Raw genomic sequence first — 112,153 nt, forward strand, 5'->3', positions numbered from 1 at the left:
CTGGGGCGGCGAGTTGTGGCCCAGTTTGTGACTTTGGGCGCGATCGCCCTCCTCCTCTTCACCACGACCAGCTGCGCCAAACCCGTGCAGCCCACTGAGCTAATTTCAGATTTTTCAGGGCCGACCCCCCAGCCCAATCGCCTCACCGGGCAAATCGCCGAAGTCTCCCCCCCCGAAACCCTGGAGTCGCTGAAGCAAATTATTGACGCCTACACGCCTCAGGTGCGTATTCTCAGCCCTCGCCCCGGCGAAGTCCTCGACGATACGAGCGCTACCGTCCGGCTGCAGGTGCGCGGCCTGCCGCTGTTTAAAGATGAAACCTATGAGCTTGGCCCCCATTTGCATCTGTTCTTAGACAACGAACCCTACAAAGCCATCTACGACCTATCTGAACCGATTACCTTTGAGAACCTTGCCCCTGGTACTCACACCCTGCGAGTGTTTGCATCGCGGCCCTGGCACGAGAGTTTCAAAAACCAGGGTGCCTTCGACCAGCGCACCTTCCACGTCGTTGCCCCAACCCCTCAAAACGAACTCAACGCCAGCGCGCCGCTGCTGACCTACAGCCGCCCCCAGGGCACCTACGGGGCCGAGCCCGTCATGCTCGACTTCTATCTCACCAATGCGCCCCTGCACATGAGTGCCCAGGTCGAAGCCAACGACGACCTGCACGACTGGCGCATTCGCTGCACCGTCAACGACCAGAGTTTTGTGTTCGACCAGTGGCAGCCAATTTGGCTGAAGGGCTTTAAGCCCGGACGCAACTGGGTGCAGCTTGAGCTGATTGACGAAAGTGGTAACCCCATCGACAATCGCTTCAACAACACCGTCCGCATCATTGACTACCAGCCCGGCGGCGACGATGCGCTATCTCGCCTGGTGCGCGGCGAACTGAGCCTGAAGGAGGTGGCCGGTATTATCGACCCCACCTACATACCCCCTGCCCCTCCGGTCCCAGAACCCGAGCCGGTGCTAGAGCCTGAACAGCCGACAGAAGAGCTGGAGCCTGAGGGTTCTACCGTTGCCCCTGAGGTGCCGGAGCCGCAAACCCCTGAGCCAGACGCGGTGCCCGAATTGCCCCAGTCAGACGCCGCCCCAACGCTCCCCGAGGCCGAGCCGGCTCAGCCAGAGTCAGACGCCACCGCTGAGGACGTGCCTACTGAGCCTGAAGACGAGGCTCGACCTAACCCATTCCTGCCGCCTGAGCCATCGTCAGAACCTGAGCAAATCGAAGCCGATCAATTTTCGGCAGATGAAAAGGCGGATGACCTGACTGATGCTGAGCCGCCCGCTGTAGAGGCCCCAACTGCGATCGAACCCGAAGTTACCGAACCTGAAGCCGGTCAGACGCCAGAAGAGAAGGCGGCAGCCGATAGATTTGATAGGGTAACGCCCCCGGCAGACCCCTTCGTGCCTCCAGTGCTGCCTCAGCCTGAGGTATTGCCTGAGCCTGTGCCTGTACAGCCAGTTATTCCTCCGGCAGCCCCAGAGCAGGCTACCCCTCAGGCACCCAAGGCCAAGGGGTTGCGCGATCGCTTTAAGCAGTGGCGCAACCCGTCGGGAGCAGGTTCTAAACCGGCTGAACCAGGCCCAGCGGGTAGCGTGAGCCCCAATGGCTCTGCGGCCCCAGAGGAGGCAGAGCCTGAATTGCCCAGTGTGCAAACAGAGGATGCTGAGCCGGACATTACGGCCCCTGCTTTGCCGGAGCCGCAGAACCCAACCGAGGCTAACCCGCCTGAAGCAGACTCGTCAGCACCAAACCCTGACGATACAGACGGCGCGGTACAGCCGCCCCGCACTGAAACGCCCCAAATTGCGCCGCGATCGCCCCTAGCCCCCCAGGTGCGACCTTTTATTTAACTCGTTTTATCTGACGCCTTACTTCACCAGCCGCAGGATGAGGGGATAGCGGTAAGCCACGCCTTCATTGGCTTTGATCGCGGCCAAAATGGTCAGCACCAGCCAGGCTATGCCCAGCACAATGATCAGCGGAATCCCGATTAGCACAAAGATCAAGACCCCCGACACCAGCATATAAATAGTCATGGAGATGTTGAAGTTGAGCGCTTCTTTGCCCTGATCGGCAACAAAAGCCATCTCATTGCGCTTGACCAACCAAACAATCAGGGGGCCAACAATATTCCCGAAGGGAATTACAAAGCCTGATAGAGCGCTGAGGTGGGCGAGCATGGCCCACATACGGGATTCCGGATTTGAGTCGAGCTGGTTCATAGTAGTGGCAGAATAGCTATATCTGCCGCCAAGCTAACTCAAGCAGCAGGATAGACGCCCTACTCTGCTTACAAAATGTAGTACTCCAAACAAATACGCTTTCTGGAGCAAAGCCCCAGAAAGCGCAGTCTTTAGTGAGAGAGAAGGCCGACATGACCAGACCTTCTCCAGGTAAAGTCGTTGACGAAGTCTCTTCAACAATGAAAAAGGAGCACCAGCGGCCCCCTTACTCGTCGTCGTCCTCGTCATCGGTTGGGTAGACAAAGCTGGTAGACCGCCCGGTGAGCACAGACTTGCCCAGGGACATCGCTTTCTTGGCCTGTAGCGCTGCGGTGCGCTTCCAGGTAGCGCGACGCTGGTCACGCTTTTGCTTGGAGGTTTTCTTCTTGGGAACCGCCATGACAGATACTTAAGACTTCACAACCTTTCAACTATAGGGCAAGATGACCTGTCTGCGCAATCTCAATCTCGGAGTGGCAGCAGTTCTAATTGTTAAATAGGCAACCTGATGGGGTTTAGCGGCGGGTCAACGAGAGCCCCAGGAGCCAGGTGCAGTATAACCGAGCAGATTTGAATCATAAGTTCCAGCTATCGAAAGATTCAGCAAATTTGAGGCCACACCGAATAAAAAATGCGGCTTGCTTGGCCAGACATTGCATAAACTTGAAGATATGGCATTTGCCTGAAGCATAGGCTTATGTCTATGAGTTTGGCGCAATCAAATCCAAAGACATCACCACTGTTTTGCAGCCGTCGCCCGATCGCACCAGCGAATTTTTGGCAGGTGTTCGGTGCGCTAAGTGCAGTGGCCTGTGAGCGATACCCACAATCAGCATGGAGTGAAAACCATGAATAAGTTTGAATCGAGGCGATCGCAGCCAGCGTTGAATACGGAGGAGGGGTGGCTCGTGCAGGTGTATGGCAGCAATCGCCGCTTGCTCTGTGTTTTAGACCCTTCCCACGGCTGGATCTTCTTGCTGGGCTGCGGGTTTGGTCTACTGCTCTCAGTAATTTGGATTAATATCGCTCGCTATAGTTCCCCTTCAGAGCCAACCCCAGCAGCAGAGCCACCCGCGTTTCAAGTGGATTGAGCCGAGCCAGCGTCAGTGCGAGATATTTGTACTGACGCATTTGTACTGAGCCTTAACGCAACCTTAGTGCCGCCGATTGCCCAGACAGGCGTGGCAATCGGCGCATTTGTATCGGTTTCGGATGGGCTGATGAAACTGGTGGGCGAGGGGAGGCAGGGCCTCTTTAGCACTTGCGATCGCAATTTACATTGACTAGAGATATACGAGCTTTCTAGCGGCATAAGAAAAGCTTATTGCTTGAATTTGACAATGCGTTCCAAATTCGCATAAAAAACTTGCGCGTTTCAGGATAGACTTGAGCACATAAAGATTCAGGTGTTGATAGACAAGGGTCTATGGAGGTTGTCGCAAGACAGTTATCACCTTCCAGCCCGATTCGGAGAGCCGCCCTCTCTGAACCCCGTGTCGACAGGTTTTTACGTAACACCTGTGCTGCAGGGTTGAAGCGATTCACCCTTAGGTTTCGAAGCTCACTTATCACAGTAATCACCCCTCGTAGAGGGGGCGGAAGGAGGTTTTAGTGGATTTCTTGTCAGAGTTTTTGATGAAATTTGGGGCGCAGCTGCAGTCCCCTACGCTCGGCTTTCTGCTCGGTGGTATTGTCATCGCCGCCCTCGGCAGTCAACTGGCCATTCCGGACGCGATCTATAAGTTCATCGTCTTCATGCTGCTGATCAAGGTCGGCCTGCTGGGCGGCATTGCGATCCGCGAGTCGAATTTGACGGAGATGCTGCTGCCTGCGCTGTTCGCTACGGCAATAGGAATCCTCGTCGTGTTCATCGCGAACTACACGTTGGGCAAACTGCCGGGCATTAGAGCCACAGATGCCCTTGCGACCGGAGGCTTGTTCGGTGCGGTGAGTGGCTCTACCCTGGCCGCTGGCATCACGGTACTCGACGCCCAGGGCATCTTCTACGAGCCGTGGGCTGGCGCACTCTATCCCTTTATGGATATCCCGGCGCTCGTGACGGCGATCGTCTTAGCCAGCATTTACACCAGTAAGCAGAAGCGCGACAAGTATCTCAAAAACGAGAAGTACATTGGCAAGGATGGTTATGCTGGCATGCAGCCCGTTGCCGCAGGTGGGGCTCCCATCGACCAGCCCATTCCCGCAGGCGGGGTTCCCATCGATCAGCGCAGCGGTGCGGCAGGCGGATATTCTGGCGAGTCGGGCGGCAGTGCAGGCGGGTATTCTAGCGGGCCGAGCGGTGCCCCAAGCAGTGGAGTCAAGATCTGGCCCATCGTGAAGGAAAGCCTCCAGGGATCTGCCCTATCGGCACTGCTGCTCGGTCTCGCTCTAGGCATCTTAACCCGGCCAGAAAGTGTCGTTGAAAGCTTCTACGAGCCCCTCTTCCGCGGTCTGCTTTCGATTCTGATGCTGGTTATGGGTATGGAGGCCTGGTCAAGGATTAACGAGCTGCGCAAGGTGGCCCAGTGGTACGCCCTGTATGCCTTCGTGGCACCGATACTGCATGGGTTCATTGGCTTCGGTCTCGGCATGATTGCCCACTACGTCACGGGGTTCAGCGCTGGCGGTGTTGCACTCCTGGCTGTCATTGCTGCCTCCAGTTCAGACATCTCCGGGCCGCCCACCTTACGGGCCGGTATCCCGTCAGCCAATCCCTCCGCCTACATCGGTGCGTCTACAGCCGTCGGTACGCCAGTTGCGATCGCTATATGCATACCACTCTTCGTCGGACTGGCCCAAGCGATCATCGGCAGCTAATGGCAGGCGAGTCGCGGTCTGCCGGGCTTCCCTGGCCCGCGACTAAGTAGTTCAATAAATACATACGTAAGGAGGTAATCTACATGGGCAAGATAGCCAACAAGCTTGTCATCATCACGGAAAAGATTCTGCTGAAAAAGGTCGCTCAGATCATCACCGAAGCAGGCGCTACTGGTTACACAGTGTTGGAAACGGGTGGTAAAGGTAGCCGCAGCGTGCGCTCGTCGGGACAGCCCAGCGTCTCTGACACCACCGCGAATATCAAGTTCGAGGTGCTCACCGAAAACCGGGATATGGCCGAGAAGATTGCCGATCGGGTCGCCGTAGAATTTTTCAACGACTACGCGGGCATTTCTTATATCTGCGAGGCGGAAGTCCTGTACGCACACACCTTCTGTGGGCCAGACGGCTGTTAAATCGAGATGACGCAGCACTAAAAAGCCGGGGCATGACCCCGGCTTTTTTTTTAGTATGAATTGGCTCGTTGTGAGCCGCAATTCCTACGCCGAAAATGGCGGTTAGAGCGGCTCTGCGCTGGGGCTATCTACTAAGCTTCTAGCGGCTTCGAAGTAGTTGGCCCATTGGGTAACATCGGGCCTGAGCTGCCACTCGCTGCGGCTGACCGGCACCGTCAAAATCGGAACGGCGATGCCCTGGTTATCCCCGATGATCGTGACAATGACATCGGTCATCAGCAAGTCGGCGTCAAAGCTGCGCTGAACGGCGGCGCGGGCCACAATTTCAGAGCGGCGCACCAGGGTGTCAAAGCTTTCGCCCTGCTCGCGCACCAAAAATACGTTGACCCGCGAGGTATAGGCCTGAGCCACGGGCGGGGCTACCAGCGTGGGCACCGCCGCACTGCCAAAGCCGAGCAGGGCCGCCAGCGCCATAGACGCTACTCTAGACTGGCGATCGCCGCCCAGAGTCGGTCTTACCCTGCTGAGGCTTCGGCAGCGATCGCGTCCTGCATTCCGTTCAAATGTCCAGTCAAACAAGGTCATAGCCTGCTGCTCCACACATCCTCGCAGGATGCCCCAAAAAGTGCCTTAACTGTAGCGATAGAGCCGCCAATCGTCAATTAAGAATTGTCGCTGAGAGTATTCCATCTAAACCAATTTCCCCTTTGAGGTCGCAACCTCGGCCTGTTGGGCCTGTTGCTGCAAAACTCTGGATCAGTATTTAGCCGGAACCCTCTGCCCCCAATTGCTGGCCCAGGCTTCCGTTTAACCGTGCAGGCGCTACTATGGCAGGTGAATTTTCATCGCTAATCTACGCCCTGCGGAGGCACCCAAAAGGCATGGCAAGCCACTGGCCCGTAATCGTCGGCATCAATCAATATCAGTCGCTTCAACCCCTGATGTATGCTCAGTTCGACGCCCTCGAACTGCGTGATTTTTTGGTCAATGAGGTGGGCCTGCCCGCCGAATACTGCTCGCTGCTCACCGACATTTCGCCGATGGTGTACCAGGGGGCGGCGGCCCCTACCCGCGAGGTGCTGCTGCAGCGGCTGGCCCAGAGCTGCGATCGGGCTGGCCCCGAAGACACCGTGTGGTTTTTCTTTAGCGGCTATGGGGTGCAGTGGCAGGGGCAAGACTATCTGCTGCCCATCGATGCCGACCCCAACCAGATTGAGCAGACCGGCATTTTAGTCGAAACGCTGCTGCAGCGACTGGCCCAGGGCGGGCAGCGCCAGTCTATCGTCATGCTCGACATTAACCGGCCCCAGAGCGCTCTGGCCGTAGCGCCTGGCAGTCAAGGCCTGGGGGCTCCATCGCTGGCCCTGGCCCAGGAGCTGGCCATTCCCCTGGTGCTCTCCTGTCAGCCCGACCAGTTTTCTCAAGAAACCCTGGCGGTGCGCCACGGCCTGTTTACCGAAGCGCTGATCGAGGGCATGCGGTTTCACGGCTGCTTGACCCTGGCGCAGCTGGTTGACTACCTGCGCGATCGCGTGCCCGAGCTGTGCCAGCACCACTGGCGGCCGGTGCAAAACCCTGTCGCGGTGCTACCCCCAGGTCAGCAGTATGCCATGCTTGTTCCCCCCAGCCTGGTAGGGCAGATGCCCGTGGGGGTGCCGCCGGAGCCAGACCTTTCCCCTGTTGAGCCGGCCGAACCAGAGCTGCTGATGCCCCTGCCCGCCCCAGAGCAAGCTGGGGCTATTTCCCCTGGCCCGCCCTCGCCAGAGCTGCTGCCGAGCGAAAACGCCAGGCCGTGGCCCGCTGCTGAGCCGCCCCGGCCAGACCTGCTGGCCCCAGGCGAGCTACCCAGCCGAGTGCCGCCAATCCGGCCCAAACCAGGCTCTGGCCCTGAGCCTGATGATCTAGTCCCCTGGTGGAGACTGGGCCTGTTTGCCGCAGCGGGGCTGCTGCTGCTGGGAGTGCTGTGGCGCAATCAGGATAGCTTTCGGGGGCAGCCAGCGGCGACTCCAGCCGTTACGGCTCCGGTGGAACCGACCCCACCCCCGGCTCCAGAGCCTCCGGCCCCAGAGGCGAACGGTGCGGGTGAAACGCTGTTTCCGGGTGCCGTGAGCGGGGCCGAAGCCCTAGGCCGAGCCCGGACGGCTCTAGATCAGCGCCAGTATGGCGAAGCGCTGGTCTGGCTCAACCAAATTCCTGAAGTCGAGCGCCCGGTCGACTTCGAGGCCCTGGTCAATCAGGCCGAAACCGGCTACGCCAACGCCAGTCTGTCTGGCGAAGCCGCCCTCAACCAGGCCCGGCGGCTGATTGAGCCCCTGTCGGCGTCGCTGTTTAACGATGCCATTGAGCAGGCCCGTCAGGTGCCTGTCGGTGACCCCGCCTATGACCAGGCCCAGGCCGATATTGCCCGCTGGAGCCAGGTCATTGTGGACCTGGCCGAGGGCCGCGCCGCCTCGGGTGATTTAGACGGTGCGATCAGCGCCGCCCGACTGGTGCCCGAAGATCAGGGCGAAGTTTGGGGTCTGGCCCAGGCCCGGATTCGGCAGTGGGAGCAGCGCCAGGTCAACCGCCGTCTGTTGCAGGAGGCCCAGAGCGTGCTGCAGCCTGACCAGGCCACCTCGTTTCAGACCGCGATCGCGATCGCCCAGCAAATTCCCCCTGACTTCCCTGAGTCGGTCATTGCCCAGGACCGCATTGACCAGTGGAGCCGCGATATTCTCGCCATTGCCCGCGCCCGCGCCGCCGATGGTCAGCTGCCGGGTGCAATCTCTGCGGCGGGCTTAGTACCGCCCGATACCAGCGCCTACGACCAGGCCCAGGAGGCGATTCGGCAGTGGCAGGCCCAGTAGGGAGAGAAAACTAATACAGTATTGGCAATGCCAACACTGTATTAGTTTTATAGCTGTATGTTTTCTCCCCCCAACCGCGTCGCCCCCGGCCCCGGTCAAGAATCTGTGTGGGACTACCCTCGCCCGCCTCGGCTCGAAGATTCAACCCGGCGGATTCGAATTGTGTTCAACGGGGTGGTCATCGCCGACACGCAGCGGGCCAAGCGGGTGCTAGAAACCAGCCATCCGCCCACTTACTACATTCCACCCGAGGATGTGCAGATGCAGTACTTTCAGGCCGTACCCCGCTCGACCCTATGCGAGTGGAAGGGAGCAGCGGCGTACTTCACCATTGTGGTCGGCGACCAGCGGGCCGAACAGGCCGCCTGGGCCTATCCTCAGCCGACAGAGGCGTTTCAGAGCATCGCCAACTACATTGCCGTCTACCCCAGCCGCATGGAAGCCTGCTACGTGGATGATGAGCTAGTGCAGTCCCAACCGGGCGACTTCTACGGCGGCTGGATTACCTCAGATATTGTCGGCCCGTTTAAGGGCGATCCGGGTACCTGGGGCTGGTAGAAGGGTGTAAGGTTTGCGGCCTGCGGTACCGTCTGCACCTTACACCTTATAACTTACGCCTCTACCTCCGGCTCCGAACTACACATCGGCGCAATTCCCAAAGCATCGCGGCTGCTGGTCATCACCTCTACCGTGCGCTTGAGCTTGGCTTCTAAAAATTGCTTGTGGTCGAGCAGCTGACGCAGCTTCTGGTGGCGGGCGATCGCCAGACTAATGGTAGATAGCTGCTCTGGTGGGCAGGGAAAGTGCTGCACCCGACCGTCAGAATCGAGATTGCACAGACGGTAGCCAGGCCGACCCAGCGCCTGGCCAGCGGGGGAAGGCGGGGTAGGCGGCTCTAGCGACTGGCACAGGCGATCGACATAGCCGGAGAGATCTTGGGGGTCGCCGTGGCGCAGCAGCGCTGAATCGATCGCCGTCGCCGCCCCCGACTGATCGTCGACAGTTTCGAGCCAGCCATCGACAATTGGCCCTTCCATGTAGAGGGCCTGAATGCGCTGCACGGTCTGTTTCAGGTCTTGATGCCAGGCTTCGACGGCCATTTGAATGTCTTGCAGCACCTTGACCGCCAGGGCAGGGTTGGCATCGTGGCGGTGGCGGCTAAAGGTCGGGCGTTTGCGGCGCGGCAGCAGGGGTAGGTGCGACGGCTGAGCCTGAACAGGAAACGGAGCCAGATGGGCTGGGGAGCCAGATGGTAGAGAACTATCGGTGGGGCTGGGGTCGGGCTGGGGTTTGCCTGCGCTGGTGCTGCCTTCTGCGCCGCCAATGGTAAACGATACGGGGCGACGGTGAGGGCGCGCCTCTGGAGGGTTAGGGGCAGGCGGCGATACGGGCGGCAGGGCTATGAAGTCAGAGGAGTTATCCATGGTGTTGAGGAAGCTGGGCCAGGTAGCTGAATGCAGGGTAGAGGCTAACCTTGAGGATGGCAGACCCCTGGGCTGAGCCAGGTACAGGGCCTGAAGAAGCACCATCTGCCTCAATTTATACCTGAATAGTGGAGTTTTAGCCTAATTTAATGGAACGAATCCTTTGAGTGGTGGTAGCACCCAGCAGACTTTTGCCTCAAAAGTGGACAAAAGTCTACTGCTGTAGTTCCCAATTACACAGCCTTACTTTCAAAAGGCCAAACTACAGGGGCGCATGCAGTTCGTCCTTCTGCATCGAGGGCAAATTGAAAACTAGGCTAAGCCAGCCTACTGAAACCGCTGACAGAGCTGACGAAAGTGCTCTCCCCGCTGCTCAAAATTGGGATACTGGTCAAAGCTGGCGCAGGCGGGGGAGAGCAGCACCACAGGGGCCGCTAGAGAGGCCGCCACCGCTGCGCCTCGCTCCACGGCCCGCTCCATTGTCTCGACAATTTCGTAATGGCTGTATCCTACAGACTCTAAGCGTTGGGCAAACTGAGGTGCAGCATCGCCGATTAGCAGTACGGTGGCGGCCCGGGCCTGAATGCTGGCCAACCAGGCAGTGTCGTCGCCTTCCTTGGCTTCACCTCCGGCGATCAGCACGGCGGGAGCGGAGACCGATCGCAGCCCCACCTCGGCAGCGTCGTAGTTGGTGGCCTTGGAGTCGTTAATGAAGTCGATGCCCTGCCAGGTGCAGATGTGCTCTAGCCGGTGGGGCACGCCGGGGAAGTTGGCCACCCCAATCGCGATTGCCTCGGCATCTAGCTCCGCCAGGCAGGCGGCGGTGACCGCCAGCAGCAGGTTTTGCTGGTTGTGGTCGCCCACCATGCGCAGGGCATCGGCCCGCACAATGGAAATGGCTTCAAACTTGACCCAGCCGTCTTCGATGTAGGCACAGGGCCGGAGCGGCGCGATCGCCCGCTTGCCGCCCACGCTCGTCCAGTAGGCGTTGGGAAAGTCTTGCGGCAGGTGCTGGCGCAGGTAGGGGTCATCGCCGTTAAAGACCGCCAGCTCTGAGCGATGCATCAGCGACGCCTTGATCTGGGCATAGTTTGCGACCGTGCCGTGGCGCTGCAGGTGATCGGGGGTGAGGGTGGTCCAGAGACCAATCTGGGGCGATAGAGTGGTAGACGCCTCGATCTGATAGCTGCTCAGCTCCGCGATCACCCAGTCGGGCACCGTGGGCTCTAGGGCCAGTTCGCAGGCGGCGTAGCCAATGTTGCCGCAGGCGATCGCGTTTAGCCCGGCAGCCTGAAAAATAGCGGCGGTGAGAGCCGTGGTGGTGGTTTTGCCGTTGGTGCCGGTGATGCCCACCCAGGGTCGGTCCTGCAAAAAGCGCCAGGCCAGCTCGGTCTCGCCAATGACTTCCAGGCCGTTTTCGCGGGCGGCCACCAGGGCCGGGCTGTCCCACGGCACGCCGGGGCTGACCACCAGCAGGTTGGTGCGGCTGTCGGGCACAAAGCTGTAGTCGAGCAGCACCGTAATGCCGTCCTGGCGCAGGCTCTCCTGCTGACTAACCAGGGCGGGGCTAGAGCCGCGATCGCTCAGCACCACCTGCCAGCCATCGCTGTGCAGCAGCCGCGCCGCCGCCACCCCCGATTTACCCAGACCAATCACATGGGCATTTTTCATGGCATCGCTATCCCTTGACGATCGCCCCAAAATTGCCCAGCACCAGAGCATGGTTGCGCAACAGGCCCAGCAAATTGAGCCGGTTCTGCCGCACCGCCGCATCGTCGGCCATCACCAGCACGCTGTCAGGGCCGTCGAAGAAATTGCTGACCACCGGAGCCACCTGCTCCAGACCGGCGACGAGCTGATCGTAGTCGCGGCTGGCCTGGGCCGCCTGAGTTTGGGGCACCAGAGTCTGAAGCGCCGCCAAAAAGGCCTGCTCAGACTGAGCCTCCAGGGCGGCAGGGTCAATCACGCCATCGGGATCGAGCACCTGGGTGTCGAGGGTGCCCTGGGCGGCCAGGCGAGTGGCCCGGTTCACGGTTTCGTAGACTTTGTCCATGCGGCCGCTGCGGCGCATTTCCTGCAAAAACAGAGCGCGATCTTTCACGTCTAAAGGATCGACCAGGGCGCGGTCGCTCAGCACCGCATTGACCAGGTCGTAGTCGATGCCCTGCTCGTCTTGTAGTAGGGTCTGCACCCGCTGCAAGAAAAAGTCGTGGAGCTGGGTGCGCAGCGCCTCGGGGGCACTGATCGCCAGGGTTGGATCCTGAGCAAAGTCTTGCACCACGGTATCCACCAGTTTTGCCAGATTCAGAGACAGCCCCGCCGCCCAGATGATATTCAGTACCGCGTTGGCGGCGCGCCGGAGGGCAAAGGGGTCAGACGAGCCGGTGGGCAGCTGGCCGGTGCTAAAAATGCCCACCAGTGTATCGAGGCGATCGGCAATGCCCACCACCTGACCCACCAGGGTTTGGGGCAGGCTGTCCTGGGCACCGCGCGGCAGGTAGTGCTCAAAAATAGCGGTGGCCACGGCCTCTGGTTCACCGCTGTGGAGGGCGTACTTTTGCCCCATCACCCCCTGTAGCTCGGGAAACTCGCCCACCATCTGGGTGACCAGATCGGCCTTGCACAGGTAGGCGGCACGGCGAATGTGCTGGCGCGGCTGGGCTCCCAAATTGAGCTGGTCGCACAGATGGTCGGCCACAGCGCCAATGCGCTTCACCTTGGCGGCCATTGACCCCAGCCGTTCTTCAAAGGTGACGGTTTCGAGCTTGGCGACAAAGGCATCGAGCGGCTGGGCGCGATCGGCGTCGAAGAAAAACTTGCCGTCGGAAAGGCGGGCGCGGATCACCCGAGCGTTGCCCTCGGCAATAATGGCATCTTTGCTGGGGTCACCGTTAGAAATGGTGACGAAGTAGGGCATTAGCGCCAGGCCATCGGCGTCTTGCTTGAGCGGAAAGTAGCGCTGGTGGCTCTCCATCTCGATGATGGCCACCTCGGGCGGCAGCTCCAGAAACTCGGCATCGAACTTGCCCACCACTGCCGTTGGCCACTCCACCAGGTTAGTAACTTCGTCCAGCAAAGCCGGGGAAATCATTGGTACGGCCCCCACCGATTTGGCAGCTGCGGCTACCTGGCGCTCAATCAGCAGACGGCGGGCGGCGGGGTCAATTTCGACGTAGGCCTGGCGCAGGGCTTCGACATAGTCCTGGGCACGACGCAGCGTGACAGGCGCGGGGTGCAGCACCCGATGGCCCTGGGAAATGCGATCGCTCACGCACACCATCGACCCGTTTTCTAAAATAATGGGCAGAACGTCACCGTCCATCAGCGTTACCAGCCAGCGAATCGGGCGCGGAAAGCGCAGGTCGCCATCGCCCCAGCGCATAAACCGCTTGCCCTCTAGCCCCAAAATCCACTGGGGAATCAGCTCGCTCAAAATATCGGCAGCGGCCCGCCCCGGAATCGTCTGGTTAACAAAGACAAAAGCCCCTTTGTCGGTGTCGCGCACCTCTAGCGCCGCCACATCTACCCCTCTAGACTTGGCAAAGCCGAGAGCCGCCTGGGTGGGCTGACCGTCTTTGAACGCGGCCTGGGCCGGAGGGCCTTTGACCTCTTCGGTGCGATCGCTCTGGCGAGGGGGCAGTCCATCGAGCACCACGGCCAGACGGCGGGGGGTGCCGTAGAAACGCACCGCTGCTGGAGTCAGGGCCAGCTCGGCCAGCTCAGCCGGAATGCGGGTTTGCCACTGCTGGAGGGCATCGCTAACAAAACTGGCGGGCAGTTCTTCAGTGCCAACTTCCAGTAAAAATGTCGCCATAGAAGGAGATGTAAGTTGTGTCGTGCGCTAGCCCCAGGGGGCGTTCTTTTGCCGATTGCAGCGGAGAAATGACTGTAGCGGGTCGAGACAATCATCTCGATGCTACTGCTCCGCATTTTTAGCTTCCCCAGTCTATCAAGCTTTTCGCCCTGGGCCGACGTATTGGTACGTGGTCAAATAGCCATGACCTTTAACCATGACCTGGCCCACCTCTTCAAAGGCGTAGCGGTGTTTGAGGCGTTCGTAGGTAGCCTCGGTGATTTGAATTTTGCCCGGCATGCCCTGGGCCTCCATGCGGCTGGCGATATTGACCGCATCGCCCCACAGGTCGTAGCTAAACTTTTTAATGCCAATGACCCCAGCCACCACCGGCCCAGTATTAATGCCAATGCGCAGCTGAAACTCCTGGCCGTCATTGCGCGTGATGTGGGCGGCGGCCTCTTGCATGGCCAGCGCCATTTCCATGATGGTTTCGGCGTGGTCAAGGCGGGGCAGCGGCAGGCCGCCCACCACCATGTAGGCGTCACCGATGGTCTTAATTTTCTCGAGCTGGTACTGCTCCGCCAGACGGTCAAAGGCCGAGAAGATCTGGTTGAGCCAGTTAACCAGCTCCAGCGGGCTAATCTGAGCCGCCAGGGGGGTAAAGTTCACGATGTCGGCAAATAGAATAGTGACATCATCAAAGCGCTCGGCCAGCGACCCCTCCAGCTGCTTGAGCTTGTCGACTACGGCCCGAGGCAAAATGTTGAGCAGCAGTTGTTCAGACTTTTGCTGCTCCAGGCGCAGGGCCTGCTGAGCCTGCTCACGCTCCTGCATCTCTTGCTGAAGCTGCTGGTTCTGCGCCTGAAGCAGCTGAGCCTGTCGGCGCAGGGCCTTTTGCAGGTCGGCCAGCAGGTTGGTGGCGCTGCCCGCCGATACGGCGCGCTGGGCCTGCTGCCTGAGCCGCCGCTGAAGCCGATGGGTGGATACCTGGGCCTTAATACGGGCCGCAGCTTCTTCTACCCAGAGCGATTGGTCAATATAGTCGACAACGCCAAATTCAAACGCCCGCAGCCGCCGGGCCAACGCCTGGTCTTGACCGACGACCGCTACAGCAACCTGGCGGGTTTGGGGCCGCTTTTTGAGTCGGTGGCACAGCCGCATGGCTGCCGTGTCGAACTGATCTACCGCCAGCAAAATCAGGTCGGGGAGGTCCGCCTCGGCGGCGGCAATTGTGTCATCTTCGCCGCTGACCTGCCGCACCTCGTAGCCTGCCGATCGCAGCATATCTAACAGTGGCACCAGCGGCCCCAGGCTGCTGTCGGCCACTGGTGCCACTAAAATTGCGCCGGAGGTTTGGCCTGAATCTGGCGAAGCATTGGTCATGGAACCCTGGAGCAAAGATAACAGCCCCCGTCGCTGTAGGCGCTGGCTCGGAGGCACAGAACAGTCGCCGTTGATAACACCCGATAATCACCCTGTAGCAGAGGCAGGTGGCCTACGGCCCGGCTGTGGGTCTAAGCGTTGCCTCCGTTGCCCCTGGTGAGGCAGCGTGCCTCAGTTATAGCGCTCCCTCGGCCATTCATGATTGAATCGATCAAAACCAGGGCGATTCCCCGTAGGGGGCGCTGCGCGATCGCATAATCAGTAGCATAGATTCTGGCGGTTCTTCTCAGCGGTTTGCAGGGCAGGTTGAGACCTATGGCAGGGTGTGAAAATCCGTTTTTGGCGCTCAAGGCCAGGCAGGTCGTCGGCATGTTTGTCGTGATTTCGGCTGGTCTGGCCCTGGTGTTTAGCACCCTAGGTACGCTAGAACTGCTGCCCCTGCAAGGGGACGACCCCATTTTGGCCCCTATTCTCTACAGCCTGATTTTTGTGGGCCTGTGTGCGGCCATTCTGTTGACCACGCGGCGCTTGCCTCTGCGGCTGACGCTGCTGCTGGGGCCAATGCCCAGGCACCTGGCCTGGGTGCAGCTGCTGTGGCTGGTAGTCGGCGTGTTTTTGTTTTCGCTGGGGGCGTTTCAGGTTTCGTACCTGGGGCTATCGCTGGTGGCACCGGGGCTGGTCGAGACCACCCTGAGTCAGTCGCTGCTGCTGTCGCCTGACCAGGCGACGGCTCCCGGTCTTTACAACGCGCTGATGCTGTTTTCGGTGCTGGTGGTGGCCCCAATTACCGAAGAATTTATCTTTCGCGGCGTGCTGCTGCACCGCTGGGGCGTCAAGTGGGGGGTGCGCCCGGCCATTGTGCTGACTTCAGTGCTGTTTGGGGTGCTGCACTCCAACCTGATTGGGCTGTTTGTGTTTGGGGTGGTGATGTCGCTGCTGTACCTGAGTACGCGATCGCTGCTGGTGCCGATGGTGGCCCACGCGATCAACAATGCGATCGCCTCCGGAATCGATTTTTTGGCCGCGCAGCCCACGGCCAATGCCGTCGATACCCTGGCTGAGTTTCGGGCTAGCTGGTGGCTGGGGGTATTGTGTTTGCTGGTGTCGGCCCCCTGGGTGCTGCGCTACGTGGCCTATCACTGGCCCGACCGCCAGGACCCGCTGCCTTACTTCATGAACCAGGGCATCAGCTGCGGGTTTGGGCAGCAGGCTGGGCGCAAGCTTGGGCCAGACGGCCACTCCTAGCCTGAGTAATCCCACCGAACCCGTTTCGCCCCACCAGCGAGAAATAGGGCCAGGTTCCGTAATTCTCTGGACGCCGTCAGCCCCCAAACCGAAGAGAATAAATTTAATTCTGAAGAACGCAGCAGGTCAGTTCGGCGGCTCACTTGGGGGCATTTGAACCTGAGAGCTGGTCTGCTTGAAACGCGTCCTTACAGGTAAATGTGTCTGATCCCAGGGGGCTTTCAGGGGTCAGACACTTTTATTTTGAGGGTGTTCATCGGTATGAACGCCCTGGTTGTGTGGTCCCAAAGCAAGGTCCTTCTCCCCTGGGAGGAGGACTTTGTCGATCTGGAGCGAACCCGATGCCACGAAATGCCGGGTGCGGCGATCGCGAGCCTGTAGTGAATCCGCCTTAGCTGTCCCCGGTTGGGGTGGGCAAACACCGTAAAGCCTTTGGCTTAGCTGCGCTTATGCCCCTACACAAGCCACCTTTTTTAATAGGGTTACGCGGTTCGGATTTGCTCTAAATACTCTAAACAATAGCCATTCCCTAGCCCCTTTGGGGCGGCTTCACCAACGACTCCGCTCAGGGAACGGCTATGGCCGTTTTGCTTGTTGCGGGTGCCGAGCTAGCGGCATGGACGATTGGTATTTGGTAACGCTGACGGCACAGGGATTGTAGCCAGAATTAAGGACACGTCCTAAAGTGGGCTATGGAAAACCCTGCCCCCTGCCCCCTGCCCTAGAATTTGCCCCGGAGTTGTCATTGCCTAAGCTGAACCGCGCCCAGCCGCCCCTGGGCTTTATCCCCCCCCGCTACAAACCCTGGGTGGTGCAGGGCTGCTACATTGTGCTGCCCCTGATGCTGCGGCTGCGGCTGCGGCCCTGGCTGCCAGCGGGGATTTGGCCGGTGACCTGCCACAACCCCGAGGTGCTGGCCGAGTGTTTTCGCCAGTTTCAGGCGGGCAAAATTCGGCTGCTGCTGGCCTTTCGCCACAGCCAGGTCGACGACCCGATCTGCCTGTCGTACCTGTTTTCGCGGCTGGTGCCTCGGGCCGCGCGCCAAAAAGGGTTTAGCCTCAAGCGCCCGCTGCACAGCTTTTTTATGTACGACCGGGGCATGCCGCTGTGGGCCGGGCGGTGGCTGGGCTGGTTTTTTGCGGCGATCGGGGGCATTCCGGTACACCGGGGCCGCAGGCTCGACCTCAAGGCGCTAAAGGCGGTGCGCGAGCAGATGATGACCGCCCCGCTGCCGGTCACGATCGCTCCAGAAGGGGCCACCAACGGCCACGGCGAAATCATTAGCGAGCTGGAGCCGGGGACAGCTCAGCTGGCCTTTTGGGCGGTCGAAGATCTGCAAAAGGCAGGACGGCCCGAGCAGGTGCTGCTGCTGCCGGTGGGGCTGCGCTACATCTACCCCCGCCCCGACTGGGCTGCTCTCAATCGGCTGCTGGCTCAGCTAGAGGCCGACTGTGGCCTACCGGTGCAGTCGTTTAGCAATCCCGCCGCGATCGCACCCGAGGCCTACTATCCTCGACTGCTGGGGCTGGGGCAGCACCTGCTGACCCGTTTGGAGCAGTTCTACCAGCGGTTCTATGGGCTGACTCCGGCTGCACTGGCGGAGATTCCAGACCCGTCGAATCTCGATCCGTCTAACCTAGATCCGTCAGCTGAGCTGGGCCAGCGGTTGAGCCATCTCTTAAATGGGGCTTTGGCGGTGGGGGAACGGTTCTTTAATTTGCCCCACACCGGCACGCTGGTGACTCGCTGTCGTCGCCTAGAAGAGGCGGGGTGGAGCGATATCTATCGCGAAGACATCGCCGACCTGGATCAGCTCTCCCCCTTCGATCGCGGCCTGGCCGACTGGATTGCGGCGGCGGCGACCCTACAGATGCAGCACATGCGGCTGGCGGAGAGCTTTGTGGCGGTGTCGGGCCACTACGTAAAAGACAGGCCCAGCTTTGAGCGCTTTGCCGAAACTACCCTGATTCTCTTTGACCTGGTGGAGCGGGTAAAGGGGACACGGGTGCCCAAACGTCCCCAGCTGGGTACACGGCAGGCGGTGATTACCCTGGGCGAGTCGATCAACATTAGCGATCGCTGGCCCGACTATGCCCAATCGCGGCGATCGGCCAAGGCGGCGGTGGAAGGGCTAACCCAGGATATTCAAACTGCCCTGGAGGACTTGATTGCGGCAGGCGAAAGGACACCGACTGCATGATCTGGCCCAGCTGTAGCCCCCAGATGCCTGACCTGAACGGCTATGATGCCCGTGGTCGAAGCCGATCCACGTAGTTGATGGAGTCAACCTTTCTTGCCTGCGATGGTTACAGAAACGAGCACAGAAACGCGCCAGAACGCCTTGGTCGTCGGGGCTAGCCGGGGCATTGGCCTTGGCTTTGTGCGGCAGCTGCTGGCCGACGATCGCTTTGAGACGGTGTACGGCACCTACCGCCGCCCCGAGTCGGCCCAGGGGCTGCTGGCGCTGGCGGAGCGTTTTCCTCAGCTGGTCTGCCTGCCTATGGATGTGACCGAGGAGGGGAGCATTGCAGATGCGATCGCCGCTATTCAGACCCGTACGCCCCGGCTGCACCGGGTGATCTACTGCGTTGGAGTGCTCCACGATGGCGACTTTCAGCCCGAGAAAAGCCTGCGGCAGATCACGAGCGAAAATTTGGTGCGATCGTTTCAGACCAATGCGGTGGGGGCGGTGCTGCTGGCCAAGCACCTGATGCTCCTGCTCAAGCATGACCAGCCCAGTATATTTGCAGCGATTTCCGCCAAAGTAGGCAGCATAGGCGACAACCGTTTGGGGGGCTGGTATGGCTACCGGGCCTCGAAGGCGGCGCTGAATATGCTGATGAAAACAACAGCCCTAGAGTACGCTCGCCGCTGCCCCCAAACTACCGTAGTCCTGCTGCACCCCGGCACCACCGACACCCGCCTGTCGGAACCCTTTCAGCGCGGCGTGCCGCCCGAGAAGCTGTTTTCGGTAGAGCGCACGGTGGCGCAGCTGATGGCGGTGATGGACGGCCTGAGCCCCGCCGACAGCGGCGAATTTTTTAGCTGGGATGGCGCTCGGCTGCCCTGGTAGGCCCAACTTTGAATTCTGGACTTGTAGTCAGCTTGTCGAACTATTGGCAACATTAGGGTTGTTGCCAGGTGGCCCTGGGGCTATTCTTAGGCCAAGGATTGACTGGCCATTCACACGTCGTCGGTGAGGGAAGCGGGATGGATGCGAGCATGATGAGTTGGCAACTGCTGGAGAGCATTGGCCTGGGGCTGGGGCTGGGGGTGGCCGCCGGGTTTCGGGTGGTGGTGCCCTTTTGGGTGCTGAGCGCCGCTGCCCTGTTTGGCCACATCGAGCTAGCCGACAGTGTAACCTGGCTGGGCAGCACCTCGGCCTTTATTGGCCTTTCCATTGCCCTGGTGGTGGAAATTGCGGCCTACAGCGTGCCCTGGCTCGACAACGCGATCGATACTGTAGCGCTACCGATCGCGGCGGTGGCCGGTACGCTGCTGATGGCGATCGCGGCCAACCAGCTCGACCCCTTTGCCCAGTGGAGCGTGGCGATCGTGGCGGGGGGCGGTGCCGCCGCTACGGTAAAGGGGCTCAACGGCCTGACTCGCTTTGTCTCCACGGCTACAACCGGGGGGGCGACGAACCTGGTTCTGGCCGGGGTAGAGCTGGTGGGGGCCGTCGCGATCTCTGTTTTCGCTCTGGTTGCCCCAGTCCTTATGTTTGTGCTGGTGCTAGCCTTCTTTATTCTGCTGGTGCGCTTTGCCATCAAAGCTTTCTACCGCGCCAAGAAACCCGCCCCAGACGCCAAGTAGGTCGATACAGCATTTGAGGCCGACTTATTTACAGTGAATCCGACGAACAAGACCCCAATTCAAACCCGACATCCAATCAGGCGCGCCATTGGGCGACAAGTTGCTCTGTCCAGTCCTTGACTGCTTAAAATTGCCGCGTCAGCTTCGCCTCGACGTGAAGGGCTAGGGCCGACATTTCTGGCAGCGTGGCGGTAAACTGCCCGGCCCGGTTGACCAAGATAACTTCAGCGCCGTTGGCGCAGGATTTGCCGTTGGCTGCTAGCCCACCCTGCACCACATTGCAGTAGCGGCCCTGGGGCAGCTGGGTCTGAAACCTGTGGGTCAGCGGCTGGGCCTCGCGGTTGATAGCCACAAAGCCCCGGTTGCCTCGGCCAAAGGCAATCTGATTGGCGTTATCGCTCCACCAGTCGGTCACTTCGGCCACAGGCTCAGTGGCGTTGCGAAAGCCTACCATGCCGGCAATGGCAGGCCAGCGATGCTCACAGACCCACTCCCTAAAGCAATTTGCTTCTCCAGCTTGATACACCGGCCGAGTGGTGCCGTTGTCGTAGGTGGGTGGTCCCTGTTCTGAGTCGTCAAAGGCAAAGCTCGACATCACCTGGGGCTTACCGTAGGGAAAAGCCAGCATAAACACGTTGGCCAGAGCGTAGAGGTCGCCGTTTTTGTAGGTGAGGTAGTCGCCGCCGCCGCCGTGACCCCGCTGCTTATCGTGGTTGTCGATAAAAACAACTGACTGAGCGGAGGGAGCTAGACCCCAGCCTTCGCCCAGGGTTTGCAGATTGGCTAACGTTTGGCCCTCTAGCCCCAAAAAGGCGAGGCCAATAAATCGGCCATATTTAAAGTCGAGCACGTTGCCACTGTCGTAGTAGTCTTGCTTGCGAATCGCCTCGGTGCCGGGGTCGATTACTTCTTGATAGATATAGAGATCGGTTTCGGGGTGGCGATCGCGCAGCTGCGTCAAAATCTCCCCCAGCTCCTGGTTGCGAATGTGCTTGGCCGCATCGATGCGAAAACCCGCCACGCCCATCTCTACCAGTTCGCTCATGTAGTTAACCAGGGTGGCCTGCACCTTAGCTGAGCCGGTATTGAGGTCGGCCAGGCCCACCAATTCGCACTGGGTAACATTTTCGGCGTTGCCATAATCGGTGACGTTTTGGTGGCAATCGTGAAAGTCTTCGGGTTTGTACAGGCCGGGATAGTCGTACTTGGTAAACCGGGTGCCAGCGCTGCCTACGCCGCTCTCAAACCCGGCCATGTGGTTGATCACGGCGTCGGCGTAGATGGCAACCCCGGCCTCCCGGCAGCGGTGAATCATATCCTGAAGCGCGGCGCGGCTGCCGCTGCGGCTTTCAAGTCGGTAGCTAACGGGCTGATACCGCTGCCACCAGGGATAGCCGTAGTCGGGCAGTACGATGTGCTCCTGGGGAGGAGAAATCTGCACGGCCTGGTAGCCATTGGGGCCGAGGTACGTTTCGCACTCGGTGGCGATGTCGGCCCAGGTCCACTCAAACAGGTGCACTATGGTAGTGGAAACTGGGGCAGCGGTCTCCGAGAGATCGGTTGCTGAGGCGTCGGCCCTTGGGATAGCGACCCGTGGAACGGTGGTGGTAGCCTGCACGCTAGATAGACCGACAGACAGGGCCGGGAACAACATCAGCGGATTCAGCAAAACTATCAGGCCCACAACCCCGCTGGCAGAAAGGGCACCCAGGACGATTTTCCACATAGATTTTTCAGCTAAAAACGTATAAAAACGAACATTTTTGGGCCAAAACACTGACCCCAGTCACCGCTATCATGCACCTCTAACCCGTAAAAATAACCACGATCCAGGGGGCTTGCCAATTTACCCAGAACCAGCTGCATCGGCAGATTGAGGTTGGCCGCCATCCAACCCGTGGGTCTATGCGTATCAACAGCAGCCATTATGGGGCCAGCCAGCGGCCGGGAGAGGGGTTAGTGTGCCAGCAGCCATTGAGCGAAACGTCGAGCCGAGTATCTATATTTGCCACCCTTGGGAGGTTGGCCTACCGCTACCGGGGGCTGGTTTTGGCCCTGTGGGTGGTGCTGCTAGGGCTGGGCGGGCTGTTTGCCCCGCGTCTAGAAAGCGTGCTGCACGGCACTGGTACAACTTATGAAAGGGGGGAGGCCGCCCAAACCGATCGCCTGCTAGAAGACCGCCTGGGTCTAGATGCTGACGCACTGACGGTGGTGTTTGAGTACGCAAACGGCGATCGCGCCTCTGGGGCAGCCCTTGACCAACGCCCTGATATTCAGCCCCTGCTGGCCGATCTGGCCGATCTGCCCACGGTAGAGTCGGTGAGCCAGCCTGCGGTACCGCCCAGAGCGGCTGGCGATGTCGATTACCGCTTCATTAGCCTGCAGGTTGCAGACGGCGACACCAATACCGCCATTGCCAACCTGCTGACCCTGTTAGAGGACGAAACCCCTGCCGGAGTCACCAGCTATCTCACCGGCAAAGCCGTGGTGGACTACGAAGCGCAAAACATTAGCAAAAAAGACCTGGTGCGGGCCGAGGCGCTGTCGCTGCCGCTGACCCTGATTGCCCTGGTGTTTATTTTTGGCTCGGTGGTGGCGGCCCTGCTGCCGGTGGTGATGGCGGTGGCTACCGTCACCGTGACCAGTGGGCTAATTTACGCGATCGCCCAGTTTTCAGAGGTTTCTATTTTTGCCGTCACCCTGACCACCATGCTGGGCCTGGGGGTAGGCATCGACTTTACCCTGGTGATGGTGAGCCGTTTTCGAGAAGAGCTGGCCCACCGTTCAGTCCCTGAGGCCGTCACAGAAACTATGGCGACCGCCGGGGAAGCTGTATTTTATTCGGGCCTGACCACCTGTATTGGGCTGCTGAGCCTGCTGTTGTTTCCGGTGGTGCTGCTGCGATCGCTGGGGGTGGCCGGGTCGCTGGTGGTGCTGATGTCGGTGCTGGCGGCGCTCACCCTGGTGCCCGCGCTGCTGGGGGTTTTGGGTCACCAGATCAACCGCTGGCGACTGTTAACCCCCCGCGAAGGGGCGGGCTTTTGGGGTCGGTTTTCGCGCCAGATTATTCGCTATCGGGTGGTGGCGATCGCCGCTGTAGTGGCGATCATTCTGGTGCTGATGTCGCCCTTCTGGCAGGCCCAGTGGGGGTTGGGCGATGTCGATGCTTTACCGGCTACGGCCCAGGCGCGTCAGGGGGTAGAGGTTTTAGAGGAGGCGATCAGCGCCGGTCGCACGGCCCCGATTTTGGTGGCGGTCAGCACAGATAATGGCGATCGCGTGCTGGCCCCCAACACAGTAGAAGCCCTTTACACCTGGGTCAAATCGCTGGCCACCGACGACCGGGTGGCCACTGTGCAAAGCCTGTTTAATCTCGATCCAGCCTTTGATCTAGCGACCTACCAGCAGCTTTACCAAACTCCCGATCGCATTCCTCTAGAGTCGGTGGCTGCAGCAGTAGCGCGTCTGAGCGACGACGACACCACGCTAATTTCAATCAGCAGCCGTGCCGACAGCAACAGCCCCCAGTCGCGAGCACTGGTGCGAGAGCTGCGGCAAAAATCGATGCCTGGCCTCACGCTGAGCGTCGGGGGCGCTACCGCCAAGAGTCTGGATACCATTGACATTATTGGGCAGCGGGCCCCGTGGGCGATCGCGGCTGTCTTCCTGGTGACCTTCGTCTCCCTGACCCGACTATTCAACTCCGTAGTCATGCCGCTGAAGGCCATTTTCCTCAACGTCATGTCGATTGGGGCTTCGTTTGGGGCGCTGGTCTTTATCTTTCAGCAGGGCAACTTTCAAACGCTGCTCGACTTTACTCCGGTGGGCTACCTCGATATTTTGCTGCCCATTGTGCTGTTTTGCGTGCTGTTTGGCCTCTCAATGGACTACGAGGTGTTTTTGCTGGCCCGCATCAAAGAAGCCTACGATCGCACCGGCAACAATACTGATGCCATTGTCGAAGGGCTGGAGTGCACCGGGCGCATTATTACCAGTTCGGCCCTGCTGACCATCATCGTCACGGCTTCCTTTGCTTTTACCAGCATTATTTTTGTCAAAGCTCTGGGGCTGGGCATTGCGATCTCGGTCCTGATCGACTCGACTCTAATTCGCGCTGTGCTGGTGCCCGCCAGTATGCGCCTGATGGGTCACTGGAACTGGTGGTGTCCAAAGCTGAGGCGGCAATCTTTTTCTGGCTGAGCTAGATTTTAGATAGTTCTCTTCACTCTTGTAGCCCCTATGTTTTTACCGTTTTGTGCCCCGCCCTCTGCCGCATCTCGCCGCGAGTACCAGCGCCACAAGCTGGAAATGATGAAGTCCTGGCGCGATGCTTTAGAAACTCGCCTGGCTGCCCTCAATGCCGCGATTAGCACCGTTGAGCAGCAGATTAGTCAGGACGCTGAATAAACTACACTTTTTATCGCCCCGTTCCCCTAGGATATGACCTTAGCGGTAGGGTATTGCTAACCCTGCCGCCTGCTGTCATTCTTCTGGGTTGCCCCACTGGTTATGCCTGAATCTCTTTCGTCTACTTCTCCGGCCCTCTCCCCGGCGAGAGCCGTTCCGCTGATTCAGCCGATTGGGGTAAAAGCTATCTACGGCCTGGCGCTGCAGGGCGACCGGCTGCTGGCGGTTGACCCATTTCGGGGCTACCTGCTGCGCCTCGACCCCAAAACCGACCAGCTCGAAATTCTCAATGCTTCTGAGGCGGAGGCGTTTTATGGGGCTACGGGCGTGGCCTGCTGGCAAGACCAGCTGTGGTTCTGCCGTGACCATACGGTATACACCACCGCCCTCGACGACCTTCAGCCTGCCCCGGTGCTCACCCTGCCCTACCCCGCCGATGGGGTCGCCGTGTGGGAAAACACCCTCTACGTCAGCTGTAAAAAGGGGGGCTGTATTTTCGTCTGCGATCGCAGCTCAGGGCAGCGCATTACTCAGTTTCTGGCCCCCGGCATTGGTATCGAGAATATTTCGGTCTGGGGCGACTACCTGTGGGTCTGCGACCAGGTTGAGCAAACGGTGTACTGCCTCGATCGCGCCACTGGTGAGCTAGTTGTCAAAATGCTCACCCCCTTTGCTACCCCCACCGGGCTAGCGGTGCCGCCCCACACCACCCCAGAGAGCGGCACGATTTGGGTGGCCTACACCAACGAAGAACCCTACGTGCGAGAAGACCCCAACGGGGCCGAGCCCTACGTGCTGACCTTTCGCGATCGCACCCTCATCCATCCCCTCACCTACCGCTGGGACAAAGCGGCCAACTGCTGTCGCAGCAATGGCTACCTGGTCGAAATGACCTACGTCGAAGAAATCGACACCCTGGAAGATGCGATTCCGCTCGAAAATGTGGAGTGGCGAATTGCCTTTCCCACCAGCACCGATCGCCAGCGAGTCAAGTCGGTCGAGCCGGTGGGGCTGCCCTTTACAGAGCTACAGCAAAACGGTGAAAGGCTGGCCAGCTTCAGGTTCGATCGCCTCGACCCCAACCAGCGCCACCTGTTTGGCTGGAAAGCCCTGGTCGAGGTCTACGGCATCAAGTATCAGCTCACCCCGCGCCAGGTCGAGTCGGCCCCACCCCTGCCCCCCGAGTACGGCCCCCGCTACCTGATTGACGACGACGAACTAGCCATGGATACCCCCATGATTCAGGCGGCGGCTCGCGAGAGCGTAGGCAGCGAAACCAACCTGCTGCGCCAGGTGCTCAGCATTCGCAACTACGTCTACGACAAGCTTTCCTACGCCGTCACCCCGGCGATTGAGCCCCCCGATGTGGTGCTGATGCGGGGCCGGGGCTCCTGCGGCGAATACGTGGGCCTGCTGCTGGCCCTGATGCGCCTCAACGGCATCGCCTGCCGCACCGTGGGCCGCTACAAATGCCCGGCCCACGCCGACCAGGCCGGGCTCTACCTGGAGCCCGACTTCAACCACGTCTGGATTGAGTTCTACATTCCTGGCTTTGGCTGGGTGCCGATGGAGTCTAACCCCGACGATGTGCAGGAAGGTGGCCCCTACCCCACCCGCTTTTTTATGGGCCTACCCTGGTGGCATGTAGAAATGGGCAAAGACATTTCCTTTGAAAAGCTGATTTACCCTCCGGGCGGTCCCGAAGTTCGTCTGGGCGATCTGGCCGTCAACCACATGCGGTTTAAAATCCTAGGGGAACTGGCCCCCTAGAAAGTCAGATAGTGGAATTTGCGGGGTGATGACCGCAGATTTGATCCCAATCGTTCATGCTGCTAGCGCGGCACCCTCAACAACAAAAACAGCCGTAGCCGTTCCCTGAGCGAAGTCGTTGGTGAAGCCGCCCCAAAGGGGCTAGGGAACGGCTATTTTCAGGGCAAATCCGAGTCACACAACCCCAATTCGAAATCGAGATCTCGTAGGGAGCATTGCACTGCAATGTCTCTACAAGCCGGGGGTATACAGACAGGATTGGGTATCACTCAATCAGCCGCTGAAACTGGGGATGGTCGCGAACACCGTCAAAGTGGGCATCGATCTGCACCATGACTTTGTACACGTAGGGGCTGAGCACAAAAGTGCGGTAGAGGTTCTTGAGGGTGTTCTCCAGGTTGCCCACCATGGCATAGGCGCGGGCTTTGCCGTACCAGGCATTGGGGTTGTCAGCGTGGTGGCTGAGGGATGTCTCAAAGCTGGCGATCGCCTCGCTGTAGCGCCCCATTTGAATCAGCACCGTGCCCCGCTGATTCCAGATGTAGTGAGCGTTGGGCCGGTAGTCGAGGGCCAGCTGCAGCACCCGCAGCGCATCGTCGTAGCGGTGCAAGCCACACAGGGCAACACCCTGGTTGTAGCGGGCGCGGTGGTCCTGGGGGCTGAGCCTGAGGCTGTGCTCAAAGCTGGCAACGGCATCGCGGTAGCGGTGCAGCTGGTTTTGGGCCGTGCCCAGGTTGTACCAGGCTTTGTTGTCGCCAGGGCTGAGCTTGACCGCCCGCTCCAAGTGGGTCGCGGCTTCTTCAAAGTGGCTGAGCTTGGCCAGGGCGTGGCCCTTGCCGTGCCAGGCTAGACCGTAGTCGGGGCAGTGGGCAATGGCCTGGTTAAAGCTTTCAACAGAGGCCTCAAACTGTTTGAGAGCAGCCAGACAGAACCCGTGCAGCGTCCAAACCTCGTAGTCATCTGGGTTGAGGGTAAGTGCCGCCTCAAACCGCGACAGCGCCTCACTGTGGCGACCGATAGCGTAGAGGGCATCTCCCTGACCCCGGAGTAGCTTGGCGCGGGTGAGTTTAGATAGGGCGACGTCAGAGCTAGCAGACATAGAGGCAATCAGCAGCGGTGAGGGCATAGGCTGGTCGGCTTTTAACCCAGCTTGCCCATTTCTCTAGGGGCGATCGCCATCGGTGGGCGCTTCTAGCCCGGACGCTTCGGGATTCCCTGGAGCACAAACCCAGCGCTGCACCGCCAAACCCTTTGGGGCAGAGACCTTCCCCAGCCAGCCAATACTAGTAGCGTACGCTACTTATGCCGGATGTACTCATATAAATCGATGTAGGCCTGCCCAGGGTGATTCCAGGAAAAGTCGTACTGCATCCCCTGCTGAGCCAGCTGCTTAAAGGTATCAGGGGCATGATCCCAAACGTCGAAGGCGCGGTTCATCGCCGACTCTAGGGCGACATTATCGCTCTGGAAGAACACAAACCCGTTGCGCTCTTCAGGCCCGTGCAGGGTGTCATAATCCCAGTCAAACACGGTGTTAACCAGGCCACCTACGCCTCGCACAATGGGCACCGTGCCGTACTTAAGCCCAATCATCTGGGTCAGGCCGCAGGGTTCAAAGTTGCTGGGCACCACAATCATATCGGCTCCGGCGTAGATCAAATGGGCCAGCTCTTCGTTAAAGCTGAGCTCCAGATGTACGTCGGGGTTGTCGTTGAGGAAGTTCTTTTCATGCCAAAACCAGTCGTTGATGCCCCGTTCGGTGGCCGAGCCCAGCAGCACAAACTGCGCCCCTCGGGCCAGGGTGTGGTAGATGGCGTGGTGAACCAGGTGCACCCCTTTTTGGTCGTCAAGGCGGCCAATGAAAGCGACTAGGGGCCTGTCGCTCTGGCGCAGCAGCAGGCGATCGCGCAGCTCTTTCTTATTTAGCGCCTTGTCTTCAAAGGTGGTGAGGCCGTAGTGGTGCGGGATGTAGCGATCGCACTCCGGGTTCCACACCTCGTAGTCAATGCCGTTGAGAATGCCCGAAAACTTGTGCTGGTTGGTGTGCAGCGTGTGGCCCAGGCCAAAGCCCTCATTGCCGTACTGGGCCTCAATGGCATGGTAGGGCGACACCGTATTGACGTGGTTGGCGTAGGTAATGCCCCCTTTCATAAAGTTGATCGAGAAGGGGTTGAAGTTGTCGCGCAGGCGATCGTACTGAAAATAGTACTCAGGCCGATTAAGCCCCGTAGCCTGCAAAATTTCGGTACCGCCAAAGCCCTGGTGCTTGAAGTTGTGAATGGTGTACAGCGTGCGCTGAAACTCCATGCCGTTGTACTTATAAATTTCAAACAGCATGGCCGGAATCAGTCCCGTCTGCCAGTCGTGGCAGTGGATCACATCGGGACGCTTGTTGCTGCGCAGCAAAAACTCCATCGCCGCCTTGCTAAAGAAGGCAAACCGCATCGGGTCGTCATCGCAGCCGTAGTAGCAGCCCCGGTTAAAGAACATCTCCCACGACTTGGGTTCAATAAAGAAGCACAACCGCCCGTACACCCAGCCGCAGAGCACATCGCAGCGAATATCGGTGCCAAACCAGGGCACGATCAGGTCGCGGTAGGCATCGTGCAGACCCCAAATGTGGTCGTAGCGCATGCAGTCATACTTAGGCAGGATGATCTCGACGCAATGCCCCCGGTGTTCTAGCTCGGTGCTCAGGCCGTAGACCACATCACCCAGACCCCCAGCCTTGATGACAGGAGCACATTCCGAGGCAATCTGCACGATATACATGGTGTCTCCCCGCTGTCCCGTTATAAAAGTTCATTTTAATGCCCCTATTCAATCAGGATGTTGGGGCAGAGGCAAGGGGCGAAGGGGGGAGATGGGTGGATGGGTAGATGGGTGGATGGGTGAGCGAGTAGGTGGGCAGGTGGGGGGTGAGAAGTTCAAAATTGAGAATTCAAAATTCAAAGTTGAGAATTCAAAATTTTGAACTTTGAATTCTCGTTTTACCTTGTGAGAAGCCGCTTCGCGGTTATATTCCCCTCATCCCCTCACTCCTCCCCCGCTTTGCCTTCAGCCTTCATCTGCTCCAGGGCTTGCCAGCGGGTTTCGAGTTCTTCGCGCTCTTGTTTGAGGCTGCGCTCTAGTTCTTGAATTTCATCGCGGCGGGCGGCGGTTTCGAGGGCGCGGCGGTCGACCTCCTGGCTTTTGAGGGTAAGGGACTGCCGCCAGCGTTCGGCCCGTTCGATTTCCTGCTCTAGGGCTTCGGGGGTAACGCCGTAGGCCAGGTAGTGTTCGACCAGGTCTAGCACCCAGGCGGTGGCATCTTGCACAGACACAATCTGGTTGAGGTTGTCGAGCTCGATCAGCACCAGGTTGCCCTCTTGAAAGGCCAGCAGGCGCGTGGTTTCAACGATGCGTTCTACCGACAGTAGTGTCCAGGTAGATTCAGAGGTCTGTTCGGCCAGCAGTAAAAGTTCTGCACCGCCCAGGAACGCCTTTTTTTGAACCTTGGCCAGGTATTGCATTAGCTGTCGAAATCCATACCCCTATGGCACGAGTATAGCTGGTGAACTCTACATTTCAGAGTGGGGCTATACCTGGGTCATCAGGATGTCGTGTCGGCCAGTTCACGATGACGTTCGCATAGGGCACAGCCGATCGCCTGATTGTGCAAACCCGGCGGCTATGGGTTCTTCACGGATTAACACCTTTTTGTTCTGGCGTCCTGGCTAATGTGGCAGTTGCTGTCTACATAAGTAGGTGGCACTGACCGTAGAAATACGGATTTAGGCACCTGCTGCCGTGCAATTTTGGTAAACAACATAGGTTATCCCGCCGATGCGGCCACCCTTGTCGATTATTAAAATCGAGTTACTATACAAAGCGTTATAGTTTTCAGGCCTGTGATTCAGACGACGTTCTGCACGCCCTGAAAATGGCCACGGTTCGACCTATCAGAGTGCGCTACCATGTCAAACCTTGAGCAGACCATTGAAAGAATGTTTGCGGCCCGCCGCCTAACTCGCAACGACCAGCAGCAGCTCATGGCGATGTTCTCCCAGCGGGATTTGAGCCCCAATGATGCGGCTCTCATCAATCGAGTGTACGAGGCGCTGAGCCAGGGAAGACTGCGCGTGGTTGATTAACCTACAACAAGAAGGGTGCCTCAGGAGCACTGTCTTTGCAGGTGGAGTTTTTGCCAGACAGAGGAGTCGAGGGCTACAGCGGCCCAGATCAGGTTGGGCAAGGCCAATTCGAGTTAAGATCTCCACGACGTTAACTATTGTAGGGTCATGGCAGACACTCCTAATACCTCCCCTGAGAAGCCTAAAAAGAAGATAATCACTGTGGGAGAAAAGAGCGGCGGTGAGCGCAGCACCGGAGAGCGCCGTGATGGCAATCGTGAGGGTAACAGGGGCCGACGCGGTGGCCGAGGCCGCGATCGCGATGAGCGCGATCGCAAACCTGCCATTCCCCCGGCTCTAATGCGTGGCCCCAAACCCAAGCCCAAAGCTGAAGAAGTGCCCGGGGAACCCGTGGCTGAAGCAGCAGTAGCTGAAGAGCCCGTGACTGAGGAAGCCGTAGCTGAAACGGCGGTGGCTGAGGAGTCCGTGGCTGAAGCGGCGGTAGCTGAAGAAGTGGTGGCTGAAGAATCGGTCCCTGAAGAACCTGTCGCTAAACAGTCTGTCGCTGGGGCAGCTGTGGCTGAAGAGCCCGCCGCTGAGGCAGCAGCCCCTGAAGCGGCTGAAGCTGAGGCACCCACCTCCGAACCTGCGGCTGACGCCACCCCTGAGGCGGCTGATTCCGATACCGAAACCACCTCAGCTTAAACACCCTCACTCGTTCGTTTACTCAGATGATCGCTCAGAAGCCTCGGTAGCCTGGTCTGCCGGGGCTTCTGCTGATTCTAAGTATTGGCTATCGACCAAAAACGCCCCTTTGTCGAACTTGATGCCCCAGTAGCCACCGGGGCGGCGGCTTTGAATAATTCCTTCGGCCCCTACGGGCAGGGTGTCGGCGGGGCGCAGCATGGGCATGGGGTCGGCGGTTTTAAAGTAGGGCGGGCAAGCGATCAGGCGAACGCGATCGCCGACGGTAAATTCAGCTGTCATGGCAACCTTTGAAACAGGGCAGAACTAAACCAGTAGGGGCAGAGCATTGGTGCAGTAGGGACCCCCTCCCCTTAAACCGTAGCTTACTCTGGCTCGCTCGATGCCCTTCTAAGCTCAGTCAAGCGTCTACTGACAACCTTGGCGCAGGCGGCTGAGTCAGGTGATTTTTGGGATGGTCTGGAGCACTGGTTTCGCTAGCGCCGAGGGCGATCAGCGCCGCTTTTTGGGCCTCGGTTAGCCCCGTTACGCCGGTAATGGTCAGGCCTTCGTAGGGGCGGGGCACGCGCAGCGTTTGCGCGTGGCAGTAGATAAAGCCGTCGGGGGTGGGTGACTTGCTCCAGACCTGAATGGTTTCGTCCTGGCTGCAGCTAATCAGGCGATCGCCCTCGGCGCTAAACGTGACGTAGCGCACCCATTTGTCGTGGCCGCAGAGGGTTTGGTGGCAGCGGCGGCTGGGCAGGTGCCAGAGCTTGATGGTGGTGTCGCCACCGCAGCTGGCCAACCACTGGCCATCGGGGCTAAAGGCCACCGCCAGCACCAGGCTGGGGTGGGTGCCGATGACGGTGCGATGGCCCAGTTTGAGATCCCACAGCATGACGTAGCCGTTGGAGCCGCCGCTGGATAGGAACCGACCGTCGGGGCTAAAGGCCAGGCCTCGCACCCAGCTGCCTTCGCAGGGCAGGGTTTGCAGGCAGGTTTGGGTGGCGATATCCCACAGGCGCACGGTTTGGTCCTGGCTGCCGCTGGCCAAGCGGCGACCGTCGGGGCTAATCGCCAGAGTCCAAACGCCGCTGGTGTGGTCGGTCAAAACGCCACGGCTAGTTCGGCTGTTCAGATCCCACAGGCGAATGGTGCCATCCAGGCTGCCGCTGGCCAGCAGGTCGCCCTGGGGGCAAAAGGCCAGCGCCCAAACCTCATGGCTGTGGTCGGTCCAGGTGGCGTGACAGTCTCCCGTTTCGCTGGCCCACAGGCGCACGGTGCGATCGTCGCCGCCGCTGGCAATCCAGCGGCCATCGGGGCTGACGGCGACGGCAAACACCCATCCCTCATGTCCTTTAAAGGCTTGGGGAGTGGCCTGAGGATCGGCCTGCTCGGTGAGGGGCCACAGACGCACCTGGCGATCTTGCCCGCCGCTGACCAGGTAGTGCCCTTGGGGATGCAGCGCCACTGACCACACGCCGCTGTTGTGGCCGCGCAGCACTCGCAGGGCCTGGTGGGTTTGGCTATCCCACAGCCGCACAGACTGGTCTTCGCTGGCGCTGGCCAGGGTGCGGCTATCGGGGCTAAAGGCCACGTTTGAGATCCAGCTGCTGTGGCCCTTGAAGGCCCAGTTGACCTGCCCGGTTTGCCAGGTCCAGAGGCGAATGGTTTGATCATCGCCGCCGCTGGCCAGATAGCGACCATCGGGGCTGAAGGCTACCGATCGCACCGCTTGAGTATGGTTCTGGGGCGATCGCCCCAGCGAGTCGGTCTGCAACCGCTGCCGCTGCCGTTGGGTTGCCACGTCCCAAATATCTATGCTGCCGTCCTGGTGACCGCTGGCCAGGGCGTGGCCGTCGGGGCTAAAGGCAATAGACCACACGGGTGATCCGGCAACCATTACGGTGCTGTGGTCGCTAGCCGACTCTCTACCCAAGCGCCACAGTCGCAGGGTGCCATCGTAGCTACCGCTGGCCAGCTGATGGCCGGTTAGGGCCAGGGCGCGATCGCCGCTGAGGTAGCCCTGGGGGGCAAAGGCCACCGATCGCACCTCGTCGGCATGACCGCTGAGACAGTAGACCAGGGTGCGGGTGCGCACATCCCAAACTCGAATCTGGTGATCTTCGCAGCCGCTGGCGAGGTAGCGCCCGTCGGGGCTAAAGGCCAGCGAAAAGACCCGGCTGGAGGAATCTTTGAGCTGGCCGTAGCGATCGCCCGTGGCCAGATTCCACAGGTCGATGGTGCCGTTGGCGCTGCTGGCCAGGGTCTGGTTGTCGGGGCTAAAGGTGACCGCCCAGCACCAGCCATCCTGGGCGTGCAGGGTGAGCACGGGCTGGGCATCGCTGACCCGCCACAGGTGAATTTCGTAGCTGACATCGCTGGCGGCCAGCAGCTCACCGTCGGGGCTGAAGGCAATGGCCAGCACCTGGCTGAAGGTGTCTTTAAACACCGATCGCGCTAGGTTTGCCCCCGCAAAGTTGGTCTGGTGCAGAAGGCTGTCCTGCAGGTAGGCCTGCCAGATCGTTTGCTCAGAAAAATCCCAGCCCGCCAGCGGTATCTGGGCCTGCTGAAGCAGGTTGAGCAGGTTGCCGCAGGCGTAGCTGGGCAGGTGCTGACCGCGCCAGGCCGCCAGGTGATGGCGCAAATGGTCGCTCAGGTCGCCGGGCCGCAGTCGCTGCTGCAGCCGTTCCAGCACGGGCTGTAAAATGAGCCGCGTTTGGCTGTCTCGCAGGTAGTCTTTGGTCTGAGCCAAAATTAGGGGATGGCTGTGCAGCAGGCTGGCGCTGGTGGGGGCGGCCAAAATGACCTGGCTGATCTGCTCTACCAGCCAGTCGGTTATGTACTCCATCACCACGGGCTGGAGGGTAAAGCGGGTGGGGCTGGCCCTGGGGGTATCGCGCTCAATCAGCGATCGCCGCTCCAGGCTGGTGAGGGCTTCGATCAGATCGCCCAGGGCGAGGGGGGCGACCAGGTCGGCGCGCACCTGGGCCAGGGTGACGGGTTCGCGGTAAATGGCGAGCCAGGCCATCACCTGCTGCTCTACGGGCGAGAGCCGATCGAGCTGGTGGGTGAGCAGGTCGCGAATGTCGCCAAAGACCGAGTCTCCCTGAGTCAGAACCTGCACAAACGGCTCTAGCTGACCGTCAAAACAGTCCTGCACGACGGCGGCGACCATCTTGAGGGCGAGGGGGTTACCCGCGTAGTGATTGTTCAGGTGCTGCCACTCGGCGGGGGTGCCAGTGAATTTTCCCCTGGCCTGAACAATTGTCTGACCCACGGGCGACGGCAGCCCTCGCAGCCGCAGCGATCGCACCGGCAGGGTTTCGCCTTCGTGCTGGGCAATTTCTTTGATTTTTTCGCGGCTGGTGAGCACGATGGTGCTCGGGTGCTCAACGTTGCCCAGGCTGGCAAAGAGCTGGCCGTAGTTCTCGTAGCCGGGCAGATAGGTGCCGGTGCGATCGCGGGGCCGCAAAATGGTTTCGCCGTTGTCGAGCACGATCAGGCAGCGGTGCTGGCGCAGCTGATCGAGCAGCGATCGCAGCAAACCGTCGAACTCTGCTCCAGGGGTTTCGGGCACCGCCGCCGAGAGCACCCCCAGCAGGTCTTTCAGCAGGTCGTTAACTGGGGGGGCGTGGCGCAGCGATCGCCAGATCACCACCTCAAACTGGTCTTGCACCTGCTGAGCCAGCTTCACCGCCAGGGTGGTTTTGCCCATGCCGCCCATGCCAAACAGCCCCACCAGTCGACAGCGCTGCCCCGCACTGCCCCCAGCGGCATCCTCGCTCAAAATCCAGTGCTGAAGCTGGGCGAGTTCGTCGGTACGGCCATAGAAGTGCGTGGCGGCGGCGGCATCGCCCCAGTCGCGGCGATGAACTGGGGCAGGCGGGGCAATGGCCTGCCCCAGCGGTGCCGTCTGGGGCAGCAGACCTCGCTGCTGTCGGGTCAGCACCTCCCGCAGGTTGCGCTTTGTGACCTTTTCGCCCAGATTCTCCGACAGGCACTGCCACAGCTCAGCGCCAATTTGCCGGATGTAGCCGACCTCGTAACCCAGCGCCAGGGCCGTGGCCTGGTAGGTGCGATCGCTCCAGGCCTGCTGAAATAGCGCCGTCTGCACCGGGTTCAGCGCACCCACCCCGCGCTCGGCCAAAACCTGATTAACCAGTCCTAGCGCATCGTCGGCGGTCATGGCTGTGTATCCAAGATTACTGGCTGCTCTGGAACTCAGGCGGCATGGGGCATAGCGGCCTTTCACTGAGGCGATCCTAGCCAAGCCTGATCTCCAACTTTGTGCCATAGGCAACATTTTGCTGAGCCAGCCTGCTTCCCCTGCCCAGAAACGCACGTTTGGCGAACTTTCCTCGAACTTCAGTGCTCGGGCGGCGTTGGTAATCTCTCTTTAACGTCTGGCAACGTTCCACAACACTGAGCCCGTGCTCCAAGCTCCGTTCTCCATCCGCTTCCGATCGAAAAAGAGGTTCAGCCGCCGTTCTTCCTCAGGAGAAGTGGCCGAGGATGGGCTAGAGCGCTTCATCTTGATTGTCCTTTGCTCTCAATTCAGGAGAACCTCATGCGCAACCCCACGTTTCAGGTAACCCGCCGCCAGATGGTGCGGGGACTACTGGCCACGGGTGCCTTCGGCCTGACGGTCAAGCTTAGCGCCTGCGGCAATGCCCCGACGGCAGCAGGCGGCGATACGCTGACGGCTGGCTTTATCTACGTTGGCCCCAAGGACGACTATGGCTACAACCAGGCCCATGCCGAGGGGCGCGCCAGCCTGGACGGCATGGATGGAGTAAAAACTTCCGAAGAAGCCAGCGTGCCCGAAACCAACGCGGTGCAGGAAACCATCCGCAGCATGATCGATCTGGATGGGGCTACCGCGATTTTCGCCACCTCCTTTGGCTACTTTGACCCCCATGTGCTGGCCCTGGCCCAAGACTTTCCTGAGGTGCAGTTTTTCCACTGCGGCGGGCTGTACCAGGAGGGTGTGCACCCTGAGAACGTGGGCAGCTACTTTGGCTATATCGACGAAGCCCAGTACGTGGCGGGGGTGGTCGCGGCCCACGCCTCCAACAGCAAGCGGCTCGGGTTCATTGCCGCTAAACCCATTCCCCAGGTGTTGCGCAACGTCAACAGCTTTACCCTGGGGGCTCGCAGCATCGACCCCAGTGTGACTACCCAGGTGATCTTTACCGGCGACTGGGCCGACCCGGTGCGCGAGGCCGAGGCCGCCAACAGCATGGCCGACCAAGGCATAGACGTGCTCACCTGCCACGTTGACAGCCCCAAGGTGGTGATGGAAACCGCCGAGCGACGCGGCATTTTTGCCTCGGGCTACCACGCTAACCAGGCCGAACTGGCTCCCCAGGGCTACCTCACCGGGGCCGAGTGGGACTGGTCGAATGTGTACAAAAACTATGTCGCCATGATGCAGGAGGGCAAAACTCTAATGAACGGCGGCATTCCCCATTTGGTGCGGGGCGGTTTCAAAGATGGCTTTCTCAAGCTGTCGCCCTACGGACCAGGGGTGAGTGCTTCGGCTCAGGAGGCGGCAGAGGCCGCTAAAGCCCAGTTAATCTCTGGCGAACTGGTGATTTACAAGGGCGAAATTAAGGATAACCAGGGCAAGGTCGCGATCGCGGGCGGCAAAGAACTTGGCCAAACGGCGCTGGAGCTGGAGCAGATGAACTGGCTGGCGGAAGGGGTGATGGGGAGCGTGGGGTAGGTCGAGGGCAAAAATTTTGAATTCTCAATTTTGAATTTTGAATTCAAAGTTCAAAGTTCAAAATTTAATCCCTACCTATCCCTAACTATTGGAAAAAATGGAGCAGAGTTATGAGCGATCGCTGGCGAAGTCTTCTCGAAAAAGTCTGCATTCCGGTTGGGGCGCTGGTGGCGGCCCTGATGATCTTTGGCCTATTTTGTGCCCTGGCCGGGGCGAACCCGTTTGGGGTCTACTACTCGATCTATCGGGCTGCCTTTGGCAGCTGGAGTTCGTTTCAGAACACGCTGATTCAGGCGTCGCCGCTGATGCTGAGTGCGCTGTGTACGGCGCTGCCGGCGCGGCTGGGGCTGGTAATTATCGGCAACGAGGGGGCGCTGGTGCTGGGGGGGCTGGCGGCGGTAGCGGGCGGCCTTACCCTGGGCGGCTGGGGGCTGCCCACCCCTGGGGTGCAGCTGGGTATGGCGCTGGCGGGCATGTTAGTAGGCGGCATTTGGATTGCCATCGTTGGGGCGCTGCGGCACTACCGGGCGGTGAACGAGACCATTAGCAGCCTGCTGATGAACTACATCGCGATCGCCCTGCTCAACCACATGGTCAATGGCCCGATGAAGGATCCTAGCTCCCTCAATAAGCCCTCGACCTTTCCCATTCCTGAGATGCACATGCTGGGCACGCTGCCCGGCAGCCGGGTGCACTACGGGCTGGTGCTGGGGTTGGTAGCCTGCGGTCTGGCCTACTTCTTAATTCAGCGCACCACCTTTGGCTTTGCGGCTCGTACCGCCGGGGGCAACATACGGGCCGCGCGGGTAGCAGGGCTGCCGGTGGGCAAGCTCACCCTGGCGATCTGCTTTTTGGGCGGTGCCTGTGCGGGGCTGGCGGGCATGGTTGAGGTAGCGGCGGTGCACGGTCGAGCCAACGAATCGCTAAATGCTAACTACGGCTACGGCGGCGTGCTGGTGGCCTTTATCGCTCGCCACAACCCGATCGCGGCCAGCCTGGTGGCGCTCCTGCTGGGCGGCATTCTGGCTAGCGGCGGCATTCTCCAGCGCAGCCACGGCCTGCCCGACGCCACGGTGATGGTGTTTCAGGGCATTGTGTTTCTCTCGGTGCTCTACAGCGACTCGCTCTACGGCAAGCTGCCCATCTTTAAGGCGCGCCCGCCCAAGGTACGACCTGCGCCCCCGGTGGCAACGGCCACCCCGGTCTAGGCTGGCCACGGGCATCAACGTCCGTAGGGGTACAGCACTGCTGTGCCCCTACCCAAGACCATCACGCTTTTAGTTCAATCCACGCATCCACGGAGAGTGAGAACCATGGCCAGTGAAGCTTTAGGCTGGTGGGGCATTCCCCTCGCCATTCTTGCTGGAACCCTGCGGGGGAGCGCCCCGTTTCTGTTTGTCAGCCTGGGAGAATGTCTGACCGAGAAAAGCGGCAAAATCAACCTGGGCCTGGAGGGCACCCTGCTGATGGGGGCGATGAGCGCCTACGCCGTGTCGTACCTGACCGGGTCGCCCTGGCTGGGGGTAATCGTGGCGGGCATTGCCGGCATGTTTTTGGGCCTGATTCACGGCTGGCTGTCGCAGCAGCCCAGGGTGAACGATGTGGCGGTGGGCATCGCCATGATTATCTTTGGCAGCGGCCTGGCCTTCTTTTTGGGCAAGCCCTTTATTCAGCCCTCGGCCCCCCAGCTGCCGGTGATTTCTCTGGGAGCCTGGAGTCAGATGCCCCAGGTGCAGTCGGCGCTGCAAATTAGCCCGCTGTTTTTGGCGGGGGTGGCGATCGCGCCCCTGATGCAGTGGTTCTTTCGCTCGACTCGCTGGGGGCTGCTGGTGCGGGCGGTGGGCGACAGCCCGGATGCCGCCCGGGCGATGGGTATCTCGATCTTTAAGGTGCGGATGGCCAGCATTGTGGCGGGCAGCTTTTTGGCCGGCATTGGCGGGGCATCGCTGTCGCTGTTTTACCCCGGCAGCTGGTCGGAGCGAATTTCGAGCGGTCAGGGCCTGATGGCGGTGGCCCTGGTGATATTCGCCCGCTGGAGTCCGGTGCAGTGTCTCTATGCGTCGCTGCTGTTTGGCGGTGCCCAGGCGATCGGCCCGGCCCTGCAATCGGTGGGCATCGATGCCTACTACTATTTGTTCAATGCGTCACCATACATTCTGACGCTAATCATTATGATCGTCACCTGTTCGCCCAAGCGGACGCTGACGGGTGCCCCAGGGGCCTTAGGACAGGCGCAGGAGTAGTCCCATCGCCCCAACCCTTCCTACCATCATCGTGTGTCTTCAACGCTGTAAGTCATCAACGTTCGATCGCAATGGAGAGTAACCATGGGAGTTTTTGTTGAAGCCGAGCCGTACCCCTACCCCTACAACGGCGATCTGCGGCCTGAGAATACGGCGCTGATTGTAATCGACATGCAGACCGACTTTTGCGGCATCGGCGGCTATGTCGACAAAATGGGCTACGACCTGGCCCTCACCCGCGCCCCGATCGCGCCCATTGCCAAGCTGCTGGGGGTAATGCGCGATCGCCATTTCACCATCATCCACACCCGCGAAGGTCATCGCCCCGATCTGGCCGACCTGCCAGAAAACAAGCAGTGGCGATCGCGGCAAATCGGCGCGGGCATCGGTGACCCCGGCCCCTGCGGGCGCATTCTGGTGCGCGGCGAACCCGGCTGGGAAATCATCCCCGATCTGCAGCCCCTGCCCGGCGAAGTGGTAATCGACAAACCCGGCAAAGGCTCCTTCTACGCCACCGATTTAGATTTAATCCTGACCCGCAAGGGCATTCAAAACATTATTCTGACCGGCATTACCACCGATGTCTGCGTCCACACCACCATGCGCGACGCCAACGATCGCGGCTACGAGTGCCTGCTGCTGTCTGACTGCACAGGCGCGACGGACTACGGCAACCACCTGGCGGCGCTGAAAATGGTCAAAATGCAGGGCGGCGTGTTTGGCGCGGTGGCCCACTCCGAAGCGCTGATCGAGGCATTGGTTTAGTTAGAAGAAAGTTCCCCCTTGCATCAGCCGTAGGGGCTTAGCAGTGCTAAGCCCCTACCCATCTACTCTCCCACCCATCCACCCTCCCACCCCCTATCCCTATGGAAACCACAATCGCTGCTCCCCAAACCAAGGCCGCCCCGCCCGAGCTGGAAGTGATCAACCTCACTAAACGCTTCGGCACCTTCACCGCCCTCGACCAGGTGTCGATCAAAGTTACCCCCGGTAGCTTTCACGCCCTGCTGGGGGAAAATGGGGCGGGCAAAAGCACCCTGGTGAAATGCATCATGGGCTTTTACACCCCGACCTCTGGCGATGTGCTTATTGATAAACACTCCCGCACCATCGCCAGCCCCAAAGACGCACACCACTTTGGCCTGGGCATGGTCTACCAGCACTTCACCTCGGTACCCGCCATGACCGTGGCCGAAAACCTGGTGCTTTCGCGCTACGACAGCCCCCAGTGGATCAACTGGAAGGCTGAGTATGAGCGCCTCGACGCCTTTATGGCCACCTCGCCCTTTCAAATTGACCTGCGCACCCCGATCGCCCAGCTGGCGGCGGGTCAAAAGCAAAAGCTCGAAATTCTCAAGCAGCTGTACCTGAACAGCCGGGTGCTGATTCTTGACGAGCCCACCTCGGTCCTCACCCCCGACGAGGCTGACGAGGTGCTGGGCCTGCTGCGGCAGGAGGTCACCGCTGGCCACCTCAGCGTGCTGATGATTTCCCACAAGTTTCGCGAGGTGATGGCCTTTACCGACGAGGTGACGGTGCTGCGCAAGGGCAAACTGGCGGGCCACGGCTACGTGCGCAACCTGACCGTCGACGATATGGCCCACATGATGCTGGGCGAAAAGACCGAAGCCACGCCAGTCGAGAAAGTCACCGTGGCCGATCCTAAACCAGTTCTGGAGCTAAAAGGCCTCTGTGCCGATCGCGACAATGGTCTGCCTGCGGTGCGCAGCGCCAGCCTGGTCGTCAACAGCGGCGAAATCGTCGGTATCGCAGGCGTTTCGGGCAACGGCCAGCGGGAACTGGTGGAGGTATTAGCTGGGCAGCGCCCCCGCCACAGCGGCGACATTTTGGTCAACGACGAGCCCTACCAGTCGACCCGCAAAGAAATGGCCCGCCACCAGGTCTACACCCTGCCCGAAGAACCCTTGCGCAACGCCTGCGTTCCCCACATGAGCGTGGCCGAAAACATGGCCCTGCGCACCTTCGATCGCCCACCCCAGGCCAAGCGCGGGCTGCTCAGCTTGATCAACATTCGGCGCATGGCGGAGGGCTTAGTCAAAGTGTTTTCGGTTAAAACCCCGTCGGTCGATACCCCCGTGGGTCATCTCTCGGGCGGCAACGTGCAGCGAACGGTGCTGGCACGAGAACTGTCCTCTACCCACATCAATCTGCTGATTGCCGCCAACCCCTGCTTTGGCCTCGACTTTTCGGCGGTAGACTACATCCACAGCCAAATTCTGGCTGCCCGCAACCGGGGTGTAGCGGTGCTGCTGGTCAGCGAAGACCTGGACGAACTGCTGAAGCTGAGCGATCGCATTGTGGTGATCAGCGATGGCGCACTGGTCTACGAAAGCCCCACTGCCACCGCCGACCTCAAAACCCTGGGCCACAAAATGGCCGGACACTGACCCATGCACACCATCCAATCCCTTGTCTTTCCTGAGCTGTGGCAGATCCTGGCTCGCGCCGACGATTTGCCCTGGGAAGCCTTTCGCCCCGGCGTCGAGATCCATCGGCTCTACCCCGCCGAGCCCAATGGGGCCGCCGCTGCGCTGCTGCGCTACCAGTCTGGAGCCAGCGTTCCCTACCACCTGCATATCGGCTTTGAGCATATTCTGGTGCTTTCGGGCTCTCAAGTTGACGACAACGGCACCTATGGGGCTGGCACACTGGTGGTCAATCCTCCCGGCACCCGCCATACCGTCAGCAGTCCTGACGGCTGCATCGTGCTCGCCATCTGGGCCAAGCCTGTTCAGATCGAAGAATAACCCCCCGGCTGCTTCCTTTCCAAACCCTGTACGGACGCACGGCAGTGCGCCCCTCCCCACCCATTCACCCATTACTCGCCATGCCTACGCCCATCCCCGCTCAACCCTACCCCTACCCACTACCCGCCACTGGGCTGGCGCTGATCATCATTGATATGCAGCGCGACTTTATCGAACCCGGCGGCTTTGGCGATGCCCTGGGCAACGATGTCAGCCTGCTGCGATCGATCATTCCCAATGTCAAGGCGCTTCAGGAAGCCTTTAGGCGCTACGGACTGCCGATTTTTCAAACGGTGGAGGGGCATTTGCCCGATCTATCGGACTGCCCGCCGTCAAAGCGCGATCGCGGCCATGGCTCGCTTAAAATCGGCGATCGCGGCCCCATGGGACGCATTTTGGTGCTGGGCGAACCGGGCAACGCCATCATTCCCGAACTCGCGCCCCTGCCCCACGAATTGATCATCCCCAAACCCGGCAAGGGAGCCTTTTACGCTACCGATTTAGAGGCTCACCTCAAAGCCCAGGGCATTACCCACCTGATTGTCACGGGCGTTACCACCGAGGTCTGCGTGCAGACCACCATGCGCGAAGCCAACGATCGCGGCTACGAGTGCCTGCTGGTCGAAGATGCTACCGAAAGCTACTTTCCCGCCTTTAAGCAAGCCACTCTGGAGATGGTGCGCGCCCAGGATGGCATCATCGGCTGGACTGGGTTTACTGAGCCGCTGCTGAGCGCTCTGGCGCTTCAATACAAGGCTCCTGCAGTGGTATAACGCGAGCTAAACCACGGTCTAGGGGTAGTTATTTCTTCTCAGGCTCCTTCTTTCCGAAGGAGACTGAGATTAGGGGAGGGAAATGATGTGAGCAGTTGTACGTTGTCACTCCCTCTAATCGGGGGTCTTCAGGTTATTTCTTCTGACGGACAACAATGCCAGTTCTAGGTTGTTAAAGTTTGTAACGAAAGCGTTGAACGCTATACCTTTCCTAAGCCTTTCCTAAACTTAGTATTTGGTTTGGTATCGGGTTTTTGGAAAGAGCGCAACGCTAAGAAACTTACACAGGAGGTCTCCATGACCTACTTAACCGTAGACGCCGTTAAAGAACCCTTAAATCAGTTCGAAAAGTTTGATGCCGACACTCAGCTAGCCCTACTGTGGTATGGCTATCTCGACATCAAAGATCAGCTCCAACCCAACCCCGACAACAAGACGGAAGGGATTGGTCAAGCGCTGTATAACCAGGTTGTTGTGCTGTCTAAAGATGATCAACTTCAGGCCCAGCGCGACATTGCTAATCGGGCTGATACCAACATCAGCAAAGAGTATGCCGCCCTTAGCCCTTCGGCCAAGCTAGAGTTTTGGCTGCTGCTGGCCCAGGGTATGGAGTCGGGCGAGATTATTAACGTCCCCAATGACTACTCGTTACCTGAGAATACCCAGGGGTTTGTCAGCCAAATCAAAGGGCTTGACTTTGAACAGCGAATCAACTTTACTCGCAATGCTGTCACCCATATGGGTCTGAAAAAGTCCAACATCAGCTAATAGCAGATGCTCTTGATGAGCATCGAGTTTATGAATGTTAAATAGATAACATTTTGTTCATCAATACATAGGGTTTAGGGGCTAGCCTTGAGGGGTTGGCTCCTTTTTCCATTGAGCAATTCTATCAAATCAAATTTTACGAAAGATGGTGAGATTGTTTCCCTGTAGTCTGTGCTCATACTCTAGCCAGTTTTCAATCATCCGAGAGAGCGATAGATCTATGGCTAGGACATCAGCAAAGATTTTATCGAAACCATTGACAGAAGGGGATTCAACACGTTACATCAAGGGGCATAGGGCAATAAGCGCTGGCAAAATGCAAAGTTTTACTAATTTTCGGCAATCTTCGCAGCAGGAGGGGTGGACATGGATGCCAACTTGATCGTGTCCAATATTTTGAATCCTCCGGTGCTGTTTTTCTTTTTGGGAATGACGGCAGTATTAGTCAAGTCTGATTTAGAAATTCCGCCGCCAATTCCCAAGCTATTTTCGCTCTATTTGCTGTTGGCGATCGGATTTAAGGGAGGAGTTGAGCTAACTAAAAGCGGCATTAACCAGCAGGTTGTTCTGACAATTTTGGCGGCAGTTATCATGGCCTGTGTGGTGCCGCTGTACACCTTCTTTATTCTGCGGATCAAGCTCGATACCTACGACTCGGCGGCGATCGCCGCGACCTATGGCTCCATCAGCGCCGTTACCTTTATTACCGCCAGCGCCTTTCTGACTGAGTTGGGTATGCCCTTTGACGGGTTTATGGTGGCTGCTCTGGCGCTAATGGAGTCTCCCGCCATCATTGTCGGGCTGATTTTGGTCAACTTCTTTGCCAGGGATGAAAAACGAGAGTTTGTTTGGTCTGAGGTACTGCGAGATGCTTTTTTAAACAGCTCGGTTTTTCTGCTGGTCGGCAGTTTACTGATTGGCGTACTGACCGGAGAACACGGCTGGGAAGTGTTATCGCCCTTCACTCAGCAGATGTTTTATGGCGTGCTGACCTTCTTTTTGCTCGATATGGGCCTGGTTGCCGCCCGCCGCATTAAGGACCTGCAAAAAACTGGCGTGTTTCTAATTTCTTTTGCCATACTGATCCCCATACTCAATGCAGGCGTTGGATTGCTAATTGCCAGGGCAATCAATATGTCTCAGGGAAATGCTCTCTTATTTGCCGTACTCTGTGCCAGCGCCTCCTACATTGCCGTGCCTGCGGCCATGCGGTTAACCGTGCCCGAAGCCAACCCTAGCCTGTACGTTTCGACAGCCCTGGCGGTGACGTTTCCGTTCAACATTATTGTCGGAATTCCGCTTTATCTGTACGGCATTAACCTGTTGTGGAGCTAAGCCCATGCACCTGGTCAAAAAGATTGAAATTATTGCCAACTCCTTTGAGCTGGCCAAAATTCTGGACAGCTTAAAGAAATCGGGCGTTCATGGCCACGCCGTGATTCGAAATGTAGAGGGTGAGGGACTGCGCGGCGGCAGCGAAGACCTCGATATGACCATGGACGACAACGTCTACATCATTGCGTTTTGTATGCCCGACCAAATTAAAACTGTGGCTGAAAATGTGCGGCCGCTGCTGAACAAGTTTGGGGGCACCTGCTATATCTCCGATGTGATGGAAATTCGCTCGGTAAAATGTGTCGCATCGCTGTAGGGGCGGAGTTATGGATCAGCAATTTAGAAATATTGATCGCCGTCGAGTGCTGGCCTTAGGGGGTGGGCTGTTGGGGCTAGCGGCCTTGGGACCCACTGTCTGGCCAACCAAATCGGCGGCGGCAGCATCGTTAGTGCCATCATCCCTCAGCCCTGAGCAGGCCCTCAAGCGGTTACTAGACGGCAACCAGCGGTTTACAGGGCATCATTTAGAACATCCCGACCAGTCGGAGGAGCGCGTGCTGGAGCTAACCCAGTCTCAGCATCCCTTCGCGACGGTGCTCAGCTGCGCCGACTCGCGGGTGACCGCCGAAATTATTTTTGATCAGGGCCTGGGCGATATTTTTGACGTGCGGGTAGCGGGCAATATTGCTACGCCAGAGGTAGTGGGCAGCATTGAGTACGCTGTGGAGCTGCTGGGTACGCCCTTGCTAATGGTGCTGGGCCACGAGCGCTGCGGCGCAGTGACGGCGGCGGTTGAAAATGGCCCGCTGCCGGGTCAGATCGGTACGTTTGTAGACGCGATTTTGCCAGCGATCGCGCAGGTCAAAGGGCAGCCGGGCGATGCGGTAGACAATGCGGTATCGGCCAATGTGCGCTACCAGATGGAGCAGCTGATGCGATCGCCCCTGGTGCGCGATCGCCAGCGATCGGGCCAGCTTCAGGTGGTCGGTGCTCGCTACGATCTCGATAGCGGCCTTGTCACCTTAGTCACCTAACGACAGGCATGGTGGGGTTTGCCAACAACACACTACTGTCCAACGTGGAGTTCAAAACCCGGCAACACGGCTTCCCCAGACAAAACGGCAGGTATCGAAACCATCTCAACCGCTTGCCCAGCCCGATAAATTTCAACCTGCCGATCCTGGGGATTGATTAGCCAACCCAGGCGCAATCCACTAGCCAGGTATTCGGTCATTTTGGTGCGCAATTCTGATAGGGATTGGTGCTTAACGACGCCATTTGAGACGGACTGAGAGCGCAACTCAATGACAAAATCGGGACAAATGGGGGGAAACCCAATCCGTTGCTCAGGCGTTAAAGCTTCCCAGCGCTCAAGTTGAACCCAAGCAACATCAGCGGCCCGGGTCGAGCCAAGGGGCAACTTAAAAGCACCCTGAGAACTAAACACTTTCCCCAGCTTGGTTTGCCGATTCCAAATGATCAGATCTCCAATGAGATCGGCCTCCTGGCTACTGCCTTCTCCCCCTACTGGTGCCACGTTGACCAATTCTCCCTGGGCTGTGCGTTCGAGGATGCGATCGGGATGATCCAGGCAAAGCTGCTCAAACTCTGCCTGAGTCACATATCGAGTCGGAGTTTGAACCATCGGTTGGCCTCGCTATTGCAGCCATTAGAGCCGCTCTCTATGCCTCAATTGTAGTTTGGACCTGGCAAGGGCAATGAATTGAGCCGCTACCCCAGCCGCTCCAGCAGATGGTCGCCCACCCGCAGGGCGTTGGCAATCACCGTCAGAGCATTGCCAACGCTGGCACTGGAGGGCATAAAGCTGCTATCGACCACGTAGAGGTTGTCGAGGTCGTGGGTACGGCAGTTGATATCCAGCACCGAGCTAGCGGGGTCGGTGCCCATACGACAGGTGCCGCTCTGGTAAGCCATCACCGATAGGGGCACCTCGCCGCGCGGGTGCAGGCCCGATCGCGAAAATAGATTACTGTCTTTTTCGACCGCCTTGAGCACGTCAAGCCAGCGGTACACCAGGCGATCGTGGGCCTCGGCATTGTTGGCGCTAAACGACACGTGGAGTTTGCCGTTCTTGACCTCGACCCGGTTTTTGGGGTCTGGCAGCACCTCGGTCATGGCCCACCAGGCGATCGATCGCGTCGCCAGCTGCTTGAGCCCAAAATTGGGCAAAAACTTGGTCACCAGTGAGAGTACCGGGGGCGACTCGGCAAAGATCGCGTCCTGCAGCACGCCGCCCATGTTTTGGATGTGGCCCATGGGGTAGTCAAACTGGCCGTCGCCCCAGTAGTAGTCGTTAATGCCCACCGATCGCGGAAACTTGCCGGAGTTGGGCTGGGCCGTCACCTCAACAATCGAGCTCATCTGCACCTTCATCAGGTTGCGGCCCACCTGGTCAGAACGATTCGCTAAACCATTGGGGTGCTTCTCGTTGGCCGATCGCAGCAGCAGCGCCGCCGAGTTAATTGCCCCGCAGGCCAGCACCACAATGTCGGCCAAAAACAGGTAGGGTTGACCGTTAATGTTGGCCTGCACACCCCTGGCTGCCGTTCCCGCAGGGTTGGTTAGCACGCTCGTCACCTGGGCCGAGGTCTTGAGCGTAATGTTGCCAAAGTCTACCGCCGGGGCCACCCCAAATACCTCGGCATCGCCCGTGGGGTCATCCTCTCGCAGCGACAGCGACATGGGTAGCGGGTAGGGATGGCAGCCCTGTTTGGCAATGCTCTCGACAACAGGCTGAATGGTGGGGTTGTGGGCGATCGCCGGGTAGGTAAAATCACCGCTGCGAGGCGGTTCTGTTGGGTCTACCCCACTCTGGCCATGCACCTGGTACATCGCCTCGGCCTCGCTGTAGTAAGGCTCAAAATCGCTGTACTTGAGGCACCACTCTGGCGAAGGGCCATCCTGATGATTCACCGCTTCAAAGTCTTTTTCCCGCATCCGCTGCAGGGTCGCCCCGTAGATCTTGGTGTTGCCGCCGACCGCATACTTCATCTGCGGCGTAAACGGCTCCCCATTCTCGTCGTACCACTGCTCGGGGGCATGGTAGCGCTGCTTTTGAAAAATATCCACATCGCTGATGTTTTGCTCTTCGAGGGGCATGGCATCGCCCCGCTCCAGCAGCAAAATGCGCTTGCCCGACGAGGCCAGCTTGCGGGCCAGGGTGCCGCCCCCCGCTCCGGTGCCAATAATGATCACGTCGTAGTGCTGGTCGTCGATAATCATGGCAAAATCCTCACTGGGGGCTAGGAGAATGAACGGGTCTCAGGCGACCAATCTAGACAAGGCTGAGAAGACGCAGGACACTACTGCTAAGCTACCGCAAACCCTGTATGGGGCCTGACCGAAGGTTCTTGGAAGCCGAGGACAATATCTGTTTCCGGTATTCCTGCCGCTACAAGTTCAGTGGCGATGCCGTCTTCAGTACCATCGCGCTGTACCCAAACCTTGCCACTACGAATTTCAATATGAATCAGGCAACCGTGGTAGTGCCGCTGATCATTCCAGCCTTCAGAAAGAATGACGTACTGGTCGGTGTCCGCGTCAAAAGCAGCGAGATTGCGAACATCAATATTTGCGTAGGCAATACGGGTATACGGTTTCAGAACAGAGCGAACAATTTGGCGGTAGACATCTAAGGTATCCATCGGGTGATTACCTCCTGCTCGGGGTTAAACGATACGAGTTTTATAACGTTTCGCTCTAAAAGCATTTTGCCAATTTCTTCTTCAAACAAATCAAGATACACCGCTTCTCGAATCGCCAGATATAGAGTTCGGTCTGGTTCGGTAAGGCTCAAGGCGTTTTGGTAAAGAATGAATTGGCCTAAGGCATTTTCTAAGTCACGAATTTCTGAAGGGCCAACAAAGCTCTTAATCTCAACGGCGATTTTCTCTGTGCCTTTCTGTGCTGCAAGCAGTTTTTCAGCACCTAAGTCAATGAACAAGTCTTTTTTACCTATTCTTAGAGTCAAAGGATCTTGAGTAATTGTCCACCCGTCTTTAACTAGGGCAGTCTTGACAGCATCATGGTAAATATCCTTCGCAGGCATAGTAGCTGTTGTTAACGCAAAGGTTGATTAGATCCCAGGATTCTCCTGTGGTTCCTTAGCTAGCCTGTGTCTTACCCAAGAACCCTGGGATCTAGGAGAAGACTTACTGCCACACATAGATCAAGATGAATAGGATGATCCAAATCACATCGACGAAGTGCCAGAACAGGGAAGTGGCCGCCACGCCAAACTCGCCGCCCGCATAGTTATTGGGCAAAAACGATCGCCCCAGCATAATTCCCTGCAGCAGCACCCCGGTCATTACGTGCAGGCCGTGGAAGCCAGTCAGCAGGTAGAAGGTGCCGCCAAACACGCCGTCGGTAAAGCCAAAGGGCAACCCCATCCACTCCACCGCCTGGCCGTAGAGAAAGAAGCTGCCCATAGCCATGGTCAGCAGCCAAAAGGCGCGAAAGCCCCAGAGATTTTCTTTGTGCAAAAACCGCTCGGCAAAATAAATCACAAAGCTGCTCGACACCAGCACGATGGTATTGATCAGCGGTTCGCGCACCTCCAGGCCCTCGACCCCGGCCGGGAGCCAGTCGGTGATATTGGTTTTGTAGACCGTGTAGCCCACAAAAAAGCTCAGAAAAATCACGCTTTCTGACAGCAGAAAGACAATGAAGCCAAACATGCGGTGGTCTTCTTCTTCATGCTCGGCGGCGTGGGTACCGTGGATATTGAGGGTAGGGTCTAGGTTAGCGGTGCTCACTATTCAACTCTCCAGCAGGGTTGTTGGCAACGAGGGGTTCATGGGAGCCGTAGCCGTAGGGGCCAGACACCACAATCGGAATTTCTTCAAAGTTTTCGACCGGGGGCGGCGACGGAATCAGCCACTCCAGCCCGATCGCGTTCCAGGGGTTGGCCGGGGCTCGCTTGCCCAAGATCCACGAACTAATCATGTTAAGAATGAAGGGCAGGGTTGAGACCCCCAGCAAAAAGCCGCCCAGACTGGCGATCACGTTCCAGTAGGCAAACTCGGGGTCGTAGGAGGCCACCCGGCGAGGCATACCCATTAGCCCTAAGGGGTGCATGGGGAAGAAGTTGAGGTTGACGCCGATGAAGGTAAGGGCAAAGTGCAGCTTGCCCAGGCCCTCGTAGTACATGTGGCCGGTCATTTTGGGGAACCAGTGGTAGATGGCGGCGTAGACCCCCATGACCGCAGCGCCATAGATCACGTAGTGGAAGTGGCCTACCACAAAGTAGGTGTTATTGACGTGGATATCGAATGGCACCGCCCCCAGCATGACGCCGGTAATACCCGCAAACAAAAAGCAGACCAGGCCGCCCAGGGCAAACAGCATGGGTGTGTCGAGCCGCAGCTTGCCGCCCCACACCGTGGCCACCCAGGCAAAGACTTTCACCCCGGTGGGCACCGAGATCAGCATGGTCGAGAACATAAACAGCATCCGCATCCAGCTGGGGGTACCGCTGGCAAACATGTGGTGCACCCACACCATGGCGCTGAGCACGGTGATGATCACCGAAGAAACGACGACAAACTTGTAGCCAAACAGCGGCTTACGGGCGTAAACCGGAAAAATTTCCGAGAAGAAACCAAACACCGGCAGAATAATCACGTAAACCGCCGGGTGGGAGTAAAACCAGAAAAAGTGCTGATACAGCACCGGGTCGCCGCCTTTGGCAGGGTCAAAAAAGCTGGTGCCCGCCGTCAGATCGAGCAGCAGCATGACGGCCCCTGCCGTTAGCGAAGGCAGGCCAAACAGCTGAATCATCTGGGCGCTGAGCACCGTCCAGCAGAAGGCGGGCATTTGGAACCAGCCCATGCCCGGTGCCCGCATGCGAAAGATGGTGGTGACGAAGTTGACCGCCCCCATAATTGACGACACCCCGGAGAGGGCCACCGCCAGCAGCCACAGCACCTGGCCGTTGATTAGGTTGCCGGTGGGGTTTTGCAGGCTAACCGGGGGGTAGGCCCACCAGCCCGACTGCGACGGCCCACCGGGGATGAAAAAACTAGCCATCAGCAGGGTGCCAAAAACGGGCACCAGCCAGAAGGCGGCGGCATTCAGCCGGGGAAAGGCCATATCCCGCGCCCCAATTTGCAGGGGCACCAGGTAGTTGGCCAGGCCGTTGAGCACCGGGAAGGTCCACATGAACAGCATGATGGTGCCGTGCATGGTGAATAAGGCATTGTAGACGGTGCGATCGACCAGGTCGGCCTCGGGGGTGATCAGCTCGCCCCGCATGACCATGGCCAGCAGCCCGCCAATTAAAAAGAACACAAAGGCGGTGACGATGTACTGAATGCCAATCACCTTGTGGTCGGTGCTGAAGGTGAAAAAGCGCTGCCAGTTGTTGGGCGCACCGGGGAAGGGCTGACCGCTCTTGGCGGCGATCGCCTCGATCGACGCATTACTCATAGCTACTGTCCTCAGCGCTGGCGTAGTTGACACGGGGGGGCGGAGCGGGTTCTACCGTTTTCCAGCCCATACTGATGGGGCGATCGACCGATTTAGTGAACTCGCGGTAGGCGCGATTTTCGGCCACGGTGAGGGGCTGGGCGGCGGCATCGGCCAGCCACTGCTGGTAGGCCTCCGCCGACTCGATTACCACGGTGCCCTGGTTGGCGGCAAAGTAGGTGCCGCTGTAGTCGGAGTCGCGCAGCCGGTAGCGCCCCTCGCGAATGGGGGTAAAGCCAAAGTCGATCGAGCTGCCGGGGATTACGTCCTGCTTGATGCGAAAGGCGGGAATGTAAAACCCGTGCAGCACATCCTCGGAGGTCAGCACCAGCCTGGCCCGCTCGTTCACCGGCAGGTGCAGCTCGGTGCTGGTGATGTTTTGGTCGGGGTAGTAAAACTCCCAGGCCCACTGGCGGGCGTGGACTTCGATCGGGGTTTTCTCGGGCACCGCCGGCAGGGTGGCGGCCTCTGCCGGCGGCACAAGACTCAAACTGGGCACGTGGTTCATGTGCTCCATGGGGCCGAGAATGGCCATCTTGTCGTAGATCTGGTAGCTGTAGGCGGCGATCCAGATCACCAGACCCAGGGGAATGGTGGTCCAGAGAATTTCAACCAGCAGGTTGCCCTCAATGGGGGGGCCGTCGCTAGTGTCGTACTTGTCGGCCCGCTGAAACAGTACCGCTACCAGCAGGGCGGTGGTGACACCGATAAAGATAAAGCTGCCAATGGTGGTCAAAAAGCCAAACAGATCGTCCACCAGCAGGGCCTCGGCAGAAGCCTGGGGTGGCATCCAGAGATAGGCCTGGCGACCCACCCAAAAACTGATGGCGGCATCGGCGATCGCTAGAGCAACCAGCAGAGCAACCGTGCGTGGTGAAAGGCTGTGTTGTGTCGTCATAATCCTGATGGTTGTCCTCTAGAGCTGATTGGGGTTAGCGCCCGATCGCAGCAGCTGATCCGCCGTCACGTGGACGCCAAACTCGCCGCCCAGATGAGCCCCCAAGGTACCCTGGGCAAACATCAGCGCAAAAACGGCCAGGCCCACCAGCAAATAGCTCCACTGCACCTGGCGAGCCCGATCTTGCCGCCACACGTAGCGCTGAAACCCTCGCCAAACCGTCATAGCCACAATCATGGTCAGAATTAGCACGCCCCCCAGACCGTGCCAGATCATGGTGTCTTTGAAGCCCAGGCCCCAGTCGCTGACGCCCTCGACCGTCATATCGGCCATTAAAATTTCGTAGAAGCCCGCCGCCACGGTGAAAAAGGTGACGATCGCGGCGGCCAGCATGTTGTACCAGCCCACATCAAACAGGTTGGAGCGGGTGGCCGGAATCGCCAGAAACTTGAAAACTCGCTTTTCTAATGGAAACAGCGCCCCTACGATATCAAAGCCGATCGCCACAATAAACAGACCGAGCGTCAAATGCACCAGGTTGGGGTGAATGGGAATGCCGTAGGGTAGGTTGTTGGCCCCCATCGCGAGACTAAAACTAACCATTACAGCAGCCCTCCCCGGGTAGCTTCTACCACCGGCTCGCTGTGCAGCCCGTAAACCCACACTAGCTTGTCACCGAGGTACACCTGAAACAGAACGATCGCAAATAGCAGACCGTTCAAGCTTAGGTAAGCGGCAGGTAGCTTCTCGGGAGTACGGATGCGAATAATGTAGCGCCAGCCGGTGAGGGCCGCAATGATGCCGGAAAGCGACCAGCCGATCAGGGTATGCAGGTTGAGATCGCCTACCGCTGCCGGGTAGGGTTCGGCCAGGCCGGCTTCGATCTGGCCAAAGATAATGGCGATGAAGATAGACACGGTGGCGAAGACCATATTCCACCAGCTGACTTCGAACAGGCGGGTGTTTTTGGTGATCAAGCCAATCAGGTCGCAGATGACGGCAAACAGCACCATGGCAATGACGAAGTGCACCACGATGGGGTGAATGGTGTCGGGGTAGGGCAGGTTGTGGTTGTTGAGGGGGGGCAGGTACTCAAACACGGTAAATATCCTGAGAATTTAGGGCCTGAGGGTTTGGGGCTAACCGGGCTGAAGGGAGCAAACAGCATGGGTTTCGAGGCTCTAGTCGCCCGCTAAGCAGTAGCCGGGGCCTAACCTAGGGGTGGCCTGAGCATAACAAGCTACTGTTTATAGGGTAGGTATCACAGCTATCAATAGCTAGTACCATCCCCAATCTGCGCAGATTGTCTCACTGGTGGGGCAAAAATCAGGCGTAATTTCATGAAATGTTAATTTGTGTTGAGAGAATAGTACTCTGTCGCTAGGTAGGGTAATGGGTTGCATGCTGCTGTAGGGGCAAACGCCGTTTGCCCGGAGTGCCCTGTGGGGAGCGCGGCGCACAATCTTGCTCAAAAGCCAGACCTGCTGCTGGGGCCATTTCGCAGGCCCCAGACCCCCGTCGAGCAAGACGTTCCGTCGTCCTGCACCTCACGGAAAGGACTGGCCGATCATCGGTTTAAACGTCTGTTTTGCGAATTGACCTTTGGGATTTTGCGATTAGCTGCTTTTCTACCCATCCAGCTTCCTCACTTCCTCACTTCCTCACCTCCCCTACCCCCTTCGATTTCGCTCAGGGACAGCCACCCGCCTACCCATCCACCCACCTACACATCCACGCACCTACTCATTCATCGTCTTGTAAGTAGCGACCGCCGATGGAGAAATCCGGTTCAGGTAGCGGAAGATCCAGTACTTGAAGATGGTGTCGAGGATGACCGGGAAGGTGGCGATAAAGAGGAAGATGAAGTCGCGGTTGGCGGGTAGGCCGAGGTGTCGTGACAGGCCTTCCAGCAGGATTTCCCAGCCGTGGGGGGAGTGGAAGCCGACGAAGGTGTCGGTAAATAGGATGATGATGAAGGCTTTGGCGCTGTCGCTGAGGCCGTAGACGATCTCATCCATAAAGGATTTGACGTTGGCGACGTCCTGGCGGCGGTAAACGAGCAGCATGGCAAAGGCGATCGCGGCCAGAATGTCGGAGAATACGTTTTTGACGGCGCTGGCGCTGCGATCGCGGTAGTCGTCTTCAATTTCGGTAGCTTTGGTGCGCACTCGCTGCTCGATGTTGAGTTCTGACAGCGGGGGCGCTTTGCCGATCAGCACTTCAAAGCGCAGCCGCTCTTCGAACTGCTGCAGCTCGTGGAGGGCTTCTTCTTCCATTTCAATATTGAGAAAGACTTCGGGTTCGGTGCCGCCTGCCCGCACGCGGTCGACAATCGGCCCCACGATAAAGGCTTTGGTAAACTGCTGGGTCAGCAGCGGCACAATGACCAGCAGCAGCACAAAGCGAATGGCGGCGGTGGTTTTAGATTTGGAGTTGCGAAACTCTTTAACGACCTCCTGCTCGGCGTTGGGGTCGAGGTCTTGGCGAATGCGATCGACGGTGCGCAGAATGGAGCGGGGCAGCACGTTGACGCGATCGGAGAGGCCCGCTGCCCTGGTGCCGTCAGGGTTGATGGGGTTGGTGACAGCGGCAGCTCCATTCTGGTTGGCTAGGTTTGGGCCGCTGCTGCGAGCCTGAGTGGCTTTAGCGCGCAGCACCTGGGCCGAGGGGGCCGGTTCCAGACTGCCGTTGCTGCCGTTGGCGAGGGTAATGACTCGCTCGGGGTTGGCATCCAGATTGGCATAGCGGGCCAGCACTTCATCCACCAGACGCAGCTTGCGAAAAAACATCGCCTGCTGGTCAATCACGTTAACGGCCAGTTCGTCGGCCTCAGAGGCGGGTAGATCTACTTCCATGACCCGCGATTCGCTGACTCGCACGATGGAGCGGCTGGCCCGAAACTCGGCCATTCGCACTTTGATTAGGTTCAGGTATTTTTTCAGCTCGCCCTGAAAATACTCCATGGCGCTGTCGCCGTAGCTGCCGTAGCGGGTCGAGATGGGGTTGCCGCCGAAGTATTCACGCTCGATCGCCACAATCATCTGGGCGGCTTCGTAGGCCTGGTTAAGGGCGCGATCGGGGGTGCGAAACAACCACCGCTGGGCGCTGCGAAAAAAGCCGGAGTTCTGCATTGGAGAGGGGGTGGCGCTGGGATTTCCAGATCCTACTATAGTCAGCCTGGATGGGGGGGAGGTGAGGGGATGGAGACGTGGAGGGGTGGAGGGGTAGGTGAGTGGGTGGGTAGGTGAGTGGGTGGGTAGGTGAGTGGGTGAGGAAGATGAGGAGATGGAGATGCGGGGGTAGCTTATTGCAGGGCGGAAATCTAAACGCAGGGTGGGGGTTGGTTGTGCCTGTGCTCTCCGGCAGTGCATAGCAGTGAGGAAGGCTAAAAACTGCGATCGCTAGATCGTAATCATCAAATCAGAAAAGTCTCGATTCATGGCTTTAAGATTGGTTTTGATGCCGCTGCGGCGAATGCCTCCTGTTTGACTATCAAAGCCAATAATTTCGCCATCTAGTTCAGGAATGATGCGACAGGCGTAAAGCCCTTGGTTCTCGGGCATTAGTACATGAAAATTTTGGCTGAGTGGAGAGAATGTAAGTCCGTTTTTTGGGGGATTCAAAAGATCTGGAATGGTTAGGCTTTGAAGGCCGCCAAGGCCATTTGTTGTCGGCGCAAAATCGTATTTTGCCCAGGTTGAAAAGACTAGCTCGTGGCTACCCTGGGGATGTTGGTAAAGCTGCGGCACTTCCATTTCGGCGTAGCAGCTGGGCTGTGCTGCGGGGGGCAGGTACTCCCAATCGCTATTGCCGCTGACGGCGTTTGAAAAGTTTTCGTCGGCGACTGTTAAGACTGCGATCGCGCCGTTGCGCCCCATAGTGCCGTCTACCAGTTTGGCTGAAACCAGCATGTAAATTTCATTCTGTTCTGCCAGTCGAAATAAGAATGGATCGCGCCAGGCGTGAAAGGTTAGATCGCCAGCCACGCTTTTGGTTTGGTAGACGGCGCTGGGCTGAATTCGGGTGTCTAGAACCTGCCACTGGGTAGACCACAGATTGTCGGTGTAGGCAACACCAATATTTTGAGTCAGGCCGTCATCCTGGTTGCTATCGCGGGAGGTGTAGAACATCAGGTAGCCGTTTTTGACCTTAATCACATCGCCACTCCAGATGGAGGTGTTTGCCCAGTGGCCTGGGGGCGGCTTGAGGATATTAAGGCTGTCTTCAGCGATCCAGTCTATGGTGTCAAAATTGGAAGTGACGGCGTGACCGACGGTGGAGGCAAAGTGATGCTGGCCTGAGGAAACCAGACTTCTGTCGGCATTGAGATAAAAAATGTGAAAGAGCCCGGCTAGAGCATCGAAGTGATACCAAAAGTCCCACACGTGGCGACTGGGGTGCTGCATTGAAGGGGGCATGTTTGGTTTGGAATGGTGAACAACTTGCCTTGAGTTTAGCAAGGGCGCTAGTGAGGCGATCGCAGCTTTTTTCCACCGTCTGCATCAACAAGTTAGAATGGCCATCTGTCCCTGCTGAAATCGCCGCGTAAACCCCTACCTAAACTACCGTAAAATCCTCTCCTGGCTTTGCTTCTAGCGATTCTAAAAGCTATTTATCATGGGGATATAACGGCAGTAGACGTAGTTAGCAGTATGAAGATTTAGTCGTCGGTATTGGTTCATTTAGGGTTTGGGAAATATGTGCGATCGGACCAGGTGACATCGCTACAGCCGGTCGAAGAGGAGCGCGGTCCCGGACGGCGGACATTTGTGTATCTGGAAGGTCAGACCGACCCTATTGTGGCGTCTCGGGCAGAAGATACCATCGTGCGCGATCTGGTGCAGGAGCCGCGAGAAGTAACTCAATCTCGGCAGCAGCAGCAAATTTTGACCGACCTGCTGGAAGATTTGTCGAAGGTAAACTCAACGGTGCGCCGCATTAGTCGCGATGAAGGTGGGCTGGATCTCGATCAGCTAGAGCGGCGGATTCAGCAGGTGTTGGAAGTGTAGCTATGGCGATTGCTGTGGCGGGATTGACTTGGGCGGCGCACAATTGTGGTCGAAAGCCAGAGATACCGCTGGGGCCATATCGCTGGCCCCAGCCCCCCGTCTCGAAGGGCGTTCCGCCGCCCTTCACCCCACGGAAAGGATTGGGCGATCATCGGTTTAAACCTATGTTTTGCGGATGAGTTGGTTGGTGGATCGGATGGGGTTAGTGGGACTGGAGGGGCTAGTACCGCGAGGCAAAAATAAGCTTGCCATTCAAGCTGATTGAAACAGTGACGCATCAACAATTTTTCATTTTGTTCGCGAAGCGTCTCCACAGGAGAGACTTTTCATTTTGAACCCCGCGCAGCGGTACTAGTGGGTGAGGGTGGTCGGGGAGCGGGAGTCGGCGACGATTTGGCCGTCGCGGAAGGTGATGGTGCGATTGCACTGCGCGGCTACCTCGCGATCGTGCGTCACCATAATTACCGTCATGCCCTCGCGGTTGAGGTTGGCAAAAATATCCATCACGCTTTGGCTGGTTTGGGAGTCGAGGGCTCCGGTGGGTTCGTCGGCGAGCAGCAGCTTGGGGCGATTGACGATGGCGCGGGCGATCGCTACCCGCTGCTGCTGTCCGCCCGATAGCTGGCTAGGGCGGTTATGAAGGCGGTTGCCAAGGCCCACTTTTTGCAGGGCGCGGGTGGCGCGCGATCGGCGTTTGGCTTTGGGCAGGTTGGCGTAGACCATCGGCAGCATGACATTCTCCAGGGCGCTGAGCTGGGGCAGCAGGTGAAACTGCTGAAACACAAAGCCCAGGGTGCGATTCCGAATTTCGGCCAGGGCGTTGGCACCCAAACTGTTGACCAGGTGGCCGTCGAGCCGGTAGGTGCCGCTGGTGGGGCGATCGAGGCAGCCGAGAATGGCCATCGCCGTCGATTTGCCCGACCCCGATGGCCCCACAATGGCGCAGTATTCCCCCGCCTGGATGGTGAGGCTGACGGGGTGCAGGGCGTGGACGGCGAGTTCGCCGCTGCCGTAGGTTTTGCTGACGCAGCTGAGTTCGATCAGGGCCATAGCTTAGCTCCGCAACGCGACTATAGGGTCAAGCTGGGCGGCGCGGCGGGCCGGCAAAATGCCAAATACCAAACCAATGCCGCCCGAAACCGAGAAGGAAAGGGCGATCGCCACCCAACTCACCGCCGTCTCCAGCGGGCTCAGCAGCGCCACCAGCCCAACCCCCCCGGCCCCCAGCAATATCCCCACCAGCCCGCCAGTGACCGCCAAAATTACTGCTTCAATGGTGAACTGGGCCATCAGGTCTGCGCCCTTGGCCCCGATCGCCTTGCGCAGGCCAATCTCCTGGGTGCGCTCGGTGACCGACACCAGCATGATGTTCATAATGCCAATGCCCCCCACCAGCAGCGAAATGCTGGCCGTAAACCCCAGCAGCAGCACCAGAATGTCCGACACGCTCGCCGCCGTAGACAGCAATTCTTGCTGACTCTGCACCGAAAAGTCGTCGTCGCGATCGCGCAGCTCGTGGCGCAGCCGCAGCAGGTTCGTAATCTGGTACTGAGCCGCGCTGGTATCCGCCTCGCTGCGGGCCGACACCGCGATCGTCTGCACCGAGGGGCTGGTCCGCCCCGCCTCCAACCCCGTAATCTGGCTCACCATCGCCTCAATCGGGATATAGATCGCCTCATCCTGGTTTTGACCAAAGGATGACCCCCGCGCCGCCGCCACCCCCACCACCGTAAAGCCCACCCCATCAATGCGAATCAGCTGGTTGAGCGGGTCTTGACTGCCAAACAAAATTGTCGCCGCCTCGCTACCCAGCACCGCCACCGTCAGCCCCCCCTGGGCATCCACCGGGTGCAAAAATCGCCCCCGATCCACCGTCACATTTCGCACCACCGGGTAGTCTGCCGTCGTGCCAATCACATTGGCCTGGGTCTCCGCCGCGCCCTGCGTCACCCGCAGCCGCTCACTCTTCTCCGGCGACACCGCCTGAATTGCCAGTACTTCTGAAGCGATCGCCTCCGCATCATCCAGCGTCAGCGTATCCGCCCTTGCCACCCCCGCCTGCGGCCCCCGCTGCGCATCCCCCGGCGTCACGAACAACACATTCGTTCCCAATGCCTCAAACTGCTGCGTCACAAACCGCTGCGCCCCCTGTCCCACCGCCACCATCGCAATCACCGACGCATTGCCAATCACAATCCCCAGCATCGTCAAACCGCTGCGCATCCGGTTGGCATTGAGGGTTTTGATTGCCATTGTTGCGTTTTCAAGAACGTTAAGGGACATAGGGGTAGATGGGTAGATGAGTAGGCGGGTAGGTGGGTAGGTGGGTAGGCAGGTGGATGGGTGGATGGGTGGATGGGTAAGCGGGTAGGCGGGTAGGTGGGTTAAGGGTGTAGAGGGTAGCGGGTAAGGGAGCAGGGAAAGTGGGGAGATGAGGAAGTTTGGGAGGATGGGGAGGGTGTGAATGCGGGACGAGGTCGATCGCAGTTGCCCACAAGTCCATTCGCAAAACAGACGTTTAAACCGATGATCAGCTAGTCCTTTCCGTGGGGTGAAGGGCGGCGGAACGCCATTCTCGACGGGGGTCTGGGGCCTGCGAAATGGCCCCAGCAGCAGATCTGGCTTTTGATAGGGATTGTGCGCCGCGACGATTAGGGGGGATCTACAACATTGGTGCATTGCTTCGCGAATGCACCCTACGGCTGGCCTTTGACCCTAATTGCGCGCCGCCTAACCCGGCGGCGGCGACGGCGGATTAAACGGCGATCCTCCCCCCTCCTCCCTCGGCATATCCAAAAAAACGCGATCGCCCCCCTCCACCCCCGTCAAAATCTGCGTCTTCCCCCCCTGCGTCAGCCCCACCGTCACTGGCCGAAACACCGGATTGCCAGCGGCATCTGCCACCCGCACCCCCAGCTGACCATTCTCAGTCGCGATCGCCACCGTCGGCACCAGCAGCGCCGCCGCTACCGTCTCGCCGATAAACGTAGCCTCCACCGTCATGCCCGATCGCAGCCGATCCAGCCCCGTTTCGAGATCCACCGTCACCTGAAACACCGTGACGTTATTTTCAATCAGCGCCTCCGGCGCAATTCGCTTCACCCGGCCCTGAAACGTCTCCTGCGGGTAGGCGTCAGCCACAATCTCCACCCTTTGACCCACCGCCGCCTGGCCAATGCTCGCTTCCGACACCTCAACATCTACCTCCAGCCCCGCCGACAGCGCCAAAATTGAGCTAGACGTTGCCGACGCCGTCGCCGAAGCGCTGGTCGTCGGCGTCACAATCGCCCCCACCGTCGCATAGGTCTGCGTCACCACCCCACCAAACGGAGCCCGAATCGTCGCCTCATCCAGCTGGGTTTGAATAATTTCGACCTGAGCCTGGGCCGCCGCTACCGCCGCCGCCGCCGCCGCAATTTCCTCCGGGCGAGCGCCGCTGGCGGTTTCAGCCAGCTGCTGTTGGGCTTCATTCAGCCTTGCTTCGGCGTTACGGGCCTCAGTTTCGTACTGATCTAGCTCATTTTGAGAAATCGCCCCCTGGGCCGCCAGATCCCGAAAACGATCGCGCTGACTAGTCGCCAGCGCCAGCTGCGACTGAGCCGAAGCCACCTGAGACTCAGCCCGACGAATCGCCTCAGGTCGACTGCCCGCCACAACGCGGTCATACTCAGCCTTAGCCTGGGCTAACTGGGCGCGGCGCTGGGCCAGCTCGGCCTCCAGCGTGCCCCCCTCCATGCGAGCCAGCACCTGCCCGGCGGTGACCATCGCCCCCTGATCTACGTAGAGTGCCTCCAGTCGCCCCGTAGTTTTGGGGCTAAGATTTACCGTCGTCACTGCCACCACGCTGCCGCGCCCCTGCACTCGCACCGTCAAGTCCGCGACTTCAACTGGCTGGGTCAACGCGTTGAGGTTGCTGGCCGCCGTCTCGCGGCCCGGCGGCGGTAGCAGCCCCACCCGAGGCCCAGCGATCGGCACCAGGCCCAGCAGGCCCAGCAGCGCCAGCAGCCACACCCACCAGGGGGGCCAGCGCCTCGGCCTGGCCTCAGCCTCAGTTGCAGCAGACTCCGGTGAGGCCGCCTCCGTGACCGGAGTGGTCAAAAAATGCTCTGCCATAGATTCTCTAGCTACCGTCGTTGTTAGGAAAGCTTCTCTTAGCCCCAGAACTGAGGCCAAGAGAAGCAGGAGTGATAGGGAGTGAAAAGTAGTCGATGCACCCAGGGTTCATAGGAACGCTGCCTCAGAGGCGGTCAAACAGCCCAATCGACTGCAGCTGCTCCAGCTGCTCGGCGGTGAAGATGGCCTCAAATTCAGCCATCATCACCTCGCGCAGAGCAGACAGCTCAGAGGCCTGGCTGTCACTCAAGTCGAGCTGGGCCAGCCAATCCTGGGGAACACCCTGATCGGGCGGGTTCGTCTGCTCAGCCCGCAGTGACTCCAGCTCCTCCAGCTGATTCTCGGTTAGCAGGGCTTCCAACGAGCTTTTGTAGTCTTCCATCACCGACTGCAGCTGCTGCACCTGGCCTCGACTGAGGTTGAGATTGCGCACAACCTGGGGACTGGCGTCAGGCATCATTTGGGCGATCGCCAGGCCGCCCCCCAGCAGCACTGCGGCACTGAGGCCCAGCAGCACTCGTCCGGTAGCGCGAAGGGTTAACACAGTAGGCATCATTTGCTTTCTCCATAGCGACGCAACCGTAGAACACACAACCAACTCCCTAGGCGCTTTCGCCTTTGGGTAGCCCCATCCTAGGGAGAAGCCCCCCGCCTGCGCCTGAAGCAAAGCTCCCAAATGCAGCAGGGCAAATGTCGCCCCTGCCGCTGGGAGATTTGTCCTACTGAAGAAGTCTCAAAGTGGGAGATCAGCCCCTGGTCACCGCCAAGCTGGGGCCTGTACAGTTAGAAGCACCTGCACGTGTGGACTGTTAACTCTGGTGAAACCTGCCTTGTCGCGATGGCCAGAGCCCGCCTCTCTGGGATCGCTACCCTCTGGGGGCAAGCTGCGCCGCACCGCGCCCTCGCCGCTGCGGCAGCTGCTCTATGTAGAGTGGGTGCTGCTGGTCATCGCCGTATTTATGACTCTGCCCTCGTTTGCGCTGGTGGCGGAGACCGGCATTGCCTGGCTAGAGCTGGCAATGATTGCCCTGCTGGGCCTGGCGGGGTTTTGGCGACCCCGGCGGCGTCTTCACACCCTGGTGTACACGGCGGTGGAGCTGTCGCTGCTGCTGCTTTTGGCCGTGGGCACGACCCACATTTCCAGCATGATGCGGATTTTGCCCCTGCTGAGTTTGGTGGTGGTAGTGCGGAGCTGCCAGCGCTTCAAAGGGTGGGGACAGGCCGCTGTGGTCGGCGTAATTTTTACCTTTCACTGGCTGGTAGCCACGCTCTACAGCGGCGCTTCACTGCATGAGGATGTGCTGCGCCAGATCACCTCACCGCCCGATCAGGCCCGCATTAGCGTCTTGCAGACCAATGCCATGGTGGTGTTTGCCCTGGTGCTGGTGTTTGTATCGCTGCTGGTGAATGCGCTGCTGTCGGTCTACCACAGCCAGCAGGAGCTGGCAGCCGCCCACGAGCAACTGCGCACCTACGCGGCTCAGGTCGAAAACCAGGCCACCCTGCAAGAGCGCAACCGCATCGCCCGCGAAATCCACGATTCTCTCGGTCATGCCCTGACGGCCCAAACCATTCTGCTAGAGAACGCCCTGCTGTACCTGCCCGTCCAAGCCGACCAAACCCGCAGCTACCTGACCAGCGCCAAGGAGTCGGCCTACCAAGTGCTGAGAGATGTCTCAAAGTCGGTTTCCGCCCTGCGCAACAGCCCGCTGCAGGGGCGATCGCTGACCGCAGCCCTGCCCCTTCTCGTCAATGACCTGTGCCAATCGGCAGGCATAGCCGCCGACTGCGCCGTGGAGCTACCGGAGACCCTGCCCGACGACATGACGCTGGCCCTGTTTCGCATTGTGCAAGAGGCCATGACCAACGTCGTAAAGCACAGTCAGGCCACCGTCGTACGGGTCGAGCTAGGCAGCCAGGCCAGCCGCATTGAGCTGCGGGTGCTCGACAACGGCCAGGGCTTTGACCCCAGCCAAAACACCTCTGGCTTTGGCCTGCGAGGCATGCGCGAACGCGCGATCGCCCTGGGCGGCACCTGCCACATCTGGAGCGCCCCCCACTCAGGCTGTCGCATCAGCGCCAGTTTGCCCTTGCCCCACGCGATCGACTAATCACTTCAGTTCTGAAATTGACCCATCGCTGCGCATAAACAGCGCCCCACCCAATCCCCACGCCCTCCCCATCTCCCCCATCCACCCATGATCCGACTCCTCCTCATCGACGACCAAACCATCATCCGCCAGGGGTTAGCCAACCTGCTAGAGGCCCGGCCCGACCTCACGGTGGTGGGCGATGCCGAAAACGGCCAGCAGGCGGTAGAGCAGGTGGCCGCCCTCTACGCCACCCCCCGCCAGCCCGACGTGGTGCTAATGGATGTGCGCATGCCCCAGGTCGATGGCGTGGCCGCCACCCGCCAAATCTGCCAGAATTTCCCAGGCGTGAAGATTTTGGTACTCACCACCTTTGACGACGACGACTACGTGCAGCAGGCCATGCGCTACGGGGCCAAGGGCTACCTGCTCAAGCAAACTCCAATCGACCAGCTGGCGATCGCCATTCGCGCCGTTCACCAGGGCTATACCCACATGGGGCCAGGGCTGTTTGAGAAAACCCTGCCCGCCGCAGAGGGGCTCGGCCTACCGACGCTGGTGCCCCCCGAGTTGGCCAGTCTGTCGCCCCGCGAGCAGGAGGTGCTGAAGCTGATCAGCAACGGCCTCAGCAACCGCGAGATTGCGCGATCGCTGTACATCTCTGAGCGCACGGTGCGCAACCACGTCACCAGCATCTTAAGCCAGCTGCGGCTGCGCGATCGCACGCAGGCGGCTCTCTATGCCAGTGGATTTTGGCCGAGGGTGGAGAGGTAAAGAGTGGACGAGGGAATGGGTAGATGGGTGGATGAGTGGATGGGGGATGGTCCCTGGGCGGAGTCGTTTGTCCTGTGGACAGGCTTCGCCAACGCACTAGCGTCTCCCATAGGGAGAAAGGGGGTAGTTGGGTAGAGTCGCATAACCCCAATTTCATACAGGTGGCGTGCGTAGGGGCAAACGGTGTTTGCCCAGACCAACTGAGAGTTAACAAAGGCGAATACTCTAGTTACTCGTACTTTTCGCCACTGAGAATAAAGATCGGGTCTACGGCTGAGAACACCTGGTAGTTGCCCTTGGTCTCCAGCCGGTTGACGGCGGGCTGGGCCGCTTCGATGTTGCGCACGCGCAGGTGGGCAAAGGTTTCTGACACCACGTAGAGGGTTTCGAGGTTGCCTGCGGTTACCACCACCCGCCCCAGCGAGGGCAGGTAGTCCCAGGCGGCTAGCAGAATGTCTTTGAGATTGCGCCCGCCCTCAACAAAAATGCAGTCGGGGTGGTGGGGCAGCTCGCCCAGGCAGTCGGGGGCGCTGCCCTGAATCACCTCCACGTTGGCAAGGCCAAAGCGATCGCAGTTGCGCCGAATCAAATCGGCCACATCGCCGTCGCGCTCGACCGCCACCACCTTGCCGCCGGGGATCATCAGCGCCGCCTCGATCGCCAGGGTGCCGGTGCCTGCGCCAATATCCCACAGCACATCTTTGGGCTTGAGCCGCAGGTAGCCCAGCAGCAGCAGCCGCACCTCCCGACTGCTGAGGGGAATGCCGGGCAGCTGCTCAAATAGGTGGTCAGGGATGCCGGGAGTGGCGTAGGGCCAGAGTTTCGCCATAGAAATGTTGGGTATAGCGCTGGCTCTATTCTAGGTTGTTCCACAAAGGGGCGATTTCCCCCGTCGTTCCCACAGCGGGCTGTGACTTCAGCAGCACAATTTTGGTTAATATCGTCATCCACTGGACAAGCTTTTGGGTCCGTGGAATCACCGCCCAATTCAAGGGCTTAATGGAGGCGCGGACTAATACAGATGCTCCCTATCGACCGTAGGGCGTATCATCAATTCTGGCCAGAAGCCCTGTATTTTAAGCCTGACCACGCCCGACCCCAAAAACCAGGCTAGGGGCTATGGTCCTTGATTTTCAGGCATTCAGCAGCTAATTGATGACAGTCCCTAGGGCACAAGGAAGTATGGGACGGCGGCCCAGTAGCTAAGACTTCAGCTGATGGCCAAAAAGCTTTCCACGAAGACACCAGGATATAGGTGCCTTAACACAACCGATGCCTGCAAGTATGAAGAGAATCTGCGCGCTCATCACCCTTAATGATGAGGTGGGTATACTAAATTTCTCTACCCAAACACTCCCACAAAGGTATTAGACTGACATTTTTACCTAATCGATCTCCGCAGTGATATTAGGATGAAAAACCACTGTCTCACTACCTCTACAGAGATGCGGGGTGGGGTTTCCCCTTTGATCAGAGGTTAGCCTTCATGGGAGCAGTGTGCAAAATGGTAGGATAACATTTGGTTTTCCAAAGCCTGCAAAATACTCTTTTAATAGAAATAAATACAATGTGGCTTGTTGAATGGCTCCACGATTTCAAACATTATTTTTCTCGGGTTCCTAGTCGTCGTCAATTGCAGGCTCAGGTAGAGGCTTACCAGCAGATACTTCAAGATCGTGAAAGGCAGCAGCAATCTCTGTACCGAGTTATTAGCAAAATTCGAGCTTCTTTAGACCTGGATGTCATTTTTCAAACAACCACCAAAGAGACTTGCAAGCTACTACATGCTGATCGAATAGCAGTCTATCGTTTTGACGACAGCTGGGGCGGAGAATTTGTCCATGACTTTGAATTTTCAGAGCCTAGCTGGGATGAGGTTTGGGATCAAAAGACAGTCTGGGATGACACCTACCTGCAAGACAACAAAGGTGGACGCTATGCCCGCAACGAACCCTTCTATATAGATGACGTTCACAACTGCGCCCTGTCTCAATGCCATCTTGACATCTTAATTCAATATCATATTAATTCCTTTGCCACAGCTCCTATTTTTGTTGGTCAAAAGCTGTGGGGAATTTTAGGAGCCTATCAACATTTTGGACCCCGGCACTGGACGGAGCTAGAGATTCAATTTCTGTCTCAAGTGGCCACCCAGCTTGGCTTTGCAGTTAAACAGGCAAATCTCCTAACCCAGGCCCATCAAAAAGCTCAGGAAATTCAAGCCATTAGCGATCAGCAGGAGATTTTGCTGAATCTCATAGCAGAGATCCGAGAGTCTTTAGACTTAGACGTCCTGTTCAAGACTACTGTCAAAGAGGTGCGGAAGGTTTTGAGAACCGATCGCGTGGGTATTTTTCAGTTTCAGGCTGATAGCCATTACTGCTTTGGAGAGTTTGTGGCAGAGAATGTGTTGCCTGAATACGACTCTGCGATCGCCGTTCGAGTTCAAGACAAATGTTTTGGCGAACAGCATGCTGTTCATTATCAAGCGGGGCGAATGCAGGTTTTAAGCGACATTTATAACGCTAACCTGTCTGATTGCCATATCTCAATTCTCGAAAAATTTCAGGTTAAGGCCCAAATCATCATACCGCTGACGCAGCGCGGTGTTTTGTGGGGGTTGTTGTGTATTCATCAATGTCGTGGCCCCAGAGATTGGATACCCTCAGATCTCCAGTTCGTTCGTCAGCTCGCGGCTCAATTTACCGTTGCCCTAGAACATGCTTCCATGCTGGCTCAGATTAAGAATCAGGCTAACCAGCTGACCCAAACGGTGCGATCGCTGGAAGTCGTCAATGCTCAGCTCGAACAACTCAGTCATTTAGATGCTTTGACCCAAATTCCTAATCGGCGGTACTTTAACAGAAAGATTGAGCAAGAGTGGGCCAGATTACAGCGGAATCAGCAGCCCCTTGCCCTGATCATGATCGATGTTGACTACTTCAAACGCTTTAATGATGGGTTTGGTCATCTAGCGGGCGATCGCTGTCTCCAGTCAATTGCCCAAGCGATTAAAGATGTTCTGCAACGCCCGGTAGACGAACTATGCCGCTACGGTGGCGAAGAGTTTGCCGTCATTTTGCCTGAGACCGATCAGCAGGGAGCGACCCACGTGGTTAAAAATATTCAGCGAGTGGTCCAAAAATTAGCCATCTCAGTACCAGAACCCTTTCCCACTTCAACACCTTTTGTCACAGTCAGCTTGGGTATTGCCGTCCAGGTTCCAAATTCTGAGAGTACAATTCATAGCCTGATCGATCAAGCTGATGAAGCTCTCTATATAGCGAAAAGCAAGGGGCGCAATACCTGGGCTATTTATACTGCTAAGCTCTAACTCATGCCCGTTTCGACAGCGGCCCTGCTGTAAACAATTGATTGGCTGGGCTATTTATGAGAGGTACGCCCACCAATTGCATAGGTGTAGCAACGAGGGCCTGACCCAGCTCTTTAATCTAGCTAAATGCTCGGCTGCCAGGCGATTGCGATCGCCTGGCAAATTCTCCTAATTTGTAGCGATCAACCCAACCAGTCATCTCACGGGCCATTGGGTTGAACTGCGGGGCACGGGCAAAATTCAGTAAAACGAGTTTAGGGCTGAGTTACGCTTCGTGCTATCCCATTGACCCTACTCTTTAAACCCATTTAGCTACTCTATGAAAACCTTTTACCACTACGATTTTGTTGTGCCGACCGAGGTCGTCGACGGCAACGGCCACGTCAACAATGTCGCCTATGTGCAGTGGATGCAGGATGTTGCGATCGCCCATTCCACCAGCGTCGGCTGCACCGCCGAAACCCAGGCGTTGGGGGCTACCTGGGTGGCCAGGTCACACCAGATTACCTACCTGCGTCCGGCCTTTGGAGGCGATCGCCTGCGCCTCACCACCTGGGTCACCAGCCTGCGCAAAGCCCGCAGCACCCGCCAGTACAAATTTTTGCGCCTCAGCGACGACACCGTGCTGGCTACGGGTGCTACCGACTGGGTGTTTGTCGATGCCGTTAGCCATCGCCCCCGCACCATTCCCGCCTCGGTGTCGGGCTGCTTTGAGCTGGTAGCCGCCGCAGAGGCATAACTCATGCTCTACCGCAGCCGCTGCCGGAGCCAAAACCCGAGCAGCGGCAGGGCAATTCGGTAGCCAAACTGAGGACCGTAGATCAGGCCCTTTTGCTCCAGGCTGGTCAGCGCCCCCTGCAAACCGCCGCCCCGCGAGAGCTGGTGCTTTTTGATATAGGCGTTGGCCTGGGGGCTATCGGTGGGGTCGAGGGCCAGACTTTCGAGCACGCGGGCCTGGGTGGGCGGCAGCAGCAGCAGCAGGGCTTCAAAGGTAACGGCCATATCCTGCACCAGGGCCAGCATGGTGCTATGGACCTGGTGCGCCTGAATGAGCTCGGGCGCTGGCGGGGCGATCGCGTGGCAGTGCTGCCAGAGGCGCTGGGCCAGGGTGATGGCGTCTTTCATGTGGCCCTGCACGTAGCTTAAAAATAGCTCCAGCGCCTGGCTTTCGGGGTCAAACTTGAGGCCCGCCGTCGCCATCGTGCTAATTACCCAGGGCTGCAGGTCGCGATCGCTGAGGGGCGTCAGCGCAATCACCGGCAGGCGGCTGGCCATCATCCAGGGTTCAGCCACCGTGGCGATCAGGGCGTAGCTGACCCGGCTCTGGCGTTCGATCTCCTGGCGCAAATGACTCTCCCACTTGCCCTGCCGATCCCAGGAGCGAATGTGGGGAAAGTTGTGAAATATGATCACCACCTGACAGTCAAACCATTCTGCCAGAGCTTGGGGCAGCGCCAGCAGACCTTCAAACAGGGGCCATTCCTTGCCCAGGGGCTTGGGCCAGACCAGTCGCGCCTCGGTCTCTAGAGTGCGATCGACGCTCAGGGGTTGGTTTAAGCTCCACTGCTGAATTTGGGCGATCTCTTTCGGCTCTGAGAAGGCCGCCATAATGCCGTCAGCCAAAAAGCGCAGAAACTGGCCCGCATTGCGGCAGCGCAGCAGATCGATTTCCAGGCAGCGCGATTTCTCCTGACGGGCGGCACTGCGAATCAGCGTGCGGCGACCAATGCCCGGCACCCCAACCACCACAAAATCGCTGTCCTGACGCAGCAGGGCGCAAACCTGATCCAGCTCGCTTTCCCGGCAGATCAGCGACTGCGGCACAAACGGGTTGATCATTTCGGCAGATTGGCACTATTTTTTAGTGCTATAACTGAAGGCTAAGTACTTTTGAATAGTAGCACCCGATTCTTTTGAGGTAGTTTTAACCGTGGCCCACAGTACCCTTCCCGGCAAAAGCGCTGCCGCCCCTGCCCCTGCCAACCTCTGGCACACCCTCAGCCCGGAGCGGGCGATCGCGCTGTTAGAAAGCAGCCCCGAAGGGCTCAGCCCCAGTGAAGCCGAGCATCGCCAACAGGTCTACGGCCCTAACGAACTTCAGGAGGGGGCCGCCCGCAGCCCCTGGGAAATTTTGTGGGACCAGTTCAAAAACATCATGCTGCTGATGCTGATCGCGGTGGCCCTGGTGTCGCTGGTGCTCGATCTGCGCCAGGGCGGCTTTCCTAAAGATGCGATCGCGATCTTTGCGATTGTGCTGCTCAACGGTTTGCTGGGCTACTTGCAGGAGAGCAAGGCCGAAAAAGCCCTGGCCGCTCTCAAAAACATGACCTCGCCTCGGGTGCGGGTGCTGCGCCAGGGGCAGGAGCAGGAAGTCGATGCCAAAGCTCTGGTACCCGGCGACATTGTGCTGTTAGAGGCCGGGGTGCAGGTGCCCGCCGATGGCCGCTTGCTCAGTGCCGCCAATTTGCAGGTGCGTGAAGCGGCCCTCACGGGTGAGGCCGAGGCGGTGATTAAGCAGCCGCAGCTCTTGCTAGAAGACGAGGCCGCCCTGGGCGATCGCCTCAACCTGGTCTATCAAGGCACCGAAGTGCTGCAGGGTCGCGGCACCGTGCTGGTCACCCAAACGGGTATGACCACCGAACTGGGCCGCATCGCCACCCTAATTCAGTCGGTAGAATCTGAGCCTACTCCCCTCCAGCAGCGGATGGCGCAGCTGGGAAATGTGCTGGTGTCCGGTTCTCTAGTGCTGGTGGCCCTGGTGGTGGTGGCGGGGCTGCTGCGCACCGGCAACCTCAGTCTGTTCGACGATTTGCTAGAGGTCTCCCTCAGCATGGCGGTCGCTGTTGTCCCTGAAGGACTCCCCGCCGTGATCACTGTGACCCTGGCCCTGGGCACCCAGCGCATGGTGCGCCGCCACGCCCTGATTCGCAAGCTGCCAGCGGTCGAAACCCTGGGCTCAGTCACCACCATTTGCTCCGACAAAACCGGCACCCTGACCCAGAACAAGATGGTGGTGCAGCAGGTCAAGACGGTCGATCACCAGTACGAGGTCACAGGCGAGGGCTATGCGCCAGTCGGTGCCCTGCTGGAAAACGGGGCGGCCATTGCCCCCCAGGCCGACTCAGCCCTCCAGGCTCTGCTGATGGCCTGCGCCCTGTGCAACGACGCCACTCTCAGCCAGTCCGGCAGCATTTGGACCCTGCTGGGCGACCCCACCGAGGGCGCTCTGCTAGCTGTGGCAGGCAAAGGCGGGTTTGACCAGGCGACGCTGGGGCAATGGTGCGATCGCATTGGCGAAGTGCCCTTCACCTCGGAGCGCAAGCGCATGAGCGTTGTGGTGCAGGCCCGTGCCGGTGCCGCCTGGCCCCTGGCCCCTCAGGTCATGTTTACCAAAGGTTCCGCCGAACTGGTGCTGGAGCGCTGTAGCACCAGCCAGGGCGACAGTCAGCCCCAGCCCCTCACCGATGCTCAGCGGCGCTCGATTCTGGCTCAAAATGACGCTATGGCGGCCAGTGGCCTGCGGGTGCTGGGCTTTGCCACGAAGCCCACGAACATTGCCAACCCTAACGGCAACCTAGAGCCCGAGGAGCAAGACCTGATCTGGCTGGGGCTGGTGGGCATGCTGGATGCTCCGCGTCCTGAGGTGCGGGCTGCGGTGATGGACTGTCGGCGGGCCGGCATTCGCCCGGTGATGATCACGGGTGACCACCCGCTGACCGCTCAGGCGATCGCCGAAACCCTGGGCATTGCCCAACCCGGCGACACGATTTTGACCGGGCGCGAGCTGACCCACCTCTCTACCTCAGAGCTGGAGCAAACGGTTCCCCACGTCAGCGTTTACGCTCGTGTTGCCCCCGAGCACAAGCTGCGGATTGTGCAGGCGCTGCAAAAGCAGGGCGAATTTGTCGCCATGACCGGCGACGGCGTCAACGATGCCCCGGCCCTCAAGCAGGCCGACATTGGCATTGCCATGGGCATCACTGGCACCGACGTCAGCAAAGAGGCCAGCGACATGGTGCTGCTCGACGACAACTTCGCCACCATCGTCGCCGCCACCGAAGAGGGCCGCGTCGTTTACGACAACATTCGCCGCTTCATTAAGTACATTCTGGGCAGCAACATTGGCGAAGTGCTCACCATCGCCGCTGCCCCGATTATGGGCCTGGGCGGTGTGCCCCTCTCTCCTCTGCAAATTCTGTGGATGAATCTGGTCACTGACGGCGTACCCGCCCTGGCTCTAGCGATGGAACCGGCGGAGCCCAATGTCATGCAGCGATCGCCCCACAACCCGCGCGAGAGCATCTTTGCCCGCGGCCTGGGCTCCTATATGGTGCGGGTGGGCATTTTGCTGGCGGTGCTAACTATTGGCCTGATGGGCTGGGCCTACCGCTACACCAACGCCCCTGGCTACTCCGGTGACTCCGACACCTGGAAGACCATGGTGTTTACCACCCTCTGTCTGGCTCAGATGGGCCACGCCCTGTCAGCCCGCTCAGACACTCGCTTGACAGCCCAGCTCAATCCTTTGTCAAATCCTTACGTGTGGGGTGCGGTTTTGCTCACCACCGGACTGCAAGTGTTGTTACTGTACGTGCCAGCCCTGGCGCAGTTCTTTGGGCTGCACCCGCTCTCGGCAACCGAACTGGCGATTTGCTTTGGCTTCAGCGCCCTGATGTTTGTCTGGCTGGAGGCCGAAAAGCTGGTGATTCAGCTGGCCCTACGCCGCAAGCAGCCCGGTCTGCCCAAAGCGTCTAAAACTACTCTTTAATATCTCCCCTCGCTACCGCTATGGATTCTGACTCGCCTCAACCCCGCTTTTCCCAAGAGATTAGAGCCCTACTAGAGCGGGTCGCCCAGCAGCCGCTGACCCTGGCCCACGTGCTCAGCGAGACTGCCGAGCGAGGCTTTTGCCTGGTAATTGGGCTGCTGGTGCTGCCGTTTTTATTCCCCATGCCGCCGGGGTTTACCACCATTCTGGGGTCGGCCTGTCTGCTGCTGTCGCTGCAAATGGCGGTGGGGCGGCGATCGCCCTGGCTGCCCCGGCGCGTGGCTCAGTTCCAGTTTCCCTCGGTGCTGGCTAAGCAGGTGCTGAGCAACCTGAAGCGGGTGACGCGGGTGACCGAGCGGTTCGTGCGGCCTCGCCTGCCTGGGCTAGCGAACAATCCCTCGGTTTGGCACGTCAATGGCGTCTGCATCAGCTGGCTCACCCTGCTGCTGATGAGCCCGATCCCGATGACCAACCCCATCCCTACGGTCGGTATTTTGATCTTTGTGGTGGCGACCCTTGAGGCCGACGGGGTGATGATGATTTTGGGCTACGTGGCCACCGGGCTAATTACCGGCACCTTTGGCCTGGCGGGGTATTTGCTGTGGCGATCGCCCGAACTCCTCCAGCACTGGTTTCGCTGAGCTTACACGAAATCCGATTTAGTTAACCCCGGTTCATAATCAGGAACCTCGTAGGGGCGTAGCATGCTACGCCCCTACAAATCGGGTGCAATCGAATAGGATTCGTTATTACTCGATGGCTGAGTGGAGCCGTTTTGCTACGCAACGCTATCACGAACGTTTTGAGTCTCCCCAAGGGAGAAAGCCATCGGCTGTCGTAAACACCCAAAAAAGGCCCCTTGGTCAACAAGGGGCCTTTTTCATAACGCTTGCCCGTTCAGACGATCTAAATCAGCTTCAGCTCTGGGTACTGGGCGATCAGCTCATCGCCGCTGAGGGTTTCTCCTGACTGCTGAGGCGTCCAGAGGACTTCCACGGCCAGCAGGTTTTCGCCGGAGACCGCCCCAATTTGGCTCAGCGCCTGGCGCAGGTCAGCAGAGGAGTAGATATTGGGCAGATCAAGCTTGCCCTGAGTCGCCACGACAACCGTGGCCAGAATGTACTCCCCAGGGGCCTGGTCGGCGTCACCCGGCAGCTTCGCCTGAGTTTCGGCCTGGGTGAGTTGATTATTGACGTTAGACAACGTTTCGGCGCTAAACCGGCTGCGGGCCGACAGCGTGTAGCGGTTAAACTCTTGCTCAGCGCTGAGCAGGCGAGTCTGCTTATCTTCGCTGGCGGCGTAGGCCCAGTAGTCGGGGTGGCGCAGCAGAGCCAGAGTGGTCTCCTGCAGCAGCTTAGCTAACCCCTGGGAGGTGCCGGTATCAGCGGTGGTGGCCAACCGATTCAGGTCGTCCTGCAGACCACGGGCCTCGGCTAGCAGACCCACCTGGAGCTTGGCCACCGCTACGGGCGGGTTGCTGCTGCCAGCGGCGGCTGTATAGTCATCACCAGAGACCGCGCCCCTCAAGCCGCGCACCACCACGTTGGCGATCGCGATAAAAATCAGCAGGGTAAACAGGCCGCCAAACCCGCCCCCAATGCCAATGAAGGGGAACAGGAAAGGAAAGCCAAACCCACCGCCAGGGTAGTAGCCACCGCCACCGGGGGCGTAGGTGCGCGGAGTAGGGCTCATGCGGGGGGCAGGAGCCCGAAAGCTACCACCACCGATGCGTCCACCCGCTGCGGCCCAGGCTCCATCAGCGGTGCCAAATACCAAGACGATGGCCAGAACGACGGCCATCAGGGGCTTCAAAAACGGCTTTAATCGTTGAAAGAGTTGTTTAACCATCGGGTACAACCGGAATGCTAACGTGGAGTGCTTTATGTCTTTAATTTAACGCGAAGTGCTGTCGGTGCTGCCGTCAAAAGAGCGAAATTGATGGCGGAAACCCGTACTAAAAGGCCTTAGCCGCCGCCTACGATGGTGACAATTTCCAGCCTGTCGTTAGGGTGCAGACGGGTTGTTTCCCACAGCTGTCGGTGAAGAATTTCGCCGTTGTACTCTACCGCCACCAGGCGCGGGTTGAGGCCCAAGGATTCTAAAAACGCGGGTAACAACGTGCCAGCACGACACGACCGCGATTCTCCATTAACCAGAACGGAAAAGGCATCGGCACTGGGGTCAAACATATCGAGCAACAAGGGTTCAGGGTTCAAGGTTTGGGGTTCAAGGTTTGGGGTTGACCGAAGCCTTAGACCGTACACTTTGAACCTTAAACCCTCCTGCTCCAACCTGTCTATCGGACCGATGCAGGGTCAACCGACAGGTGTCGCGACTGTGTGGAAGTTGTGGCGGTGGTTGGTTTGAGCCACAAAATACTGAGCAATCAGGGTGGGGTTTTCGGCTTCAATAATGGCCCGCACGACGGCCACGCGCTCGGCCCCAGCCTGCAGAACCTCCGTCAAATTTTCAGTATTAATGCCGCCGATCGCATACCAGGGTACCGTGGCATGCTCGGCGGCGTAGCGCACGTACTCCAGGCCAGCGGCAGCTTTGCCGGGCTTGGTTGGGGTGGCAAAAACTGGACCCACGCCAAGGTAGTCAGCTCCTTCGGCGATCGCGCGCTGCATTTCGTCAGGGTTCGTAGTCGAGCGGCCAATGATGCGTTGGCTACCTAGCAGCTGGCGGGCGGTGGCGATGGGTAAGTCAGTTTGGCCCAGGTGCACACCGTCGGCCTCGACGGCCAGGGCTAGATCCACGCGATCGTTGACTAAAAACAGGGCTCCGTAGCGGTGGCACAGATCTTTGAGCTGCTGGGCCAACTCCAGGCGCAGGTGGTCGTCGGTGTGCTTGTCGCGGTACTGCACCAGGGCGATGCCCCCCTGTAGCGCCGCTTCAACGACGGGCAGCAGGCGATTCTCTGAGGGAGAGTCTGCGCCAACGCTGGGCGATGTCACCAGATAGGTCAACCCCTGATGCAGGCGCTGCAGCCGATGCCCACCCAAAATCTCGCTTTCCAGCGCGTAGACCTGATAGCGCATGGCTTTGCTGCCTGCAGCCAGGTCGCTGCGGTAGAGCTTGCCGTATTCCTCCAGCGCCCGCAGCGCCTCCTGCACGCGGCAAAAGTTGGCCTGCAGCACCGCCGTTACGCTGGTGCGTTCAGCCTCCTGAGGATGGGTCAGGGCGGTGCCGGGGTCACCGGGGGTGTCGCGGCACAGGCGCAGTTCGGGAGCGTGCCACTGGGCCAGAGTTTGCCGCAGATGCTTGATCTGCTCGGTTTGGCCCGAGTTATTTAGCCCAAAGCGGCACCATTCTTCAATAATTCGCAGCCCCTCGCGCGCTCGATCTAGATTGGCATCGAGAATGCGATAGACGGCAGCATCGGCAAGGCTGGGCAGCGCTGGCAGCCCGGTCAACTCCGGCATAAAAACGGCATCAGACAGGACCCCCACATCCTACCAGTCAGGTGAGTCAGGCGGGAGGGCTGGTTGAGGGGCTTTCGACAGCTTTGGGAGGCTACTCTTGCTGCTGCAAAATTTGCTGAATACCCTCCACGGCAGGATCAGACCGCCAGGTATCAAAGGCCTTCCAGCCGATAAAGACGACCGCGGCCAGGGCCGCGATCGCCACCAGGTTTGATAACAACTTTGCTCCAATATCCTTAGAGTCGTCGAGACGCATAACCACTCCATGAGCAACAGTAACGGTCAAAAAGCGGTAGATTCACAGGCGTTAATAATCACTAGTAATGTAGTGACCATTAATCTCTGTATACCCTATGAGCCGGTGGTTTAGGTCAGGAGTTCATAGCTCATGACAAAAACACTGGCGATTCAGCACGGTCTGCAATCAGCCGTCCACCGAAAGCTCATCAGCGCTAAGCCGCCGCTACTTTCCAGGTGAGGGGGCCAGGCGCTTCTTTAAAGAGTCGGCGCGACGGCGGGAGGTCGTGTTTTTGGGTTCTAGGGACAGCGCCGTTTCATACATCTCCAGCGCCTGGGACGTGAGCTGCTTGCGCTCGTAGCTGTGACCCAGATTGTTGAGGGCAGTGACGTACTCAGGCGATATTTTCAGCGCTTCTTTGTAGTTTCGAATAGCCAGGTCGTACTGCTCCTGGGCAAAGTAGGAGTAGCCCAGGGCGTTGTAAACCACGGCAGCATTTTCGGCTTCGTCATCGCCCAGCTGTTTGAGGGCCTGCTGCAGGTATAGGGCGGCCTGGGTATAGAGTTTTTTGTCGAGCAGCAGGCTGCCCAACTCGTAGTATTCCTGAGCGGTGCCCTTTTCTTTGGTCAGGCGCGACTGCAGCCGCGACAGGGTGCCCTCGATGCGGCGAGTCTTGAGCACCTGACGCACCACAAAAAAGGCGGCAACGCTCAGCAAGGCCAGCAGAATACCCAGGTATACAAGGAGCAGATTGCTGTTTTCCATCCGGTCTTCGTTTCGCTCTTGAGATCTAAACCTATCTTGCCACGGCTAGGGCAACCCCCAGAAGGTTGCTCGATCTTCTAGCCAGCCATTTTGGTGCCACTGAGCTACGGTTTCACTGACTAGCGCGCGCAGGTCGGTGTACTGAGTGCCCTTGGGCAATGCGATCGCCAGGGGTTCTGCCGAGAGCAGGCTGGGCACCAGGTAGTAGCCCTCATAGTCTTGCTGCCAGCCCGCCAGCACGGTTATGTCGCCAGCAAAACCATCAATTTGACCGCTGCTGAGGTGGCTCAGGGCTTCCTGGTAGCTTTGCAGAGGCGTCAGGGGCGTCAGGGGCAGCAGGTAGCGCACTACCGCTACGGTACTCGACCCCTGCAAAATTCCCAGCCGTCGCCGATGCAGGTCTTCTAGGCTTTGGTATTGGGGATCGCGCACTAGTATCCCGGCCCCATCCAGGTAGTAGGGAGGACTAAAGCTGACTAAACGCTGCCGCCCTGTAGTTTGGGTTATCCCAGCGATCGCGACATCAACTCGATCGTCGAGGACCGCCGACAGGCGATCGCGGTTGGGCACTACCGTAAACTCAACCGCGGTCGGGTCGGCAAAAATTGCCGTGGCCAGACCCCGAGCAATATCGATTTCAAGACCCACCAAATTGCCGTCGCGATCGCGAAAGCTCAGCGGTCGCCTGCTCTCCCGCACGGCCACAACTAGGTGTCCACGGGCGCGAATTGTGTCGAGATCCGCAGCAAAAACTGGGAGCGCAGCCAGCTGCGCTCCCAGTACTAAACCAAACCCAAGCCAGTTCCATGCCATGGTGCTGCCGTTACGCTGCGACCGCCCCTCACTAACGTTTAGGGCCAACCGCTAAGCCTGGTTGGCAACTTCAACGACTTTGGCAAACCCATCGGGGTCGAGCACGGCCATTTGGGCCAGCATTTTGCGGTTGAGGTCGATATTGGCTTTCTTGAGCTGACCAATTAGCTGGCTGTAGCTCAGACCATGCATGCGAGATGCCGCATTGATACGAGTAATCCAGAGGCGACGAAAATCGCGTTTGCGGTTGCGGCGATCGCGGTAGGCGTACCGCAGAGCCTTCATGACCTGCTGGTTAGCGGTGCGAAACAGCTTAGAGTGCGACCCCCTAAACCCTTTGGCCAATTTGAGAACTTTGTTGCGGCGCTTGCGTGCTACGTTGCCGCGCTTGACACGTGCCATGACTATTTAACCCTTGGGACTAGTAAACGTTACGAAGTGACTGCCAACCGACTGAGAGGCTCTGGCCTAGAGATAGGGCAGCATCAGCTCCACGTTGGGAGCGTCTTCCTCAGACACCACGGCAGCCTTAGACAACCGAGAGCGCCGTTCAGCATTTTTGTGCTGCAATAGGTGATTCTTGAACGCCTTGCGACGCATGATTTTACCGCTACCGCTGCGGCGAAAGCGCTTGGCGGCAGCTTTGCGGGACTTAAGCTTGGGCATGGTTACCAGAATTTCGACACAGTCTTAGACTATATCACGATTGCTCCGCGATCGGAGAATGGGAATTAAGTCAGTCCTTCAGGCCCCTTCCAAAGCCTTGCCGAGACAGGGCGCAGGGTTGGTGCCAGAAGGGTTGAACGAATTTTTCTCAAAAGGGTTGTCAAAATCACGCCCTTGTCGTTACTATGAGTTCTGCGCGTAATCCTCAGTAGCTCAGTGGTAGAGCGGTCGGCTGTTAACCGATTGGTCGTAGGTTCGAATCCTACCTGGGGAGTTTTGAATTTGATCATATGGCAGAGGCAGTGTCCTGAGGATTTAGCGGCTCTGTATTCCACGCGGTAAGCGTCAGAGCGTGCTGTAACGGGAATACATAGACGTTCAATTCTAAAGAGAATCTTAAGCTCAGAAGCCTGTAGCCTATTTACTCAGGAAAATTTAGGGCTTCTGCTTATAATTTATCGAGGAATTGTATTATTCCGACACGGCTCTTTACGTTGGAATGCTAGGCTACTCAAAGCTTTGCAATTTGTTTCAGCCGGGCTGATGTTGTTTTCGGGTCGTCAAGTTTAGTTGGTAATGCCTCGTATTCTCGTCATTGATGATGATCCTGCGATCGCGGAGCTTGTTTCCGTCAACCTGGAAATGGCAGGCTACGACGTCAACCAGGCCGGAGACGGCATCAAGGGCCAGGCCCTGGCGGTGCAGCTGCTGCCAGACCTGATTATGCTCGACCTGATGCTGCCTAAGGTCGATGGGCTAACCGTATGTCAGCGCATTCGCCGCGATCGCCGCACCGCTGATATCCCTGTGCTGATGCTGACCGCTTTGGGGCAAACCCAGGACAAGGTCGATGGCTTTAATGCCGGGGCCGATGACTATTTAACCAAGCCCTTTGAGCTAGACGAAATGCTGGCCCGCGTGCGAGCCCTGCTGCGCCGCACCGATCGCATTCCTCAGGCCGCTAAGCACAGCGAAATTCTTAACTACGGCCCTCTCACCTTGATTCCAGAGCGTTACGAAGCGATCTGGTTTGATGGCACCGTAAAGCTAACTCACCTAGAGTTTGAGCTGCTGCACTGTCTGCTGCAACGCCACGGGCAAACCGTATCTCCCAGCCAAATCTTGCAGGAGGTGTGGGGCTACGAGCCCAACGACGATATCGAAACGATTCGAGTTCACGTGCGGCACCTGCGCACCAAGCTAGAGCCCGATCCTCGTCATCCCAAATTCATTAAGACTGTCTATGGGGCCGGGTACTGTCTAGAACTACCCGCTGTTCCCGTCGAGTCATAAGTAGGTGGTCCTAAATAGTTGATGCTGTAGGGTGAGTTGTGGCAACAGCCCAACGTACCGCTGGGTCTAGGCTGATGGGTTAAGCTGGCGCGGTAACACACCCTACTGAATGATTAAGGTGACCTACTTAACTGAGGCAGAGCGTTCCTCAGACCCTTTGCCATAGCAGTATTTCAGGTGTTTGAACCGAGGCTTCAGTCAGCAGAAAACTGCATGGTGCCACCATCAGCGGTTAGATCAATAAACAGGCTGCCGCCTTGGAAAAAGTAAATTGCTGAGTTGCCCAGGGCCTGGACAAACTCATTGCCAATTGAACCCTCGGGGCAGGCCGCCAGCGTTGTAGCAATGGGGGAAACCTCAAGGCTGCGATCGTCGGTCGTAGAGTATTGGCCCCGACCGCGATTGCAGTCGGCGCGCACCAGCAGTGTGCCATCTTCTAAAAATTCGGCGGTGTAGTGCTCGGGCTGGTCAGGCACCAGCACCGTATCATTATTCATCTGGATTTGCTGTAGCTTCCACAGGGTGCCTACCAGGGCTGGGGCCGGGGTGCTGGAAAATTGCATCGTGCCGCTGTCAAACGTTAGATCGATAAACAGATCTTCATTTTGAAAAAAATAGAAGCTGGCATTGTCCATCGCCTGTAAAAACTGAGGGCCAATACTGCCCTCAGGACAGGCGGCTAAGGTTGTGGGGCCTAAATCGACTGAAATTTGCCCATCGGCAGCGGCTTCAAACTGACCAACGGCTCGATTGCAGTCAGCTCGCACAAACACCTGTCCATCGTCAGCAAATTCAGCGGTGTAGTTTTGTGATGGATTGGCGATAAGCAGCGTACCATCACTCATTTGAATTTGCTGGAGCTCCCAGATACTGCCGGTTAAGGGCGGCATCTCAGGCTCCGAAGAGGGGGTAACGCAGGCCGTCACTCCCATAAGGATAGTAGCGACTGACGTAATAACCGCAGCAGAACGGGATAAAGCCATAAAATCACCAGACGCTTTAAACGACCTAATAGATTGACTAGGCGCAGAGAGTAAAGTCATGTTTTTTAATATGACTTTTGACTAATGTGACTTTGAAAAATATGAAAACTGTAGGATTCAAAAAAATACATTTCTGAGGCTGTCGCCCTATTAATGCATATCAGTCACTACACAAATAGGGCTTGGGGAAAATCTCGACGTGATTTCACAAAAACGCCGTGACTTTAAGGGGAAGGCGGCTTGTAAGTATCGAGCGGCAATGGTGGCCAAGCTATAGATCGAATTGCTTTTCGGCAAAGTAAAGTACTGAGGTCATCACTTACCAATGCAAAATCGGCTAAAAATTTCGTCGAGCATCGATTCGGTAACCTCGTCGCCGGTAATGCTGCCCAAAGCCGCGATCGCCGTTCTTAAATCGATGGTCCAAAAGTCCAGCGGCAGCTGGTCTTTAATTGTCTGCTGCACCTGATGCAGGGCGTTACGGGCCTGAGTAAGGGCCGCTTCCTGGCGCTGGTTGACCGTAAACTCCAGGTTGCCTGGGGTTAGCTGGTCGGCCTGAATGGCCTTTAAAATCGCCGTCTCTAGGGCATCAATGCCCTGCTGTTGGGCTGCGGCGGTATGTACCGTAGGTAGGTCTACCGGCAGGTTCAGATGCTCTAACGCCTCAGCCGATACCAGATCGACCTTGTTGACCACCAAAATCAGCGGCCGATGGCCTCGTGAAGCTAGGCCATGACCCTCGCTGACTGTCTCGTATAGCACGCTGTCTGCGGCGGTCCACCCGGCGGTAGCATCGACGGTGAGCAGCACCAGGTCTGCCCCCAGAGCCACTTGACGCGATCGCGCGATGCCCATCTGCTCTACCGGGTCGCTGGCGTCGCGAATGCCCGCCGTATCCAGTACCTGAATGGGAATACCGCCCACTACCAGCTGCGACTCCACCACATCGCGGGTCGTGCCGGGCAGGTCGGTGACAATGGCGCGGTCGCAGCGGCTCCAGGCATTGAGCAGGCTCGACTTACCGACGTTGGGGCGACCCACAATCGCCACCTTCAGGCCCGTGCGCAGCAGTTCCCCCGACTCAGCCGTCGCCAGAATGCGATCGACGTCGCTCAGCACCGCGTCAATTTGCTGCCGCACCCAGGCTTCATCTAGGGCTGGCAGGTCGTCTTCAAAATCGATGCGGGCCTCAACCTCGGCCAGTACGTCTAAGCAGGTAGCTCGCAGCTGGCGAATTGGCTGGGCGAGCTTGCCCTGCACCCCCGAGAGCGCCGTTTTGGCCGCCAGGGTAGACTGGGCCGCCACCAGGTCAGCCACACCCTCGGCCTGGGTTAGATCGAGCCGCCCATTCAAAAAAGCACGCAGGGTAAACTCTCCCGGTTCGGCCAGCCGTGCCCCCTGACCCAGACAAAGTTGCAGCACCTGCTGTACCGCCATCAGTCCGCCGTGACAGTGAAATTCCACCACGTCTTCGCGGGTATAGGAGCGGGGAGCCAGCATCAGCAGCAGCAGCGCCTCATCGACAGACTGCTGCGTACCAGGGTCGCGTACGTAGCCATAGAGAATGCGGTGACTCTCCCAGGGCTGCTGGCCAGGGGCATAGAACAAGGTGCGAGCGATCGCCACAGCGGTTGCTCCCGACAGGCGCACGATGCCAACGCTGCCCTGCTGAGGAACAATGGCGGTCGCGATCGCGGCGATCGTCTCGCTCTGGGCCACTGGGGATAACAAACTCGCTTGAGCGGAGTCGCTGCTGCCATGCATAGTCTCTACTCTGCCACCTCTGTGATCCGTGAAGTGATGCTGAAGCCCCAGCGTAAGCCTGATAAAGCGCTCGTCTGATGGGTAGAATAGAAAAAAATCTTTACGCCTTTCTAAGATTTCATGGCCGAGTTTTCTGGCTCAGCCCCTAGGCATAGTCTACCAAGCCGCCGGTAACGACTACCCCTGTCCGTCTTTAGTCTCATTTCCCCTGATCACTCAAGGGAACCTAGCCTCTGGTGTACCCCCCGTCTATGACTACTACGCCCACGCCCGATGCCGTGCCCAATGCCGCCCTCGATACCCTGGTTGAACTACCCCCTAGCCCCAAGCCCTCGATGCGTAAAATGACTCAGCCCCAGTGGCGGCGGCAGCTTCGCTACGTCTATCTGCGGTTTTTGCGGCTCCAGGGTACCCCCGAACAGCTGGCGCGGGGGCTGGCATCAGGCGTATTCTCCGGCTGTTTCCCGCTGTTCGGGTTTCAAATTATCATCGGGGTGGCGGTCGCAACAGTCCTGCGGGGCAACCGAATTATGGCGGCGGCGGCTACCTGGGTCAGCAACCCCTTCACCTATGTGCCCATCTTTGCCTTCAATTACCAGGTGGGGCTGTGGCTGATCGGAGGTAACGCCACCGAGGCGTTTCAAGACCTGGACAGCCTCAAGGGCTGGATGGATATGGGCACCGAGGTCTCAGTACGACTCATGCTGGGCAGTACCGTCGTAGGTCTTGTGGCCGGGGTGCTGAGCTACTTTGGCGGCCTGCCGCTGATTCGCCGGGTGCGAGGGTCAAAGACCGGCCCAAAGGGCCAACGCGCCAGATAGCCCGGCAGCAGCGCCAGCTCAACCAGCCCTAAAGCACCTTGTCTAGGCCGTAGATTAGCGACTTGAGCGCCATGACCCGGCGAATGCACAACAGCACACCCGGCATAAAGCTGGCGCGATCGCTGGTGTCGTGGCGCAGAGTGTAGAGCTGCCCCGGTGAACCAAACAAAATCTCCTGGTGGGCAATCAGCCCCGGCAGCCGTACGCTGTGGATATTAATGCCCTCGGCGGTAGATCCGCCTCGCGCTCCGGGAATGGTTTCGGTCTCTTTGACCAGAGGAATATTGAAGGACTTCTGCGACTCCGCCAGCATTTGGGCCGTCTGCACGGCGGTGCCGCTGGGGGCATCGGCCTTTTGGTTGTGGTGCAGCTCAATAATTTCTACATTGTCAAAATACTGGGCCGCCTGCTGGGCCGCCTGCTGCATCAGCACCACCCCAATTGAAAAGTTGGGCACGATCAGGCAGCCAATGCTGGCCTTGTCGGCAAACTCGGCTAGGTCGCGAATTTGCGCGTTGCTGAGGCCTGTGGTACCCACGACCGGGCGCACTCCATAGGCGATCGCGGCCCGCACCGACTCATACACGCTATCGGGGTGGGTAAAGTCAACCATCACGGCCAGACCTTCGCTCTGGGCTGCCACCAACGTAGCTTCCAGATCGTTCATGATCGGCACTTCGAGAGGCTGGTAGCCGATTGCCTCACCAACATCCTCACCCAGCTGAGCAGGATTTTTGTCGATGGCTCCCACTAAAGTCATATCCTCAGCCTGAGCTACGGCTTTGATCACCTCACGGCCCATTTTGCCGCAGGCACCGTTGACTACAACAGGAATAGTGGATTGGGTAGACATAAAAAAATCGATTACGTTAAAACGCTGATACGTTGGCTAGGCAATAGTTAAAACTGTTCATTGTTGAGATGTTGCCGTGTTGCCCCGGCTAACGTCCTAACGGCCCTCAGTTCTCTATCACTGAAACTTGCGCTCTAGCGACTTCAGGTATTCGGTATTGACCCCCGACTCGCGGGGCAGCGAAATCTTGCCGGTGCGGGCAATTTCGCGAATGCCAAAGCGATTGAGCACCTGTACAATCGCGACCATCTTACCGGGGTCACCCACCACTTCCAGAGTGAGCGAATCCTCCGATACATCCACCACCCGAGCCCGAAAGATCTGGGCAAATTCGATAATTTCAGACCGATTGGTGCTGGTGGCGTTAACCTTCAGCAGCATCAGCTCCCGCTCAACGCAGGGAGTATCGGTGACGTCGTTGACCTTGAGCACGTTGATCAGCTTGTAGAGCTGCTTGGTGAGCTGCTCGATCACCGCATCGTCGCCCGGCACCACCATTGTGATGCGAGAAATGCCGGAGGTTTCCGCTGGCCCCACCGCTAAGCTCTCGATGTTGAATCCGCGCCGCGCGAACAGACCAGCGATGCGGCTCAGCACTCCGGCCTCGTCTTCAACCAGTACCGATAGCGTGTGTTTGATGGCCTGCTGAGGGGCTACAGCCGAAACGGGAAGCGTAGAGGGATTAACCATAGGGCTGGAGGTGAGGAGTTGATAGGATACACCAGCCCGTCGGGCTGGCCCATGACCATGATAAAACTAGCAAACCTCAATACTATCTTGAAAAGCTTTACCGTAAAACTACGGTCTTAACCTATTGAGTTGAAGAAGCCCCGCTTATTCCTCCTCAGCGGCCTCAAGTTCCGCCTGCATTCCCTAGATTGGGTATCCTTGAGGCACTAGCCCAATGTTGCTGCTTTCTGCATGAGCTTATCTGGCCCGGTTCAAGACCTTCAGTCGCTGCGGGGACGGTTTCTCGACCTCATTAATCTGCGCTCTGGGGAAGAAGAGCGAACGCTGCTGATGTTTGCCTTCTATACTGCCACCTCCATGGGCATTCTGTGGCTGGAGGTGAGTTCGGCGGCGCTGTTTTTAGGAGCTTATGGTGCGGCTAGCCTACCGTGGATCTATATCTTTAGCGCTGGGGTGGGGCTGGGGCTGAGCCTGGTGTACTCCTGGCTGCAGAGGCTGTTTCCGCTGCGGCGGGTGATCGTAATTATCGCCATGCTGATGGCTATCCCCGTTTTGGGGTTTCGCTGGGGGCTGACGGTGCCCTGGCTAGCCGCCCCCATGGTGTTTTCGATGCGGCTGTGGATCGAGGCGATTTACGGGCTCAACGACCTCAATCTGTCGGTGACGGCCAACCAGCTATTCAACATTCGCGAGATTAAACGGGCCTACCCTATCATCAGCAGCGGCAACCTGGTGGCCGACGTGATCAGCGGGTTTTCGGTGTATTTCCTGCTGCAAGTGATCGGACTGCAAAACGTGCTGCTGCTGTCCTTTGTGGTGATGGTGATTGGGGCCACCATTCTCTATCACCTCAGCCGCAACTACGAGCACGCTTTTCCCGACTCGCCCCGGCGTCAGGCCGAAGACGCCGAGGCGGTGGAGAGTTTCAGGTCGCGGCAACGGCTGCAGGGGCCAATTCGGCAGTACGTGGTGCTGCTGTTTTCGTTCTTCGTGCTGGCCCAGATGCTGCTGTTTTCGATCGAGTTTCAGTTCTTCAACCAGCTCGAAGTCAGTCTAGAGGTCGCGGCGATCGCCACCTTTTTAGGCTTCTTTAGCGGCCTGCTGGGGCTAATTGAGCTGTTTACCCAGTGGTTTACCTCCAGCCGCCTGATTGAGCGGGAGGGCGTATTTAAAGTGGCGCTGGTGCTGCCTTCGGTGATTGTGGTCATTGGGCTCATCACCCTGGTGCTGAGCTATCCGACCCGGCTAGCGGTATCGGCTCTGTTTGTAGGGCTGGTGGTGCTAAAGTTCTTCGACGAATGGCTGCGCTACACCCTGGTCGCCACCACCCGGCCAATTCTGTTTCAGCCCATTCCTGACCAGGTGCGCAGTACGGTGCAATCGTGGGTGAGCGGCATTGCTGAGCCCCTGGCTATGGGGGGTACGGGGGTAGCGATTTTGTTCACCATTGCCCTGTGCAAGCGCGCTGGCCTCAGCGATGGGCTGGTGCAGGCGCGGCTGTTTTTGCTGGGTACGGTGGTAGCAGCGCTGGTGTGGTTTGCGATCATGGTAATGCTGCGATCGCGCTACCTCAACCTGCTCGTGCGGGGGGCCGAGCGCGGTCTATTGACCTTCTCTGACGCCAACCTGCGGGTGCTCAAGCGCGCCTTTATCGAGCAGCTAGAGCAGCCGGGGCTGGAGGCCAACAAGCGATCGTGCATTGAACTGCTCAGCCATATCGATCCCAAAAACGTCGGCGAGATTTTGGCCCCGCGCCTGGCCGATCTGCCCCCTGGGCTCCAGCGCCAAAGCCTGGAGGCTATGCTGGAACACCCCAATGGGGCCTACACGACTCAGGTGCAGGAGCTGCTGCAGCGCCCCAACCAAACGCCAGAAATTCTGGCCCTGGCCCTGCGCTACGTGTGGCTGGCGGAAGAAACCTTCAACATCAACGACCTGCGCCCCTACCTGCAAACTGAGGTCGATGCGGTGGTGCGGGGCACAGCGGCGTCGCTAATGCTGCGGCGCGGCAACCTGCAGGAGCGAGCCGAGGCCACCGCTACGCTGCGAAAAATGCTGGTGCATGACGAGGAGCGCGAGCGGGTGATGGGCTGCCGCGCCCTGGGCGAAGCCGACTACATGGAGTCGCTCAGCATCTACATCGACGACCTGCTGCAAGACCCGTCGCTGCGGGTGCGGCGGGCGCTGCTGGAGGCGATCGCCGCCACCCAGTACAAAAAGTATTACCCGTCGCTGCTCAAGGCGCTGCAGTACAAATCGACCCGTGAGGCGGCCATCAATGCCCTCACGCGCCTGGGCAACGAGGCTTTGCCCATGCTGCAAGAACTAGCCCTCGACAACTATCGGCCCGAAATTCTGCGCAACCAGGCCTGGCAGGTGATCGGCAACATTGGCACCCTGCCTGCCCTCGACTTTTTAATTCAAAACCTGATCACCACCTGGGGCAGCACCCGCCGCCACATTCTGCGCATTTTGCTCAGCCTCTACCAGGAGTCGGGGGTGAAGCGATCGTCCCTCATCGATGGAGCCCTCGATCGCATGCTGGGCCGGGGCGGTATCGAAGACCTGCTCAACACCGAGCTGGCCTTTGCTGGCCAGATTTTGGCGGCCAAGGTCGATCTGGCGGCGGGCCGGGTGGCCGGTGTCGAGGCCGACCTGCTGCGCGAGGCCCTCGACGGCCTGCAGAACGACGCTACCGATCGCCTGTTTATGCTGCTGCGGTTTGTCTCCCCGGCCCAGGCCATTCAGGCGGCCCAGGTCAGCCTCAGCGGCTCGGCCTCTAGCTGGGCGCGGGGCATTGAAATTCTCGACAACGTGGTGGATGTGGCCAACAAGCGATCGATTTTGCTGCTGCTCGATCGCCGCCCCGACGCCGAAAAGCTCAAGCGACTGGCCACCTCTACCCCGCTGATTGCCTACCAGCCGCTGTCGCCGGGCGATCGCCTGCGGCAGCTGCTCGATCTGCGCAACTTTTTGTCTGACTGGACCATGGCCTGCTGCTTTCACCTGGCTCGGGTGCAGCGGTGGAACCTGACCGCCGAGCACACCCTGGCTCTGCTGCAACACCCCACCGGCTTTGTGCGCGAGGCGGTGCTGGCCTACCTGGCTGTGGCCTCCCCCCGAGCCCTGCGAGAGCTGCTGCCGATCATGCAGCAAGACTCCAATCACCTGGTACTGGCCCAGGTCAAACAGCTGATCAGCACCTATAATTTGGAGCCGAGCCCATCCCGCTAGCGATCGCCCGCCCGGTTTTTCTGCCACCCCTGTATGTTAAATAGCGTCGAACGACTCCTTTTTATTCGCAATGTCTCTATGTTCAAAGAACTGAGGGACGACTTCTTGGTGCGGCTGGCTTCGGTGATGGATGAGGTGTTCTATGAAGGCAACTACACCATCATCACCCAGGGGCAGGAGGGGCGATCGATGTACATTGTGGTGTCGGGCCGGGTCAGTGTACACATTGGCGGCCAGCAGGTGGCCCAGCTCCAGCAGGGCGAATGCTTTGGCGAAATGTCGGTGTTTGATGCCGAGCCGCGATCGGCCTCGGTGACTACCCTGGAGCCCTGCGCCTGCCTGGTGCTGACCCAGCAGCAGCTCTACGACGCGATCGACGAGACGCCGGGCATCGCCGTCAACGTGATTCGGCTGCTCTCCCGCCGCATCCGTGAGCTCAACCAGGATCTCAACCAGGTTAAGCAGCAGCTCACCCAGCCGTCGCCCTTTCCCCCGGCCCGACCCCAGTGGTATCAGCCGCTGCCCTTTCCCCCCACCGAACCCCTGGCCCGCCCTGGGAAATAGCGCTAAGAGCCCAGGGACAAGGGGTCAGCTCCCAAAGGCTCTAACGATTAGCACCATCCATCAGAACTTTTCTTAACCCTGCGACCCGCTTCAGATGCTTGGGCAAGCTAACGGTACGATACCGTTTTTGAGGACTTGCCCATGGGGGTACTGATACTGCTGGTGGCCGTGCTGCTGATAGCGGCGGTCTTTTTTGTCAATCTCTACAACCGCCTGGTCACCGGGCGCAACCGCTACCAAAATGCCTACTCCCAAATTGATGTGCAGCTACGGCGGCGCTACGACCTGATCCCAAACCTGGTGGAGAGCGTGAAGGGCTACATGGCCCACGAGAAAGAGACCCTGGCAGCGGTCATCAACGCCCGCAACGGTGCTATGAGCGCCAGTCGGCAGGCGGCCCAGGCTCCGGGCGACCCTCGCGCCATGCAGCAGCTGGCGGCGGCGGAAGGAGCGCTTGATAGCACTCTGGGGCGGTTCTTTGCCCTCTCAGAGGCCTACCCCGACCTCAAGGCCAACCAGAATATGGCTCAGCTCATTGAGGAGCTGCGCTCGACTGAAAACCGAATTGCCTTTGCCCGCCAGGCCTTTAACGACGCCGTTACCCTCTACAACACCCAGCGGGAGATGTTCCCAGGCAACCTGGTGGCGGGCAGCTTCAACTTTAACCCCGCTCAACTGCTGGAGGAGAGTGCCCCTGAGGTCAAGGTTGTGCCCCGGGTTTCGTTTAGCTAGCCATGAACTTTTTTGAGCACCAAGACCAGGCCCGTCGCAACACCACCAAGCTGCTGCTGCTGTTTGGGCTATCGATCGCCGTCATGATTCTGGCTTTTTACGGGGTGGCGATCGCTATTCTAGCCGCCGAAGCCACCGGCCCCGTCACGATTTGGCGACCTGGGGTGTTGTTTTGGGTGGCCAGCGGTACCGTGGCTTTTATGGCCGTGGGCAGCTCCACTAAAATGGCTCAGCTCAGTCAGGGGGGCCACAGCATCGCTCGAGGGCTGGGCGGGCGACAGCTCGATCCCCTCACCGCAGACCCCAGTGAACAGCGCTTGGTCAATGTCGTTAGCGAGATGGCGCTGGCCTCAGGTACCCCTATTCCGGCTATTTATTTGCTCGACGACGAGCCGGGTATCAACGCCTTTGCGGCGGGCTATAGCGCTGATAAAGCCGTGATTGGCGTCACTCGCGGCTGCCTGGAGCAGCTCAGCCGCGACGAGCTGCAGGGGGTAATTGGCCACGAGTTCAGCCACATTCTCAATGGCGATATGGGCCTCAACCTGAAGCTAATTGGAGTCATCCACGGGCTGCTGTTGATATACATTACAGGGCGCGTGATTTTGCGCCTGGGCTACTACTCCAGCGAGTCGTCGCGGCGCTCGAAGGATGACAAAGGCGGCGGAGCAATTTTGGCAGCGGCCCTGGCGATGTTGGTCATCGGCTACCTGGGCGTGCTGGGGGGGCGGCTGATCAAGAGCGCGGTGTCCCGCGAGCGCGAGTTTTTGGCCGATGCGGCAGCGGTGCAGTACACCCGCAACCCCGAGGGTATTGCCGGAGCGCTGCGCAAAATTGGTCAACTCTCGGCGGGGTCTACGGTGACCTCACCGATGGCGGAAACCGCCAGCCACCTGTTTTTTGGTGAAGCCAACGGCACCCTATCGTTTTTGGGCGGCTGGTTTGCCACCCATCCGCCCCTGCGCGAGCGCCTGCGGCGTTTGAGCCGGGTGCCTGTTGATGCAGGGCTTCCCTCCCTCGTAGAGCCCTCGTCAACATCGCCAGCCTCAGCCGAAGCGTCGCTGGTGATGGGGTTGCAGGGCAGTACGAAAACCGCCGTGCGGCAGGAACCTACTGCGATCGCGCCCCCCTCAGCCGGTCAGTTTATCACCGCCCTGGGTACTACCGACGCGCGACGGCTCACCCAGGTGCGATCGCTGCTCGCCCAGCTGCCTGACGAGGTTAAGACCGCCCTCCAAGATCCCGCCGAGGCGGCCAATTTGGTATACGCCCTGCTGGTGCGCACCAAGCCCGCCCTGCAAACTCAGCAAATCGAATATCTGATCGCCACCTATGGCCCAGACTGCAAACAGCGAATTGGGCAGCTTTATAACTACGTTCGCTCCTTAGAGCCTGGGCAAGACCTGCTGCTGCTAGAGGCGCTGATCCCGGCCCTGAAGCAGCTTGAGCCAGCGGCGGGGCAGCAGTTCATGCAGGCGGCTAAGGCCCTTAGCCAACCCGGTGGTCGGCTGCTGCTCGCCAACTACCCGCTACAGCTCATCCTGCGCAAGCGGTTGTCTGGCCCAGACCAACTGACAGGAACGATAACCGACAGCCTGAGCGATCGCTGGGGCGATACCGTCAATCTGCTGGCTCTGCTGGCACGGGCCGGTCACGCCCGCCCTGAAGATGCCCTCTACGCTCTAAAGCTGGGGCTTTCGCAACTGCCTGGGGCTCAAAAGCAGCCATCTCCTAACCAGCTGCCTTCAATCAGCAGTGCCGACATCAACGCGAGCCTGAGCCGCTTGGAGCAGATTAGCCCCAAACTCAAGCAGGCCATCGTCGATGCCTGTGCCCACACCGTGCTGGCCGATAACGACGTTACTCCCGCCGAGATGGGCCTACTGCGGGCCGTAGTCATTACTCTTGACTGCCCCGCCCCACCCTTTCTCAAATAATGTCAGCCTTATGATTGTCCTCTCGAACACCTCTGCTATAATTAAAAACTGCGCTATTGTGCCGTTTGATTACCGTCGGAGAATAACCCATGGCCCGTCATTGTGAACTGACCGGAAAGACAGCAAACAACGCCTTTTCGATCTCCCACTCCCACCGTCGCACCAAGCGCCTGCAGGAAGCTAACCTTCAAGAGAAGCGGGTATGGTGGCCGCAGGGTAAGCGCTGGGTCAAGCTGCGCCTCTCAACTAAAGCTATCAAAACCCTGCAGTCTAAGGGCCTTGAAGCCATGGCTAAAGAAGCCGGTATCAATCTCAATAAGTATTAAACCTGGCGTTTAGCTAGCTTCGGCGGCGCAGTAGCGCCAGCCCCGCCGCCACAACACCAACAGCAAAGACCGTGCCTGGTTCAGGTACGGCCTTTGTTGTTGCCTGCCGCTGCACCTGCATGAAAAATTTGAACACTACCGACTCGCCAGGGGCTAGGCCTCGATCAAACTGAAAGGCAGCGGTGGCATCGCCACCGACAAAAGGACCAGGGTTGGGTTGCAGCCCAGTGGCGGGAGAGTTATACAACTGAGCCAACAGCTGACCGTAGGGGCTAATTTGCACGGCTGTTGGCACCTGATCAACCCTGAGGGTGGCAAGGGCACCGCTAGAGTCGGCCTGAGTAAAGGTGTTGTTTGAGAAGAGGGCGGTGTCATTGTCGAGTACGCCATCAAACTGAAGGTCGTAGTCAACGTACTTAAATAGACTGACATCGAGCCAGTCGGTGCCGGTGTTCGTTAGGGTGACCGTCTCCTGGCGGGCGGCCCGGTAACGGCCCGGCATATCTCCCAGCAGCACAGAGTCAATTGAAAAGTTGAGGTTGGCCCCAAAGGTAGAAAAGGTGGCGCTCAGACGATTGCTGACGGGCTGGCTAAACGCAATCGATCGCAGGTCTTCAAGCCTTAGCTCACGCGGCGCGGCGCTGTTGCCAATATTGAGAAAGTAGAGGTCGGTAAATATTGTCTCGACGCCATCTACCAGCCACGACTGATCTTCGCTAAAGCGCAGCAGATCAGCTCGGTAGGTTGAGTTGCCATCAACTAGCTCAATTAGCCCTGGGGGCAGCGGGTCTGCGGCTACCGCCAGCCCTGGGGTTACAACGGTAGCCAGGGCCGCTGTCAAACCTAGAGTGGGTAGAGTAATGGCAAACCAATGTTGCATGGCGGGTACAGAAAGGAGCAAGGAGAAATCAGCTGAGACTTGGCCGTAGGCTAGAAATGACAACGGCAGACTGCTGCGGCTCCCTCTTAGACTAGTCGGGCCGCCCCGGCTCTGAAACCCGATCTGTAAGGGTATTTACGGAATCCTTAAGCAAACTTTACCCATAGTCAAAGGGGAGCCAACCGCCAAGAACCTGAAACCAGAGCTTTTGCGCCCTCTAGTCTAGTCCTAGGCAGCAGAACTGAAATATTCCAAGCCCCACCCAAAGCAGTAATGTAGACCCAGAGATAATCTTAAGTGTTCCTGCCGTATGAATATCTGCCGACTGGTTTATCAATGAGCGATCGCCCCCCTAGTTCTACCCTTGACAATCGCCGGACTGTGCAGCGGGTATTGTTGATTACCCTGGCCCTCAACCTGGCGGTGGTAGGGCTTAAGGCCACAGTGGGTTGGCTAACAGGTTCGCTGAGTTTGCTGGCCGACGCTCTTCACAGCGTGACCGACAGCGCCAACAATGTGCTGGGTTTGGCTACCAATCGCCTAGCCGATCCCCAACCCGATCGCGATCACCCCTACGGACACCAAAAGTTTGAGGCCATTGGCGCTCTGGGCATTGCCGCTTTTTTGGGCATTGCCTGCTTTGAAATCTTCAAAAGCGCCATTGAGCGCCTGGTCTCGGGGGGCAAGCCTGTTACCATGGGTGCCACGGCTCTCTGGATTATGCTGGCTGTGCTGGGCATCAATATTTTTGTGGCCTTTTACGAGCGGCGGGTTGGCCATGCCCTGAACAGCAAAATTCTGGTCGCCGATGCCCGCCACACCATGAGCGATATCTGGGTCACTATTGTGGTGCTGGCCGGGCTAATTGGGGTTTGGCGGGGGTTAAATTGGCTGGATATTGCCCTGGCCTTTCCGGTGGCGCTGCTGGTGTTTACGAGCGGCTGGACGGTGCTGCGGGAGAATCTGCCGTGGCTGGTGGATGAAATGGCGATCGCTCCCGAAGCCATTCACACCCAGGTTATGCAGGTGCCGGGTGTCGTCAACTGCCACAGCATTGCCTCGCGGGGGCTGCTGGGACGGCAGGTGTTTATCGACATGCATCTGGTGGTCAAGCCCACCGATCTGCGGGCCGCCCACACCGTCACCGAGGCCGTTGAAGATCGTCTGGAGCAGCTCTATGGTCCAGCCCGAATTACCATTCACGTTGAGCCCCGTGAGTATACCGAAGAAGAGATTACCTATTGAGCGAGAATCAATACGGCAAAGCGAAGACGAGTATTCAGTACCGCTAGTACAGAAAAGCAGAAATCAGCCTGCCATTCAGACAGCCTGAAATACTGACGCATTGATAATTTTTCATTTTGAACGTTTCATTTTGAACTCTGCGCAGCGGTACTAGCCTGCTTTGCAAAACGCAGGCAGATTCATCCTGAGCGTTGACAGATTACACTGGTGAAGGGGCAAAAGCCTCGATCCTGTTGCGAACCACCTATGAACTTTCTGACCAATTTAATTCCCGGTCGAGCCGACCAGGCAACCCTGCCCAAGCGCAGTCGCCGGGTGCGGGGGGTAGAGCTTAAGAGCGAAGCTGAGCTAGAAATTATGCGCGGGGCGGCTCGCATTGTCGCCACGGTGCTAAAAGAAATTGAGGCGCTGGTACAGCCGGGTATGACCACTGCTGACCTCGACGCCCATGCCGAAGCCCGCATTCGCGAACTGGGCGCAACCCCTAGCTTTAAGGGCTATCACGGCTTTCCAGCTTCGATTTGCGCCTGCATCAATGACCAGGTGGTACACGGCATTCCCAATCGGCGTCAGGTGATTCGGCGGGGCGATCTGCTCAAGGTCGATACGGGTGCCTACTACAACGGCTTCCACGGCGACTCGTGCATCACCATTGCGGTGGGCGAGGTGTCGGCCCAGGCCAAGCAGCTGATGACGGCGGCAGAGGCGGCTCTCTACGCGGGCATTGCCCAGGTGAAGCCGGGGAATACGCTGCTGGATATTGCCGGGGCGATCGAGGACTGTGTGGCCAGCTATGGTTTTGCCGTCGTAGAAGATTTCACCGGCCACGGGGTGGGCCGTAACCTGCACGAAGCGCCCTCGGTGTTTAACTTTCGCACTCGGCAGCTGCCGAATATGAAACTGCGGCCCGGCATGACGCTGGCGATCGAACCCATTCTCAACGCCGGGTCGAAGCAGACCCGCACGCTGAAAGACCAGTGGACGGTGGTGACGGTGGATCGCAGCCTGTCGGCCCAGTTTGAGCACACGGTGCTGGTCAGCGAAACCGGCTACGAGATTCTGACCGATCGCGCCCAGATTCCGGTGGCGCTGGCTTCCTGAGCGGCAAAGATCTCCGGGGTCTCCAAGACCCCGAAGATCTAGGTGAGATGCCCAAAACACATGAATTTTCAATGGGTAGGGGGTCGAAAATAACTTTCCTGACTTGGGCTGAAGCGATTATCCGCTAAAGTTTACAAGCATTTATGCGAGAAAAGAGACACCACCAGCAGTGAGCCAACTGTTTTTCCCCTACAGCCCACACCACACCCTCCACAACAACACAGCAGGGAAATTCTCCGTCGGGAGATAAAGAAGGGTTAGCTTTGAGGTCTGAGTAGTTCAAATACTTACTATCTTTGCGCCAATACTTGCCACCTTTGCGCCAGCCGACGCGATCGCAAAACGTGTGCCAAATCTTGTCACCTGGATATTTCCCATCGAGTTTGGCCCCGTATTCCACATAAATTTTCTTTTGCACGCTAAAGCCAAACTTGCCTTGGCTGTATTTCACCCACAGGCGGTCGATGGTTCGCAAGTCTGAACAGGGAAAGTTGAGAAGTTCATCGCTGGTAAACCACTGGCGCGATTTTTTGCCTATGGCGCGAATCATCACCTTGTAGGTTTCCTTGTCAGCGGCGCGCCAGTCCTGGGCTTTGAGCAGGTCGCGCAGGCGGGTGTAGTCGATGCCGGTTTCGCTGCTGAGGTCGTCTTCTGCGGTGGGGGTCGATGGTGGGGTGAATGGCGGGGTGAGGATGGCGGGCGGGGTGGGGACGGCGGGCGGTGCCCACCCTACGGGTGAGGGTGGGGATGACTCAAAATTGTCTGCCACAACGTCTTGAAGCGCAATGGAATCGGCGGTGGCAGATGGCGTGGGGAAATAGGGGCGCAGGCGATCGAAAAAATTGGCCGGGGGCAGCTTGCCGCCCATCACATTCACATCCTGGAGCGCAGCGACCGCTAGCCAGCGGCGGCCCTCCAGCAGCAGCGGGAACACGGGCTTCCTTAGCTCCAGGGCCATGCTGAGTTCGCACTGCACCCAGTGGGAGTCCTGGGAACGGGGCGACATGACTAGCAAAAACGCCGCGCACTGTTCCAAATGGTCTTGAATGACGCGGGGCCAGGTGGTGCCGTAGTCGATGCGGTCATCCAGCCAGACGGGTAGACGGTGAGACTCTAGCGCTTTGGTAAGCCGGGTGACGTAGTCCTGGTCTTGGCGGCTGTAGCTGATGAAAATGTGGCTCATTCAAATTTGGAGGGTGCGGGCCAGCCGCGATCGCCTGTGCTGCCTGGGTTTAGCCCCATAATAACTCGCTCCTGGCAGTACCCTTCGTCGCCTATGCCAGGGTTTCCATCATCCAGCGCATCAGGGCGCTGTCGTCTTCGCTCTGCGATCGCCGCAGAGCCTCTTCCACCACCGCAATCTGCAACCCCGGCAGCACCTCCGACACTGCAATCTCACCACTGCGGCCCTCTGCAACCGAAAAGGCGATGACGGCACAGTTCGCCACATCCACCACCCAGTATTCCGCCACCCCCAGCCGTTCGTAGAGCAGGCGCTTCGCCCCCAGGTCGTCCTTGAACGAACTGGCCCCCACCTCGATCGCCAGAGTCGGTGGGCCGTAGACCGTCACGTCCACTGGGGCATTGTCCTGGGGTGGCAGTTGAAAGTCATCGCCAATGTAGAAGGCAACATCCGGCTGGCAACCGCGATCGCCGGGTTTGAAGAAACTGCAATTGATCAGCTTGGCCAGGCGAATATGGCGAAACGCAGCAAACACGCTGACCACATCTATGGCCACAGCATTGTGTCGCCCATGCCCAGGACCCAGCGGAGCCATTTCTATCCTCATGTAGCCGTGGTCAAAGTAGCCCCGCCCCTCCGCATACTGGGGATTGTCCATGGCGGTAGCAAACTCGTCCCAGGTGGCTTTAACCCAGACGTCGGTTTGAAGTTGCGTTTGGCTGGAGAGAACCATAACCCTATAACGGTCAACCTCAGGTTGTGAGCAGATACTTCTAGTCTACTTTCGCCCTAGCCCAACGTCAGGCTGATGCTGGCGATGTCCTATTCTTTTGGGTTGGGGTCAAGGCAGGGGCGAGGGCCGTAGTCAACGCTGGTTTCGACCGTTAGTACGTAGGCTTTTAGGCCATCAGCCGGCGCGAACGTGTGGTTCTGAATCTCCTGCATGGCTTTGCGATCGAGGGCACCATAGCCCGAACTCCGCAGCAGAGTAGGCTCTCCTCGCCAGGAACCATCGGGGTTGACCACCGCGCCGATGTTGATATCTCCTGGCACATCGCTCAGGCAAACCCGCTGGGGGTATACGGTCGAGAACTCGGTGCGGTTGATCTCAGGGGAGAGATTGGCCTGACCATCCTGACGAATTGCGGCTTCCCACCGCTGCTGATTGGCGTTAAACGCCTCACGCGTCACGGCGGCGGCATTGAAGGCAAAGCGGTTCTGAATTGATTCTGCTGCCTGGTCGACTTGGGCCTGGGGCAGGTCAACAGTGGCCACGTGGGCCAGTAATCGTTCGCCCAGGTTGCTATCAAACAGAGGTTGGCTGGATGCATCGGGGGCTGACGGTGTAGGGGCTGTGGCTGCCGCTGGGTCATCGGAGGCCGGGCGGCTGGATGCAGCGGGGCGAGGGTCTGAGGCAGACTGGGGGGGCGGTGATTGGGGCTGCGGCTGCGATCGCGGCCTTGCCTGGGGCTGTGGCGATCGCGATCGGGAGGCTGGCTGAGGAGTTGGCTGAGGGGCCGTCGCCTGTGATAGCGGTTGGGACTGACGGGCAGCCCCGATCGGAACGGATGGACGGGCTGGGACAGGCGTCGTCGTTGTAGACGCTGCCGCTGCCCCCGATTCTGGTGTCCCCGCTGGGGGCACTCGGGTAATGGCCACACTGTCTTGCTCAGGGTCGGGGGGCGGAATCACCGCCTCGCCATCGGACCCGGCTGGCAGCATTAACACCAGCCCGTGCAGCCCCAAGGAGACCAGCAGCATTGGGGCCAAAAGGGTCTGCCACAGAGGTCTAGCGCGATCGGGTGGGGCAAAGCGAGTAGTCATACCAAACCAAAGGGGAACGTTGTCTTGCTCACTACCTATTATTCAGCCATAGAGCCAGGATGGCAGGGGTGGCTTCACCAGGCTGTTCATAAACCTTCGCTAACTGGCTCTAGGATCGGTAGCCCAGATAATCACTAACCCCGATGCCTGCTGCCCCGGTGCGCCGACCCCAATCCCTACTACCGAAACGAACACATAGGGCTGCCCCTCTTGCAGTACCTGAAACAGCGGGCGATCGCAGTAGCCGCCCTCTACTTTACTGACCTGAAACTGCGGCGGCGGAAAGGTGCGGGGAATATCCTGGGTCTCGATGAACTGTACGTTGCGGGTTAAGTACCGCAGCGAGGCGGCGTTGGGCGGCAGGCGGTAGTCGGCCTCGCTAATCTGGGTAAAAAAGCAGCTTTGCTCAGCGGATGACCATTCACCAATGCCGCCCTGAGTCAGGTATGCGATCGCCGGAAATGATGTCTCTGTCGAATCAAAATCACTCTCTCCAGAGCCGCGCGTGAGACGGGTAAAAATTTCCACCACCTCCTCCTGCGGCACAAAAACCGCTGGCTCCTCGGGCACAGGCTCCGCCGCAAGGGCGTTCTCCGCTGGCGGTAGCGGTTCGGCTAGATCGGCGGCAGGCGGCGGCGCACTGGAATAGACCTCAGGCACAACAGGCTGTGTCGGGGCCGGTGGAGCCGCAGCGGCAGGCGACGTAACGGGCTCGGCCACTGTGGGGGGCTCCACCGGCTCGGGTTCGGACTCCGGCAGACCACTGATACTTAGCAGATCGACAAAGTCCTCTTCGGCAGCAGGCTCTTCCTCCACCTCTGGAACGGGGCGAGAGGGCAGTGGGGCAAACAGCACCAGCCCGTGCAGCACCAGGGACAGACCCAGCAGCGGGGCCAAGAGCCACCTGGCTTGAATCAGTCGCCTTGAGCGGCGGGGGCTAGGGGCCGGGGGCGCTGGTGGCCTGGCCTGAGTGCGTTGAGGCGATTCTACGGATTCCCTAATCGGCATGACTTCTATGGGTGATGAGGCGTCAGCTACTGCAACCGTTTCAAAACACGAGCAGTAGTCGCCGTAAAGCCCTTGGGAATCAATCGCGTTCCCAAGGGCTTTCGCAACGAGCAGTGGTTAGCGCGCAGGCTCAACGAGCGATCGCGCCAAAGCTAACGCGGCTTATAGCTCAGCCAGAATCGACTCGTAGCGCTGCTCAGACAGGGGCACATAGCCCACCTCAGGCACGATTTCGGGGCCGTTGTCGAGCATGAACTCAACAAAGGCCCGCACCTCAGGACGGCTCTCCAGGCTCTCCTTTTTCACATAAACGAAAATAGGCCGAGACAGGGGCGTGTAGGTGCCGTTCTCTACGTTCTCAGGGGTGGGTTCAACCCCGTTGACAGCCACAGCCTTGAGGGTGTCCTGATTCTCCAGGTAGTAAGCCAGACCAAAGTAGCCCAGAGCGTTGGCATCGCGAGACACACCCAGCACCAGAATGTTGTCGTCTTCGCTGGCGGTGTAATCAGCTCGGCTCGCGCCCGATTCTCCGACAATTTCATCCGTGAAGTAGTCAAAGGTACCGGAGTCGGTGCCGGGGCCAAACAGGTCGATGGGAGCATCGGGCCAGCTAGGGTCGATTTGGTTCCAGCGGGTAATGGTGCCTTCAGCCGCAGGCTCCCACATCATCTTGAGCTGTTCAGTCGTCATCTCCTCAGCCCAGGTATTTTCTGGGTTGATAACAACCGTCAGCGCGTCGGTAGCCACAGGTACTTCAATGTACTCAATCCCGGCGGCGGCGCAGGCCTCAGCCTCAGAAGCCTTGATCGGGCGAGATGCACCGGTAATATCCAGCTCACCAGCACAAAATTTGCTGAAGCCGCCACCCGTACCCGACACCCCAACGGTGACCTGAGTACCACGATTTTCAGCCATAAACTCTTCCGCCATAGCTTCACTGATGGGGAAGACGGTGCTAGAACCATCGACTTGAATAACTGAATTTTGAGACAATGCGCTGGGAGCAGCAATGCCCGCTGCCACAGCGGTGGTAACTACCCCGGCCAGCGCATAGCGGTTAAATTTCTGCTTACTGAGAACCATACAACACTCTCCGTGGCGTGCTAAACACTATCAAACTCGCCATTTGAGAGCCTATAGCTCAAATCCTAAGAAAGCCTGATGTTAGCGGTAAGGTTACGTTTAGAAAAGCTTAAGAGCTATTAATAAAGACCCTTAATCAGTGTCTAGGGTCTCTTCTCGGTACTAGCAGTTCTCGATGGAGCGAGGTACACAACTGCTGACCCGCTCTACTAATGTAGTGGCCAGATCTTGCCGAATTAAGGTGATCAATTGCCAAGGCAGCGTGGCAGCCCTGGCGCGAAGGCTCAACTCAGGCTACAAAAACTCCCGCAGAAACTCGTAGGGTTCTATGTCCCAGATTGGTTCAGGTACCAGGTGGCTCAGCCGATTGAGAATATCGGCCTCAATGGCCGCCATTTGGTCATGGGCAAACATGTCTCCCAACGCTTGACGATCGCGATCGCGCAGAGGGTCCAGCGGATTGGCCAGCAGAGGTGCAGCGTTGGCCAGGGAGTAGGGAGACGGCGGCGCTGCTCCGTCCTGGGGTGCCTCAGGTTTAGGGTAAACACCAGGGCCCGAAGCACTGTGCGATTGCAGGGGGCGGCGCGATCGCTTCTTAGCCGCCGCTCGCTGGCTGACCGTAAATAGCGCCTTGACCCAGGGGTCAGCACTGAGCGAGTTACTACCGGGGGGTGAGAAAGCCGAGTTCAGGCTCCAAAGTTCTGGCGAATCAGCCCCTGAGTTAACAGAGACCGAGGCCCTATCCGGACTGGGGGAAATACTCATGGTGCTCTCGTATGGTCGTGACGAATCAGGACGCAGGTTACCTAGCCAATGGCTATCAACAGGCCAACCACCCTGGCCGGTGGTCAATGCACCAGAGTTGGTGCAGGGCTCTAATCTCAGTATAAATGCGGATGCAATCGGGCTAGCTTTCCCTGAAGCCCATCCTAAAATCCATCTTCAATGGGGTTAGCTGAGCTTTTGAGTCGCTGAGCGCTGTTGCTTCAGGTAGGTGAATACTGACTTATCGCCAATGTCTGGCACGATCGGCTGTACGACTTTGCGCAGCGCAAATACCAAAAACAAAACAGCCCAGACCGTTAGCAGTCCCTGCTCCACACCCAGGGGCAGCCAGCCCGCTAAATGCCCCAGCAGCAGCAGCGGCACCAGCGGCGTTAGCAGCTTGGTCTCCAGGCGATCAAAGCAAAAAGCTTCTTTGAAAAAAATGCCGGTGAGAGCCACAAAAGTAAAGCCCAGCCCCCAAAGCACCGCGGGCGTTTGCATTACCGTTTGGGCCAGAGGCCCGTCAATACCGTGGGAGAGCACTAGAGAAGCTACTCCTCCACCCAGCCAGGCCGCCTGCAGCAGCCGATGCAGGGGCACCAGGTAAATGTGAATGGTGGCCAAACTGAGCCCCAAACCCAGCCAAAATAGCGTGTAGAGCACGCTGATGGCCTGCACCAGCGTCGGGTTGTGGGGAAAGAAAAGCGCGATCGCAGCGCCCGCCCCAAAGGTCAGCGCCGCTACCGCCAGGCCAGCCCGATAGAGCACAACGCCGCGGCGATCGCCCTCGGTAATGGTGTAGTCGCCAAACTGCCCCGAGTACACCACAGGAGTTTCATTGACAGCGCTGTCCATAGCGTTCACCCTAGGATGAGGAACCTTACTTGTATCCTATCAAGTTAGCGCCTATCGGGTTAGCGCCATCTGAGTGGGCAGGGTAATGGTGAAGCAGGTCTGGTTCTCGCCGCTGGTGACGTCCACATCGCCCCCCAGGTGGCCCACCAACTTCTTAACCAAAGCCAGCCCCAGACCCGTACCGCCCTGCTTCCAGGGGTCAGCGCTAGGCACGCGATAAAACTTGTCAAAGATACGGGGCATTTCTTCCGCCGGAATCGTCACGCCAGTATTGGTCAGCGCAATGGCGACCTGTTCACCAATCGCGTCGGGGCGGGCCGCAACCTCAAGGGTGATGTGCTCACCAGGCGGGGTATATTTGCAGGCATTGTTGAGCAACTCCGCCAGCACCCGCTCCAGGCTGGCTAAGTCGGTGTACAGCACCGGCATCGCCGGTGCAATGACCAGCTGCAGAGTCTGGTTGCGGCTCTTGGCGCGGGTCACAAAGCTATCGATCCAGCCGGCTAGCCAGGTTTCAAGCAAAATCGGCTCGGGCTGAATCGGGTGATTGCCTACGTCCAGCCTTTGCAGGTCAAGCAGGTCGTTAATCAGGCTGATTTCACGCTCGCACTCCTCCTGCAAAATGCTGAAGTAGCGACCAATCCGCGTCTGCTCGGCCCTCGGCTTTTGCAGATCGGCGGTCAAATCAAACTCCTGGTTGAGGGTTACCCCCAGCAGCTGCAGCGCCACTCGCATGCTGGTCACTGGCGTGCGCAGCTCGTGAGAAACTGTGCTGAGAAAGTCGTCTTTGAGGGTGTTGAGCCGCTCTAGCTCGGCCACCTGCGACTGGGCCGCCTGGTACAGTCGGGCCTGACGAATGGCGATCGCGCACTGGTTGGCCACCTGCTGCACCAGGCGAATCTCAATGTCGTTAAAGCCGTAGTCGCGCCCGTTGATTAGCCACAGGTCGCCCAGCACGCCGCGATCGTCCACAATCGGGCAGGCCAGCATTGCCACATAGCCCCGCACCGGGTTGGGTTCCACCGAGCAAAACTGAAAGTACTGTCCGTCTAGCAGCTGGTGGTACACCTCCGGAAAGGCTTCCATCTGGGCTACCCGCCCCTGGTATGAAGGGCTAGAGCTGTTGTACTCGTAATAAATGGTTGATGTGCCCTGCTCCAGGTCGTAGAGCGACGTATTTGACCCCTTCACATCCAGAGCTTCGGTCAGTTCTTTCACCGCCGTCAGCATAATCTGGTTGACGTCCAGGCTGTCGCGCACCCGGTCGGTGATGCGCTTGAGGGTGGCCTCAAACTCCAGCGCTGTCTGCAGCTGCTCGGTGCGCTGAGTCACCTGCTGCTCCAGGTCGGTATTGAGCCGCTGCACCTGGTTGTAGAGGCGAGCCTGCTTAATCGCCCCTGCCATCTGGCTAGCCACCTCTCGCAGCGTCTCAACCTCCCAGGTCGCCCAGGGGCGGGGGCCACTGCCGTTTAGAGCACACACGAGGCCATAGAGCGATTCCGCCTGCCCAATCGGCACAATCAGGCAGGCCTTGACCTGGGCCAGCTCAAACTTAGCCAAATCGGCGGCGGCCAGCTCAGCGGTGGTCACATCATCGATAACGTCTAGCTCTCCCTGGCGATAGCGCATCAGGTCAGCCGTAGTAAAGCCCAGCTCCATCTGGGCCATATTCGATCCGACCATCGTGCTGTGGGCTGACTCGGCCACCACCCCCCTGTAGCCTGGATCAAAGCTGTAGAACAGCACCCGGTCAACGCGCAAAAAGCGGCGCACCTCATTGACCGTAGTTTGCAGCAGGTCTTCAGAATTGAGGAACTGTAGAAGATGCTGGGCGATCGCCCCCAGCAGCCGCTCTCGCTCCGACTGCCGCTGTAGCGTCTGCTCCACCCGGTGCAGCGGGGTAATATCCTGCAGGCTGACCATTAGCTGAGGGTCACCATTGGGGGCAAAGAAACGCCACGCCGTCGCCGTCAAGCGGCGGTAGTCTCCGGCAGCATCGGTCATTTCTACCGCAAAAGGCTGCGCTTCGCCGCTGGCCATAGCTCGCTGCCCCGCCGCCATCACTTCCTGGCTCACGCCCAGGGGCAGCACATCCATTTGCCGCTGCCCCAGCAGGGCTGAACGATCGTTGCCCACCAGCGGGGTGCAGGCTGCATTGAGAAAAATCCAGCGGTGATGCTGGTCGGTTATCCACAGGGGGGCCGCGATCGCATCTAACATTTCCCAGGGCATCTCCCAGGAAGCATTGGCAGCCAAATCGAGGTTAGACTGCTCTCCCGTAGGAATAGAGTCAGGGGGCAGGGTAGACATAGCTGGTGGTAAAAGAGGGGGCGAGAGAAAGGGGCGTATGCTCTATAGACACTATGCCCAGAGCCGCTCGACAATGGCCTATTCAGCCCACTAAAAAGATCTAATTACAGAAAAAGATTACGGCAGGCTATGACTTAACTGCACCCATAGTCTATAATCGTAGACCGTGCACATTTGCAGGCCCTATGAACGCAGAGGAAATCATCCGCTCAATTGAGGCGGAGCAGTTAAAGACCGATCTGCCCACCATCTACGTCGGCGACACCATCCGTGTTGGTGTGCGCATCCAAGAGGGTGGCAAAGAGCGAATTCAGCCCTACGAGGGCACCGTCATCGCCATGCGCAACGGCGGTATCAATCGCTCCATCACGGTGCGAAAGATTTTCCAGGGGGTAGGCGTCGAGCGAGTCTTTCTGCTCCATGCTCCCAAAGTGGCCAGCATCACCGTGCTGCGTCGCGGTAAGGCTCGTCGGGCCAAGCTCTACTACCTCCGCGATCGCGTTGGTAAAGCAACTCGCCTGAAGCAGCGTTTTGACCGCCCAATCAACTAGAATTGGGTATAACTGAGTTTTGGTGCCTAGCACCTGGCTCCATGCGTCCTTAGTTCAGTTGGTAGAACGCGGGTCTCCAAAACCCGATGTCGGGGGTTCGAGTCCTCCAGGGCGCGCTGAGGTGTAGCGGTGACAATCTCCAAGGCAGCTGGTGTTTTTGTTCTAAAACAGTTCAGCGCGGCGGGCATTGTCACTGCCTTACACCTGTTGATTAGGCCAGGTTTAGTTGCGGCTCTCAGCAGGTCACTAAGTTGAATCTTTTACTTAGTTAGGTCAACGTTACCGGTTCATCCTTCCAGTTAGACAGTTCGGACAAGCGCCAACAGGAGCCAAACCAGTGGTTAAAAAAGACACTGCCATAGAGTCTAAGGGTAAGACCACAGATACCCAGGGTGCCGAGCAAAGCTTTAATGTCGGTACCTTCTTGCAGGGCACTAAAGAAGAGTTGGGCAAGGTGGTTTGGCCAAGTCGGCAGCAGCTGATTAGCGAATCTGCCGCTGTCATTCTTATGGTTAGCCTTTCTGCAACCCTAATCTATCTGGTTGACCGACTGTTTGGGTGGATTTCGGGGCAGGTATTCTAATGGCGCTTGAAGACTTCAACTACGACGATGCTCCTCTCGATGAGCCTTTGGCCGACGAGCTAGAGACTGAATCACCATCAGAGGGCGCTGAGCCTTCCACAGAAGAAGGCAACGAAGGTGAAGCGGCTCGCTACTACCAGCGCAAGGCTCGGTGGTACGCCGTACAGGTCGCCTCCGGCTGTGAAAAACGGGTCAAGCTCAACCTTGAGCAGCGCGTCAACACCTTAGATGTTGTCAACCGCATTTTTCAGGTTGAGATCCCTCAAACTCCAGCCATTAAGCTTCGCAAAGACGGCACCCGTCAAAATATTGACGAAAAAGTCTTTCCTGGCTACGTCCTGGTGCGCATGTACATGGATGATGAGGCTTGGTCGGTGGTTAAAAACACTCCCCACGTCATCAACTTTGTTGGGGCTGAACAGCGTCGAGCCTATGGTCGCGGTCGTGGCCACGTCAAGCCTATGCCTCTCGGTATGAGCGAGGTAAAGCGCATCTTCAAGCGTACCGAAGAGCAAAAGCCGGTGGTCAAGGTCGATATGGCCCCTGGAGACAAGATCACCGTGCTCTCGGGTCCCTTCAAAGACTTTGAGGGCGAGGTGGTGGAGGTTAGCCCCGAGCGCAGCAAGCTCAAGGCGCTGTTGTCCATCTTTGGACGCGACACACCAGTGGAACTGGAATTCAACCAAGTGGAAAAAGAGAGTTAATTAATGGCTAAGAAAGTTGTAGCGCTGATTAAGCTGGCACTTCCTGCCGGAAAGGCCAACCCAGCTCCCCCCGTTGGCCCAGCCCTGGGTCAGCACGGGGTCAATATTATGGCGTTCTGCAAAGAGTACAACGCCCGCACCCAGGACAAAGTGGGCTTGGTGATACCGGTTGAGATTTCGGTTTTTGAAGACCGCAGCTTTACCTTCATCCTTAAAACCCCTCCTGCCTCGGTTCTGATCAAAAAGGCTGCTGGTATCGAGCGCGGCTCAGGCGAGCCCCGCACTAAAAAAGTTGGCTCTATTACCCGGGCTCAGCTTAAAGAAATCGCCGAGACCAAAATGCCCGACCTCAATGCCAACGATATTGAGGCCGCGATGAATATTGTTGAGGGTACCGCTCGCAACATGGGTGTCACCATTGGCGATTAGGCCAAGAGGCTTGCTCTCAGCCAGCGTTTAACTGTTCACATTACGGGGGAGAGGCACCGCTTCGTTTGACCCCAAGGAGATTACCATGGCTAAAGTATCTAAGCGCCTGCGGGAAGCCCAGGCCAAGGTAGAAGACCGTCTTTATGAGCCTCTAGAAGCCCTAGAACTGCTCAAAGAAACGGCTACCGCTAAGTTTACCGAGTCGGCAGAAGCCCACATTCGGTTGGGCATCGACCCCAAATACACCGACCAGCAGCTGCGTACGACGGTTATTCTGCCCAAGGGAACTGGGCAGACCATTCGAGTGGCCGTTATCGCCAAGGGCGAAAAGGTGGCTGAGGCGACCGCTGCCGGAGCTGACCTGGTGGGGTCTGAAGAACTCATTGATGAGATTCAAAAGGGCATGATGGATTTTGACATCCTGATTGCTACCCCCGATGTCATGCCTCAGGTGGCGAAGTTGGGTCGTCAGCTGGGTCCGCGTGGCTTAATGCCTTCGCCGAAGGGCGGTACCGTCACTTTCGATCTGCCTCAGGCGATTAGCGAGTTTAAGGCCGGTAAGTTAGAGTATCGTGCTGACAAAACCGGGATTGTCCATGTTATGTTTGGCAAGGCAGACTTTAGCGTTGACGATCTGATGGTCAACCTTAAAGCTCTGCAAGAGAGCGTTGATCGCAACCGCCCTTCTGGGGCTAAGGGGCGCTACTGGCGCACGGTTGCTATTGCCTCTACCATGGGGCCTGCTATTCGCCTAGACGTCAACGCTCTGCGTGACTTCAAAATGAGCGATGCTGCCTAGGCTAACCAGCCAGGCAAACCAAGTTTTCCCCAGACCAACCAGGAGACTAAGAGGCTGAAATAATCCCCTAAAACCGCATAGACGACCGTAGACAGCAGGTGCTGGCCAAGCGCTGCATAAATCCTGCCGAGGTTGACGTAACGACTGGCGTGCTTTTGCTCAGGCTAAGCATATGCGGTTGTTGGTCTAACCCCGGCATGGTTGTCGGGGTTTATTTTTGGCCAATGCCGATCGCGGTATAGCAAGTCCTGGATGGGGTAATCAAGTTTCCCTATCCCCAACTACAAGGAGGTGAGATCGATATGGGGAGAACCCTAGCGAATAAGAAAGAGCTGGTAACTGAAATTCAGGAGCTGCTCGACGAGGCCCAGCTAGCCTTTGTAATTGACTACAAAGGTCTTACTGTGGCTGAGATTAGCAACCTGCGCAACCGGCTACGGCCCAAGGGCGCGGTGTGCAAAATCGCCAAAAACACGCTGATGCGTATTGCCGTTGAGGGCAACGACAACTGGCAGCCCATCACTGAGTTCCTCAAAGATTCTTCAGCCTTTGTGCTGGTCAAAGAAGATTTTGGCGGAGCCATCAAGGAGTACCAGGCATTCCAAAAAGACACTAAAAAAACGACCCTTCGGGGCGGTGTCATGGAAGGTCAGGCCCTGAATGAAGACCAGATTAAGGCCATTACCGAACTGCCTACGAAAGAAGAGCTTATGGCTCGTCTGGCCGGGGCTATCAAGGCAATGCCGACTCGCGTGGCCGTGGGTATCAATGCCGTGCCAACTCAGCTGGCAGTGGGCGTCAGAGAGGTTCCTGCATCTCTGGCTCGTGCTCTTCAGGCGGTTTCCGAAAAAGACGCGGCCTAGGCTCGTCTCTCACGTTTTTTGTGTCTAAATTGTTTTTTTACCAGGAGTTAACCGGTAACTATGTCTGCTAAAACCGACGAAATTCTCGAACAGCTTAAGTCTCTATCTCTGCTTGAAGCCTCTGAGCTGGTTAAGCAAATTGAAGAGGCCTTTGGTGTTGACGCTTCTGCCTCCGCTGGCGGCGGCATGATGATGATGGCCCCCGGCATGATGGGCGGCGGCGGCGCAGCAGCGGCTGAGCCTGAAGAAGAGAAGACTGAGTTTGATGTCGTTCTTGAAGAAGTGCCCGCCGATAAGAAGATTGCCGTTCTTAAGGTGGTGCGCAGTCTGACTGGTCTGGGCCTAAAAGAAGCCAAAGAAATGGTGGAAGCCGCTCCTAAGGCCGTCAAAGAAGGTGTGACCAAGGAAGACGCCGAAGATGCTAAGAAGCAGATTGAAGAAGCTGGCGGCAAGGTTTCTGTCAAGTAACCCCATGCTTTTCCGCTAAGGCTTGGTGTTGGACAGCTCCCCGTGGTCGCACGGGGAGCTTTTTCGATTTTGGTTGGCCTTTCCCTGCGCTAGATGGCGGCTCCCTCAGGTAGCCAATCACCGTTGAGGGAGCTAGCATTGGATCAGTACGTACGGAAATCAGTGATGGCACAACACCTGAAGCGATGGGAGTCGCCCCGCAAGTCGGGCCGCAATGATAAGGGCCGAGGTGGTACCGCCCGCCAGCGACAGCTGCAAAAACGGCAGCAAACTCTGCGCCAGCGGCTCAGCGATCGCTCGCAGCAGAAACCAACCCAGCCACAAAAAGGGGAGTCACTGGCTCCCCTTTTTGCTGAGTCTGCGGCTTAGGACTGAGAGATTTTAGCCGATCAAAAGTTCTTCTTCGGGATACTGAATGGCGGAGGGTTTGGAGTCGCCCAGCAGCGCAGCCATAAACAGTAGCACTCCTACCCGACCTAGATACATGGTGCAGATAATCACGTACTTGCCGACGTCTGAGAGATCGGCGGTTATACCGGTTGAAAGCCCTACGGTAGCGAAGGCTGAAACTGACTCAAAGAGAATTTCGATGAAGTTTAGGGTAGGGTTGCTGACGGCGACTAGGGCCGTGGCGACGACCACGACCAGGGCTGACCCGACCACGACTGCGATCGCCTTCAGCACCCGACTCGTTGGAATTTGCCGCCTAAAACAGAGTACCTGCTCTTTGCCCTGTAGAGCCATTCGAGTACAGGCAATCAGAATGCGAATAGTGGTGGTCTTAATGCCACCGCCCGTGCTGCCGGGGCTGGCTCCGATAAACATGAGAGCAATCATGATAAACAGTGAGGCATTTCCCATTGCCCCAATATCAATGCTGTTAAACCCGGCGGTACGGGCAATAACGGAGTGAAACCAGGCAATCAGCAGTTTGTACTGGGGGCTTACTGACCCCAGCGTATCTGGATTTTGATACTCGATGGCAAAGAAGGCCAGCGTACCTACGGCCAGCAGCACCGCTGTGGTACTGGTGACGACTTTGAAGTTGAGGGAAAACAGGCCTCGGCAGCGATTGCCCTGGATGCGGTTGCGCAGCCAGGTAAGAAATTCCATAATTACCTGATAACCAATGCCGCCAAGGATAACCAAAGCCGTAATAATGGCGTTGACCCAGGGGTTGAGTGCATAGCCGATCAGGCTGTCTTCAAATAGGCTAAAGCCAGCATTGTTAAAGGCACTAACGCTGTGAAATAACGATAACCACAGACTATAAGCTGGTCCGTAGTCTCGGCTGAATACCGGATAAAGGCAGAACAGCCCGGTTAGCTCAAAGACAAGCGTCATGGCGATGATGGAGAGAACTAGCGATTTACCTCCGGCCAAGGCGGTGTTATCCATTGATTGCTGAATGGCCAATCGCTCTCGCAGCCCCAGTCGTCGCCCTAGCAAGAGCACCAAAAAGGTGTTGGCAGTCATGTAGCCTAGCCCCCCCACCTGAATCAGCGTCAAAATAACGGCTTCGCCAAAGGGTGAGAAGTAGGTGCCGGTATCGACCACAATTAACCCGGTAACGCAAACGGCGGAAGTAGACGTAAACAGCGCTACCAGCGGATCACCCCACCCTTTATTGGTCGTGGATATGGGCAGAAACAGCACTAGAGTGCCAAGGGTGATCAGTACAAGAAAGCCAAGACATATGGTGCGAGGAACCGTCATCTGCATGAGCAAGGCATCCAGGGAGTTAGGGGGAATGAGGCAACCCTATATTTCCATGAGTTGACGCTCTCGACCACTATGCCGCAAGATTTAACCGCTAGCTCCAATTGGGGCAATGTTCTTTCGCGTTTAAGTGACTATGGCCAATGCCCTGTACAAAAAAATTCAGACGTTCTATGACGACTCGTCGGGGCTGTGGGAGCAGATCTGGGGCGAGCACATGCACCACGGCTACTACGGTGCCGATGGTCGTCAGCGCAAAAATCGCCGCCAGGCCCAGATTGATTTAATTGATGAGTGTCTGAGCTGGGCGGGCATTGACCAGGCTGTAGACATTCTTGACTGCGGCTGCGGCATTGGCGGCAGTGCGCTGGAGTTGGCAACTCGGTTTAACGCCAGGGTAACGGGCATTACGCTCAGCCCACGTCAGGCCCAGCGAGCAACGGAGCGGGCTCAATCTGCCGGTCTAGGCGGGGATGTGTCCCCCTGCGCCCGCTTTGAGGTAGCCGATGCGCTGAGTACCCCTTTCGCCGATCAGAGCTTTGATTTTGTGTGGTCGATGGAGAGTGGGGAGCACATGCCCGACAAGGTGGCTTTTTTGCAGGAGTGCTACCGGCTGCTGAAGCCCGGCGGCAGGCTACTGATGGCGACCTGGTGCCACCGCCCTACAGACTCTCTGGCAGGACCGCTAACCTGGCTAGAGCAGCAGCAGCTCAACTGGATTTATCAGGTTTACGGTCTGCCCTACGTGATTGCTCTACCTGACTACGAGGTGATCGCGCACAGCTGCGGGTTTAGCCACCTGCACAGCGCCGACTGGTCGCTGGCGGTGGCCCCCTTTTGGGATGAGGTGATCGCCTCGGCTCTGACGCCGGAGGGACTGGCAGGGCTGCTTCAGGCTGGTCCGGTTACTTTGCAGGGGGCCTTGGCCCTGGCTCCTATGCGCCAGGGGTTACAGAGCGGTCTGATTCGCTACGGGCTGCTCTGTGCGGTGCGCTAGGCGATCGGTAGGCCAAGAAGCGGAAGCTAGCTATACCAAGACGTAGACAACAAAAAATAGGGTGAGCGCCCTCCGACGTTCACCCTAGATCTAATCCGTTGTCTCTACAACAGGGACGCTGCCCTACTGTCGTTGCCTACTGGGGCCGGGCCGCAGGGCAGTCGATAGCGCGAACGGCGGCGGCGGCGGTATAGTCGCGCAGCGCGTTAGTGTTGGGGGCAAAGTTCGTCCCCGTCTCGTTGAGGGGACTTGCGATCGCACACACAGCTGCCATCTGCTTGATCGCGTTTTCGCCCCAGTGGCCAGCGATATCGGTAAAGTTGGTCGGGTTGGAAATATTGGGAATTAGCCCGCCCGTTACCTGGTCGCGGCCTGGCACTGGAGTTGTGCTGGTCGTATCGCCCGCACCGGCATCAGCCCGAATTAGGGCTAGTTTGTACATCATCGCCATCAGTTCGGCTCGGGAGACATTGTCGGTAGGCCGGAAGTTGCCGGTACCGGCATCGCCAGTCACAAGGCCCAGTTGCTTGGCCTGCTGAATTTTGAGCGCGCTCCAGCGGTTGGCGGCCACATCCGGGAAAGGCGGGCTAGAGACAACTTGCGATCGCTCGGCAATCAGCGACGTAGGCAGGATTTCAGCGGCTGTTTCTATGACGACAGACACCGCCTGCTCCCGGGTCAGCGGGCTGGTGGGCTTGAAGGTATTATCCGGAAAGCCCGAGATCACACCCAGGCTAGCAGCACGGGTAATTTCAGCCGCGTAGCGGTTGCCGCGAATGTCGTTGAAGGCCACCGCCGGCGGCGTCACTGGCGGCGTCACCGGCGGTGTGCCGCCACCGGTTTGCCCACCCTGCAGCTGGGCCAGCGTGAGGTCATTGGTGAAGTACACCAGGTGAGAGCTAACGATTTGCCCGTTAAAGGTGCGCTTGGTCAGCGACCAACCAGGGTTGAGATCGATTTGAGTAAAGCCGGTAGGGCTGATGCCGTTAGCGCGGCCAATGGTGATGCGATCGCGCGAGATAGTGCTAGGCGCAAACTGCAGCAGCAAATCGCCATCTCGCTGGTTGACCTCAAATCGGGCCCCCGACACGTCTTGGCCTGCCAGTCGAACCGCATAGCCATTGGTGTCACGCTGTAGGCGGCAGACGCCGGTAAAGTCAAAGGTATTCCACAGCGCATTGACTTGAGTGGGCTCACCGCCGGGGTTAGCGATCGTCCAGCAGGGAGGATTGGGCTGGAGCTGTTCTACGATGTACAGTCGATAGGGCTGAGACGTACTGCCTGGCACAGCCACCACCAGAAAGTTGGCCGCATTGATATCAGTGTTGCCAAAGGTCTGCGCTAGTAGCGTACCCGTCTCGCGAACCATAGGCTGAACTGGGGTGCGGTTTTGGGCAACGGCCTGCCCTGCCCCACCAAGCACCCCGAGAGTAGCTGCCATAAACGCAGCCGCTTTAAGCTTCGACATAGGATTCATTGTCACCCGTCCTAGTTTCCTAGATAGTAGATAGCGGTTTTGATGTGGGGATGATTTCTCTACCTTAAGCCCTGGCAATCGGGGGCAAACTCTACCCTCAACCACTTACCAGACTGTCTGACAACACGGGTTTACGGCTCAACATTGAGATTATGAGCCGGACTCACCCA

At 58.4% G+C, this 112,153-nt stretch carries 104 protein-coding genes, 2 tRNA genes and 1 other annotated feature (1 of these 107 cut by a window edge); of the genes, 53 read left to right on the forward strand and 53 right to left on the reverse strand.

From position 1 onward, the window contains the following. On the forward strand, positions 1–1,860 hold the 3' portion of the coding sequence (locus ACQ4N7_RS04275) for a hypothetical protein (protein ID WP_430710390.1). 39 nt of this gene lie to the left of the window's left edge; 1,860 of the gene's 1,899 nt are visible here — the last part of the coding sequence; its start codon lies off the left edge, out of view; its stop codon occupies positions 1,858–1,860. A gap of 18 nt (positions 1,861–1,878) precedes the next feature. Here ACQ4N7_RS04275 and ACQ4N7_RS04280 read toward each other — a convergent pair whose 3' ends face one another. Both ACQ4N7_RS04280 and rpmF read right to left on the reverse strand, forming a co-directional pair. After that, entirely contained in the window at positions 1,879–2,232 is a 354-nt protein-coding gene (locus ACQ4N7_RS04280; RefSeq protein WP_430710391.1) for a DUF4870 domain-containing protein, read from the reverse strand. Positions 2,233–2,458: 226 nt separating this feature from the next. Beyond that, on the reverse strand, positions 2,459–2,632 hold the full coding sequence (gene rpmF / locus ACQ4N7_RS04285) for a 50S ribosomal protein L32 (RefSeq protein ID WP_430710392.1): 174 nt from the start codon (positions 2,630–2,632) through the stop codon (positions 2,459–2,461). Between the two features lie 448 nt (positions 2,633–3,080). On the opposite strand from rpmF, the gene ACQ4N7_RS04290 reads away from it, so the two are divergent. The 3 genes from ACQ4N7_RS04290 (at position 3,081) to ACQ4N7_RS04300 (ending at position 5,465) form a co-directional block, all read left to right on the forward strand. Continuing rightward, positions 3,081–3,323: a hypothetical protein gene (locus tag ACQ4N7_RS04290; protein WP_430710393.1), complete on the forward strand. Its 243-nt coding sequence runs from the start codon at positions 3,081–3,083 to the stop codon at positions 3,321–3,323. 520 nt (positions 3,324–3,843) lie between these two features. Beyond that, positions 3,844–5,049 (forward strand): sodium-dependent bicarbonate transport family permease, encoded by a 1,206-nt coding sequence (locus tag ACQ4N7_RS04295; protein WP_430710394.1) that lies wholly within the window; start codon positions 3,844–3,846, stop codon positions 5,047–5,049. 83 nt (positions 5,050–5,132) lie between these two features. Next, entirely contained in the window at positions 5,133–5,465 is a 333-nt protein-coding gene (locus tag ACQ4N7_RS04300) for a P-II family nitrogen regulator (RefSeq protein ID WP_430710395.1), read from the forward strand. 102 nt (positions 5,466–5,567) lie between these two features. Here ACQ4N7_RS04300 and ACQ4N7_RS04305 read toward each other — a convergent pair whose 3' ends face one another. Then, positions 5,568–6,050 (reverse strand): hypothetical protein, encoded by a 483-nt coding sequence (locus ACQ4N7_RS04305; protein ID WP_430710396.1) that lies wholly within the window; start codon positions 6,048–6,050, stop codon positions 5,568–5,570. A gap of 296 nt (positions 6,051–6,346) precedes the next feature. On the opposite strand from ACQ4N7_RS04305, the gene ACQ4N7_RS04310 reads away from it, so the two are divergent. Both ACQ4N7_RS04310 and ACQ4N7_RS04315 read left to right on the forward strand, forming a co-directional pair. After that, on the forward strand, positions 6,347–8,311 hold the full coding sequence (locus tag ACQ4N7_RS04310) for a caspase family protein (protein ID WP_430710397.1): 1,965 nt from the start codon (positions 6,347–6,349) through the stop codon (positions 8,309–8,311). 57 nt (positions 8,312–8,368) lie between these two features. Beyond that, positions 8,369–8,869, forward strand: coding sequence for a DUF427 domain-containing protein (locus ACQ4N7_RS04315; RefSeq protein ID WP_430710398.1), 501 nt, complete (start codon positions 8,369–8,371; stop codon positions 8,867–8,869). A 53-nt stretch (positions 8,870–8,922) separates the two neighbouring features. Here ACQ4N7_RS04315 and ACQ4N7_RS04320 read toward each other — a convergent pair whose 3' ends face one another. The 4 genes from ACQ4N7_RS04320 to ACQ4N7_RS04335 form a co-directional block, all read right to left on the reverse strand. Beyond that, positions 8,923–9,735 (reverse strand): hypothetical protein, encoded by an 813-nt coding sequence (locus ACQ4N7_RS04320; protein WP_430710399.1) that lies wholly within the window; start codon positions 9,733–9,735, stop codon positions 8,923–8,925. Positions 9,736–10,062: 327 nt separating this feature from the next. Beyond that, on the reverse strand, positions 10,063–11,406 hold the full coding sequence (murD, locus tag ACQ4N7_RS04325) for a UDP-N-acetylmuramoyl-L-alanine--D-glutamate ligase (RefSeq protein WP_430710400.1): 1,344 nt from the start codon (positions 11,404–11,406) through the stop codon (positions 10,063–10,065). Positions 11,407–11,413: 7 nt separating this feature from the next. Continuing rightward, a complete protein-coding gene (glyS, locus tag ACQ4N7_RS04330) occupies positions 11,414–13,549 on the reverse strand; it encodes a glycine--tRNA ligase subunit beta (protein WP_430710401.1) in 2,136 nt (711 codons plus the stop codon). 135 nt (positions 13,550–13,684) lie between these two features. Continuing rightward, positions 13,685–14,914 carry an adenylate/guanylate cyclase domain-containing protein gene (locus ACQ4N7_RS04335; RefSeq protein ID WP_430710402.1) on the reverse strand — a complete coding sequence of 410 codons (1,230 nt, stop codon included), beginning with the start codon at positions 14,912–14,914 and terminating at the stop codon, positions 13,685–13,687. A 315-nt stretch (positions 14,915–15,229) separates the two neighbouring features. Here ACQ4N7_RS04335 and ACQ4N7_RS04340 point away from each other — a divergent pair, with 315 nt between their 5' ends. From ACQ4N7_RS04340 to ACQ4N7_RS04355, 4 genes are all read left to right on the forward strand, one after another. Beyond that, positions 15,230–16,159 carry a CPBP family intramembrane glutamic endopeptidase gene (locus ACQ4N7_RS04340; RefSeq protein WP_430710403.1) on the forward strand — a complete coding sequence of 310 codons (930 nt, stop codon included), beginning with the start codon at positions 15,230–15,232 and terminating at the stop codon, positions 16,157–16,159. A 745-nt stretch (positions 16,160–16,904) separates the two neighbouring features. Further along, complete coding sequence (locus tag ACQ4N7_RS04345; RefSeq protein WP_430710404.1) at positions 16,905–18,359, forward strand: 1-acyl-sn-glycerol-3-phosphate acyltransferase; 1,455 nt, start codon at positions 16,905–16,907, stop codon at positions 18,357–18,359. Between the two features lie 102 nt (positions 18,360–18,461). Continuing rightward, entirely contained in the window at positions 18,462–19,232 is a 771-nt protein-coding gene (locus ACQ4N7_RS04350; protein ID WP_430710405.1) for an SDR family NAD(P)-dependent oxidoreductase, read from the forward strand. A 149-nt stretch (positions 19,233–19,381) separates the two neighbouring features. Further along, the gene (locus tag ACQ4N7_RS04355; protein ID WP_430710406.1) at positions 19,382–19,972 is read left to right on the forward strand and encodes a DUF4126 domain-containing protein; all 591 of its coding nucleotides are present in this window, start codon (positions 19,382–19,384) and stop codon (positions 19,970–19,972) included. Positions 19,973–20,096: 124 nt separating this feature from the next. Here the strand turns inward: ACQ4N7_RS04355 and ACQ4N7_RS04360 are convergent, their stop codons facing one another. Continuing rightward, positions 20,097–21,698, reverse strand: a complete 1,602-nt coding sequence (locus ACQ4N7_RS04360) for an alpha-amylase (RefSeq protein WP_430710407.1) — start codon at positions 21,696–21,698, stop codon at positions 20,097–20,099. Between the two features lie 179 nt (positions 21,699–21,877). Here ACQ4N7_RS04360 and ACQ4N7_RS04365 point away from each other — a divergent pair, with 179 nt between their 5' ends. From ACQ4N7_RS04365 to ACQ4N7_RS04375, 3 genes are all read left to right on the forward strand, one after another. Next, positions 21,878–24,172: an MMPL family transporter gene (locus ACQ4N7_RS04365; RefSeq protein WP_430710408.1), complete on the forward strand. Its 2,295-nt coding sequence runs from the start codon at positions 21,878–21,880 to the stop codon at positions 24,170–24,172. Between the two features lie 39 nt (positions 24,173–24,211). Then, a complete protein-coding gene (locus tag ACQ4N7_RS04370) occupies positions 24,212–24,379 on the forward strand; it encodes a hypothetical protein (protein ID WP_194024558.1) in 168 nt (55 codons plus the stop codon). A gap of 102 nt (positions 24,380–24,481) precedes the next feature. Continuing rightward, a complete protein-coding gene (locus tag ACQ4N7_RS04375) occupies positions 24,482–26,149 on the forward strand; it encodes a transglutaminase domain-containing protein (protein WP_430710409.1) in 1,668 nt (555 codons plus the stop codon). A gap of 265 nt (positions 26,150–26,414) precedes the next feature. Here ACQ4N7_RS04375 and ACQ4N7_RS04380 read toward each other — a convergent pair whose 3' ends face one another. The 3 genes from ACQ4N7_RS04380 to ACQ4N7_RS04390 all read right to left on the reverse strand — a co-directional run bounded on the left by ACQ4N7_RS04380 (position 26,415) and on the right by ACQ4N7_RS04390 (position 29,661). After that, positions 26,415–27,248 carry a tetratricopeptide repeat protein gene (locus ACQ4N7_RS04380; RefSeq protein WP_430710410.1) on the reverse strand — a complete coding sequence of 278 codons (834 nt, stop codon included), beginning with the start codon at positions 27,246–27,248 and terminating at the stop codon, positions 26,415–26,417. A gap of 197 nt (positions 27,249–27,445) precedes the next feature. After that, positions 27,446–28,921, reverse strand: coding sequence for a glycogen synthase GlgA (glgA, locus tag ACQ4N7_RS04385; RefSeq protein WP_430710411.1), 1,476 nt, complete (start codon positions 28,919–28,921; stop codon positions 27,446–27,448). A 263-nt stretch (positions 28,922–29,184) separates the two neighbouring features. Further along, positions 29,185–29,661 carry a hypothetical protein gene (locus tag ACQ4N7_RS04390; RefSeq protein ID WP_430710412.1) on the reverse strand — a complete coding sequence of 159 codons (477 nt, stop codon included), beginning with the start codon at positions 29,659–29,661 and terminating at the stop codon, positions 29,185–29,187. A 444-nt stretch (positions 29,662–30,105) separates the two neighbouring features. Between ACQ4N7_RS04390 and ACQ4N7_RS04395 the strand changes: the two genes are divergently transcribed. Next, complete coding sequence (locus ACQ4N7_RS04395; protein WP_190524118.1) at positions 30,106–30,282, forward strand: hypothetical protein; 177 nt, start codon at positions 30,106–30,108, stop codon at positions 30,280–30,282. 147 nt (positions 30,283–30,429) lie between these two features. Next, positions 30,430–30,966 (forward strand): hypothetical protein, encoded by a 537-nt coding sequence (locus ACQ4N7_RS04400; protein ID WP_430710413.1) that lies wholly within the window; start codon positions 30,430–30,432, stop codon positions 30,964–30,966. A gap of 18 nt (positions 30,967–30,984) precedes the next feature. On the opposite strand, the gene sipA is transcribed toward ACQ4N7_RS04400, so the two are convergent. Further along, positions 30,985–31,248, reverse strand: a complete 264-nt coding sequence (gene sipA / locus ACQ4N7_RS04405) for a regulatory protein SipA (RefSeq protein WP_430710414.1) — start codon at positions 31,246–31,248, stop codon at positions 30,985–30,987. Between the two features lie 118 nt (positions 31,249–31,366). Next, complete coding sequence (locus ACQ4N7_RS04410) at positions 31,367–35,134, reverse strand: NB-ARC domain-containing protein (RefSeq protein ID WP_430710415.1); 3,768 nt, start codon at positions 35,132–35,134, stop codon at positions 31,367–31,369. Between the two features lie 381 nt (positions 35,135–35,515). Here ACQ4N7_RS04410 and ACQ4N7_RS04415 point away from each other — a divergent pair, with 381 nt between their 5' ends. The 11 genes from ACQ4N7_RS04415 (at position 35,516) to ACQ4N7_RS04465 (ending at position 45,594) form a co-directional block, all read left to right on the forward strand. Next, a complete protein-coding gene (locus tag ACQ4N7_RS04415; protein ID WP_430710416.1) occupies positions 35,516–36,673 on the forward strand; it encodes a BMP family ABC transporter substrate-binding protein in 1,158 nt (385 codons plus the stop codon). Positions 36,674–36,783: 110 nt separating this feature from the next. Next, complete coding sequence (locus ACQ4N7_RS04420; RefSeq protein WP_430710417.1) at positions 36,784–37,881, forward strand: ABC transporter permease; 1,098 nt, start codon at positions 36,784–36,786, stop codon at positions 37,879–37,881. A gap of 105 nt (positions 37,882–37,986) precedes the next feature. Beyond that, positions 37,987–38,916 (forward strand): ABC transporter permease, encoded by a 930-nt coding sequence (locus ACQ4N7_RS04425; protein WP_430710418.1) that lies wholly within the window; start codon positions 37,987–37,989, stop codon positions 38,914–38,916. A gap of 84 nt (positions 38,917–39,000) precedes the next feature. After that, the gene (biuH, locus tag ACQ4N7_RS04430; protein WP_430710419.1) at positions 39,001–39,681 is read left to right on the forward strand and encodes a biuret amidohydrolase; all 681 of its coding nucleotides are present in this window, start codon (positions 39,001–39,003) and stop codon (positions 39,679–39,681) included. Positions 39,682–39,782: 101 nt separating this feature from the next. Further along, positions 39,783–41,324, forward strand: coding sequence for an ABC transporter ATP-binding protein (locus ACQ4N7_RS04435; protein WP_430710420.1), 1,542 nt, complete (start codon positions 39,783–39,785; stop codon positions 41,322–41,324). A gap of 3 nt (positions 41,325–41,327) precedes the next feature. After that, positions 41,328–41,684 (forward strand): cupin domain-containing protein, encoded by a 357-nt coding sequence (locus ACQ4N7_RS04440; protein WP_430710421.1) that lies wholly within the window; start codon positions 41,328–41,330, stop codon positions 41,682–41,684. A gap of 80 nt (positions 41,685–41,764) precedes the next feature. After that, on the forward strand, positions 41,765–42,457 hold the full coding sequence (locus ACQ4N7_RS04445) for a cysteine hydrolase family protein (RefSeq protein ID WP_430710422.1): 693 nt from the start codon (positions 41,765–41,767) through the stop codon (positions 42,455–42,457). Between the two features lie 297 nt (positions 42,458–42,754). After that, the gene (locus ACQ4N7_RS04450; protein WP_430710423.1) at positions 42,755–43,225 is read left to right on the forward strand and encodes an orange carotenoid protein N-terminal domain-containing protein; all 471 of its coding nucleotides are present in this window, start codon (positions 42,755–42,757) and stop codon (positions 43,223–43,225) included. Between the two features lie 366 nt (positions 43,226–43,591). Further along, positions 43,592–44,560: a sodium-dependent bicarbonate transport family permease gene (locus ACQ4N7_RS04455; RefSeq protein ID WP_430710424.1), complete on the forward strand. Its 969-nt coding sequence runs from the start codon at positions 43,592–43,594 to the stop codon at positions 44,558–44,560. Between the two features lie 4 nt (positions 44,561–44,564). Further along, complete coding sequence (locus ACQ4N7_RS04460) at positions 44,565–44,876, forward strand: P-II family nitrogen regulator (RefSeq protein WP_106872476.1); 312 nt, start codon at positions 44,565–44,567, stop codon at positions 44,874–44,876. A 10-nt stretch (positions 44,877–44,886) separates the two neighbouring features. Then, complete coding sequence (locus ACQ4N7_RS04465; RefSeq protein ID WP_430710425.1) at positions 44,887–45,594, forward strand: carbonic anhydrase; 708 nt, start codon at positions 44,887–44,889, stop codon at positions 45,592–45,594. 32 nt (positions 45,595–45,626) lie between these two features. On the opposite strand, the gene ACQ4N7_RS04470 is transcribed toward ACQ4N7_RS04465, so the two are convergent. The 11 genes from ACQ4N7_RS04470 to ACQ4N7_RS04520 form a co-directional block, all read right to left on the reverse strand. Beyond that, the gene (locus ACQ4N7_RS04470; protein ID WP_430710426.1) at positions 45,627–46,205 is read right to left on the reverse strand and encodes a Uma2 family endonuclease; all 579 of its coding nucleotides are present in this window, start codon (positions 46,203–46,205) and stop codon (positions 45,627–45,629) included. Positions 46,206–46,291: 86 nt separating this feature from the next. After that, complete coding sequence (locus ACQ4N7_RS04475) at positions 46,292–47,803, reverse strand: GMC oxidoreductase (RefSeq protein WP_430710427.1); 1,512 nt, start codon at positions 47,801–47,803, stop codon at positions 46,292–46,294. 86 nt (positions 47,804–47,889) lie between these two features. Continuing rightward, a complete protein-coding gene (locus ACQ4N7_RS04480) occupies positions 47,890–48,225 on the reverse strand; it encodes a XisI protein (RefSeq protein ID WP_430710428.1) in 336 nt (111 codons plus the stop codon). Continuing rightward, positions 48,213–48,629, reverse strand: coding sequence for a XisH family protein (locus ACQ4N7_RS04485; protein ID WP_430710429.1), 417 nt, complete (start codon positions 48,627–48,629; stop codon positions 48,213–48,215). The genes ACQ4N7_RS04480 and ACQ4N7_RS04485 overlap by 13 nt, the downstream gene beginning before the upstream one ends. Before the next feature lie 103 nt (positions 48,630–48,732). Continuing rightward, positions 48,733–49,338, reverse strand: coding sequence for a cytochrome c oxidase subunit 3 (locus tag ACQ4N7_RS04490; RefSeq protein WP_430710430.1), 606 nt, complete (start codon positions 49,336–49,338; stop codon positions 48,733–48,735). Next, complete coding sequence (gene ctaD / locus ACQ4N7_RS04495; RefSeq protein WP_430710431.1) at positions 49,325–51,010, reverse strand: cytochrome c oxidase subunit I; 1,686 nt, start codon at positions 51,008–51,010, stop codon at positions 49,325–49,327. The genes ACQ4N7_RS04490 and ctaD overlap by 14 nt, the downstream gene beginning before the upstream one ends. Next, on the reverse strand, positions 51,003–51,947 hold the full coding sequence (locus ACQ4N7_RS04500; protein ID WP_430710432.1) for a cytochrome c oxidase subunit II: 945 nt from the start codon (positions 51,945–51,947) through the stop codon (positions 51,003–51,005). The genes ctaD and ACQ4N7_RS04500 overlap by 8 nt, the downstream gene beginning before the upstream one ends. A gap of 18 nt (positions 51,948–51,965) precedes the next feature. Next, on the reverse strand, positions 51,966–52,550 hold the full coding sequence (locus ACQ4N7_RS04505) for a DUF2231 domain-containing protein (RefSeq protein WP_430710433.1): 585 nt from the start codon (positions 52,548–52,550) through the stop codon (positions 51,966–51,968). Further along, positions 52,550–53,047, reverse strand: coding sequence for a DUF2231 domain-containing protein (locus tag ACQ4N7_RS04510; protein ID WP_430710434.1), 498 nt, complete (start codon positions 53,045–53,047; stop codon positions 52,550–52,552). The genes ACQ4N7_RS04505 and ACQ4N7_RS04510 overlap by 1 nt, the downstream gene beginning before the upstream one ends. A gap of 639 nt (positions 53,048–53,686) precedes the next feature. Further along, positions 53,687–55,078 (reverse strand): proton extrusion protein PcxA, encoded by a 1,392-nt coding sequence (locus ACQ4N7_RS04515; protein ID WP_430710435.1) that lies wholly within the window; start codon positions 55,076–55,078, stop codon positions 53,687–53,689. A 270-nt stretch (positions 55,079–55,348) separates the two neighbouring features. After that, positions 55,349–56,365: a beta-fructosidase gene (locus ACQ4N7_RS04520; RefSeq protein ID WP_430710436.1), complete on the reverse strand. Its 1,017-nt coding sequence runs from the start codon at positions 56,363–56,365 to the stop codon at positions 55,349–55,351. A gap of 282 nt (positions 56,366–56,647) precedes the next feature. On the opposite strand from ACQ4N7_RS04520, the gene ACQ4N7_RS04525 reads away from it, so the two are divergent. Continuing rightward, the gene (locus ACQ4N7_RS04525) at positions 56,648–56,956 is read left to right on the forward strand and encodes a hypothetical protein (RefSeq protein WP_430710437.1); all 309 of its coding nucleotides are present in this window, start codon (positions 56,648–56,650) and stop codon (positions 56,954–56,956) included. A 351-nt stretch (positions 56,957–57,307) separates the two neighbouring features. Here the strand turns inward: ACQ4N7_RS04525 and ACQ4N7_RS04530 are convergent, their stop codons facing one another. From ACQ4N7_RS04530 to ACQ4N7_RS04545, 4 genes are all read right to left on the reverse strand, one after another. Next, positions 57,308–58,006 (reverse strand): ABC transporter ATP-binding protein, encoded by a 699-nt coding sequence (locus tag ACQ4N7_RS04530; RefSeq protein ID WP_430710438.1) that lies wholly within the window; start codon positions 58,004–58,006, stop codon positions 57,308–57,310. Between the two features lie 3 nt (positions 58,007–58,009). Further along, positions 58,010–59,239, reverse strand: a complete 1,230-nt coding sequence (locus ACQ4N7_RS04535) for an ABC transporter permease (RefSeq protein WP_430710439.1) — start codon at positions 59,237–59,239, stop codon at positions 58,010–58,012. A gap of 447 nt (positions 59,240–59,686) precedes the next feature. Further along, on the reverse strand, positions 59,687–61,069 hold the full coding sequence (locus tag ACQ4N7_RS04540; protein WP_430710440.1) for an efflux RND transporter periplasmic adaptor subunit: 1,383 nt from the start codon (positions 61,067–61,069) through the stop codon (positions 59,687–59,689). Between the two features lie 124 nt (positions 61,070–61,193). Beyond that, a complete protein-coding gene (locus ACQ4N7_RS04545; protein WP_430710441.1) occupies positions 61,194–61,622 on the reverse strand; it encodes a hypothetical protein in 429 nt (142 codons plus the stop codon). 277 nt (positions 61,623–61,899) lie between these two features. On the opposite strand from ACQ4N7_RS04545, the gene ACQ4N7_RS04550 reads away from it, so the two are divergent. Further along, entirely contained in the window at positions 61,900–63,180 is a 1,281-nt protein-coding gene (locus tag ACQ4N7_RS04550) for a sensor histidine kinase (RefSeq protein ID WP_430710442.1), read from the forward strand. Positions 63,181–63,267: 87 nt separating this feature from the next. Then, positions 63,268–63,933: a response regulator transcription factor gene (locus ACQ4N7_RS04555; RefSeq protein ID WP_430710443.1), complete on the forward strand. Its 666-nt coding sequence runs from the start codon at positions 63,268–63,270 to the stop codon at positions 63,931–63,933. 229 nt (positions 63,934–64,162) lie between these two features. On the opposite strand, the gene cbiT is transcribed toward ACQ4N7_RS04555, so the two are convergent. Then, on the reverse strand, positions 64,163–64,762 hold the full coding sequence (gene cbiT / locus ACQ4N7_RS04560; protein WP_430710444.1) for a precorrin-6Y C5,15-methyltransferase subunit CbiT: 600 nt from the start codon (positions 64,760–64,762) through the stop codon (positions 64,163–64,165). A 738-nt stretch (positions 64,763–65,500) separates the two neighbouring features. On the opposite strand from cbiT, the gene ACQ4N7_RS04565 reads away from it, so the two are divergent. Together ACQ4N7_RS04565 and ACQ4N7_RS04570 are read left to right on the forward strand one after the other, a co-directional pair. Next, positions 65,501–67,267 carry a sensor domain-containing diguanylate cyclase gene (locus ACQ4N7_RS04565; RefSeq protein ID WP_430710445.1) on the forward strand — a complete coding sequence of 589 codons (1,767 nt, stop codon included), beginning with the start codon at positions 65,501–65,503 and terminating at the stop codon, positions 67,265–67,267. Positions 67,268–67,586: 319 nt separating this feature from the next. Continuing rightward, positions 67,587–68,006, forward strand: coding sequence for an acyl-CoA thioesterase (locus tag ACQ4N7_RS04570; RefSeq protein ID WP_430710446.1), 420 nt, complete (start codon positions 67,587–67,589; stop codon positions 68,004–68,006). A gap of 8 nt (positions 68,007–68,014) precedes the next feature. Here ACQ4N7_RS04570 and ACQ4N7_RS04575 read toward each other — a convergent pair whose 3' ends face one another. Then, positions 68,015–69,106, reverse strand: coding sequence for an ATP-binding protein (locus ACQ4N7_RS04575; protein ID WP_430710447.1), 1,092 nt, complete (start codon positions 69,104–69,106; stop codon positions 68,015–68,017). Between the two features lie 91 nt (positions 69,107–69,197). Here ACQ4N7_RS04575 and ACQ4N7_RS04580 point away from each other — a divergent pair, with 91 nt between their 5' ends. Continuing rightward, positions 69,198–72,035 carry a cation-translocating P-type ATPase gene (locus ACQ4N7_RS04580; protein ID WP_430710448.1) on the forward strand — a complete coding sequence of 946 codons (2,838 nt, stop codon included), beginning with the start codon at positions 69,198–69,200 and terminating at the stop codon, positions 72,033–72,035. Between the two features lie 20 nt (positions 72,036–72,055). After that, complete coding sequence (locus ACQ4N7_RS04585) at positions 72,056–72,676, forward strand: exopolysaccharide biosynthesis protein (RefSeq protein WP_430710449.1); 621 nt, start codon at positions 72,056–72,058, stop codon at positions 72,674–72,676. A gap of 265 nt (positions 72,677–72,941) precedes the next feature. Here the strand turns inward: ACQ4N7_RS04585 and ACQ4N7_RS04590 are convergent, their stop codons facing one another. The 8 genes from ACQ4N7_RS04590 to rpmI form a co-directional block, all read right to left on the reverse strand. Continuing rightward, positions 72,942–73,883, reverse strand: a complete 942-nt coding sequence (locus tag ACQ4N7_RS04590; protein ID WP_430710450.1) for a DUF1517 domain-containing protein — start codon at positions 73,881–73,883, stop codon at positions 72,942–72,944. Positions 73,884–73,999: 116 nt separating this feature from the next. Next, positions 74,000–74,224, reverse strand: a complete 225-nt coding sequence (thiS, locus tag ACQ4N7_RS04595; protein WP_430710556.1) for a sulfur carrier protein ThiS — start codon at positions 74,222–74,224, stop codon at positions 74,000–74,002. Positions 74,225–74,350: 126 nt separating this feature from the next. Beyond that, complete coding sequence (locus ACQ4N7_RS04600; protein ID WP_430710451.1) at positions 74,351–75,460, reverse strand: thiamine phosphate synthase; 1,110 nt, start codon at positions 75,458–75,460, stop codon at positions 74,351–74,353. A 91-nt stretch (positions 75,461–75,551) separates the two neighbouring features. After that, positions 75,552–75,716 carry a hypothetical protein gene (locus tag ACQ4N7_RS04605; protein ID WP_430710452.1) on the reverse strand — a complete coding sequence of 55 codons (165 nt, stop codon included), beginning with the start codon at positions 75,714–75,716 and terminating at the stop codon, positions 75,552–75,554. A gap of 207 nt (positions 75,717–75,923) precedes the next feature. Next, complete coding sequence (locus ACQ4N7_RS04610; protein WP_430710453.1) at positions 75,924–76,463, reverse strand: tetratricopeptide repeat protein; 540 nt, start codon at positions 76,461–76,463, stop codon at positions 75,924–75,926. A 45-nt stretch (positions 76,464–76,508) separates the two neighbouring features. Continuing rightward, positions 76,509–77,276, reverse strand: coding sequence for a transporter substrate-binding domain-containing protein (locus ACQ4N7_RS04615; RefSeq protein ID WP_430710454.1), 768 nt, complete (start codon positions 77,274–77,276; stop codon positions 76,509–76,511). Positions 77,277–77,327: 51 nt separating this feature from the next. Further along, positions 77,328–77,678 (reverse strand): 50S ribosomal protein L20, encoded by a 351-nt coding sequence (rplT, locus tag ACQ4N7_RS04620; RefSeq protein WP_106871002.1) that lies wholly within the window; start codon positions 77,676–77,678, stop codon positions 77,328–77,330. Positions 77,679–77,744: 66 nt separating this feature from the next. Then, a complete protein-coding gene (rpmI, locus tag ACQ4N7_RS04625; RefSeq protein ID WP_106871004.1) occupies positions 77,745–77,942 on the reverse strand; it encodes a 50S ribosomal protein L35 in 198 nt (65 codons plus the stop codon). A gap of 202 nt (positions 77,943–78,144) precedes the next feature. On the opposite strand from rpmI, the gene ACQ4N7_RS04630 reads away from it, so the two are divergent. After that, positions 78,145–78,216, forward strand: a tRNA-Asn gene (locus tag ACQ4N7_RS04630). Positions 78,217–78,518: 302 nt separating this feature from the next. After that, positions 78,519–79,235, forward strand: coding sequence for a response regulator transcription factor (locus tag ACQ4N7_RS04635; protein WP_430710455.1), 717 nt, complete (start codon positions 78,519–78,521; stop codon positions 79,233–79,235). 194 nt (positions 79,236–79,429) lie between these two features. Here ACQ4N7_RS04635 and ACQ4N7_RS04640 read toward each other — a convergent pair whose 3' ends face one another. Both ACQ4N7_RS04640 and mnmE read right to left on the reverse strand, forming a co-directional pair. Beyond that, positions 79,430–80,125 carry an META domain-containing protein gene (locus ACQ4N7_RS04640; RefSeq protein ID WP_430710456.1) on the reverse strand — a complete coding sequence of 232 codons (696 nt, stop codon included), beginning with the start codon at positions 80,123–80,125 and terminating at the stop codon, positions 79,430–79,432. A 408-nt stretch (positions 80,126–80,533) separates the two neighbouring features. Beyond that, on the reverse strand, positions 80,534–81,982 hold the full coding sequence (gene mnmE / locus ACQ4N7_RS04645; protein ID WP_430710457.1) for a tRNA uridine-5-carboxymethylaminomethyl(34) synthesis GTPase MnmE: 1,449 nt from the start codon (positions 81,980–81,982) through the stop codon (positions 80,534–80,536). A gap of 251 nt (positions 81,983–82,233) precedes the next feature. Between mnmE and ACQ4N7_RS04650 the strand changes: the two genes are divergently transcribed. Next, positions 82,234–82,803 carry a DUF2062 domain-containing protein gene (locus tag ACQ4N7_RS04650; protein ID WP_430710458.1) on the forward strand — a complete coding sequence of 190 codons (570 nt, stop codon included), beginning with the start codon at positions 82,234–82,236 and terminating at the stop codon, positions 82,801–82,803. Positions 82,804–82,831: 28 nt separating this feature from the next. On the opposite strand, the gene dapB is transcribed toward ACQ4N7_RS04650, so the two are convergent. Both dapB and ilvN read right to left on the reverse strand, forming a co-directional pair. After that, positions 82,832–83,656: a 4-hydroxy-tetrahydrodipicolinate reductase gene (dapB, locus tag ACQ4N7_RS04655; protein WP_430710459.1), complete on the reverse strand. Its 825-nt coding sequence runs from the start codon at positions 83,654–83,656 to the stop codon at positions 82,832–82,834. 117 nt (positions 83,657–83,773) lie between these two features. Further along, the gene (gene ilvN, locus ACQ4N7_RS04660; RefSeq protein WP_106869186.1) at positions 83,774–84,295 is read right to left on the reverse strand and encodes an acetolactate synthase small subunit; all 522 of its coding nucleotides are present in this window, start codon (positions 84,293–84,295) and stop codon (positions 83,774–83,776) included. 282 nt (positions 84,296–84,577) lie between these two features. Here ilvN and ACQ4N7_RS04665 point away from each other — a divergent pair, with 282 nt between their 5' ends. From ACQ4N7_RS04665 to rpmB, 5 genes are all read left to right on the forward strand, one after another. Beyond that, positions 84,578–87,580: a HEAT repeat domain-containing protein gene (locus tag ACQ4N7_RS04665; RefSeq protein ID WP_430710460.1), complete on the forward strand. Its 3,003-nt coding sequence runs from the start codon at positions 84,578–84,580 to the stop codon at positions 87,578–87,580. A gap of 33 nt (positions 87,581–87,613) precedes the next feature. Next, a complete protein-coding gene (locus tag ACQ4N7_RS04670; protein ID WP_430710461.1) occupies positions 87,614–88,144 on the forward strand; it encodes a Crp/Fnr family transcriptional regulator in 531 nt (176 codons plus the stop codon). 141 nt (positions 88,145–88,285) lie between these two features. After that, positions 88,286–88,876, forward strand: a complete 591-nt coding sequence (locus ACQ4N7_RS04675) for a LemA family protein (protein WP_430710462.1) — start codon at positions 88,286–88,288, stop codon at positions 88,874–88,876. A gap of 2 nt (positions 88,877–88,878) precedes the next feature. Further along, positions 88,879–90,813, forward strand: a complete 1,935-nt coding sequence (locus ACQ4N7_RS04680; protein WP_430710463.1) for a M48 family metallopeptidase — start codon at positions 88,879–88,881, stop codon at positions 90,811–90,813. An 89-nt stretch (positions 90,814–90,902) separates the two neighbouring features. After that, on the forward strand, positions 90,903–91,139 hold the full coding sequence (gene rpmB, locus ACQ4N7_RS04685; protein ID WP_430710464.1) for a 50S ribosomal protein L28: 237 nt from the start codon (positions 90,903–90,905) through the stop codon (positions 91,137–91,139). A 13-nt stretch (positions 91,140–91,152) separates the two neighbouring features. On the opposite strand, the gene ACQ4N7_RS04690 is transcribed toward rpmB, so the two are convergent. Beyond that, positions 91,153–92,019 (reverse strand): PEP-CTERM sorting domain-containing protein, encoded by an 867-nt coding sequence (locus ACQ4N7_RS04690; protein WP_430710465.1) that lies wholly within the window; start codon positions 92,017–92,019, stop codon positions 91,153–91,155. Positions 92,020–92,355: 336 nt separating this feature from the next. On the opposite strand from ACQ4N7_RS04690, the gene ACQ4N7_RS04695 reads away from it, so the two are divergent. Beyond that, complete coding sequence (locus tag ACQ4N7_RS04695; protein WP_430710466.1) at positions 92,356–93,264, forward strand: cation diffusion facilitator family transporter; 909 nt, start codon at positions 92,356–92,358, stop codon at positions 93,262–93,264. Between the two features lie 246 nt (positions 93,265–93,510). After that, positions 93,511–94,365: a type I methionyl aminopeptidase gene (gene map, locus ACQ4N7_RS04700; protein ID WP_430710467.1), complete on the forward strand. Its 855-nt coding sequence runs from the start codon at positions 93,511–93,513 to the stop codon at positions 94,363–94,365. Between the two features lie 124 nt (positions 94,366–94,489). Here the strand turns inward: map and ACQ4N7_RS04705 are convergent, their stop codons facing one another. The 8 genes from ACQ4N7_RS04705 to ACQ4N7_RS04740 all read right to left on the reverse strand — a co-directional run bounded on the left by ACQ4N7_RS04705 (position 94,490) and on the right by ACQ4N7_RS04740 (position 103,393). Further along, a complete protein-coding gene (locus tag ACQ4N7_RS04705; RefSeq protein ID WP_430710468.1) occupies positions 94,490–95,548 on the reverse strand; it encodes a GUN4 domain-containing protein in 1,059 nt (352 codons plus the stop codon). A 91-nt stretch (positions 95,549–95,639) separates the two neighbouring features. Next, on the reverse strand, positions 95,640–96,281 hold the full coding sequence (locus ACQ4N7_RS04710) for a Uma2 family endonuclease (protein WP_430710469.1): 642 nt from the start codon (positions 96,279–96,281) through the stop codon (positions 95,640–95,642). Between the two features lie 89 nt (positions 96,282–96,370). Next, entirely contained in the window at positions 96,371–97,372 is a 1,002-nt protein-coding gene (locus ACQ4N7_RS04715; RefSeq protein ID WP_430710470.1) for an energy transducer TonB, read from the reverse strand. A gap of 99 nt (positions 97,373–97,471) precedes the next feature. Continuing rightward, positions 97,472–98,380, reverse strand: coding sequence for a hypothetical protein (locus ACQ4N7_RS04720; protein WP_430710471.1), 909 nt, complete (start codon positions 98,378–98,380; stop codon positions 97,472–97,474). A gap of 162 nt (positions 98,381–98,542) precedes the next feature. Then, on the reverse strand, positions 98,543–99,463 hold the full coding sequence (locus ACQ4N7_RS04725) for a PstS family phosphate ABC transporter substrate-binding protein (protein ID WP_430710472.1): 921 nt from the start codon (positions 99,461–99,463) through the stop codon (positions 98,543–98,545). Positions 99,464–99,757: 294 nt separating this feature from the next. Continuing rightward, a complete protein-coding gene (locus tag ACQ4N7_RS04730; protein ID WP_430710473.1) occupies positions 99,758–100,228 on the reverse strand; it encodes a hypothetical protein in 471 nt (156 codons plus the stop codon). A gap of 186 nt (positions 100,229–100,414) precedes the next feature. Further along, positions 100,415–101,083 (reverse strand): DUF2301 domain-containing membrane protein, encoded by a 669-nt coding sequence (locus ACQ4N7_RS04735; RefSeq protein WP_430710474.1) that lies wholly within the window; start codon positions 101,081–101,083, stop codon positions 100,415–100,417. Between the two features lie 51 nt (positions 101,084–101,134). After that, positions 101,135–103,393: a GAF domain-containing sensor histidine kinase gene (locus tag ACQ4N7_RS04740; protein WP_430710475.1), complete on the reverse strand. Its 2,259-nt coding sequence runs from the start codon at positions 103,391–103,393 to the stop codon at positions 101,135–101,137. A gap of 185 nt (positions 103,394–103,578) precedes the next feature. Between ACQ4N7_RS04740 and rplS the strand changes: the two genes are divergently transcribed. The 9 genes from rplS (at position 103,579) to ACQ4N7_RS04785 (ending at position 108,159) form a co-directional block, all read left to right on the forward strand. Continuing rightward, positions 103,579–103,944 (forward strand): 50S ribosomal protein L19, encoded by a 366-nt coding sequence (gene rplS / locus ACQ4N7_RS04745; RefSeq protein WP_017297710.1) that lies wholly within the window; start codon positions 103,579–103,581, stop codon positions 103,942–103,944. A gap of 43 nt (positions 103,945–103,987) precedes the next feature. Next, positions 103,988–104,060 (forward strand) — tRNA-Trp (locus tag ACQ4N7_RS04750). Between the two features lie 221 nt (positions 104,061–104,281). Beyond that, positions 104,282–104,527: a preprotein translocase subunit SecE gene (gene secE, locus ACQ4N7_RS04755; protein WP_430710476.1), complete on the forward strand. Its 246-nt coding sequence runs from the start codon at positions 104,282–104,284 to the stop codon at positions 104,525–104,527. Beyond that, complete coding sequence (gene nusG, locus ACQ4N7_RS04760; protein WP_430710477.1) at positions 104,527–105,231, forward strand: transcription termination/antitermination protein NusG; 705 nt, start codon at positions 104,527–104,529, stop codon at positions 105,229–105,231. The genes secE and nusG overlap by 1 nt, the downstream gene beginning before the upstream one ends. A 3-nt stretch (positions 105,232–105,234) precedes the next feature. Then, positions 105,235–105,660 (forward strand): 50S ribosomal protein L11, encoded by a 426-nt coding sequence (rplK, locus tag ACQ4N7_RS04765; RefSeq protein WP_430710478.1) that lies wholly within the window; start codon positions 105,235–105,237, stop codon positions 105,658–105,660. 85 nt (positions 105,661–105,745) lie between these two features. Continuing rightward, positions 105,746–106,459: a 50S ribosomal protein L1 gene (gene rplA / locus ACQ4N7_RS04770; RefSeq protein WP_106919588.1), complete on the forward strand. Its 714-nt coding sequence runs from the start codon at positions 105,746–105,748 to the stop codon at positions 106,457–106,459. A 67-nt stretch (positions 106,460–106,526) separates the two neighbouring features. After that, positions 106,527–106,685, forward strand: a sequence feature (ribosomal protein L10 leader region). 76 nt (positions 106,686–106,761) lie between these two features. Continuing rightward, on the forward strand, positions 106,762–107,322 hold the full coding sequence (gene rplJ / locus ACQ4N7_RS04775) for a 50S ribosomal protein L10 (protein ID WP_430710479.1): 561 nt from the start codon (positions 106,762–106,764) through the stop codon (positions 107,320–107,322). 60 nt (positions 107,323–107,382) lie between these two features. After that, a complete protein-coding gene (rplL, locus tag ACQ4N7_RS04780; protein WP_106868003.1) occupies positions 107,383–107,790 on the forward strand; it encodes a 50S ribosomal protein L7/L12 in 408 nt (135 codons plus the stop codon). Between the two features lie 165 nt (positions 107,791–107,955). After that, entirely contained in the window at positions 107,956–108,159 is a 204-nt protein-coding gene (locus ACQ4N7_RS04785; protein WP_430710480.1) for a hypothetical protein, read from the forward strand. 12 nt (positions 108,160–108,171) lie between these two features. Here ACQ4N7_RS04785 and ACQ4N7_RS04790 read toward each other — a convergent pair whose 3' ends face one another. Beyond that, a complete protein-coding gene (locus tag ACQ4N7_RS04790) occupies positions 108,172–109,506 on the reverse strand; it encodes a TrkH family potassium uptake protein (protein WP_430710481.1) in 1,335 nt (444 codons plus the stop codon). 139 nt (positions 109,507–109,645) lie between these two features. Here ACQ4N7_RS04790 and ACQ4N7_RS04795 point away from each other — a divergent pair, with 139 nt between their 5' ends. Beyond that, on the forward strand, positions 109,646–110,506 hold the full coding sequence (locus ACQ4N7_RS04795; protein ID WP_430710482.1) for a methyltransferase domain-containing protein: 861 nt from the start codon (positions 109,646–109,648) through the stop codon (positions 110,504–110,506). 136 nt (positions 110,507–110,642) lie between these two features. Here ACQ4N7_RS04795 and ACQ4N7_RS04800 read toward each other — a convergent pair whose 3' ends face one another. Continuing rightward, the gene (locus ACQ4N7_RS04800) at positions 110,643–111,947 is read right to left on the reverse strand and encodes a DUF3747 domain-containing protein (RefSeq protein ID WP_430710483.1); all 1,305 of its coding nucleotides are present in this window, start codon (positions 111,945–111,947) and stop codon (positions 110,643–110,645) included. Positions 111,948–112,153: the final 206 nt, after the last annotated feature.

It is taken from the genome of Nodosilinea sp. AN01ver1 (genome assembly GCF_050565655.1).
Lineage (GTDB): Bacteria > Cyanobacteriota > Cyanobacteriia > Phormidesmidales > Phormidesmidaceae > Nodosilinea.

Bases quoted from the DNA above. Each gene is read 5' to 3' on its own strand.
- ACQ4N7_RS04280 (WP_430710391.1), bottom strand. From the start codon at position 2,232: ATGAACCAGCTCGACTCAAATCCGGAATCCCGTATGTGGGCCATGCTC.
- rpmF (WP_430710392.1), bottom strand. From the start codon at position 2,632: ATGGCGGTTCCCAAGAAGAAAACCTCCAAGCAAAAGCGTGACCAGCGT.
- ACQ4N7_RS04290 (WP_430710393.1), top strand. From the start codon at position 3,081: ATGAATAAGTTTGAATCGAGGCGATCGCAGCCAGCGTTGAATACGGAG.
- ACQ4N7_RS04300 (WP_430710395.1), top strand. From the start codon at position 5,133: ATGGGCAAGATAGCCAACAAGCTTGTCATCATCACGGAAAAGATTCTG.
- ACQ4N7_RS04305 (WP_430710396.1), bottom strand. From the start codon at position 6,050: ATGACCTTGTTTGACTGGACATTTGAACGGAATGCAGGACGCGATCGC.
- ACQ4N7_RS04310 (WP_430710397.1), top strand. From the start codon at position 6,347: ATGGCAAGCCACTGGCCCGTAATCGTCGGCATCAATCAATATCAGTCG.
- ACQ4N7_RS04315 (WP_430710398.1), top strand. From the start codon at position 8,369: ATGTTTTCTCCCCCCAACCGCGTCGCCCCCGGCCCCGGTCAAGAATCT.
- ACQ4N7_RS04320 (WP_430710399.1), bottom strand. From the start codon at position 9,735: ATGGATAACTCCTCTGACTTCATAGCCCTGCCGCCCGTATCGCCGCCT.
- murD (WP_430710400.1), bottom strand. From the start codon at position 11,406: ATGAAAAATGCCCATGTGATTGGTCTGGGTAAATCGGGGGTGGCGGCG.
- glyS (WP_430710401.1), bottom strand. From the start codon at position 13,549: ATGGCGACATTTTTACTGGAAGTTGGCACTGAAGAACTGCCCGCCAGT.
- ACQ4N7_RS04335 (WP_430710402.1), bottom strand. From the start codon at position 14,914: ATGACCAATGCTTCGCCAGATTCAGGCCAAACCTCCGGCGCAATTTTA.
- ACQ4N7_RS04340 (WP_430710403.1), top strand. From the start codon at position 15,230: ATGGCAGGGTGTGAAAATCCGTTTTTGGCGCTCAAGGCCAGGCAGGTC.
- ACQ4N7_RS04350 (WP_430710405.1), top strand. From the start codon at position 18,462: ATGGTTACAGAAACGAGCACAGAAACGCGCCAGAACGCCTTGGTCGTC.
- ACQ4N7_RS04355 (WP_430710406.1), top strand. From the start codon at position 19,382: ATGATGAGTTGGCAACTGCTGGAGAGCATTGGCCTGGGGCTGGGGCTG.
- ACQ4N7_RS04360 (WP_430710407.1), bottom strand. From the start codon at position 21,698: ATGTGGAAAATCGTCCTGGGTGCCCTTTCTGCCAGCGGGGTTGTGGGC.
- ACQ4N7_RS04365 (WP_430710408.1), top strand. From the start codon at position 21,878: ATGCGTATCAACAGCAGCCATTATGGGGCCAGCCAGCGGCCGGGAGAG.
- ACQ4N7_RS04370 (WP_194024558.1), top strand. From the start codon at position 24,212: ATGTTTTTACCGTTTTGTGCCCCGCCCTCTGCCGCATCTCGCCGCGAG.
- ACQ4N7_RS04375 (WP_430710409.1), top strand. From the start codon at position 24,482: ATGCCTGAATCTCTTTCGTCTACTTCTCCGGCCCTCTCCCCGGCGAGA.
- ACQ4N7_RS04380 (WP_430710410.1), bottom strand. From the start codon at position 27,248: ATGTCTGCTAGCTCTGACGTCGCCCTATCTAAACTCACCCGCGCCAAG.
- glgA (WP_430710411.1), bottom strand. From the start codon at position 28,921: ATGTATATCGTGCAGATTGCCTCGGAATGTGCTCCTGTCATCAAGGCT.
- ACQ4N7_RS04390 (WP_430710412.1), bottom strand. From the start codon at position 29,661: ATGCAATACCTGGCCAAGGTTCAAAAAAAGGCGTTCCTGGGCGGTGCA.
- ACQ4N7_RS04395 (WP_190524118.1), top strand. From the start codon at position 30,106: ATGTCAAACCTTGAGCAGACCATTGAAAGAATGTTTGCGGCCCGCCGC.
- ACQ4N7_RS04400 (WP_430710413.1), top strand. From the start codon at position 30,430: ATGGCAGACACTCCTAATACCTCCCCTGAGAAGCCTAAAAAGAAGATA.
- sipA (WP_430710414.1), bottom strand. From the start codon at position 31,248: ATGACAGCTGAATTTACCGTCGGCGATCGCGTTCGCCTGATCGCTTGC.
- ACQ4N7_RS04410 (WP_430710415.1), bottom strand. From the start codon at position 35,134: ATGACCGCCGACGATGCGCTAGGACTGGTTAATCAGGTTTTGGCCGAG.
- ACQ4N7_RS04415 (WP_430710416.1), top strand. From the start codon at position 35,516: ATGCGCAACCCCACGTTTCAGGTAACCCGCCGCCAGATGGTGCGGGGA.
- ACQ4N7_RS04420 (WP_430710417.1), top strand. From the start codon at position 36,784: ATGAGCGATCGCTGGCGAAGTCTTCTCGAAAAAGTCTGCATTCCGGTT.
- ACQ4N7_RS04425 (WP_430710418.1), top strand. From the start codon at position 37,987: ATGGCCAGTGAAGCTTTAGGCTGGTGGGGCATTCCCCTCGCCATTCTT.
- biuH (WP_430710419.1), top strand. From the start codon at position 39,001: ATGGGAGTTTTTGTTGAAGCCGAGCCGTACCCCTACCCCTACAACGGC.
- ACQ4N7_RS04435 (WP_430710420.1), top strand. From the start codon at position 39,783: ATGGAAACCACAATCGCTGCTCCCCAAACCAAGGCCGCCCCGCCCGAG.
- ACQ4N7_RS04440 (WP_430710421.1), top strand. From the start codon at position 41,328: ATGCACACCATCCAATCCCTTGTCTTTCCTGAGCTGTGGCAGATCCTG.
- ACQ4N7_RS04445 (WP_430710422.1), top strand. From the start codon at position 41,765: ATGCCTACGCCCATCCCCGCTCAACCCTACCCCTACCCACTACCCGCC.
- ACQ4N7_RS04450 (WP_430710423.1), top strand. From the start codon at position 42,755: ATGACCTACTTAACCGTAGACGCCGTTAAAGAACCCTTAAATCAGTTC.
- ACQ4N7_RS04455 (WP_430710424.1), top strand. From the start codon at position 43,592: ATGGATGCCAACTTGATCGTGTCCAATATTTTGAATCCTCCGGTGCTG.
- ACQ4N7_RS04460 (WP_106872476.1), top strand. From the start codon at position 44,565: ATGCACCTGGTCAAAAAGATTGAAATTATTGCCAACTCCTTTGAGCTG.
- ACQ4N7_RS04465 (WP_430710425.1), top strand. From the start codon at position 44,887: ATGGATCAGCAATTTAGAAATATTGATCGCCGTCGAGTGCTGGCCTTA.
- ACQ4N7_RS04470 (WP_430710426.1), bottom strand. From the start codon at position 46,205: ATGGTTCAAACTCCGACTCGATATGTGACTCAGGCAGAGTTTGAGCAG.
- ACQ4N7_RS04475 (WP_430710427.1), bottom strand. From the start codon at position 47,803: ATGATTATCGACGACCAGCACTACGACGTGATCATTATTGGCACCGGA.
- ACQ4N7_RS04480 (WP_430710428.1), bottom strand. From the start codon at position 48,225: ATGGATACCTTAGATGTCTACCGCCAAATTGTTCGCTCTGTTCTGAAA.
- ACQ4N7_RS04485 (WP_430710429.1), bottom strand. From the start codon at position 48,629: ATGCCTGCGAAGGATATTTACCATGATGCTGTCAAGACTGCCCTAGTT.
- ctaD (WP_430710431.1), bottom strand. From the start codon at position 51,010: ATGAGTAATGCGTCGATCGAGGCGATCGCCGCCAAGAGCGGTCAGCCC.
- ACQ4N7_RS04500 (WP_430710432.1), bottom strand. From the start codon at position 51,947: ATGACGACACAACACAGCCTTTCACCACGCACGGTTGCTCTGCTGGTT.
- ACQ4N7_RS04505 (WP_430710433.1), bottom strand. From the start codon at position 52,550: ATGGTTAGTTTTAGTCTCGCGATGGGGGCCAACAACCTACCCTACGGC.
- ACQ4N7_RS04515 (WP_430710435.1), bottom strand. From the start codon at position 55,078: ATGCAGAACTCCGGCTTTTTTCGCAGCGCCCAGCGGTGGTTGTTTCGC.
- ACQ4N7_RS04520 (WP_430710436.1), bottom strand. From the start codon at position 56,365: ATGCCCCCTTCAATGCAGCACCCCAGTCGCCACGTGTGGGACTTTTGG.
- ACQ4N7_RS04530 (WP_430710438.1), bottom strand. From the start codon at position 58,006: ATGGCCCTGATCGAACTCAGCTGCGTCAGCAAAACCTACGGCAGCGGC.
- ACQ4N7_RS04535 (WP_430710439.1), bottom strand. From the start codon at position 59,239: ATGTCCCTTAACGTTCTTGAAAACGCAACAATGGCAATCAAAACCCTC.
- ACQ4N7_RS04540 (WP_430710440.1), bottom strand. From the start codon at position 61,069: ATGGCAGAGCATTTTTTGACCACTCCGGTCACGGAGGCGGCCTCACCG.
- ACQ4N7_RS04545 (WP_430710441.1), bottom strand. From the start codon at position 61,622: ATGCCTACTGTGTTAACCCTTCGCGCTACCGGACGAGTGCTGCTGGGC.
- ACQ4N7_RS04555 (WP_430710443.1), top strand. From the start codon at position 63,268: ATGATCCGACTCCTCCTCATCGACGACCAAACCATCATCCGCCAGGGG.
- cbiT (WP_430710444.1), bottom strand. From the start codon at position 64,762: ATGGCGAAACTCTGGCCCTACGCCACTCCCGGCATCCCTGACCACCTA.
- ACQ4N7_RS04565 (WP_430710445.1), top strand. From the start codon at position 65,501: ATGTGGCTTGTTGAATGGCTCCACGATTTCAAACATTATTTTTCTCGG.
- ACQ4N7_RS04570 (WP_430710446.1), top strand. From the start codon at position 67,587: ATGAAAACCTTTTACCACTACGATTTTGTTGTGCCGACCGAGGTCGTC.
- ACQ4N7_RS04575 (WP_430710447.1), bottom strand. From the start codon at position 69,106: ATGATCAACCCGTTTGTGCCGCAGTCGCTGATCTGCCGGGAAAGCGAG.
- ACQ4N7_RS04585 (WP_430710449.1), top strand. From the start codon at position 72,056: ATGGATTCTGACTCGCCTCAACCCCGCTTTTCCCAAGAGATTAGAGCC.
- ACQ4N7_RS04590 (WP_430710450.1), bottom strand. From the start codon at position 73,883: ATGGTTAAACAACTCTTTCAACGATTAAAGCCGTTTTTGAAGCCCCTG.
- thiS (WP_430710556.1), bottom strand. From the start codon at position 74,224: ATGTTTGACCCCAGTGCCGATGCCTTTTCCGTTCTGGTTAATGGAGAA.
- ACQ4N7_RS04600 (WP_430710451.1), bottom strand. From the start codon at position 75,460: ATGCCGGAGTTGACCGGGCTGCCAGCGCTGCCCAGCCTTGCCGATGCT.
- ACQ4N7_RS04605 (WP_430710452.1), bottom strand. From the start codon at position 75,716: ATGCGTCTCGACGACTCTAAGGATATTGGAGCAAAGTTGTTATCAAAC.
- ACQ4N7_RS04610 (WP_430710453.1), bottom strand. From the start codon at position 76,463: ATGGAAAACAGCAATCTGCTCCTTGTATACCTGGGTATTCTGCTGGCC.
- ACQ4N7_RS04615 (WP_430710454.1), bottom strand. From the start codon at position 77,276: ATGGCATGGAACTGGCTTGGGTTTGGTTTAGTACTGGGAGCGCAGCTG.
- rplT (WP_106871002.1), bottom strand. From the start codon at position 77,678: ATGGCACGTGTCAAGCGCGGCAACGTAGCACGCAAGCGCCGCAACAAA.
- rpmI (WP_106871004.1), bottom strand. From the start codon at position 77,942: ATGCCCAAGCTTAAGTCCCGCAAAGCTGCCGCCAAGCGCTTTCGCCGC.
- ACQ4N7_RS04635 (WP_430710455.1), top strand. From the start codon at position 78,519: ATGCCTCGTATTCTCGTCATTGATGATGATCCTGCGATCGCGGAGCTT.
- ACQ4N7_RS04640 (WP_430710456.1), bottom strand. From the start codon at position 80,125: ATGCCGCCCTTAACCGGCAGTATCTGGGAGCTCCAGCAAATTCAAATG.
- mnmE (WP_430710457.1), bottom strand. From the start codon at position 81,982: ATGCATGGCAGCAGCGACTCCGCTCAAGCGAGTTTGTTATCCCCAGTG.
- ACQ4N7_RS04650 (WP_430710458.1), top strand. From the start codon at position 82,234: ATGACTACTACGCCCACGCCCGATGCCGTGCCCAATGCCGCCCTCGAT.
- dapB (WP_430710459.1), bottom strand. From the start codon at position 83,656: ATGTCTACCCAATCCACTATTCCTGTTGTAGTCAACGGTGCCTGCGGC.
- ACQ4N7_RS04665 (WP_430710460.1), top strand. From the start codon at position 84,578: ATGAGCTTATCTGGCCCGGTTCAAGACCTTCAGTCGCTGCGGGGACGG.
- ACQ4N7_RS04670 (WP_430710461.1), top strand. From the start codon at position 87,614: ATGTTAAATAGCGTCGAACGACTCCTTTTTATTCGCAATGTCTCTATG.
- ACQ4N7_RS04675 (WP_430710462.1), top strand. From the start codon at position 88,286: ATGGGGGTACTGATACTGCTGGTGGCCGTGCTGCTGATAGCGGCGGTC.
- ACQ4N7_RS04680 (WP_430710463.1), top strand. From the start codon at position 88,879: ATGAACTTTTTTGAGCACCAAGACCAGGCCCGTCGCAACACCACCAAG.
- rpmB (WP_430710464.1), top strand. From the start codon at position 90,903: ATGGCCCGTCATTGTGAACTGACCGGAAAGACAGCAAACAACGCCTTT.
- ACQ4N7_RS04690 (WP_430710465.1), bottom strand. From the start codon at position 92,019: ATGCAACATTGGTTTGCCATTACTCTACCCACTCTAGGTTTGACAGCG.
- ACQ4N7_RS04695 (WP_430710466.1), top strand. From the start codon at position 92,356: ATGAGCGATCGCCCCCCTAGTTCTACCCTTGACAATCGCCGGACTGTG.
- map (WP_430710467.1), top strand. From the start codon at position 93,511: ATGAACTTTCTGACCAATTTAATTCCCGGTCGAGCCGACCAGGCAACC.
- ACQ4N7_RS04705 (WP_430710468.1), bottom strand. From the start codon at position 95,548: ATGAGCCACATTTTCATCAGCTACAGCCGCCAAGACCAGGACTACGTC.
- ACQ4N7_RS04710 (WP_430710469.1), bottom strand. From the start codon at position 96,281: ATGGTTCTCTCCAGCCAAACGCAACTTCAAACCGACGTCTGGGTTAAA.
- ACQ4N7_RS04715 (WP_430710470.1), bottom strand. From the start codon at position 97,372: ATGACTACTCGCTTTGCCCCACCCGATCGCGCTAGACCTCTGTGGCAG.
- ACQ4N7_RS04720 (WP_430710471.1), bottom strand. From the start codon at position 98,380: ATGCCGATTAGGGAATCCGTAGAATCGCCTCAACGCACTCAGGCCAGG.
- ACQ4N7_RS04725 (WP_430710472.1), bottom strand. From the start codon at position 99,463: ATGGTTCTCAGTAAGCAGAAATTTAACCGCTATGCGCTGGCCGGGGTA.
- ACQ4N7_RS04730 (WP_430710473.1), bottom strand. From the start codon at position 100,228: ATGAGTATTTCCCCCAGTCCGGATAGGGCCTCGGTCTCTGTTAACTCA.
- ACQ4N7_RS04735 (WP_430710474.1), bottom strand. From the start codon at position 101,083: ATGGACAGCGCTGTCAATGAAACTCCTGTGGTGTACTCGGGGCAGTTT.
- ACQ4N7_RS04740 (WP_430710475.1), bottom strand. From the start codon at position 103,393: ATGTCTACCCTGCCCCCTGACTCTATTCCTACGGGAGAGCAGTCTAAC.
- rplS (WP_017297710.1), top strand. From the start codon at position 103,579: ATGAACGCAGAGGAAATCATCCGCTCAATTGAGGCGGAGCAGTTAAAG.
- nusG (WP_430710477.1), top strand. From the start codon at position 104,527: ATGGCGCTTGAAGACTTCAACTACGACGATGCTCCTCTCGATGAGCCT.
- rplK (WP_430710478.1), top strand. From the start codon at position 105,235: ATGGCTAAGAAAGTTGTAGCGCTGATTAAGCTGGCACTTCCTGCCGGA.
- rplA (WP_106919588.1), top strand. From the start codon at position 105,746: ATGGCTAAAGTATCTAAGCGCCTGCGGGAAGCCCAGGCCAAGGTAGAA.
- rplJ (WP_430710479.1), top strand. From the start codon at position 106,762: ATGGGGAGAACCCTAGCGAATAAGAAAGAGCTGGTAACTGAAATTCAG.
- rplL (WP_106868003.1), top strand. From the start codon at position 107,383: ATGTCTGCTAAAACCGACGAAATTCTCGAACAGCTTAAGTCTCTATCT.
- ACQ4N7_RS04785 (WP_430710480.1), top strand. From the start codon at position 107,956: ATGGCACAACACCTGAAGCGATGGGAGTCGCCCCGCAAGTCGGGCCGC.
- ACQ4N7_RS04790 (WP_430710481.1), bottom strand. From the start codon at position 109,506: ATGACGGTTCCTCGCACCATATGTCTTGGCTTTCTTGTACTGATCACC.
- ACQ4N7_RS04795 (WP_430710482.1), top strand. From the start codon at position 109,646: ATGGCCAATGCCCTGTACAAAAAAATTCAGACGTTCTATGACGACTCG.
- ACQ4N7_RS04800 (WP_430710483.1), bottom strand. From the start codon at position 111,947: ATGGCAGCTACTCTCGGGGTGCTTGGTGGGGCAGGGCAGGCCGTTGCC.